The sequence below is a fragment of the Qipengyuania sp. RANM35 genome (assembly GCF_041021145.2).
GTDB lineage: Bacteria > Pseudomonadota > Alphaproteobacteria > Sphingomonadales > Sphingomonadaceae > Qipengyuania > Qipengyuania soli.
The window spans coordinates 57,672-173,014 of sequence record NZ_CM196433.1; the positions used below are offsets into that span (position 1 = coordinate 57,672).

Sequence of the window (115,343 nt, forward strand, 5' to 3'; positions counted from 1 at the left end):
GGAACTCGTCCAGCAAATGGACGGACACGTGACCGCCGCCGCGGTTCTCACCGCCCGTTTCGAAGGCCATGAGGTCGAGGAATGGGACGCTGATGACCTCGACGACGATGACTGAAGCATAGCCAAGGAAAGGATTAGTCATGGCTGGCAAAAACAACGCCCTGCAGAAGCCGGTGAATCTCACGCCGGAACTCGAAGCCGTCGTCGGCAAGGGTCCGATGACCCGCGCCCAGGTGACTTCGAAGGTCTGGGATCACATCAAGGCTAACAACCTGCAGGATTCCAAGGACAAGCGCATGATCAATCCCGATGCCAAGCTCGGCGCGGTGATCGGCAAGGACCAGATCTCCATGTTCAAGATGACGGGCGCCGTCTCGAAGCACATGAGCTAAAGGTCATCGGCGGCGTAGCGGCCAGTCCGTTACGCCGCCGGTCCACAAAGCCAGCCACACCAGCAGTGGCTGCGCAAACATCCTCGGCACATGATAGCCGAAGCCCAGCCCGCCATCGGGCCGCGCCATGTCGAGCGCGAAGTGATGGATATTCGCTGGAAACACGCAAACTGCATAGAGCGCGAGGCCGATCGCACCTGCCTTCCTGAGCCTCGGGGACCAGCCCTGGACCAGTGCGACCGCGCCTAGCAGCTCGGCCACCCCGGTCCAAAACACGACGGTTTCCGGCACCGGCACCCAGCGCGGCGTGATTGTCAGGAAGGGTTCCGGCGAAGCGATGTGCGCGTAACCTGCGAGCGCATAGAACACACCCATGACGTAGCGCAGTATGGTCCGGACGCGGGTCATTCGGCGAAAGCTTCGACGCCCTTCCAGAACGCGATCCGGTGCTTGATCTCGGCTTCGTTCCAGCGTGCGACGATGGCCATGGTGCAATTCCTTTCCTTGTGGCCAAGGTTTGCTAGGAGCAGGATCGCAATAGCAAGGGGTATTCGATCATGCGCCGCACCGCTTTTCTCGCTGCCAGCACCATCCTGTTCGCCGCACCTGCCCTTGCGGCGCCTACACCGGAGCAGACAGCTGCGGCTGCGCTGGAGGCGGCACCGGTATGGGACGGTCACAACGACGTCCCTTATGCCCTGCGCGAGCGGGTCGGCAACGTGATCAACGATTTCGATTTCGTCGACACGCTCGACACTGCCACTGGCGATGTCAAGGCGATGCACACCGATCTGACGCGTGCCCGGAAGGGGCATCTCGGTGCGCAGTTCTGGTCGGTCTATGTCAACGCAAGCCTGCCCGAGGCCGAGGCCGTACAGCAAGTGGTCGAACAGATCGATGTCACCAAGCGCCTAGTCTCGCGTTACCCTTCTGACATGCAGTTGGCCTTCAGCGCCGACGACGTTGCCAAAGCAATGAAGGCGAGGAAGATAGCCTCGCTCATGGGCATGGAAGGCGGGGGCGGCATCGGATCGAGCCTGGCCGTGTTGCGGCAGATGTACGCGCTCGGGGTGCGCTACATGACGCTGACCCACTCCAAGACCCTGGGCTGGGCCGACAGCGCGACAGATGTGCCGACGCATGGCGGTCTCACCGAGTTCGGCGAGAATGTGGTGCGCGAAATGAACCGCTTGGGCATGCTCGTCGACCTCAGCCATGTCAGCGAGGCGACGATGATGGACGCGCTCGATGTGGCGAAGGCTCCGGTCATTTTCAGCCACTCGGGTGCTCGCGCAATCAACGGACACGCGCGCAACGTACCCGACAGCGTGCTGGCACGCCTGCCCCGAAATGGCGGAGTGGTCATGGTTGTCGCGTTGCCCGGCTTCCTGAGCGAGGAGCAGCGACAGTGGTTCGGGGCGCGATCGGGTGAAGAGGCGCGGCTGAAGGCTCTCTGGCAGGGGCAACCCGACCAGGTCGCGGCCGAATTGGCCAAGTGGGATGCCGCCAACCCAACACCGGTTGCGACTGTTTCCGACATGGCAGATCATATCGACCACATCCGCAAGGTTGCCGGTATCGACCATATCGGCATTGGCGGAGACTATGACGGCATGCCGAACGGACCGGTCGGCATGGAGGATGTTTCAGGATACCCAGCGTTATTTGTAGAGCTGGCACGCCGCGGGTACTCGCAGGCCGATCTCGAAAAGATTGCGTCTCGAAATGTGATGCGCGTTCTACGCGAGGCGGAGACTTTTGCAGCGAGCGAGAAGGCCGCGCCACCGATTGAGACCCCGTCGGGTGGTGCCAAGGATGCCGACTAGCGGCGTTTGCCGTCGTCGCCTTCCAGCCGACCCAATACGCGAACGAAGAAGGCGGTAGACCACCCCAAGAGGATGACGCCGAGTACGCCCTCCAGAGCCGCTACCATACGCCATTGTTCATGGATCGAGGCATCGGAATACCCGATCGTGGCGTAGCTGATCGTGGAGAAGTAGAGGGCGTCACTGAAGGTGTGCAGCGCCCCGAGGTGATCATAGAGGAATGCGAACAGCCAGATCTCTATGAAGTGGATCACAATGATCGCGAAGACCGCGACCAGAGTGAAGACGGCTCCGGTGAACGAAAGCGGCTCGAGTTCTTCGAAACGTCGCGTCATCGATTCACGGGAGATGATGCGCTGGATAGTGAAAAGACCGATTCCGTGAATCACAACGCAAAGCGCGATCATACCGGCTCCTACCAGGAGCTGTTCGTTGAAGGTCGCAGTGATGACCTCGACGCTGTCGTCGGAGCCGGTCATAGCCTTTCAAGCGTGTGCGAACAGCGTTCGCCATCGAAGAACTGTTCGATAGCATCATTGAAAACGGCATCGTCTTCCGGACATGCGGCTTCGAACAGCGTCATCGAGCTTCGAAACTTCATCGCATCGGTTTGGCCGAGGATGTCCGCTGCCGACATGGTGCCGGCCCATTCAAGCATGGCTTCCGTTGCCTCGTAGAGTCGAGGACCGAGTTCTTCGTGGGTGGCATAGCCATGCGCGGCATGCTTGTCCGGCAAGGCGTACTTTTTCGCATTGGCGCTTGTGCCGAGCCCAGCGATCTGGGGAAAGACGAACCACATCCAGTGGCTGGTCTTCTCGCCCGACTGGATCTCCTCGAGCGCAGCTTCGTAAACGCCATTGTCCTGGGCGGCCAGGAAGCGATCGAAATCCACCGGATGATCCTCGCGCGCTGCCATCGACGGTCAGCTCGCCTCCGACAATTCGGACCCCAGCTTGAGGACCTCGGAGCCGTCTTCCTGTTCGATCAGGTAGGCAGGGTCGTCCTTCGTCCCGTTCCGCGTGATCTCGCTCCCCTCGAGGGTGCGAGTTACCTTCCGCTCGAACCGCTCGGTAATCTGGCCCGTGCCAGTGCCATCACCCCAGTTCCATTGGACATGCTGGTTCGTCCGGTAACTGTTGGACTTGCTCATGCGACCCGTTTGCTCCGTTCGACGATCAGTTCAGGTCGCCCTGCGGCCGTCCCATTTCCGTTGCCCGATCGTGACGGGCGGCATCATCGGTGCCGTCTCCGGAAAGAGCCGGGATGAGCCAGGTTACCGAGAGCAGCGCAATCGCAAGGACAAGTCCGCCGAGCAGAACCCAGCGCACAACGCCTTCCTTCGAGCCACCGCTCGCCTCGGCTTCGCTAACATGAATTTCTTCGCCTTCCTTGTGCATGACAAACGCCTCCCGCACTCGTTGGTGGACCCGTGTATTCACGGGTTCCTACGGTCGGGATTGGCGAATGTTCCGCCGGACTGTGCCGAAGGTATCAGTCGCGCAGCAACTCGTTGATGCCGGTCTTCGCGCGCGTCTGGGCGTCGACAGTCTTGACGATTACGGCGCAGTCGAGGCCAGGGCCGCCATCCTTGCCGGGCATCGAGCCGGGCACGACGACCGAGTAGGGCGGGATGTGGCCGCGGATAACCTCGCCCGTGTCGCGGTAGACGATCTTGGTCGACTGGGTGATGAAGACACCCATGGCGACGACGCAGCCCTCACCCACGATCACGCCCTCGACGATTTCCGAACGCGCACCGATGAAGCAGTTGTCGCCGATGATCGTCGGATTGGCCTGCATCGGCTCAAGCACGCCGCCGATCCCGGCGCCTGCCGAGATGTGGCAGTTCTTGCCGACCTGGGCGCAGGAGCCGACCGAAGCCCAGGTATCGATCATCGTGCCTTCGCCGACATGGGCGCCGATGTTCACGAAACTGGGCATCAGCACGCAGCCGGGGGCGATGTAGGCACCTTCGCGGGCGATCGCGCCGGGCACCACACGGAAACCCGCCGCGCGGAAACGGGCATCGTCCCATCCCGCGAACTTGCTGGGCACCTTGTCATAGGCCGGATGGCCGGCGCTGCCGCCTTCCATGACGCGATTGTCGTTGAGGCGGAAGGACAGGAGCACGGCCTTCTTGAGCCACTGGTTGACCTTCCAGCCTCCGTTGCCGTCAGGTTCGGCGACGCGACCGGTGCCGCTGTCGAGCATGGCGAGCGCAGCATTCACCGCCGCGCGCACGTCGGCGCTCTGTGGCGTGACGTTGCCGCGGTCTTCCCATGCGGCTTCGATGGCTGCTTCGAGGTCGGCGCTCATGCTGGTCTCCGTATGATATGCGGACAACCCGTTAGCAGCGTGGCAGCGCTAGTCCATCCCTGCGGCGACTGCGAAGTCATACGCACGGTCGACCAGCGGCGCGACGCGATCCGACATCGACTTGGCGTGGGCCGACGAAGCGGTGCCGTCGATGACGCGCTTCTTGATGCCTTGCATGATGCCCGCGAGGCGGAAGAGGTTGTAGGCGAAGTACCAGTCCATTGGCGGGACCGGATAGCCGGTGCGAGCGACGTAGCGTTCGACCGCCTCTTCCTGTGTCGGGATGCCGAGCGCCTTGAGGTCAAGCCCCTGCAAACCTGCGCGACCGTCGGCGGGATTGTGCCAGTTGAGCATGAGGTAGCTGAAGTCCGCAATCGGATCGCCCAGTGTCGACAGTTCCCAGTCGAGCACCGCGAGCACGCGGTTCTCGGTCTTGTGGAAGATCATGTTGTCGAGGCGGTAATCGCCATGGACGACAGAGCTTTCGTGCTGCGGCGGAATGGTCTCGGGCAACCATTCGATCATCCGCTCCATCTTCGGCATGTGCTCGGTTTCGGACAGCTTGTACTGCTTGGTCCAGCGGCTGATCTGGCGCGCGCAATAGTCTGTCGGCTTGCCGAAATCCGAAAGTCCGATCGCATTGGGATCGGTGGTGTGGAGATCGGCGAAGGTATCGATCATCGAATTGTAGATTTCGCGCCGCTCTTCGGGCGTATTGTTCGGCAGCGAACCGTTCCACAAGGACCGCCCGTCGGCGAGGCCCATGACGAAGAACTTCGACCCGATGACCTCCGGGTCTTCGCACAGGCCGTAGGTCTTGGGCACGGGGAAACCTGTCGGCCCGAGTGCATGCATGGCCTTGTATTCACGGTCCACCGCGTGCGCGCTCGGCAGCAGTTTTCCAAAGGGCTGGCGGCGCAGGACATAGGACCGGTTCGGCGTGTCGATGCGATAGGTCGGGTTCGATTGCCCGCCCTTGAACTTCGAATAGCTGATCGGCCCTTCGTATCCATCGACATTGGCCTCGAACCACGCGGTCAGCGCGTCGAGGTCCATCTTGTCGGCGTCGGACACCTCGACGGTGCCGACCATTTCCTTGTCGAAATCGATCGGTGCTGCAGCCTGTTCCGCCATCAGTCGAACACCACCACGCTGCGAGCGGAGTGGCCCCCCTTCATCTTTTCGAAGCCTTCGTTGATCTTCTCGAGCGGGATCCGCTCGGCAATGATCGTGTCGAGATCGAGCAGGCCACGCATGTAGAAATCCACGAGGCGCGGCAGGTCGACGGGGAAGTGGTTCATCCCCATGATCGCGCCCTGCAGCTTCTTGCCCGACAGCAGGTCGAGCGCGCCGAGGCCGACCTTGCAGTCGAGCGGCATCATGCCGAGGATCGTCGCGGTCCCGCCGCGGCGCAGGATCTTGACCGCGAGGTCGGCAGAGGCCTGCCGGCCCACGGCTTCGATCGCGTGATGCACGCCTCCACCGGAAATCTTCATCACCTGGTCGACGGCATCGTCGGCCATGGCATCGACCGCATGGGTCGCGCCGAGCACCTGCGCGAGGTCGCGCTTTTCGGCAATCGGATCGATAGCGATGACCTTGCCCGCGCCTGCGATCTTGGCCGCATTGATCGCCGCGAGTCCTACGCCGCCGCAACCGACGACGGCGACGGTTTCGCCGGGGACGACCTTGCAGGCGTTGAAGATCGTACCCGCACCGGTGGTTACCGCGCACCCGATCACCGCAGCGCGGTCCAATGGCATGTCCTTGTCGATGGCGACGCAGGCATGTTCGTGGATCAGCATCTGTTCGCAGAATGCCGAAAGGTTGAGCATCTGGCCGACCGGTCCGCTGCCGTCAGCACGCATGATGCGTGGCTTGGCGTCGGGCGCACGGCGAGTATCGGCCCCGAGACACAGCGCCATGCGGCCCGTGACGCAGAATTCGCAGTGGCCGCAGAAGGCAGAGAGGCAGGAGACGACGTGGTCGCCCGGCTTCACCGTCTTCACTTCGCTTCCTACCGCGCGGACCACACCCGCCGCCTCGTGGCCCGGAATGGCCGGCAGCGGGTGCGGATAGGCACCCTCGATGAAATGCAGGTCCGAGTGGCACAGGCCACAGGCCTTGGTGTCGATCAGGACCTCGTGCGGGCCCGGATCGGCGAGTTCGACCTCGCCGATCGTCAGTCCGCCGACACTCTCGAGGATTGCCGCCTTTGCCATCAGCGCGCCACTCCCATGTCGCCCGAGGACAGATTGTCATTACCCGAGGTCGGGGCCTTGCCGTCACGCAGGGCGTTGGCGGTGGGGCCAGCTTCGGGCAGGTGCTTGGCGAATTCCATGCGCGCGATCGAGCGAGCGTGGACTTCGTCCGGGCCGTCGGCAAGGCGCAGGGTGCGCTGGTGGGCATAGGCCGATGCGAGACCGTAGTCCTCGCTCACGCCGCCGCCGCCATGGGCCTGGATGGCATCGTCGATGATCTTGAGCGCCATGTTCGGCGCCTGGACCTTGATCATGGCGATTTCCTGCTTGGCGTTCTTGTTACCGACCTTGTCCATCATGTCGGCCGCCTTGAGGCAGAGCAGGCGCGTCATGTCGATGTCGATACGGGCACGCGCGACGCGTTCCTCCCAGACCGAGTGCTTGTAGATCGGCTTGCCGAAAGCTTCGCGCTCCTGGAGGCGCTTGCACATCTTCGCCAGCGCCTCTTCGGCAACGCCGATGGTGCGCATGCAGTGGTGGATGCGGCCCGGCCCGAGGCGGCCCTGCGCGATCTCGAAGCCGCGGCCTTCGCCCAGCAGCATGTTGGTCACGGGGACGCGGACGTCCTTCATTTCCACTTCCATGTGGCCGTGCGGCGCATCGTCATAGCCGAACACGGGCAAATGACGCAGGATGTTGACGCCCGGCGTGTTCTCGAGCGGCATCAGCAGCATCGACTGCGCGGCGTGGCGGCCGGCCGAAAAGTCGGTCTTGCCCATGACGATCGCGACCTTGCAGCGCGGATCGCCGAGGCCCGAGGACCACCACTTTCGGCCGTTGATGACGTATTCGTCGCCATCGCGATCGATCCGGGTTTCGATGTTGGTCGCATCGGACGAGGCAGTGAAGGGTTCGGTCATGAGGAAGGCAGAGCGAATCTCGCCATTCATGATCGGGGTCAGCCACTGGTCCTTCTGCTCACGGGTGCCGTAGCGATGGAACACTTCCATGTTGCCGGTGTCCGGTGCGGAGCAGTTGAACACTTCCGAGGCGAAGCCGACGCGACCCATTTCCTCGGCGCAGAGCGCGTATTCGAGGTTGGTCAGGCCAGGACCTTCGAACTCGTAGGTCTCGTCGACATGGTGGTGGCCGTCATTGCGCGGCGGCATGAAGAGGTTCCAGATACCCTCGGCCTTGGCCTTGGCCTTCAGCTCCTCGACCACCGGAATGACCTTCCACCGGTCGCCCTCGGCGTCCTGCTTTTTGTAGGTCGGGACCGCGGGACGGACGTGAGCGTCGATGAAGTTCTTCACCCGGTCGCGCCAGTATGCTTGCCGTTCTGTCGGTTCGAAATCCATCGTCTCTATCCTTCTCTCTCGATTCCGTTGCTTTAGGAAACTGGCACGCCTGATTGGCCGCGCCAAGCCATGATTCAATTGTTCCACCTCACGGGTGCATCCCTTCAGCGTCGAGGTCTGCCCTCGCAGCATCGCTCAGCACAGCCAGCCGCCGTTCGTGGCTCGCGCGGTCGATGGGGAAGCGACGCAGCACCATCAGGCCGGTGAACCCGACTGCCGACAGCACCACAACGTAACCGAGCGCGAGGTTGGAAATGATGTCCTGTGCCACCTCTCCCGGTGCAGCACCGATCGGGAAGGCGGCCCAGCTCAGGATCTGTCCGGCCAGGAAAATTCCGGCACCGGTCGCGCATTTCTGCATGAAGAAGTAGCCGGCAAAGAAAAGACCTTCGCTGCGGCGACCGGTTTCGGCCTGCGATGCTTCGACCACGTCGGCCATCATCGAACTCGACAGCACCATCAGTGTGATCGCTGCTGTGTTGGCGAGGAAAATCATCGCGAACATGGCTGCAACCGAGGGCTTTCCGGGAAGGCCCGGGAAAATCCCGAAATAGTAGCTGAGGAACAGTCCGGCATTGAAAGTGACCGAGGTGGCCCCGGCGATCAGGGCCGCCTCCCGCTTGCCAAGCCGCCTGGCGAGTGGCGGGATGATTACGAAAGCTGCCATCATCGTCACGAACAGGAGCAACCCGTATGCGACCTTCTCGCCTTGCGTGAACTGCCACAGGAAGCCGAGGAAGTAGTTGGTCAGCGAAAATGCGATGCCCTGGTTGGTAAAGGCGAAAAGGGCTGCAAAGACCAGCCACAGGAAGGCGCGGTTGGACAGGGTCTTGCGCATCTCCGCAGCGATAGCGCGAAGGCCGCCCGCGTGACGCGGTTGCGGGGGAGAGGGATGGGCCACCCGCTTGTGCTGTCCCAGCGCAGACAAGAGCACTGCACCCGCCATGAGTACCGCACCGGAAAGCGCGTAGGCGTAATATCCGGCCGGATCGGTCTCTCCGCTGTCCTTGAAGAAGATGCCGTAGGCCATGATCAGGATCAGCAGTCCGCCTGCCCAACCGAACAGGAAGCGATAGCGCATGAGGATGGTGCGCTCGTCGTAATCGGCGGTCAGTTCGGGTACGAGCGCGACGGAGGGCACTTCGCACATCGAGACCAGCGAGCGCACTATGATCGCCCAGCCGATCAGCCAGCCGAGGACCAGCGTGTTGCTGCCTTCCGGCGGGCTCCACAGCATCATCCAGGCAAGCGCGAGAGGGATCGGCGCGCCGTAGAGCCAGGGCAAGCGGCGGCCCCATCGCGTCTGGGTGCGGTCGGTCAGTTCGCCGATGACCGGGTCGACGAAAGCATCCGCAATCAGCGCGACCATGATGGCGGTGCCCACCAGCCCCGCATCGATCCCTACCACCTGGTTGTAGAACAGCAGGAGGAAGGTGGCGAAGCCATTCTCCTTGATGCCGTAGGCGATCGATCCGAAGCCGTGAAATATCTTCAGCCGCGTCGGCAGACGCTCCGCCGGGGGCGGGGCAATCGTGTCGCTGGCGGCGGAAATTGCCATCAGGCGTTCTGCTTGGCCGCTTGAGCCTGCTCGACCATGGCCTCCAGAGTGGAGAACATGCGCGGAGCCTCGGCATCCCAACTATGCCGGGGGCCGACCGTCAGGCCGCCATCGACGATCATGGACTGCCCGGTGATGAAGCTCGCCGCGTCGCTGGCAAGAAATGCGACCGCGTTGGCGATATCGATCGGCTGCCCGCCGCGCGCCACGGGCTGCGCGTTGCTGGACAACTGGGCGATTGCCGCCTTTGCCATGTCCTTGATCTCGTCCGGCACTTCGAGGCTGGAGGTGAAGATGTTGGTGTTGATGAAGCCCGGCTGGACCGCGTTCACGCGGATGCCGTGCTTGGCGAGGTCCATCGCCGCGCACTTCGTCAGGTGGAGCACACCAGCCTTGGCAACGGCATAGGCGGTCGGCGAATAGCCCGGACCGACTGCGGCAACGCTCGACACGTTGACGATGCTCGCGCCCTTGCGATGCATCATGTGCGGCACGGCATAGCGGATTCCCATCGCCACCGAGCGCAACAGCAGGTCCATCGTGCGGTCCCACTCGTCGGGTTCGATCTCGGAAATATCCGGCCGCGCGCCGCCCGCACCGGCATTGTTGAAGACGACATCGATGCCGCCGGTTTCTGCGGCGGCGCGGTCCATCAGCGCCTTTATGCTTGCAGTGTCGCAGACATTGCACTCGACGAAACGGACATCGCCTTCGGTCTCGGCAGCCAGCTTTTCGCCACCAGCAACGTCGATATCGCTCGCAAAAACAATAGCGCCTTCGCGTGCAAAAAGCGCAGCCGCAGCAGCCCCGATGCCTGATGCCGCACCGGTGACGACAACCGTCTTGCCCGAGAATCGCATGCCTACTCTCTCCCCGAATTTCTCGCGGCCAAGCTTAGGCGCGGAAGCTATCGCGTCAACGAATTCTGCCTGACGCTACGGCAATGCGGGGCATCGCGACCGCCCTTGCGTGCGAGTGGCGAATCACCCTAACGTAAGCGTCAACATACCGAGCTTTTAGAAGAGAGGATTCGGCACATGTCCGACACGGATCTGGAAGGCTTCCGCGCGGAAACGCGCGCGTGGCTGGAAGCGAACTGCCCCCCCGAAATGCGCGAGCCCGTTCGCGACGAAGACGATGTCTATTGGGGCGGCCGCAACGCGACTTTCAAGAACGACGCGCAGAAGGCCTGGTTCGAAGCCTGCCGCGACAAGGGCTACACCGTTCCAGCATGGCCGAAGGAATACGGCGGTGCCGGTCTCTCGCCGGCACAGGCAAAGGTCCTGCGCGAAGAGATGGCGGCCATTGGCGCACGTCCGCCGCTGTCGAGTTTCGGCATCTGGATGCTCGGCCCGGCTTTGCTCCACTTCGGTACCGAGGGGCAGAAGCAGCGTTTCCTCAACGAAATCGCCCGGGGCGAAATCCGCTGGTGCCAGGGCTATTCCGAACCCGGCTCGGGTTCGGACCTCGTTTCCCTGCAGACCTATGGCGAGGACAAGGGTGACCACTGGGTCGTCAACGGCCAGAAGATCTGGACCTCCTATGCCGACAAGGCCGACTGGATCTTCTGCCTGGTCCGTACGGACAAGGAGAACAAGTACCAGGGCATCACCTTCATGCTCTACGACATGGCCAGCCCGGGCGTGTCGACCAAGCCGATCCTGCTGATCAGCGGCAGTTCGCCCTTCTGCGAGACCTTCTTCGACGATGTGCAGGTGCCCAAGAGCTACGGCGAGGACGTTCCTGCCTATGTCGGTCAGGTCAACCGCGGCTGGGATGTCGCCAAGTACCTGCTCGGCCACGAACGCGAGATGATCTCGGGCGCCGATGGCGGCGACCGGACCAGCGCGATCGGAGCTGCCATGCTGCGCCTGTCGGGCGAACTCGACCCGGTGCTGCGTGCCGAACTGGCCCAGTTCGATGTCGATGCGCTCGCCTATTCGGCGATGGGCGAAAAGTTCCTCGACGAAATCAAGGTCGGCAAGGCGCATCCTGCACAGCCGAACATGATGAAATACGCCGGTACCGAGCTGAACAAGCGTCGCCACGAGCTGATGATGGCCGCGGGCGGCACACGGGCGCTCGAATGGGATAGCGGCGAGACCGACGGCGGCAAGCCGTCGCGCAACTGGCTGCGCACCAAGGCGAACAGCATCGAGGGCGGCACGTCCGAAGTCATGCTGAACGTCATTTCCAAGCGTATCCTCGACCTGCCGGGAGCCTGATCGATGCCTCTGTACTACGACGACGACCAGACCATGCTGGCCGAAACCGCCAGCCAGTTCATGGCCGAGGAAGGTTCGATCAAGAACCAGCTGCGCCACTGGCGCGACCGCAACTGCAAGGACGGCTTCGGTCACGGACTGTGGAAGCAGTTCGCCGAGATGGGCTTCACCGGCATGCTGGTGGGCGAGGACGACGGCGGACTGGGAATGGGCCAGGTCGAGGCGAACATCGTGCTCGAGGAAATCGGGCGCAACCTCACCCCATCACCGTTCCTTTCGTCTTCCGTGCTGGCGGCCACCGCGCTCAAGCACGGCAGCAATGACGTGAAGGGCCGCTGGCTTCCCGACCTCGTTTCGGGCGACAAGGTCTATGCCGTCGCTATCGACGAAGGCATCAAGCACCGTCCCGAACGCATTGCCTGCCGCGCCGAGAAATCGGGCAACGGCTTCCGCCTGTCGGGCAAGAAGGACTTCGTGGTCTACGGCGCGTCCAGCGAAATGATCGTCGTCGCGGCACGCACGTCCGGCAGCGATGCCGACAAGGACGGGGTCACCCTGTTTGCCGTGCCGCAGGATGCTGCCGGCATGAGCCATGACAGCGTCCGACTGGTCGATGCCTCGATGGCCAGCCATGTGACCTTCGACAATGTCGAGCTCGACGGCGATGCCGTGATCGGCGAGGTCGATGGCGGTCGCGATGTGCTCAATGCGATGCTCATTGCCGGTCGGGTGGGTTCGGCTGCCGAGGGTGTCGGCGTCGCTCGCGGTGCGATGGACATGACCGTCGACTACATCAAGCAGCGCAAGCAGTTCGGCAAGGTGATCGGCGAGTTCCAGGCCCTCCAGCACCGCGCATCGCACCTCTATTCCGAAGTCGAGATCGCCCGCGCCGTGACCATCAAGGCCGCCCAGCTGTTCGACGCCGGAAGCGAGAAGGCCGACCTCATGGCCAGTGTCGCCAAGGCCAAGGTTGCCAAGGTCGCGGGGCTTGCGGTGCGCGAAGGTGTCCAGATGCACGGCGGTATCGGCATGACCGATGAATACGACATCGGCCTCTACATGAAGCGCGAACGTGCCCTGCAGGAGTTCCTGGGTGACCAGTACTACCACGCAGGTCGTGTGGCCGAGATGAGCGGATACTGATCGGGAGAAAACTGATGAACCTTGAAGACCTGTTCAGCCTTAAGGGGCGGGTTGCCCTCGTGACCGGGGGCAGCCGCGGCATCGGCAAGATGATCGTCGAAGGCTTCCTCGCTGCCGGCATCGACCGCGTCTACATCACCGCGCGCAAGATCCACGAGATCGAGGAAACCTGCGACGAGCTGGGTGAGAAAGTCATCGGCATCCAGGGCGACATCTCGACCATCGCCGGGATCGATGCGCTAGTGGAGGAAATCTCCGCCCGGGAGGACAAGCTCGACATCCTGGTCAACAATGCCGGGGCTGCCTGGGGCGTCGATTATGTCGACTTCCCCGAAGCCGGGTGGGACAAGGTCATGGACCTCAACGTCAAGACCCCCTTCTTCCTGACCCAGAAGCTCCACGGCCTTTTGACTGCCGCCGCCTCGCCAGAGCGGCCGGGGAAGGTGATCAATATCACCTCGATCGACGGCCAGCGGGTCAACCCCTGGGAGACCTACAGCTACCAGGCATCGAAGGCGGCGCTGATCCACCTGACACGGCGCATGGCTGCACGTTTGGTCAAGGACCACATCTACGTCACCAGCCTTGCACCCGGGGCCTTCCCGTCGAGCATGAACCGCGCGGCGCGGGATCACGAGGCGGAAAGCGCCGCAGGCATCCCCAACAAGCGCGTCGGCGACAAGTACGACATGGGCGGAACTGCCGTGTATCTCGCCAGCCGTGCGGGAGACTACACGATCGGCGAGACTCTCACCGTCGACGGAGGCATCGTCAACGCCCTGCTGCCGAGCCACTTCGCCCAGCCCTGATGGAGTAACGCCATGTCCCGCACCCAGCGCCTCGTCGCCGACGGCATCCACTTTGCCGAAGGGCCACGCTGGCGTGAGGGGCGGCTGTGGTTCTCCGACTTTTACGCCCACCGCATCTATTCGGTGAGCGAGGCCGGCGGCGACATGCGGGTCGAACTCCAGCTCGAGGGCGAGGAGCAATCCTCGGGCCTCGGCTGGATGCCCGACGGCTCGCTGCTGTTCGTCAAGATGCAGGCACAGGAGCTTTGGCGGCGCTGGCCGGACGGACGGCTGGAACGCCACGCGGACTTGTCCGGCATCGCCACCTTCTGGTGCAACGACATGGTCGTCGATCCGAAGGGCCGGGCCTATGTCGGCAACTTCGGCTTTGATCTCGACGCGGAGCTGTCGGCACGTGGCCCGGAGAGCGTGCTCGCCAACCACCCGACCACGCCGTTGGCGCTGGTTGAGATGGACGGGACGGTCCGCTCAGCTGCGGGGAATGAACGCTTCGGCTTCCCCAATGGCACGGTGATAACGCCCGACGGCAAGACGCTGATCGTTGGCGAGACGCTGGCCGGTAGGCTCACCGCGTTCGACATTACCGATGACGGAAGCCTCTCGAACCGCCGGGTATGGGCCTCCACCTTGCCGCATATTCCGGATGGCATCTGCCTCGATGCCGAAGGTGCGATCTGGATCGCGGACCCGCTGGCGCCACGGTGCGTGCGGATAGCGGAAGGCGGTGAGGTTCTCGAAATCGTCGAGACCGAGGGTCTCAATTGCTACGCCTGCATGCTTGGCGGAGCGGACGGGCGCACGTTGTTCACGCTGACGGCACCTTCTTCGCATCGCGAACATGCAAGTGCCGAAAAGGCTGGCCGAATTTACGCCTGCACCGTCGATGTGGGGCGCGCCGGTCTCCCCTGAGCCACTGTCCAACGCTGCGGTTTCGGGAAATCACTTGCGGGAATCTCGCCTGCAAAGCTATTCGAGCGGCCTTGCACATGCCAAGGCTGGCAACGCTCCCGAGGAAGAGGTCGTTTATCTTGCGTAACAAGTCCGTGTTTTTCGCCAGCGCCGCTGCCTGCTGTGCCCTGCTCGCATCTTGCGGCGGGGGCGATAGCGCAACGCCAACTCCGACCCCGACTTCGACTGGAACGCCGACTCCGACACCGCCGACCACGATCGATTTCGATTTCACCAAGGCTTTTACGGCAACGGCTTCGGGCACGTCTTTCAACTATGCCTACTTCGCTCCGACCGGTGGATCCGAAGTCTGGAGCGAAGGGTCGCGACGCGGTGGGGAGGCGAAGATCACCTTTGCTGTTTCGCCAGAGAGCGTGACCCTGGAATGGCCCGACCCGTCGACCCTCACGACTTTCTCTGCGGCTGACCTGCTCACCGCCTCGCCGACGCTGCGGACCTATCGCAAGGGTAGCGACGGCCTATCGATGGAGCTGCCCTTCGACAATGTCTTGCGGGTCGCATACGAGACCACCATTCCTTACACGCGCGAGACGGTGGTAGGAAACCTCCATGGTTACCGCTATTCGATCTTCTACAACACCGTGACCACGACCACGGCCATTGCATCGAACCTTGCTTACACGGGGACTGCGCAGGTGGTTGGGGGCAAGTCGGGTGAAACCCCGCCTGGCGTGTTCAGCTCGCCGGCGACGACTCTTACCGTCACCTCCAGCGACAAGAAGATCGCCGGAACGATTCAGGTCGTCGAGTTCGTTGCGGGTGCGCCCGTGGTGCGTGCGGCTCTGCCGATTTCCTCGACCTTGACCGACAGCGGTGTTTTTGCAGGCGACACCGAAGACACTGCCAACGCCTTCAAGGGCAAGTACGTAGGGTCGCTCGCCGGGCCGGACCGCGAGGAAGTATTCCTGATCTTCGAAGTCCAGCACACCGATGGTCGCAAGTTCCTCGGCTCGCTGATCGGCAAGCGATAATCGCGCGGGCGGCCGAACGCCGCCCGACCCGTCTCAGGACATAAGTTCCCGCACGAAGGGGATGAGTCCGGTTTGCCGGGTTCGCTCCATCCGCTCGGCTTCGAGAATGGCGCGAACCTTCTCGAAGCACGCGTCCACGTCGTCGTTGACCACGACATATTCGTATTCGGCCCAGTGGCTGATTTCTCCGCGGGCGCGATCCATGCGCGCATCGATCACGTCTGCACTATCCTGGGCGCGACTTTCGAGACGGCGGCGCAGTTCGGCAAGGCTGGGCGGAAGGATGAACACGCTGACGACGTCCTGCCGGTCCTTCTGGTAGAGCTGCTGCGTACCCTGCCAGTCGATGTCGAAGAGGAAGTCCTGCCCCTCCTTCAGCGCCGAGCGGATGCGGCCCTTGGGGGTGCCGTAGCGGTGCCCGAATACATGCGCCCATTCGTAAAAGTCGTCCTCCTCGACCATCCGGTCGAACTCGGCATCGTCGACGAAATAGTAGTGGGTCCCATCGATCTCGCCCGGACGTGGCGGGCGGGTGGTGACGCTGACCGACAGGCGGATTTCTTCGTCCGCATCCAGCAGCATGCGGCTGATCGTCGTCTTGCCCGCGCCGCTGGGAGAGGACAGGATGAACATGAGCCCGCGCCGTGCGAGGTTGGGTCGGACAGTGTCGCTGGTGGATGCAGTGGAATCGGCCATGTGCGCCTTTGGGCCAAGGCGGCGGGTCAAATCAAGGCCGGGCGGACCCTATTCCTCCGATTGCGCCTGCTCGATCAGCTGGGCGTCGCCTTCGGCCTGCTGTTTCCGCTTCGACTTGCGCCGGTCGTAGAGCGTTTTCGCAAGCGCGCCTCCGCCGACGATTATCGCGCCGGGCAGGTTGCGTGTCGCCAGCCTGGCCAGTCCGAACGACACCACGGTCTGGCCCAAAGTCTTGTTCTGGATGATGTCCCGAGCCGCTTCCTTGCCGTAGCGGCCGCGCAGGAAACCCTTTTCGACCGTACGACGGACGATATAGGACCCCGCGCGGATCGCGACATCGGCCAGCATGAGGTTTGTGAGCGGGTTCTCGGTCGGGCCCGGGACCTTCGCGCCCTTTGTCGAGGGTTTGCGGTTTTTCCGCTTCGCCACCGGGTTACTTCTTGCGGCCGAAATCGACCGTCACGACGTTGGAGCCATCGTCGGTCTTGGGCGTGCCGTCTTCGGGGCCGTCGTTCTCCGGCAGTTCGGTCGGCGCCGGAGCCATGTCGGCGACGGTTGCCTGGAACTGGAGGCCGAAATCTACCGCCGGGTCGACGAACTGGGTGATTGCGGCGAATGGGATGTCGAGTTCAGCCGGGACCTGGTTGAACGACAGGCCGACGGAAAACCCGTCCTCGCGCACGTTGAGGCCCCAGAACTTGTTCTGCAGCACGATGGTCATTTCGTCGGGAAACCGCTCGCGCAGGTTCTGCGGGATGACCACGCCGGGCGCATGGGTCTTGAAGGTAATGTAGAAGTGGTGGGCACCCGGCAGTTCGCCGCCGGTATCCTCGATCTCGCCCAGCACGCGGCCCACGACTGCACGCAAAGCCTCCTGCACGATGGAGTCGTAAGGGATCAGGCTGTCGGGCGTGTCGTCGCTCATGCGCGCTAGGTGATACCCGAAGGGCGGCGGGTCAAGCGCTTTAAGCCTGACTTTACCCTTGAAAGCGGTTCATTTCCTTGCGCGCGGACCTGCTTGGCCTATAGGCGACTGCCATGCGAACAGGCCGTATCGAACGCAATACTGCGGAAACGAAGATTCTCGTCGAGGTCGATCTCGACGGGACGGGCAAGTACGAGGTGGCGACAGGGATCGGCTTCCTCGACCACATGGTCGAACAGTTCGCCAAGCATTCGCTGATCGACGTGACCATGAAGGTCGATGGCGACCTGCATGTCGACCAGCACCACACGACCGAGGACAGCGCGCTGGCGCTCGGCCAGGCACTTTCCGCCGCACTCGGCGACAAGGGCGGGATCGCACGCTACGGCAGCGCCTATTCGCCGATGGACGAGACGCTGGCACGCGTCGCGCTCGACATTTCGGGCCGCCCCTATCTCGTGTGGAAGGCCGGGTTCAGCCAGGAAAAGCTGGGCGAGTGGGACACCGAACTGATCGAACACTGGTTCCACTCGGTTGCCCAGACCTGCGGCCTGACGCTGCACGTGGAGCTGCTCTACGGCACCAACAACCACCACATCTGCGAAGCGATCTACAAGGGCTTCGCCCGCGCCATGCGTGCCGCGGTCGAGGTCGACCCGCGCAAGGGCGGGGCCATCCCTAGCACCAAGGGGCAATTGGGTGGCTGAGGTCGTCGCCCTCGTCGATTACGGCGCGGGCAATCTGCATTCAGTGGAGAACGCGCTGCGCAAGGTCGGGGCGTCGGTCACGGTCACTGCCGACCCAGATGTGGTGCGCGCTGCGGATCGCATCGTCCTGCCCGGCGTGGGTAGTTTCAAGGCATGTGCCGAGGGGCTTCATGCGGCGAAGGGCGTGGTCGAGGCGATGCACGAGCGCGTGTTCGTCGGCGGTGCGCCGTTCCTCGGCATCTGTGTCGGGATGCAATTGCTCGCCACCAGGGGCCTCGAACACGCGGTCACTCCGGGGCTCGACTGGATTCCGGGCGAGGTGCGACTGATCAAACCTTCCGACGAGACGGTAAAGGTACCGCACATGGGCTGGAACGACGTCGCGCTGACGCCGCACGCGAAGTACCATGACCTGGTTGAGAACGGAGAGGCCTACTTCCTCCACTCCTACCACTTCCATGCCGAGAGCGGTAAGGATGTGCTCGCGATGACCGACCATGGCGGGGGGCTGGTGGCGGCAGTGGGGCGCGACAATATCGCCGGGGTGCAGTTCCATCCCGAGAAGAGCCAGCACTACGGGCTCGCCATGTTGGGCCGTTTCTTGGAGTGGAATCCGTGATCGTCTTTCCTGCCATCGACCTCAAGAATGGCCAGGTCGTCCGCCTGGCCGAAGGCGATATGGACCGCGCGACTATCTATGGCGATGATCCGGTAGCGCAGGCGCTGACCTTTGCCGAGGCGGGGGCGGAACATCTCCACGTGGTCGATCTCGACGGCGCCTTCGCGGGCGAGAGCCGCAACCGCGAAGTGGTCGAGCGGATCGTCGAGGCCTTCCCGGGCTATGTCCAGCTCGGCGGCGGCATCCGCAATCCCGAGGCCGTCGAAGGGTGGTTCGATCTGGGTGTCGCGCGGGTCGTGATCGGCTCGGCGGCATTAAAGGACCCCGAGTTCGTCAAGGACATGGCCCGCGAATACGAAGGCGGCATCGTCGTCGCGGTGGACGCCAAGGACGGCATGGTGGCGACGGAAGGCTGGGCCGAGGTGTCCGACGTCTCGGTGGTCGACCTTGCCCGCCGCTTCGAAGATGCGGGCGTCGCCAGCCTGCTGTTCACCGACATCGGCCGCGACGGTCTGTTGAAGGGCGTGAATATAGACGCAACACTCGATCTTGCACGCCGTGTAGACCTTCCCGTAATCGCCAGCGGCGGTGTTAAAGGACTGGACGACATTCACGTGCTTTCGCTCCACGCACGCGAAGGGATCGAAGGCGTGATCACCGGCCGCGCGTTGTATGACGGGCGGCTCGACCTTGCGGCGGCGCTGGCGATGGCGGCGCGGACGTGATTCCTGATTGGCTCCTTTTGGTGGTGGCGGGGGCTGCCCTATTGTCCTCTTACTTCTCCTTTCAAACGTGGAAGGCCCGCGAATGGGGGCAGGGAAGTACGCCCGTCTTTAGCATCGAGAAGGATCCGCTGGGCTTTTGGACAATGTTTGGTTTGCAGGGTGCTGCAACTCTTTGCATGGTAGTTTTTGCCGTATGGATGATGGCAGAGAGGGCGATGCGATGACCGTCCGCGTTCGCGTCATCCCCTGTCTCGATGTGCGGGACGGGCGCGTGGTCAAGGGGGTCAATTTCGTCGACCTCAAGGATGCCGGCGACCCGGTCGAGCAGGCGCAGGCCTATGACCGCGCGGGCGCCGACGAACTCTGCTTCCTCGATATTTCCGCGAGCCACGAGGGGCGCGGGACGCTGCTCGACATGGTCCGGCGGACGGCGGAAGTCTGCTTCATGCCGCTGACCGTCGGCGGCGGGGTGCGCAGTGTCGAGGATGCGCGCGAGCTGCTGCTGGCAGGCGCAGACAAGGTGGCGGTCAACAGCGCTGCGGTTGCACGGCCGGAACTGGTGCGCGAGATCGCCGAGAAGTTCGGCAGCCAGTGCGTCGTCGCCAGCGTCGATGCGCGCGCGGCAGTGCAGTCGGACGGCGCCTTTCGCGGCTGGGAAATCTACACCCACGGCGGGCGCAAGCCGACCGGGATCGACGCGGTGGAACACGCCCAGCGTCTGGCCGAACTCGGCGCGGGCGAACTCCTCGTCACCTCGATGGACGGCGACGGTACCAAGGCTGGCTACGACCTCGAACTCACCCGCGCGATTGCCGACAGCGTTTCGGTGCCGGTCATCGCCAGCGGCGGTGTCGGTACGCTCGAGCACCTGGTCGAAGGCGTGACGCGCGGCCATGCCAGCGCCGTGCTCGCGGCCTCGATCTTCCATTTCGGTCAGCACTCGATCGCCGAGGCACATGCCGCGCTGCGCAATGCCGGCATCCCTGCGCGCGGTTGACCGCACAGGCGCGCTGCAACAGATAGGTCCGATGGACACGCTCTCCCGCCTCGAAGCGACGATCGCTTCCCGCCGCAATGCAGATCCCGCGTCGAGCTATGTGGCGCAGCTCAACCATCGCGGGCTTGCGGTCATGGCGCGCAAGCTGGGCGAGGAAGCGGTCGAGACCATCACTGCCGCGCTCGCGGGCGAACGCGAGGAACTGGTGGGGGAGGCGGCCGACGTATTGTTCCACCTCATGGTCCTGCTCGGTGCGAAGGACGTGACGCTGGCCGAAGTGCTTGCCGAGCTTGACCGGCGCGAGGGCACGTCCGGCATCGAAGAGAAAGCCAGCAGGAGCGAATAATGCCCATCGACCCGACCCTGCCCTACGACGACAACAACATCTTCGCGAAGATCCTGCGCGGCGAAATCCCCTCGACCAAGGTGTACGAGGACGAGTGGGCCTATGCCTTCGAGGACATCAACCCGCAGGCCGAAATCCATACGCTGGTGGTGCCAAAGGGCCGATATGTCAGCTGGGACGACTTCAGCGCCAGGGCGAGTGCGGAGGAAATCGCGGGCTTCGTCCGCGCAGTAGGCAATGTCGCGCGCGACAAGGGGCTGGTCGAACCCGGATATCGCATGATGGCCAATATCGGCGCGCATGGCGGGCAGGAAGTTCCCCACCTCCACGTGCATATCTTCGGCGGACAGCCGCTCGGGCCGATGATCCTGAGGCGTTAATCGCCCAAATCGCTCATTTCGTCGTTTGCGATTGCCGTGCGACTCGGCGCTCGTCTAATGCCGCCTGACGCATGACTATGCCCAATCCCCCCGACGGACTGCTCGACAAGGGCCGCCACCTTTACGCGGTGCGCGTCTATTACGAGGACACCGACCTTTCGGGCATCACCTACCACGCGAATTACCTGCGCTGGTTCGAGCGTGCGCGATCGGACTTGCTGCGCCGACTAGAAATCGACCAGCGCGCCGCGATCGAGGCGGGCGAGGGCGCCTATGCGGTGTCCGAACTCACGCTCAAATACCTGCGCCCTGCCAAGCTCGACGATGACGTGCTCATCGAGACTCGCTGCACCGAACTCGGTGCCGCTTCATGTCGCATGCATCAGAAGGCGTGGAGGGGTGACGAATTGCTGGCCGAGGCGCACTTGCGTGTCGGCTTCGTTTCACCCGAGGGCAGGCCCAAACGCCAGCCCGAGGAATGGCGCGCGGCCTTCGCGCGTTTTGCCGCACAAGAGGACCAATGAGCTCGATCGCCCTTCTTCTGATCGCCGCCGCCCCGACGCGGCTCGACCCCATCCGCCTGTTCCTCGACGCCGATATCGTCGTCCAGCTGGTGATGACCGGACTGCTGCTCGCCAGCGTGTGGGTTTGGATGATCATCGTCAGCTTCTCGATCCGCATGCGCAACATGCGCGCTCGCACGATCGAGTATGAAAGCGAGTTCTGGCAGGCGGACAATTTCGACCGCTTCACTTCCGAACGCGGCAACAAGGACATCCCTGCGGCGCGTGTGGCGCAGGCGGCGGTCGGCGAATGGCGCCGCTCCACCAAGACCACGGTGCGCGATCCCGAGGCGCTGCGCGCCCGCATCGCTTCGGCCATGGATAGCCAGATCGCGCTCGAGGCGGATGACATTGCCGAACGGCTGAACTTTCTCGCCACGGTCGGTGCGGTTGCCCCCTTCGTCGGCCTGTTCGGCACGGTCTGGGGCATCATGAACAGCTTCTTCCAGATAGGCGCGCAGGAAAGCAGCAGCCTCGCCGTCGTCGCGCCGGGCATTTCGGAGGCGCTCTTTGCCACCGCAATCGGCCTCTTTGCTGCCATCCCGGCAGTGATCGCCTACAACCGCTTCAGCCACCGCGTGGACCGCTACGAAGCGCGACTGACCCGCTTCGCCGACAAGCTTTCGGCCACTTTCAGCCGCCAGCTGGAGGCGCTCTGAATGGCGATGGGCCTTGCATCGGGCGGGGGGCGCAGGCGGCGCGGGCGCGGCAGCGGGCGTCGTCCGATGTCCGAGATCAACGTCACCCCGCTCGTCGACGTCATGCTGGTGCTGCTGATCATCTTCATGGTCACTGCACCGCTGCTGACCGCGGGTGTCCCGATTAACCTGCCCGACAGCCGGGCCTCGGCGCTGCCGCAGGAACAGCAGCAGGTGACGATCAGCATCGACGAGAGCGGATACGTCTATATAGACGATGCGCGGGTACCCGTAGGCGGCTTGCCCGAGGCGCTGAAGAATCTCCCGCGGACTGGCGAAGGCCCCGATATCACCCTGCGCGCCGACCGCGCGCTCGACTACGGCCGCGTCATGGCGGTGATGGGCGAACTCAACCGCGCAGGGCTCAACCGCATTTCGCTCGTGACGAATGGCGGCGGAGTTCGCGCGCCGGTCAACAACGGTTCATCGCAGCAGGAATAGCCCGATGAGCATGGGAGCGAGCATGTTGCGAAAGGAAGAGAAGACCGGCCTGCTGGTCGCGCTCGGCCTGCACCTGCTCATCCTTGTCGCGCTGTTCGTCCAGGGACTCCTGCCCGCGCCGACCTTCGAAAAGCCCGAACGCATGACGGTGAGCCTGGCCGAGGATGTTGGTCTCGAAGCGACTGCGCCCGATCCGGTGGCGGAAAGCCGCGCCGCGACAGCGCCGACCATTTCGGATGCACCCGCACCAGCGCCCGACCAACCCGCACCGCGCGAGACCACGGCGCCTGCCCCGCGCGTCCAGTCTCCCGTTCCCGCTCCGACCGCGCGGCCCGACAACCGCGAGCGTCGTCGCCCCGACCCGCCGCGCACGCAGACTCCCCCGCGCAAGCAGGACAAGGGCGGTGGTTCGCGCTTGGGCGATAACTTCCTCGAAGGCTCGGGCAGCAGCACCACGACCAGCGAGACCCGCGTCCCTGCCTCGCAGATCGGTGCGAGCGCCAAGGCTTCTCTCGTCCAGGCGATCGCCCGTCGGATCAAGCCCAAGTGGCAACCGCCGAGCGGCCCCGACGTCGATCGCATCACTACTTACCTTCGCTTCCGCCTCAATCCCGACGGCAGCCTTGCCGGGCGCCCGACCGTGGTTCGCCAGACCGGCATCAACGACACCAACCGCGCGCAGGCCGAACGCCATGCCGAACAGGCCATCAGGGCCGTCCAGCTTGCCGCACCCTTCACCGACCTTCCGCCCGAATTCTACGAGGCCTGGAAGCTGGTCGGTCCCTTTGGCTTCGACTGGAGACTCGCCCAATGAAATATCTTCTGCTCGCGACCCTCGCGCTGGTTGCCGCGCCTGTGCTGGCGCAGAATCAGGATCTCGGACAGGCGGTCCAGGAAGGCGGGGAGGTCGAGACCGTGGACGAAGGCGAAGGCCTAACGGGTTCGGTCAGCTTCGAAGGCAATCTCGACGATCTCGGTATCGCCATCCCGGGCTTTGCGACCGACGCCGACGTGCCGACCCCGGCGCATAGCAGCGGGACAGCGGCTCTGGGCAAGGAACTCGCTCGCGTCATCACGGCGGACCTCAGGAACAACGGCCTCTTCAAGCCGACCGGCCCCGATGCGCTGCCGCAGCCGCGCTTTGCCGAGATTACCGCGCCCAACTTTCCCACCTGGTCGAACCGCGGCGCGGAAATGCTGGTCCATGGCTACGTCCGCGGTCGCAGCGACGGCAAGCTGACGGTCGGTTGCTACCTCTACGACATGGCCTTGCAGAGCCAGCTGGTACGCGAAGGCTGGGTAGTCCAGCCCGCCGACTGGCGTCGCGCCGCGCACAAATGCGCGGACCTCGTCTATTCGCGCCTCTCCGGCGAGAGCCCCTTCTTCGACAGCCGCATCGCCTATATCGCCGAAACCGGGCCCAAGGATAACCGGACCAAGCGGCTCGCCATCATGGACAGCGACGGGGCGAACCATCGCTTCATCACCACCGGCCGTTCGACCGCCCTGACCCCGCGCTATTCGCCCGACTACAAGAAGCTGTCCTACCTTAGCTATATTGACGGCAATCCGCGCATCTACATCTACGATATCGGGACGGGCAAGCAGACGCTGGTGACGCAGAGCACCAACCCGACCTTCGCCCCGCGGTGGAGCCCGGACGGCAGGTGGATCCTCTATTCGATGGCGGTCAACGGCAATACCGACATCTACCGCGTGCCTGCGTCAGGTGGCGAGCCGCGGCGGCTGACCGACACGCCGGGGATCGATATCGGCGGGTCCTATTCCCCCGATGGCAGCAAGATCGTCTTCGAAAGCGACCGTTCGGGCACGCAGCAATGCTACGTCATGAACGCCGACGGTTCGAACCAGCGCCGCATCAGCTTCGGCGGCGGGCGGTGTGCCACGCCGGAATGGAGCCCGCGCGGCGACCAGATCGCCTTCACCAATGCCAGCAGCTTCAACATCTCGGTCATGACGCCGTCGGGCGGCAGCGTCCGCACGCTGACCAATGGCTGGCAGGACGAGGCACCGACCTGGGCGCCCAACGGCCGCATCATCCAGTTCTTCCGTACCGAGCGCAACAGTGGCAGGACCTCGCTGTGGCAGGTCGACCTGACGGGCGAGAACCTGCGCCGCCTGCCGACGCAGGTCGATGCTTCGGACCCCTCGTGGGGACCGATCCTGCCGTAGATGCATTGAACGAGAGATAGTACACTTGGGGGCAAACCAGGTTTGCAACGCTGTTTGAAAGGGGACAGCCCTATGAATACCCGTATCGCCACCGGCCTGATGCTTGCATCGACCATTGCCCTTGCCGCCTGCCAGAAGAAGGCGCCGGCAGAGCTTCCTCCCGCGCCCGAGGCCACTTCGACTCCGGCGCCGTCATCGACCGAGCCGATGGGGCCCGGTGTCGGATCGCAGCAGCATTTCGTCGATGCCGTGGGCATGGCGAACACGGTCGTCTATTTCGACACCGATCGCTTCAATATCGATTCCGAAGATGCGGCGAAGCTGCAGACGCAGGCCGGCTACTTCGGTCAGTACCCGCAGCTGAACTTCACCATCGAAGGCCATGCCGACGAACGCGGCACGCGCGAGTACAACCTTGCGCTGGGCGAACGCCGCGCCAATGCGGCGAAGAACTACCTCGTCTCGGTCGGCATTCCCGCGAACCGCATTCGCGTGGTCAGCTATGGCAAGGAACGCCCCGTGGCCCTCGGTTCGAACGAATCCGCCTGGGCGCAGAACCGCCGCGCTGCGACGATCGTCATCAACTGATGCGAAAAGGGGCTCCCGCATCGCGGGAGCCCCTCATGTCGATCGCCTCTTGGGACAGTCCCTAGGGACTTTGGGGGGGAGGGTCAGCGACCGACAGTAAGTTCGAACAGCGGGGCCTTGCCTGCCGTGTGCGACGCGTCTTCCTTCGGGGTAATGCCGAAGGTCGCGATCATTGCAAATGCAGCCATGCTCAGCACGGCGACGGATGCGGAAAGGGTCAGTTGCTTGCTCATCGTCTCAACCTCTGGTCGGCGCCTTTAGCGCGTAACCGTTAACTGGTAGTTGCAGTGCAACATTTCAATATGAAACTGGTTCCCCAAGCTTGCACGAATTTCCAGCACGCCTAGATTGACCGCCATGCCCGCCCGACAAACGACATGTGACTACCTTGCCCAAGCCTAGCCGTTCGATGGACTGGGGCTTCCCGCGGTGGCGGGGCTACGGCTCGTCGCGCGAGGCGACGCAGGTCCGCATCTGCGACCGTCATGGCTGTGACGAGCCTGGCAATTGCCCGGCACCCAAAGCACCGAACAGCCGCGAACGCTGGTATTTCTGCCAGAAGCATGCGGCCGAATACAATTCCAAGTGGGACTATTTCGAGGGTCTCGACAAGGCCGAGCGCGAGGAACGTGCCAAGGCCGAACGGAGCGAAAACGCCGGTTATGCCGAAGCTCAGCACTATGGATGGGCCGGCAGCGGCGATGGTTCGCGAAGCCGCGATGAAATGCGTGCGCTAGATGTGCTCGAACTCGAAGCCGACGCCGATTTCGTTGCGATCAAGAAGGCCTGGCGCGAAAAGGCCAAGACTGTCCACCCGGACGTGAAGCCGGGCGACAAGGAAGCGGCGGCCGAATTCCAGAAACTCCAGGTCGCCTACGAAGTCCTCAAGGCGGCCGAAGAAAGGCGTGAGTGGCGCGGCTGAGGGCGCCAATTTGCCACCAAGCCGGAATTCGCATACCATCCACCCGCGGCCTTGGGGGACCGGGGACATGGCCGCTGGGCAGACGGGTCGTGGCCTGATCAACCCTCGGGGAGGAGACTCCCTATGCCTGAACTAGCTGCGCCTGTTGCCAAGGCGGATCGCATCGATTCACTCGACATACTTCGCGGGATAGCCGTCTTCGGCATCCTGCTGATGAACATTTCCGCCTTCGGCCTCGTCTGGCAGGCCTATGGCAATCCTTATGCCGCTGGCGGGTCGACAGGGCTCGACCTCAAGCTGTTCGAGATCATGAACGTCGGGTTCGAAGGGACCATGCGCGGCATCTTCTCGATGCTGTTCGGCGCCGGGATCGTCCTGATGGCGGAACGACTGGAGAAATCCGGCGGTGCCCTCAGCGCGGCAGACGTCCACTTGCGGCGGATGAGCTGGATGATGCTGTTCGGTGTCATCCACTGGGGCCTGCTGCTGTGGACCGGCGAGATCCTGTTCGCCTATTCGCTGTGCGGCTTCGTCCTTTTCGCTTTCCGTAAGATGGACCGCCGGCTTCAGCTGGGGATCGGTATCGCCGCGCTCTGCATCGCCGGCATCTACAACAACTGGCATTATGGCGAGGTGCGCGAAACCTATGCCGCCGCAAATGCGGCCGAAGCGGCGAAGGCCAACGGCGCTGCCCTCGATTTCGGCCAGCAGCAGGCGATTTCCGAACGCGATGAACTGGTAACGCACCAGCAGCCGAACGACCTGACCAACCAGATGTTCGAGGGCTGGCACGAAGGTAGCTACATCGACGCGGTGAAGGGCCAGTGGGACTTCAGCTACGAGTTCCAGTGGGTCGGGATACCCTACTGGCTCCTGCTCGACATGATCCCGTTCATGCTGATCGGCATGGCATTACTGAAATACGGCGTGCTCTCGGCGCAGCTGCATGTGAGGCACTACGCCATCATGATGGTCGCGGGATACGCGGTGGGCATCTCGCTGGGCCTCTACGAACTCGGCATTCTCAAGGCGGGAGCCTATTCCACCCTTGCCGCCGAAGAAGCCAACCGGACCTACCAGATCAGTCGCTTCGCCATGGTCGTCGGGCACATCGGGCTGATCCTGTCGGTTGTTAAGGCGGGCTGGCTCCGTTGGCTGCAACGCGGTTTCGCGGCGGCCGGACAGATGGCACTGTCGAACTACATCGGCCAGACGCTGATCTGCACGACGCTGTTCTACGGCTTCGGCTTCGGCCTGTACGGTGAACTCACGCGCTCGCAGCTGTATCTCCTCGTGCTCACGATTGCCGTCGTGGAGATGACGATCTCCGTCATCTGGCTGAGGAACTTCCGCTTCGGCCCGCTCGAGTGGGTATGGCGGTCGCTGACCTACTGGAAGCGCCAGCCCATGCGGCTCGGCGGCGGATCGGCACCGACCGATCCGACGCTCGCACCCGCCTGAAGCCGGTCAATTGCGCTCGATGGCCGTGGTGGGATTGTCGTTCCACCACGGCACGTCGCGATAGGGACGGATATCCGCTTCAAAGGTCCAGGCGCTGCGCGGCTGGTGGGCGATATGCCAGTAGGTCTCTGCTACGGCGGCGGGGTCGACGAGGCCATCCTCGCCCTTGCGGTCCTTGAACGCGTCCCAGCGGTCTCCGATCATCTTTCCCAACGTATCCGGCGCATCGACGGCTGCGTCGATCAGGATGTGGGCGACATGGACGCCCTGGGGCGCGAATTCGGCATTGAGGCTCTGGCACAGCATGCGCCGACCGCCCATCGCCGCCGCATGGCTCGCCTGTCCGGAGTTGCCCCGCACAGCTGCGGTTGCCGAAGTCACGAGGAAGGCGCCCCGGCCTCGTTCCGCCATGCGCGGTAGTAGAGCGCGGGCGAGGCGATAGGGCGCGAATGTGGCAAGCCGCCAGCCGAGCTCGAACATTCGCGGAGTGGTCTCGGCGAGCGGGCGATTGCCGATCTGCGCGCCGAGGTTGAACAATGCCGCCTCGATCGGACCGATCGCGCGCTCGACGTCGTCGACAAGGTCCTCGATCGTGTCAGGCAGCGAGGCGTCGATCAGTCTCCCGCTGGCGCTGCCGCCATCCGCCACTATGCCATCGACAAGGCGCTGGAGACCTTCGTCGTCCGACCGCCGCGCCAGGACTGCATGATATCCGCCAGCTGCGAAGCGCCGTGCGGCATGTCCGCCGATCCCGGCGCCGGCGCCGATTACTAGGAATACTTTTTCCGCCATGGCAATTTCTCCGCCGGGCGGTCCGATAATCCGCCAAAGTCTAATTGAGACAATCCTAATTCTGTGCAAAGCCTCGGGAGGTCGCACAAGAAACAGGGTAGCCTTAATGGACCTGCGTGGGACAGATCGAAAACCTTCCAACCTTGTTCTGGAATGTGTTGTGCTCGGCCGTACGGAGCGAGCGATCCTGTGCGATGTGTCACCAACCGGGTGCCGGATAGAGATGTTCGACGGGGTAGTGCCCCAGCGCGGGTCGACGATAGTTTTCGAAGTGAGGGACCCGATCTACTTTGCCGGCGAGGTCGTCTGGGTCAGCGGCAATGAGGCAGGGGTTCGCTTCACGCGGCCACTTTCGCCAGAGGTGAGCAACGCACTCGAACTCTAGGCTCGGTTCGGCGTGGCGTCGCCAAGGCGCTTTGTGATCGCTCTTGCCATTCGCTGGCCAAGACCCGGTCCCTGTTCGGGATAGAGGTACGGCTCGATCATCTCGGCCTCCATCACCGCCAGCTCGCCCGAGGGCAGGCGCGCCATGTCGATGCGGCAATACAGGGGCGCAACAAAGGGAAGGGCGGCGACAACCGATTGCGCGGTGGCGAGGTCTGCGGCTGTCGGGTTGTAGTCGTGTTCGCTGCCGCCATAAAGCGACTGGATACGGTATTCGCCTTCAGCTGCACGCTTGAGAACCGCATGGCTGAAATCGCCATCGACGAAGAGGAAAGTGAATTCGCCTTCCTCCGGCACGCTGGCGAGGAAGGGCTGAACCATGCAGGGTCGCCCCATCTGCCAACCGTGATCGGGCAGGGTTTCCCGGGTGAAGCGGAACTGGCCCATGCCGCCCGCGCCGACCTGGCGCTTTACCACCACGCCATCGCAGCTGAACTCGTCCATCGCAGCGAGCACGCCTGCGCGATCGAGGTCGTCTCGCCAAAGGGTCGGGATGGTGGAGACACCGCGCGCCGCCAGTTCGCGCAGGTAACCCTTGTCGAGGTTCCAGCGCACCACTTCGGGCGGGTTGTGAACGGCAATGCCGCGCGCGACCAATGTATCGATCCGGGCGAGGAACTCCTGCGGATGGTCCTGGTAATCCCAGGACGAGCCCAGCAACACCATCGCCATCCCGTCGAAATCTTCGAGCGGCGAACGCCAGTCGAGCTCGACGAGGTCCAGTCCCGCCGCCTCGAACGCCGGACGCAGCGCGGCGACCTCGAGATCGTGCTCGAAGGCATCGCCGCGCCGCTCCGCCGCCCCGCCGAGATCGGGGGGCAGTGTTTCTGCACAGGCAAGGAAGCCGATGCGGGTCAGACCGCCTCCAGCGCCTGTTCGAAGTCGGCGATGAGGTCGTCCGGATCCTCGATGCCGATGGAGATGCGGATGAGGTTGTCGCCGATGCCCAGTGCGGCCTTGCGCTCGTCGGGCACGGAAAGGTGGGTCATCGACGCCGGGTGGCTGGCCAGCGTCTCTGTGCCGCCGAGGCTGACCGCGAGCTTGGCGATCTTGAGGCTGTCGAGGAAGCGGAAGCATTCCGCTTCGCCGCCCTTGAGCAGCAGCGAGAATGTCGATCCGGCACCAAGGCAGTGGCGATCGTAGATATCCTGCTGGCGTGCGTCCTTGATCATGCCGAGATAGCCGAGGCCTTCGACCTTGGGATGCTTGGCAAGGAAGGCACAGACCTTCTCGGCATTCTCGCCCGCGCGCTGCATCCGCAGTTCGACCGTCTCAAGGCTGCGGCAGAGCATCCAGGCGGTGTTCGGGTCGCAGATGCCGCCCATGGTGTTGCGGAGCATGCGGACGGGATCCATCCACTTCTTCGCCCCGGCGATGGAACCTGCGACGAGATCCGAGTGACCGCCGACATACTTTGTCAGCGAATAGCAGACGATGTCCGCACCGTGTTCCAGCGGACGCTGCCACAGCGGGCCGAGGAAGGTGTTGTCGATCGAGATCGGGCATTCAAGGCCCGCGGCATCGACTGCGGCGCGCACCGCCTGGACGTCGACCAGCGCGTTGGTCGGGTTACCCGGGCTTTCGAGATAGACCATGGCGACCTTGCCGCCCTGCTCGTCGGCCTTGGCTTTGGCCTTCGCGAGCACCGCATCGATTTCCTCGCGCGTCGCACCGGCGGGAAAGTCGATATAGCTCACGCCCCAGCGCGACATCCACTTGGCGACGAAGCCTTCGGTCGCGGCGTAGAGCGGCCCGGAGTGGACGATCACGTCGCCTTGCTGGGCGTAGGTCAGTAACAGGACACAGATCGCGGTCATGCCGCTGGAGAAGCTCAGCGCGTCTTCCGCGCCATCCCAGATCGACAGGCGGTCTTCGAGGATTTCCTGGTTCGGCGCGTTGAAGCGCGAATAGACGAGGCCGTCCGCGCCGCCCGGGCGCTTGCCGGTGATGCCTTCGAAGTGGCGCTTGCCGTCGGCGGCGCTCGGGAAGGCGAATGTGCTGGTGAGGAAAACCGGCGGCTTGAGGCTGCCTTCGGACAGCTTGGGGTCGAATCCGTGGCCCATCATAAGCGTGCTGGGCTTAAGCGGGCGGCCATTGATCTTGGTGACGTCGCTCATCTGGCGAGCATCCTTCCTTTTGCGACGCCCCCAGGAAGGCGGGGGCTGGTGCGGTTGCCGGGGCACCCGTTCCTAACCTCCGCAGGAACGCCTCTCCGCCGGTCGCCGATTGTGCCGCTCCCTTTATGTCGCGGCGGGGTTGGTTTCAACTGCGACGAATGGTCCCTACACGACCGCGCGCATCACCCAGACTACGCCGACCAGCAGGAGGATGCCGAAGAGGTCGAGCAGTAGGCCCGCCTTGACCATGCGCTCGATGCGGATGCGGCCCGTCGCCCAGGCAATCGCGTTGGGGCCGGTGCCCGCAGGCAGCATGAAGCCCCAGCTCGCAGCGAGCGCAGCAGGCATGGCGAGAAGCAGCGGATCGGCTCCCAGCGCAACCGTCAGGCTGGCGACGACCGGCACGATGGCGCTCGCTGTCGCGACATTGCTGGCGAATTCGGTGATGAGGACGACCAGCGCCACCACGGCAATTGCGACCACGACCAGCGGCAGCGCCTCCAGGGGCAAGAGCATCTGGCCGAGCCAGTCGGCAAGGCCGCTCTTGCCCATGCCGGCCGCTAGGGCGAGACCGCCGCCGAACATCATGATGACGCCCCACGGGGCGCGGTCCGCTTCCTCCCAGGTCAGCAGGGGGCGCCCGGTGCCGTCCGGCAGCAGGAACAGCGTAAGGCTGGCGATGATGGCGATTGTGCCGTCGGTCAGCGATCCTTCCGGGAGCAGGGGCTCGATCCATAACTGACCGAGCCAGGCTACGAAGGTAATTGCGACCACGGGAACGAGGCGTTTCTCGGGCAGGGTCCATGCCGAGTGGGTGTCGATGGCCGCCCGCGCTGCGGCGACATCGAAGGGATGGTCCGCCACCTGCTGCACGCGACCGACGATGGAAGCTGCCAGCGGGATACCGATGACGACCAGCGGCAGGCCGAACGCCATCCACTGCACGAAGGTGATGCGCACACCGATCAGCTCGTCAAGCAAGCCAACGGCGATCGCATTGGTCGGAGATCCAACGATGGTGCCGAGCCCGCCGATGCTTGCAGCAAATGCGATGCCCATCGGGAGAGCGCCGGAAAGGCCGTCGGGGTTTGTGGGATCCGCCCCCCCTCCAGCCAGCACTGCCAGGGCCATCGGCATCATGATGAGTGCGGTGGAGGTATTGGAAATGAGCATCGACAGAATGCCCGCGCTGGCCATGAAGGCCAGCAGCAGCCCACGCGGCCCGACCTTGTTGCCGGTAGCCTTGAGTATGCCCAGCGCCAGCCGCTTGTGCAGCCCGGTCCGCTCGATCGCCAGCGCGATGAAGGCACCACCCAGGAGCAGGAAAAGGATGTCGGAGTAATAAGCCGAGGCGGTGTCCTTGGCGCTCATGACCCCGGCGAAGGGCAGCACGAGGAACGGCATGAGCGCGGTCGCGGTCAGCGGCAGCGCCTCGGTCATCCACCAGGCGGCCATCAGCACGACGAGGCCGGCTGTCACGAATGCCTCGCGGGACATGCCCGCAGGAAGCGGCGCGAAGATGCTGACCGCCAGCGCCATGCTGCCGATAAGAAAACCGATACGCCCTGCTGTCATTCCCGTCCCTGCCTCTCAGCCGAGGGCAGGAACTACCATCGCAGGAGAGTAAGGCCAATCATGGCCGCGCCACGCGCGGGGGATAGCTATTTGACTTCGGGATCCGCTTCGTCGGACGAGACTGCCGGACCGCCGTTTTGCGGAATAATGATCACGCGACCGGTAAGCTGGCCCTCTCGGCGCAGCTTTTCGAACTTGTCGTACCGTTCGCTCAGCAGCCGGGCAATCGATGGGGTGATGCGAGTACGCTGCGCTTCGCCATCGGTCTCGATATAGGAATAGGTCGGCTCACGATCGCCAGCTGCAAGGTCGGCGACAATGCCTTCATACTGGTTGACCTTCACGTTGGGCTTCGCGGCGACGAGCTTGGCAACGTCTTCAGCCGCATGAGTGGCAAGGTGAGCCTTGAGGTCGGCGCCCATTTGCGGGAAGTAGAAGGGAGCGGCTTCTTCGTAGATCCTCGAGACCAGCAGGTCGTCTCCGAAGGCCTCTACCCCGCGGAGCGAGTTGACGAATTCCTGGCCCGAGAACGTCAGCAAATCTCCGACATTGTCGCTGGTGAAGGCGCGCGGCTGGATCGACGGGCCGCCAACCTCACCGCGGAAAAAGCCGTAAATCACATTGGCATCGCGCCAGTTGGGAAAGACGATTTTCGTGCGGATGTCTTTCGGGCTCATGGCCACGCCTGCAACGGTGACGACGGGGCTGTCGTCCAGCCCGGTTCCATCCGCGCCAAGCTTCATGCGTGACGGATACTGCACGGGATAGTTGCGCGCGATTTGCTCGATCACTGCAACATTATGGAGGTTGATCCAGTAGGAAAGCTGTTCGTTTCGCGGCAGTGTCGCGATCTCGAGTTCGGCCCCGAGGCGTTCGAGGTCCTCGCGATACGCAGTCAGCGGCGTGATCGCGTCCTCGTCGAGATATTCGAAGACGATCCGGTTACCTTCGAGCCGTACGCGGGAGTCGTGGCCGTAGGTCATCCGCGTGCCCATGCCTGCGGAGGGCTTGCCCATTCCCTGGCGCGTGGAAGGCCCCATGCGCAGCACCATGTATTTCAGCGCGTCGTCGAGAAACGAATAATCGACTTTTGTTTCCTTGCCCGAAGGCTGCGGCACGAAGCGGTCGAACGCCTGGTCGCGCGTTGCTTCGGACGAAGGCGCATTGGGGGTTTCTGCCTGCAGCGGTGCTGACAATGCCAGCGCCGTGGCCGCGCCAAGAAAGGCAATCGAACGAATAGTCATTTCCCAATCCCTGCAAAAGTCCGGAGGTTCCGGATTCATTTGGCGATTAGAGTAATCGCATCTAGGTTTTGTCGAACATTACAGGACGATGGCTGGTGTCTCAATGTGTCCTGCCGATTGTCACATGGTGTTCGTCGATGGGGACCGGGCCCACAAGTCGATCATCGAAAAGGGAAAAGGGCAGCTGCGGGAGATGCAGCGGCTCCGACGACTGCAAACGGTAGGGGTTGCTGAACATTGCAATTCGCCATATCGAAGGTGTATTAGTTGAATCATACAGGAGGGATGCCGTGATCCGTACGCTGACCCTGCTTGCCGCCGCTTCGCTGACTGCCCTTGCTGCGCCCGCCATGGCCCAGGCCCACGACCACAAGGGCCACTCCGAAGCGAGCGAAGCGGCCACCTACAGCGCTCGCCAGTTCTTTGAATCGACGTCCTATGCGGTCGGCTCGCCCAATGGCTACAACTTCTCGCCCGATGGGAAATACGTTCTCGTTACCAGCGATGCGACAGGCGTGTTCAATGTCTACCTGATGCCGGTGAAGGGCGGTGATCCGATCGCGCTGACCACATCGACCGACGATGCTACCTTTGGGGCCAGCTTCTTCCCCAGCGATGGCCGTATCCTCTTCACTGCCGACAATGGCGGCGACGAGCTCAACCACCTGTTCGTTCGTGCGGAGGATGGCACGGTCACCGACCTTACTCCGGGCGAGAAGGTCAAGGCTGGCTTCGCCGGATGGAGCAGCGACGGTAAGACCTTCTACGTCACCACCAATGAACGCGATTCCGCCGCCTTCGACCTCTATGCTTATGACGCGACGAGCTACGAGCGGACCCGGGTGTTCACTAACGAGGGTGCCTACTCGGTCGAAGACGTTTCGGGCGACGGGCGCTGGGTAGCGCTGTCGAAGGCCATTTCGAGCGCGAACAGCGATCTCTACCTCGCCGACCTTCAAACCGGAGAGCCCAAGCTGATCTCCGAGCACGAAGGCAATGTCAGCCATGGCGTATATTCCTTCACCCGCGACAATGCTGCGCTAATCTATGCAACCGACGAGCATGGCGAGTTCAACCAGGCTTGGCGCTACGACATTGCCAGCGGTGCCAAATCGCCCGTGATCGAAGCCGACTGGGACGTCGCCTTTCTCCAGTATTCGCCTAGCGGCCGCTACCGGGTCAGTGCGATCAATGCCGACGGACTGAACGTCCTGTCCATCCTTGATGGGAAGAGCGGCAAAAACGTAGAACTGAAGGGCTTGCCTGAAGCCATGCTGGCATCGGTACGCTTCGACCCGGGCGAGAAGAACATTGCCTTCATCGTCACCTCGGACACTTCGCCCGCGGACGTTTATGTTGCCGATCTCAAATCTGGAAAGACGACGCGGCTGACCCACGCCCTCAATCCCGCCATTCGCGAGGCCGACCTCGTCACGGCAACCGTTGCACGTTTCTCGAGCTACGATGGCCTGGAAGTGCCGGGCATTCTTTACCGACCGAAGAACGCCAGCGCCGACCATCCGGTCCCGGCGATCGTCATGGTCCACGGCGGACCGGGTGGACAGAGCACGCGCGGTTACAGCGCCATGATCCAGCACCTCGTCAACAATGGCTATGCTGTCTACGCGATCAACAACCGCGGCTCGTCCGGTTACGGCAAGACCTTCTTCCACATGGACGACAAGAAGCACGGCGACGTCGACCTCAAGGACGTGGTCGCGTCCAAGGGCTTCCTCCAGGGACTGGACTGGGTAGCAAATGACCGGATCGCGGTGATGGGCGGCTCCTACGGTGGCTATATGACCGCCGCGGCACTGACATTCTACCCGGAAGTGTTCGATGCCGGCATCAATATCTTCGGCGTCACCAATTGGGTGCGCACGCTCAAGTCGATCCCGCCGTGGTGGGGCAGCTTCCGCGATGCGCTGTATGACGAGATGGGGGACCCCGCGACCGACGAAGAGCGCCATCGCGCGATCTCGCCGCTCTTCCACGCATCGAACGTGACCAAGCCGATGCTGGTGGTGCAGGGAGCGAACGATCCTCGCGTCTTGCAGGTCGAAAGCGACGAACTGGTCGCTGCGGTCAAGGCCAATGGCGTGCCGGTCGAATACGTGCTGTTCCCGGACGAAGGTCATGGCTTTCGCGGCAAGGAGAACCGGATCACCGCGTCAGAGGCCTATCTCAAGTTCCTCGACGCGCACATCGGGCGTTAGTGGACCCAGTCGAGCGCTACGCTGTCGATATGCCAGCGTAGCTGCTCGGCACTCGCTCCCGGAACATCGTTGACGCGGCGCAGGACCACCGGCCCCTCGTAACGGACTGCTCGGCCATCCTTGTCGGTGCCGGTGATGCTTGCCTGGCTCGTGTAGTAAGATGAACCGGCGGCACCTTCCATCGTGCCATCGGGCACGGCGACCGTGATCTTGTCGAGATCGGCGAATAGCCTGGTCCACGCGGGCTTGGACCACTTAGCACGATCCGTGTCGCTCATCAGGGCCCAGGCCTGGTCGAATTCGCGCAACTCGATCGCGCGGGCCCACGACAGCAGGACGTTGCGCGCGCCCTTTACTGTCCTTTCGGCTTCCGGCGTGAGCGCGGCGGGAGTGAGGTCAGGGTAGCCGTCGTTCGTCGCGTCGCCTTCCATTGGCGGGGGACCTCCGATCGGCGGAGGTGGTGGCGGCAAGCCGTCGTCGGCGTTGCCAGGCAGGTCAACGGTCTGCGTCGGTGTGCTATCTTCGGTGGGCTGCGAACAGGCAGTGACGGCGAATAGCGCCAGCGCGCTCAGAATTCTGCGATCCATGAAACGAGAAACCGGGGAAGCGCGTGTCGCGTTCCCCGGTTTGTCGAAACTGCGGTGCGAGCAGGACGCGCTTACTTGGGCGCGAGCACCATGATCATCTGGCGACCCTCGAGGCGCGGGAAGCTTTCGACCTTGGCCAGTTCTTCCATGTCTTCGCGCACGCGGTTGAGCAGGTCCATGCCGAGCTGCTGGTGCGCCATTTCGCGACCGCGGAAGCGCAGGGTGAGCTTCACCTTGTCGCCATGCTCGATGAACTTGTTCACGTTCTTCATCTTCACATCGTAATCGTGGTCATCGATGTTCGGACGCATCTTGATCTCTTTGATTTCCTGCGTCTTTTGCGTCTTGCGTGCGAGGTTCGCCTTCTTCTGCGCCTCGTAGCGATACTTGCCGACGTCGAGGAACTTGCACACCGGCGGGTCCGCATTGGGGGACACTTCGACGAGGTTGAGGCCAAGCTCGTTGGCCTGCTCGATTGCTTCGCGGGTGTACATCACGCCGAGGTTTTCGCCTTCGTGATCGATCACGCGGACCTTCGGCACATTGATCATGTTATCGTAGCGCGGGCCACTCTTGATGGGCATCTGCATGCTACGGCGGGGTGGACGTGATATGGGGCATTCTCCTTTGGTGGCCTTAATCGGACACGCGCATGTAGGCATTCTTGCGCGGATTCGGAAGTGTGTTGTGCGCGTGGGGCGCAGAATCGCCGCCGGGCGTTGCGCCTATGCCGCCTGCCACAGCGGGAAGCGGGCGAGCTTTCCGGCCGCCGGGACTACCGCATCGATGCGGTTCGCCGGCTGCAACGCGTTCAGGATTGCCGGATCAGCCGCGTTCATTCCGCCGGTGTAGGCGCCGAACGCAGGAAGGATCATTCGCCCGCTTGGTCGCCCGTCGGCCCCTTCGTTGGCGCTCACGACGGCGCAAGGACGCCGGATGCTGCGGTCGCGCACCTTGACCTGGAGGCGCGGATGGTAGTGACCCGAAAGTTCAGGCCGCGTCTCTCCGCGCTTCGCCTGGTGGCGCAGGATGACCCCGCCGATCTCGATCTCCTCGGCCAGCGTGCCGCCGCAGCGGGTCTCCATGTGCGGATCGTGGTTGCCCGTGATCCAGAGCCAGTCAACGGCGCTGGTCAGCGCGTCGAGCATTCCGGCAGCATGCGGTTCGAGCCGCGCGGACCCGTCCGAATCGTGGAAATTGTCGCCCAGCGTGATGACGCGCCGCGCGCCCGTCTCGCGGATTGCCAGCGCCACCCGTTCCAGCGTCTCGCGACTGTCGTAGGGCGGGACCATCTGCCCGTGACGCGCGAAGAAGCTGCCCTTCTCAAGATGCAGGTCGGCAACCAGCAGCGCGCGTTCGCGCGGCCAGTAGAGTGCACGGCCTTCGGTGAGGAACCATTCCTCGTCTGCGAACGAAAGGGGAACCATGGCTCGCTATTGCCCTTCGCCCGCACGCTTGGCAAGGGGGCGATATGACCGAGCTCACCGACAAGACCCAAGCCGCACGCCACTGGTTCGAAAGCCTGCGCGACCGCATCTGCGCCGAGTTCGAAGCGATCGAGCGCGAGGCGGGGTCGGACGCCACCTTCCGCTACACGGAGTGGCAGCGCCAGGAGGAAGGCAATGCGGATCCCGGCGGGGGCGTTCAGGGCCTGATGAAGGGAAAGGTTTTCGAGAAGGTCGGGGTAAACGTCTCGACCGTGCGCGGCAATTTCGCGCCGGAGTTCGCGGGGACCATCAACGGCGCGAGTGCGGAGAACCCCGGCTTCACGGCCACCGGCATCAGCCTTGTTGCGCATATGGCGAATCCGCATGTGCCCGCCGTGCACATGAACACCCGCTTCCTCACGACGGGAAAGGCGTGGTTCGGCGGGGGCGCGGATCTCAACCCGCCGATACCCTATGCCGAGGATACGGAAGAATTCCACGCGCGCTTCCGCGCCGCCTGCGCCGCGCACAACCCGACCTATTACGAACGCTTCAAGAAGTGGGCGGACGACTACTTCTTCATCCCGCACCGCGGCGTCCATCGCGGTGTGGGCGGCATCTTTTACGATCACCTCGAATGCACTGACGATGCGGCATTCGAGCGCAACCTTGCCTTTACGAAGGACGTGGGCGAAGCCTTCCTCGACATCTTCCCGAAGCTGGTCCGCCGACGCATGGCGAGCGAATTCACGCCCGAGGAAAAACTCACCCAGCTCGAATGGCGCGGCCGCTATGCCGAATTCAACCTCGTCTATGACCGCGGCACGCTGTTCGGCCTCAAGACCGGCGGCAATATCGATGCCATCCTTATGAGCCTGCCGCCCGAAGCGGTTTGGAGCTAGCCGACATTCACCAGTAACTCGCCGTAGCCGTTGAAGCCGGGCGCGATCTTGCGCACGGGCTCGGCAGCCAGCGAGAGGTTCGGGAAGCGTTCGAACAGTAGGGGGATCGCGACCCGCGCCTCCATCCGCGCCAACTGGGCACCGAGACAGAAGTGCACGCCGCCACCGAAGGCATGGTGGACCGGCTTGTCCCGGGTGATGTCGAACCGTTGGGCATCGGGGTTCAGTTCGGGATCCCGGCCAACCGACTGGAGCGCGGTGAACATGACCTCTCCCTTCGGAATCAAGGTGGCTCCGATGGTCATGTCTTCGGGCGCGATCCGCGAGCTGGCGGTTACCGGGGGGTCGAAGCGCAGGACTTCCTCGACCATATTGGCAGCCAGGTCTGGTCTTTCGTGCAGGAGCTGGCGCTGGTCGGGGTGGTCGATCAGCAATCTGATCGCATTGCCGATGAGATCGGTCGTGGTGATGTTGCCTGCCACCAGCAGCAGGTTGCAGGTCACCTTGATTTCCTGGTCGGAAAGTCGGTGATCGCCGTCTGCCGCAGCGATCATGGCCGATATCAGATCGTCCCGGGGATTGAGCCGCCGTTCCGCGATCTGCCTTTCGAAATAGTCGAAGAGCTCGTTCTGCGAACGGAGCATCGCTTCCTGCTGTTCGGCAGTCAGCATCGGATTGAATGCATTGTCGGAGGTGCGCGACCAGGCGATGAAATCTGCCCGGTCGGCAGGGTCGACGCCGAGAATTTCGGCGATGATGATGATCGGCAGGGGCGACGCGTAAGCAGCAATGGCGTCGAACCGATCCCTGCCCTCGAGGGCGTCGAGCAGTTCGTTGGCGACTTGGGCGATGTGCAGCGAAATGTCGTTGATCGATCTCTGGCTGAAGGCCTGGGCCACCAGCGAACGCAGCCGGTGATGGTCCGGATCGTCGAGAAACAGCATCGACTTGATGAAACCTTCGCGCTGGGTCTGCAGCTTGGCGATCGTGCCCTGATTGGCGCGGTCGGGATCGAGCAGCAGCGCACGGTTACGCAGGACCGCTTCGATGTCCTTGCCGTTGGTCAGGAAATACCGGCCGAACTGCTTGTCGTGGTGCACCGGGCATTCGGCACGAAGCCGCGCGTGGACGCTCTCTGCATCCTCGCGATAGGTGTGGTCCAGCGATGTCAGCTGGATACCGGTCGGCAGGTTATTCGCTTCGTCGCCCATGTCCGCTCTCCCAGAACATCGACGCGACCCGGATTGTGGGCAAAAGGCTACAGCATGGGCGGGGGACTGCCAAGCCGGACGGGACCTGCTCCCGGGCGGCGGTCACTCCGGCGCGTAGATTCTCACCCAGTCGACCAGCATCGCAACCGTCCCGGTTTCGACCTTCGCGACCGTTTCTTGCGGTACGCCGTTGTACGGCGCCTTGATGCCGTTGGTCTTGAACGGATATGCGCCGCCCATCGCGAAATTAAGGATGATGTGCTTGGGATTGTCGAAGCGCCACTTGCCGTAATTCTCGACCATCGGACGCGTCACGCGATAAGTAACCTGGCCATCGATCTCGAAGTCGATCTGGTTCTCTTTCCACTCGACCGCATAAGTGTGCCACTGGGTCACATCGACGCCCTTGGGAAAGAAGTACTTGTCGACCAGCGGCGTCTCGCCCGAATAGCCGGGACCGTGGAGGGCAACCCCGACCCAGTCCTTTTCGCCAACGAACTCCATGATGTCGATCTCGCCCGTGTCGGGCCACTTGCCGTTGCCCAGCAGCCAGAAGGCAGGCCACACGCCTTCGGCATCGGGCATGCGGATGCGCGCCTCCGCGCGGCCATAGGTGAAGTCGAACTTGTCGCGGCTGTCGATCCGGCCGCTGACGAAGGGGGCCTTGCGCGTCGGGTGCGGGTCGATGCCCGGAAGGTGCTGCGGGCGGAGCATCAGCACGCCACCGTCCGCCCCGGCGATGCCATCCACGATGGCGATGACGCCCGGATCGTCGATGTAGGCCTGCTGCTCGTTGTTGACCCAGAAGTCGGGCCCGATCACATTCCACTTCGTCCTGTCGAGGGACGCGCCATTGAACTCGTCAGCGAATATCACCGGGCGATCGGTCGGCGACGAACCCGTCTCGTGCGCGCTCGCCGGATTCACGGCTGCAGCAGCAAGGATCAGGCAGGCAAGGGCGCGAAACGTCATTCTGGCTCTCCCGACAAGCGACTCTCCGGCCGCTATGAGAACGTTATCATGCACATCGGCAGGCCATCTGGCCATAGCTGCGGATACGTTTTCGCGCGCGAAGCTGGAACTTGGCGGCCGGATCGGCAATAGGCACCGCGCGTTGACCCCGTATCATCCCGAGATGAACGGGAACCGAAAGATTAGCCGGAGAACACCATGCGTCGCATCATCCCCGCCATCAGCCTGTTGCTTGCGTCGACTGCCTGCACCACCAGCGGTGTCGCAGTCGCTCCCGAAACGCGCGAGCCGACGATGATCGCGCCGATCCTGACGACGCCCGATGCTCTAGATGCCTCGACCTACGCCAAGCCGCAGGAGGCGCGCGTCACCCATGTTGCGCTCGATCTGGCGCTCGACTTCGATGCCAAGCGGGTCGGCGGGACGGCCGCGCTCGACATCCTTGCCGCCCCGAATGCTTCAGAGGTGGTCCTCGATGCGCTCGGCCTCGAGATCCTTCGCGTGACCGACGGCAAGGGCCGCGAACTTGGCTGGCGCATGGGCGCAAGCGAGGGCGAAAAGGGTGCCCCGCTGACGATCGATCTGGTCGATGCTGCGGGTGCCCGTACCGACCATGTCGAAATCCAGTATCGCGCGGGCGCAGATGCCGAAGCGCTGCAATGGCTGAGGCCGGAGCAGACCGCGGGCAAGGTCCACCCCTATCTCTTCAGCCAGGGGCAGGCGATCCTCAACCGCAGCTGGATCCCGACACAGGACAGCCCCGGCATCCGCCAGACCTGGGAAGCCCGCATCACAGCACCCAAACCGCTGGACGTGGTCATGTCCGGCATCATCCAGGGCGAGCCCGAAGACCTCGGCGATGGTCGCCGCGCCTTCCGCTTCGTCATGGACAAGCCGGTTGCGCCCTACCTCATTGCCATCGCCGCGGGTGACATCGATTTCGCCCCGGTCGGCTCGCGGACCGGCGTCTGGGCCGAGCCTGCGACACTCGCACGCGCTCGTGCCGAAGTGGGCGATACCGAGGAAATGGTCGAGGCGGCCGAAGCCCTCTACGGTCCCTATCGCTGGGGCCGCTACGACATGATCGTGCTACCGCCCGCCTTCCCCTACGGCGGGATGGAGAACCCGGTGATGACCTTCCTCACGCCGACCTTCATCGCGGGCGACCGGAGCAACAACGGTCTCGTCGCGCATGAGCTGGCGCATAGCTGGTCGGGCAATCTCGTTACCAATGCGGTGTGGGGCGACAGCTGGCTCAACGAAGGCGTCACGTCCTATTTCGAAAACCGCATCGTCGAGGCGGTCTATGGCAGCAAGCGTGCCAAGCAGGAGGTCGCGCTCGACTACATGGCGATCCTCGAGACGCTGGACGAGGTTGGTCGCGATGCGCCGGGGACCGCACTCCATCAGCCCGACGGCACAGAGAGCGCCGGTTCGGCGATCATCTACAACAAGGGTGCCGCCTTCCTCCGCACGCTGGAGAAGGAGACCGGTCGCGAGCGCTTCGACGCATGGCTTCGCCAGTGGTTCGACAAGCACGCCTTCCAGCCGGCAACGTCCGACATGATCTATGCCGACTTGAAGGCGAATCTCGCGGGCAGCGATGCCGAGGCGGAACGCCTCAAGCTGAAGGAATGGATTTACTCCCCGGGCCTCCCGGACAATGTCGCCAAGCCTGACCCGGCTGCTTTTGCGACCGTCGATGCGGCGTCTGCAGCCTATGCCAAGGACGGAACCCGTCCCGTGGGCTGGGAGACGTGGACCTCGGCCGAGCGTCAGCGCTTCCTCAAGAACCTTCCGCGCAAGCTCGACGCTGCCGAATTGGCGCAGCTGGACGAGCGGCTGGGCCTGTCCGCGAGCGGCAACAATGAAGAACTGTTCCTGTGGCTCGAGCTCGCCATGACCAATCGCTATCAACCCGCCGTCCCGCAGGTCGAGAAATTCCTCGGCCATGTCGGCCGCACAAAGTTCGTGCGCCCGCTGTTCCAGGCGCTGTGGAACCAGAGTGACTGGGGCCGGCCGATCGCCAAGCGTATCTATGCCGAAACCCGCGAGACCTACCATTCGGTGACGCAGGGCGCCGTCGACCGGCTGATGGCCAAGGAATAGCCGTCAGCCGGGCAGGCTCAACGGCCGCGTCTCGTAATGGAGGCGCCACTGCTGGACTTCGGCGAGCATGATCTCGCCCAGCCTGTGCGACCTTTCGACCAGCCGCTCGTAGGTGAGCGGGTCGGACGCGATGGCCGCGCGCAGCTGTTCGAGGCGATAGGCGATGACGGTCGACCGTTCGCTCGTCCCGGCGAAGTCGCCCTGTGTCCGGATGCCGTAAAGCGCGCCGGCAATGGCAGGGAACAGGGCCGTGACGAAGGTCACGAGCGGGGCAATGCCCCAGTTATCGGCCATGTGGCCCATGCCCAGTGAAACCGTCAGATAGGCGATGCAGGCGATGATCGTACCGTAGAAAAGGAAGTCCCCCGCCTGGTGCAAACGGTGGTTGGCACGGTGCATCACCCCGGCATTGGCGATGTGATAATCGACCTGCTCGTCGATCATCGAAACGATCGCATTACGAACGATCTTGAGGAAACTTTTGTCGAGAACTGCGGTGACAAGGCCAAGCTCGCGTGCGGTCGCGCGGGCATACCAGCTGACCCAGCCCGGGTGTCTCGTCCCATCCTCCACATCCCGCAATGAAAGCCGGCCCAGCACCGAAGACAAGCTCAACAGGCGCAGTCGTTCGGCCAGGTGGCGGCGGTCGAGCCAGAACTGATGAAGCTTCAGGCGCTGTGCGCCGCGGGTGTTGAGGATGATCGCGGTGATCACCATCAGTTCGCCGATGATGAAGAGCTTTTTCAGCTCGGGAGCCAGGAGGCCGGACAGGGCGAAGAGGACCGCGAGTCCGGCCATGGTGAAGTTGGTCACCATGCTGGAACGGAATCGGAGGGAGAACTGGTTGGCCTGCGCATCGGCTCGTCCGAACCGTGACAATACCTTCTCGTTGAGGCGCGTCCCGAATGCGCCGCAGGTGGAGAATGGCGCCACATGGCTGCGCATGTAGTCGGCACTTTCTTCGGCGCTTCCCGAGGTGAGGCGCAGCGATGCCAGCGGCTTCGCACCGGTCAGCGCGAGAAGTATCGGCCAGCCAAATGAATAGCGCCGCAGGTTCATGTCGCCCGCGACGAATTTCTCGAGCGACTTGAGGTCCTCCGGCCTGACCGGTGGTTCGCACAGAGCCCGGATCAGCTCGGGCAGCGCCTCGCTTGCCGGCGCCCGCTCTACGCCGTCGATCGACGGGCGTTCGGGGATTGCTTCGTGCAAGCCTCCCCACAGCAGTTCGGGTGGCGACTTGCCCGTGGCGTCGATATGGATCACCGGCTGGTTGAGCGCCACGGCCTCGGCGATCACCTCTGTCGTTCCACCACGCCCTCGCGATGCCTCGCCGTCCCACACGGCCAGCAGTATGTCGCATTGCCCCAGCACCATCTTGCCGGCCATTTCATATGCGGCGGTGTCCGCACCGTGATGGTCGGTCAGTGCCATCAGGGAATCCGCGCGGTCGATCAGCGCCTGCGTATCGCTCCATTCCTCCTTGCCGAAGTCCTCGGCATATGTTTCGGGCGGGAAGGGCAGACAGACCGAGATACCGAGCCCGGCCTCCAGCGCAGCCTGCGCGGCGAGGACATCCGCGCCCTCTGCCAGTGACGTGACCAGCTTGGCATTCGGTGCTTCAGGGGCGAAGACCTTCGAATGCTCGCGATGTAGTTCGGCCAGCGTTTCCTCAGCCTTGCGGAACACGTCCTTGCAGTGGTCGCGAATGGTTTCGTGATGGTCGGCGCTCAGGCGAGGTGGACGATGCCCCGTGATCCCGAACCTCAGGGCGAGACGCGGCCGGAAATCGGCATGAGCTGCAGTTTCACCCATGGCTCGTCGATGCCCTCCTGTCCCCGGCGTCGTGGGGAGGGTGTAACTCCCCGCGCACCAAGAGAAAAGGCACGGACGGACCTATCCTTGCGGGGTGTGGACAAAGCCGCGCGTTTGTGGAACCCCTTGTCACCTCTTCGGGGGAGGAGGGAATCATGGGCTACCTGCCATTCCAACCAAGCTTGCCAGCGGCGAAAGACCGTTGAGCGAAGGGCCCACCAAAGTTGCCATCATCGGTGGCGGGTGCGCAGGGATGACGGTCGCCTGGGAACTGACCAAGCCAGAACTTGCCGGAGCGTACGAGGTCACTGTCTACCAGGAAGGGTGGCGGCTTGGCGGGAAAGGGGCTTCCGGCCGCGGTCCGAGTGGCAGGATCGAGGAACACGGGCTCCACATCTGGCTGGGTTTCTACGACAATTCGTTCCGCATGATGCGCGAATGTCATGCGGAACTCGAAGCGGCCGGTCTGGGCCATGTCTATGGCGACTGGCGCGATGCCTGGACCCCAGAAAACGACATCGCACTCTGTTCGACAGGCGAAGACGGCACATTCCAGAAATGGACCGCGCACATGCCGCCGCGGCCGGGACTGCCTGGTGATCCCCTGCCGCCCGACCTGGTCTTCAGCCTGCCTTATTACCTGTCGCGCGCCTTCGACCTGTTTCGTTCGCTGGTGCTGGATACGCGCGTTGATGGTGAAGGCACCCTGTCGGGACTTGATCGACCACCGGAGGGAGCAATCAAGGCGCGGTTGCTTTATCTCGCCAAGTTGGGCGGCTTCGCAGGAGCAGCCGCATTGGCAGAGGGACTTGGCGTTCTTTCCGCCTTGGTTCGCACCATGACGCCAGAAACTGCGGACAGCCTCCTGCATGCGGCCCAGGGCACACTCGATCGCCTGCGCAACTGGATCGAGGACGAATGGATCGCCGACGATCCCAATCGCTTCCTGTGGGAGATCGCCGACCTTGCATTGGCCTCGACCGTCGGACTGATCCGGTTCAACGCGCTCTCGCACCCGCGTGGACTGGAATCGATCGACGACTACGAGTGCCGCGAATGGATGCGGATCAACGGCGCATCGGTTCGCGCCCTGCAGTCCCCGTTCATGCGCGGCCTTTATGACCTTGCGATGGGCTATGTGCATGGAGACCCGGACCAGCCGGCGATTTCCGCTGGGCAGGGACTGCGCGGCACGATGCGCACGTTCTTCGGGTATCGCGGTGCATTCATGTGGCGGATGCGCGCAGGCATGGGGGACGTGGTTTTCGCACCGCTCTACACGGCGCTCAAGCGGCGTGGCGTCCGCTTCGAGTTCTTCCACCGCCTCACGGACATGGGTCTCGGCGAGGGCAAGGACCATGTCGGCAGGTTGACCTTCGACGTCCAGGCAAGGGTTGCCGGTGATGAGGAATACAAGCCGCTAATCCCGGTGAAAGACAGGCCCTGTTGGCCATCCTACCCGCTGCTCGACCAGCTGAGGGAGGGCGGGAAAATCGAGCGCGAAGGCTGGAACCTCGAATCCCACTGGGACCGCCGCAAGGCAGGCACCCGCACGCTGGAGGTAGGAGAGGATTTCGACCTTGTCGCGCTTTGCGTCGGCCTTGGTGCGGTGCCTCATGTGGCTAATGAGCTTATCGCACACGACCAGCGTTGGCGGGGAATGGTCGACAATGTCAGCACTGTCGCGTCGCAAGCGTTTCAGGTTTGGCTCGATGAAGATATCGAGACTCTCGGTTGGGATGGCCCGGCCTACATTACCGGTGCCTCGGCCAAGCCTTTCGACACCTGGTGCGACATGGCGCATGTCGTACCGGAGGAAGGGTGGAAAAGGCCGCCTGTAACATCGGTCTATTTCTGCGCAGTCCTTCCGGAGCCGCAAACGCCGCCCTCCGACAAGGACCGCGACTATCCGGCACGTCGTGCCCAGGAGGTACGCCAGAATGCCGAGGAATACCTGACTGGTCCGATGCGCGAAGTCTGGCCGGGCGCTTTCGACGCCTCGGGCGAATTCCGTTGGGAAATCCTGAAAGCACCTGACGACGGCACCATGAAGGCTGAACCGAAGGGACGCGAACGTTTCGCGACGCAATACTGGCGAGCCAATGTGAACCCTTCGGATCGCTACGTGTTGCATAAGCCCGGGAGCCATCGGCACCGCATTTCACCGCTCGAAGTGAGCTATGACAATTTGACAATCGCAGGCGACTGGACCGATAGCGGATTCCATTCAGGCTGCGTCGAAGGCGCGGTCATGTCGGGGTTGCTCGCTGCACACGCCTTGTCGGGATCGCCGAGGCTGGAGGACATCACCGCTTATGACCACCCCTAAGAGCAAGTCGCCCAAGAAGGCCCGTTCCAGGAAGCCGGAACCCGCGCGCACAAACGCCATCCGGTCCGGTGTCAGGGCCCAGGCGGCAAACGCCAAACGCGCCGATTCTGAGGAGCGCGACCACTCGAAGGACCCGGCGATCGACGAGGCGGTCGCCGATGCGGTTCGATCAAGCTACGACACGCTTGCCAAGACCATCGCCCAGGGGCGCGAAGCGGCGGAGAAGTTCCGCCAGGGCCAATACAACATGCGCCAGGTCCCCCACGACGTGGAGACGATGATCCTGCGGTTGCTTGACCTGGCACGTCAGCTGAGCGGGACGACGATCGATATCGTCGAACAGCTTCTGCACCAGATGACCGCAGTTGCGACTTTGCCGGAGCCCGGTGCCACCAAGGTGCCGTCATTTCGTGAACACGGGAAGGGCAAGCATAAGGGACCTGGGGACGAAACTTCAGGCCTCCTGCTCACTGTCCGGATCAAGGGTGCGAAGGAGGGTGCGAAAGACCAGCACGCCATGCTCCAGCGACCGAAGAAGCCTACCCGACCAGAACAGCTTTCCGTAACTCCGCTGACCACCCGTAATGGCGAGGCAGAATTGGCTGGCAAAGTCGAGTTTTCCTTCGACGTTTCCATCATGGGACTGGTCGCCACGGTTCCAGTTCCTTCCGGACAACCTGCGGGCACTTATGTCGGTCAAATCTATACCGGCGACCAGGACGAGCCCCTTGGTCTGATGGTCCTGAAGGTCGGCTGATGGCTACGAGGGGGCAGGACCGGTTGGAGATGATCCACCCCTCGCTCCCGCCCGACGGACTGCTTGCCCGTTACTCGGCCGCGACCAAGGGACAATTGCGACGCTACCTCGAGAACGACAGCCCCGAGCCCTTTCTCGACCCGCTGCTGGCGGAATACCCCGATCGCGGCGGCAAGATGATGCGTCCGGCGATCTGCATCGCCAATGCCCGTATCTTCGGCGAAGCACGCGAAGAGGTCTATCGCTGCGCAGCGGCCGTAGAGCTGCTCCACAATGCCCTGCTGATCCACGACGATGTGCAGGACGGCAGCGACATGCGGCGCGGACGACCGACCCTGCATGCTATCCATGGCATGCCCTTGGCAATCAATGCCGGCGACGCGCTGCTGTTCACTGCCTTCAGGCCATTGCTCGATGCGGTACGCACCATGGGATCCGATGTCGGACGACAGGTGCTGGATGTTACGATGACGATGGCTCGCCAGACTGCCGAGGGGCAGGCGCTTGAGCTGGGTTGGCGCGACCGCAATGTTACCGACCTTGCCGAGGCGGACTACTTCCGCATGGCGCTGAAGAAGACTGCGTGGATGGGCATGATCTGGCCCGCGCAACTGGGCCTGATCGTCGGCTCGTGGGGCCGGGCCGATCCGCAACGCGTGATCGGCTTCGGCCATTTCCTGGGCGTCGCATTCCAGATTGAGGACGACCTGCGCAACCTTTCTGAGGACCCCGGTTACGGCAAGGAGCAAAATGGCGATCTCTACGAAGCGAAACGTACGCTCATGCTCGTTCATGTCCGTAACGCTGCATCGGTGAACGAGAGGAAGCGGATCGATACTTTCCTCGGCCTGACACGTGATCAACGCACGGACGCAGACGTTCTCTGGCTGGCCGCACTGATGGAGCGCAAAGGCTCCATCGCTTACGCACGAAAGGTTGCAGCCGCCATGGCCGGCGCTGCGCTTCAGGAGTTCGAACAGGCCTACGGCGACATTGGCGATTGTGAGGATCGCCAGTTCCTTGCCGGGCTGGTGCGCTGGGTGTTCGACCGACCATGAGGGGGCGAGTGATCCTCTATGGTGCAAGCGGCTATACCGGCCGCATGATCGCCGCGCAGCTGGACGAGGTCGATGAACTCGTCGTGGCGGGCCGGAACGCGGCCAAGGTTGAAGCCGTGGCTCAACCTCTCGATCGCGAATGGTGCTCTTTCGATCTCTCGGATCGGGCAGAGACAGTGTTCGCGCTGTCAGGCGCGGACATCCTGCTCAATGCGGCAGGGCCCTTCGACCGCACGGCCATGCCGCTGATCGACGCATGCCTTGCGACCGGAACCCACTACCTCGACCTCGGTGGCGAATGGCCGGTATTCATCGACATTATGGCACGCGATGAAGAGGCGCGGGCGGCAGGAATAATGCTGCTGCCCGGTGTAGGGCTGACCATCGCAGCGACAGACTGCCTGCTTCTGCGTGCGGTCGAACTTTGGCCCGATACCGCCCAGCTCGACCTTGGGGTCTCGCGTGCTCAGGTCGTGTCCCGTGGCAGCGCTACGAGCATGTCGGGTCTTGTCGCGCCGACCGCTTTGATTTGCCGTGATGGGGAGCTGTGCGAGGTTCCTTCTGGGAGCTTGGCGAAGGCATTCGATTTCGGCGAGGGCATGAGCGAGGCCGTGGCGATGAGTTGGGCGGATGTCGTTACCGGCCATTTCACCACCGGAGTCCCAAACGTAACCGTTTACAACGAGATGCGCTGGCACGAACGCGCGACATATCGCGCTACTGGTCTGGGGATGGGCTTTACAGGGAGAAATGCCTTTCGTGCGGTCGGAGGACTGATCACCCGGACTTTGCGCGAAGGTCCACCGGAGGTCGCGCGGGGTTCGGCCCGCTTTAGCATGGTGGTGGAAGCGCTGGACCCTTGGCGACGGCCAAGATTGCTGCGCCTGGAGACGCTCGATGGATACGGTGCCTCGGCCCGTATCGCCGAAGAGGTGGTTCGCCGGGTCCTTGCGGGAGAAAGTCAGCCGGGCTTCAACACGCCCGCACGACTAATGGGGTCATCGCTTGTCGAAACGTCGGGAGCCGGTGAATTCGAGACGTTGAGCGGGAGGAGCGCGGCGTGAGGCCCAACCACAGCCCCGAATACGTGCAGTCGGACAACTCGCTCGACGTGGCGCCGCCCTATTTCTTTCCCAATGTGGACGTCCAGGGATTCGTTATCGAGGCCGACCTCAAGGCGGTGCAGAAATATTGTGACGATTTCCTCAACCTTGGCACGCGCGAGGAGCGGGGGTTTGAGTATCGGGCCGTGCCCGCCTGGCCTTTCGCCCAGCTCCTGTTCCTGCATTATCCCGTGATGATCAGCGCTGCGCCCGACGTGGTCAAAGGGGGGGGTGGGCGGGATTCGGAAAACCCCATTCCGAGTAACAATCCCGATTTCATCGTGCCGATGGCGGATCGTGGAACCACCAGCCAGAACGAGGTCTTCGCGGCAATTCCGGTGATGCGCTACGGGGTCGGTCCAAAGGGATTGCTGGTCGAATCCGAACTCGAATGGATTCTCCCGTTCATCGTCGTGGACCAGCCCTGGTCGTGCGTCTGCGGCCGCGAAATGCTTGGCCTCGGCAAGATGATGTCGCGCATCGATATCGGTCCGGGCTACTTGCCGGGTAGCTTCCTCGGCCAAGTCCACATGCCGGGCTGGGACGGAATTTCTCCCGAGATGCAGCACGACCTTCCGTTCCTCTATGTCCAGACCGGACCCGCTTTGCCCACTTTCCGCGCGACCGAGCCGCTCAAGTCGCTGGCGACCGCATTCCAGGCCAAGCCGGTCCGCTGGGCATTGGAAAAGATTGCGGGCCTGTCAAATTTTGTCGACGATGCGTCACTCGGCCTGGTCCCGACGACCATGCAGACCGTTGCCCTGAAGCAGTACCGGGATGCCGTCGACCCGGAGTGCGCTGTCTACCAGGCGCTGGTCGGTTGCCGTTCGAAATACTCCGAGATCAGCAACCTCGATTTCTACGACGAGCGGGATATCTGGGTCATGTTCAACTACGTCGGCAGTTTTCGCGAGGCCGTCGACGTGATCCTCGGCGACGAATTAAAGAAGCCGCTGGTGGTCTATCCGGAGCTGGACAAGACCGTGTCGATTACCGGGCGCATGGCAAAGGTCGTAGGCGCCTTCAAGTTCTCGGCCAATGTCGATTTCGACGACATGCGGGTGCTGCACGAGTTCGATATCCGCAAGGACAGGAAAGAGGGCGGCCACGGGCAAGTGCTGAAGCGAGGGTCGAGCGACCTCACGGCACGCTGGTTCCGCCCGCTCAAGGGATTCTTCGGGCCGAGGCCGATGCCATGACGCGCTTCATCGAATCCTTCACGACCCGACACATGCTGACCCCGTGGACTACGAAGGCGGCGCAGACCTGGCTGTTTCTGGCGGCGGTCCCTGCGAAAAAGGTCAGAGATTATCTCGAGCATTTCATGAATTCCAAGGGCCCGGACCGCGCGAAGTATCACTACGAGGTCTGGGCCGAGCCTTCGTTCGGCTTCCTCACCGTGGTCGATCACGGCGATTTCAGGAGCCTGCATGAAAGCGAAGACCCCGAGCGAACGCTGAAGCACCGCGAAGTCATCTGGACATTTCCGGCAGCGCGTTATCGCAGGACCGACGACAATCTGCTGGTCGAGCGGACCCTCGTCTGGGTGCAGCCGTTCTATTTCGATAACAACAGCTACGTCACCTTCTCCAGCCGCGAAATCTATGGTGGCGAAAAGGGGATGGCCGACGTGCTGATTGCGGATGGCTCGACCGGGCAGGACTTTCATATGGATGTCGACCTGCACGGCTTCTCCACATACAGCCCGCGCTCGCAGGTTCGCGATCTGGGGGGCGTGCATATTCGTGGGGGTCCGATGGTGACCGACCCGCCCGCACAATTGCGAAGTGGTGAACAGGCCCATCCACCGAAGGGGAGCGACGGACCCCCGGGGAGCACCATCGGCCCTCCGTTACCCTCAATGAAGGAACTGCTCGCCCAGGATGCCGAGGTGCGCAAATTCCTCCTGACGTTCAGCAGTATCCTTCCGCCGGAATGGTCCATCGACAATCCGGGTGAGCATTTCGAAGTGCCCGAGATCGAGCTGAATTCCGTGAAGCAGTATCGCGATGCGAACGACAGCTATCTGGCCGCCTACAGGGCGCTCGTCTCATCGCAGGTCAGCCATTCGAACCTGGATGGCTTCAAATGCCTGCCGAAGGAGCGCGTGGACGTCCGCTTCATGTGGTCGGCCAGCTTCAGCGAGCAGTTGATCAACCTGTTCGGCCTGGAGCCCCCGGAGGAGGGCGCAGGCCAATTGGGACATCTAGGTAGGGGGATGCATATCGACGATTCCGGGATCGACTGGAACCTGCCTGCAGTGAAGCTGGACGTCAAATTGGCTGTCTACTTCACGTCCGATGCGCAATTCGATGTGATCAAGGTCCTGCACGCCTATGGCGACAGCCCCAATTATCATCACATGCGGGTGGATTCAGAAATCAAGCCTGAGCCGTCACCCGCTTCCGGACCTCGTCCTTGAAGTCATAGGGTAGCTCGCTGATCATGTCGGGCCACTTGTCGCTTTCCACCCAATAACGGCACAGGCCCAGCCGGTCGCACAGGTCGACGAAGCGCGGCAAATTGCGCATCGTGCTCCAGGGCCCGAAAATCGTGCCATGGAAATAGGTCCCCGCACGGTTGCCTTCGGGCTGGAAGATGAAGTCGTAATTGGCCTTTTCGGCCATATCGAGCGCATCTTCGGGGAAGCCGAAGACGCTGATCCCGGTGATGATGTTGAGCGGCACCGTGCCGGTGGCCTCGAGCAGTTCCTGGTAACGCGCTATGCGGCGTTGAGCTTTTTCCGGATCCTTGGACCGGACCGTTAGGGAGAATGCGCGCGAGGCCTTGAGATCGACTGCCTGCCAGCCATCGAACCTTTCGATGTCGCCGATCACCTCATCGAAATCTTCCCACAACTCGGTGACGCCTGCCTGGTTGATGAGCGCAAGCAGCATTCCGGGATTGTCCGGCCACTTGCGGTACAGCTCGCGATGGAGCTTCATCGAAGCCTTGGGCTCGCCGACATAGGCGAGCATTTGCGCGACCTGGATCGCGGCGGCGGGCAGCATCGGGTTCAGCTCGAAGGCTCGCTCGGCCAGGGCGATACCCTCCTGGGCACGGCCGACTGTCCAGTAGAAATTGCTGAGTTCGGTCAGGACGAAGGGATCGTTTGGCGATGCGGCGAGCGCCTTGTTCAACAAGGCTTCGCGCTTGGAGTAGGCGCCCCAGGGCTCGAGCAGGGCAAGCGCAATCAGTGCCCGCGTCCGGTTGGGATCGAGTGACAGCGCCTGCTCTGCCGCCTCGCGCGTCCTCCTCGCGCCCTCGGCATAGGATATGCGCGAGTGACCCGAACGCAGTTCCGTCGCGCGTGCCGTTGCCAGCATCTCCCACGCCGGGGCGAAGTCGGGCCGGGCGTCGACGACCTTTTCCAGCAAGGGAATGGCCTTGAACGCTGAATCGTCGAATACCGAATCCCCACCAGCGAGGTGCGCCTTGGCGCGCAGGAAGCGTTCGTAATCGATCGAAGTCAGCGGGCGCTCCGCCACGGCCGGTTCGAGCGCGACCTTGAGTGCCTGGGCTACCGATTCGGCGATTTCCTCCTGCAGGGTGAAAACGTCGTCGAGCGTGCCGTCGAAGCGGTCGGCCCAGATGGCCGAGCAACTGGAGCATTCGACGAGTTCGGCCGAAATGCGCACCCTGTCGCCCCCGCGCCTGACGGTCCCGTCGAGCAGGTGGGTGGTGCCGAGCGCCGCCGCCACATGCGCGGTCGCCTTGTCCGCACCGCGAAACTGGAAGCTCGACGCCCGCGCGACGATCTTGAGCGATGTGGCACGAGCGACCGTGCGCTGGATCTCGTCGGATACGCCATCGCAGAAATAATCGAGGTCGGGGTCGGACGAGAGATTGTCGAATGCCAGCACAGCGAGGACATTTTCAACCGGCCCGGTCTTGGGCTTGTTCTGCTTGAAAGCTGCGACGGCTTCCACCGGGTTTACCGCGCGCGTCGAGCGACCGGTGAGTTCCGCCACGCTGTCGATAATCTTGCGCCACGAAGGGTCCTGCGCATCGCCTTCCCAGTGCGAGAGCATCTCGCAATGCATGCGGTTGAAGGGCAAGGGCGGCAACGCGCCGTCGACGCTCATCTGGACGAGCTTGTCCGAATTATAGGCCATGTCGGCCTCGGCCGGGACCCAGCGAGAGGCGCGTGCATCTTCGGACCAAAGCACCAGCACTGCGGATGCACCACGTAACTGGTCCTCGATCACGGTCGAAAAAGCCCGATGCGCGGGCAATTCGTCGTCGATCCACACCGAGTATCCCGCTTCCTCCAGCGCACGGGCGGCACGGCGAGCGTGCGCCTGTGTCGACCTGGCATAGGAAACGAATACATCCGTCACCGGGAAATTGCCCCCTCTATCGAGACTTGCCCGATGATAGGGTCATGCTGGAGCTAATACAACTTGTCCTAATGAAGGGGGACGCCTGCGCCTGCAGAAATGTGGCCCAGTTTGCGTTCGAAGAGGACCAAGAGCCGGTCCGCCCAGTCTTCCGGACTCAGGGCCAGGCGGCTGGCAATCGCGTGCCCGGCCTTGCTCATCCGTTCAACGGCAGTGCGATCGCGTGAGATCCTGTCGAGGATGGCTGCAAGAGCTCCGTCCTGGGCCGGGTCGAAAGCTAGGCCGAAACCCAGCCTTTCCGCATCCGCCGCCAGATAGGCCCGGTCGGAGACGATCACGGGGACACCGCTGGCCGCGGCCTCGATGATAACGAGGCCGAAGGGTTCCGTGACCCGGCTTGGCACCACCACTGCCCGGGCATTGCGGGCGAGGGCTCTCAAGTCGGCACGGTCGCACCATCCCGCCAGCCGTACGCCGCGCGCACGATGCCGCAGGCTGCCAAATAGCTCGCCAGTGCCCGCCAGTGTCATCGGCACGCCGCTCTGCGCAGCGGCCTCGGCAGCGATATCTGCTCCTTTGTCCCGGCTGAGTCGCCCGACGAAGAGGAAGCCGGCATTATCCTCTGCCCGCACCCGGCTCTCGGTCCATGGCTCGACCGGATTCGGCAAGACCGCAAGATCTCGCCCGGCAAATCCGCCTTCGACGAACCGATCGCGCATGGCCTGATGGATGAAGGTGAATGTCGCCTCCGACCGGGCAAAACGCGCAAGGCGGACGAGATTTGCGTGACGAGCGGTTCTCCATAGCTTGTGCAGCCGACTGCGACGGTCGCAATCGGTCGCGATGCAGCGAGCGCTCATTGGCCGCAGTTCGCACGGCTGTGCCCGACGGAAGTCGGTAACCCCACCATTGGGGCACAGGTTGAAGAAGTCATGGCAGGTAACGACAAGCCGGCTTTCGACCGGCCGCAGTGCCGCGAAGATTGCGGGCGAAAGTATCTGCGACCAGTTGTGCAGGTGGTAAACGGTGCGCGGTGTGTCGTGATTGGCTATCCAGGTCGACAGCCGCGCGCTGGCATCGCGGTTGTGAAATCCCTGAAGGATCGCCGTGCTGGCTGGCAGATCCAGGAGCGGACGCCCGGTAGCACCGGCATGCTCGATCCCCTTGTCCGAGATCGCGTCGAGATCGCTTGCACCGGAAAAGAAGGTCACGGGGACTCCGCGCGCTGCGAACTCACGTGCCGCCAGGGTCGCAAGCGTGCCCGCCCCACCTTCAGCATGGGGATAGTCGTGGAGCACGACCACCCGGTCGATCGATCCTCCGGGATCGCTCCGTGGAAGGATCGCATGGGCGTTCACGCCGCGCCCCCCATGCGTTCGCGAACGTCGAATATGACCTGGTCGCCCAGCCTGTCGACATGATGGATGCCAATGACCCCGGGATCGAAGTCGGGCAGGACGTGGCGCGTGGAGCGTTCACGGTATTCATCCCGGCCGACCGTTTCGATCTTCATGATGCGCAGGCCATATCCATAGGTGCCATGCGAATTGTCCTGGGCCGGGCGGTAGAGGGCATCGCCGATCCGATGGATGCGACCGGCATTCCTCGCCATCCGCGAATCGAACACCACCGGATTGAGCCTGTGAGGCTCTACCCAGGCGAGGTCCGGCCCACTGGTGCGGTAGAGGTGAAGTTCGGAACTCACGTCACCGAATGGGTCGCTCGCCATGTTGGCGAAGATCCACCATTCGCCGTCGAGCTCGAGCAGCGCGGAATCTGCAATCATCGAATCTTCGAGCGCGGTAGCGTGCAGTTCCCACTGATCCGGGAAACTCACGCAACGCCAGATTTCCAGCCGCCGCATGGCACAGCTTTCAGGCATGACGAACAATTCGCCCCCATGTTCGATGGGAACTGGAAAGGACAGGTGGTAACCGGGATCGATGGCGCTGCGTATTTCGACTACCCGATCGCCTTCAAGGCGGCCTGCCCAGATCGAACCGTGACGTTCGGCATAGTCGTAGCGTTCGAACAGGCACCATTTCTCGCCATCGCGCTCAAGCAGGAAAGGGTCGGCGTAATAGCTGTTGTCGTCGGGGCGGGTCGCTTCTCCGTCTTCGGGTGCGAACCGTAGCAACGAACCCTCCCGCTCGATCCGCAGATGGAACATTCCCGGCCTCAGGCGCAGACGCTGGGCCAGTTCGTCGGTTGCCCTGCCGACGACCGCAGCCATCACACCCGATAGGTAACGGATGAGTTCGCGTGCAGAAGGTGCGGCGGGGGACACGAAGAGCGCACCCTCGCGACCCTGTCCCGGCTTGCGATCGCGTGCACAGCGGCGCAGTTCACGCAGGATCAGCGCGACCGACTTCTCCTCGAGAAACCAGGTGTTTCGTGCAGCAAGGAATTTGCCGTCGACCGCCGCCGAAGAAATCTGCGACGGGACCGGCTGTTGCGAGGTCCGCCGGAAGAGGTTGATCGTGCTGACCGGGCTGCCTTCCAGCAGGGGGCGAAGTCCTGCTGCTCCCGGAATCGTGCTCGTGGCATCGGTGAACCAGACGCCGTGTGTAGCTGCAGATGCTGGCACGGTGAGGCCGAAATTGCCCGCCAGGTCCAGAAGAACCTCGGGTTTTGATCGTGCAAGCGACACCTCGTCACCTGATGCCACATGAGGCACCGTGTTCAGGTTTTCGTGCCAGTCGTCGAGATTTGCAGGTGGTCTGCGTGCGGCGATCGCAGTTTCGACACGCTGGAGCATCCTGTATGCCCAGCCAGCCTCAACTTTCTTGCGTGGTGCAGCCGGACCAACCACGGCGCAAAGCTGTAACGCCGGATCGTCTGAGATTCCCGAAACTAGCCGAGCAATCCAGGTCGGCGGATCAGCCAGATCGGGGAGGATCAACGCAATCCGGAGGCGCTTTCGAGACGGCATCGTTCAGTGCGTCCAGGCGGGCTGAAGGCCCAGTTCGTCAGCCAGCCGTTCTATCTCGCCCAGCGTGCGGTCCTCCACCAGCACGCCATCGGCATGACTGCGGGCGATCTCGCTCCATCGCGCATCGCCGGGCAGGCGCGCGCCTTCCGGGGCGTCCTCGGGGAGGAGCCAGCGGCACAGCATTTCCATGCGCGCGCCGAACTCTTCGATCGGCATCCACCTGGCGATGTCGATGGCCAGCATGAAGTGGCCGTTCGCCCCGGCGCGGTCGAGATCGTGATACATCGAGCGCACTTCGCCCCCGATCCCGGCGCCGGTCAGGACGCCGCTCAGGATCTCGACCATGATGGCAAGGCCGAAGCCCTTGGCTCCGGCGGCGGGAAGGAGGGTGGCGGCCGCTGCTGATGCGGGGTCGAGCACGGGCGCACCCTCGGCATCGATCGCCAGCCCCGGCTCCAGCGGCGTGCCGCGCGCCATGGCCTCGCGCACGGTCGAACCTGCCAGTGCGGCGGTCGACATATCGACTATGATCGAGCGCTCGGCATCGCGCGGCGCAGCGAATGACAGGGGATTGGTTCCCAGCGCGGCGCGTTTGCCACCATGCGCCGCAACCTTGGGAAAGGAATTGCTCAGCGCGATGCCGATCATGCCACGCTGCGCGGCAAGCTGGGCATAGTAAGCGCCGGCTCCGTAGAAATTGCTGTTGCGCACGCCGACCGCGCCGATGCCCTGTTCGCGTGAGATTTCGCAGGCCCGGTCCATTGCGAGCTTGCCGGCATGGTGGCCGAAGCCGCCATCGGCATCGAGGAGAGCGATCGTCGGTGCCTTCTGCTCGAAACGCGGTTCGCATGGGCACTTGATCGCCCCGCTGCGGACACGCGCGAACATGATCGGCAGGCGCTCGATACCGTGATTGCGACGTCCCGCCATATCGCACCAGGCGAGATTATCGGCGAGAGTTTCCGCCTGCGCCGCATCGACGCCCGCACCTGCAATCAGGTCGCCGAGGGCACGGCGATAGGTGGCAAGGTCAATCCGCATTCAATTGCGCTCTCCGTACCGGATCGAAAATCTTGCCAAGGGCACGCCCGAACACGCCGAGGGCCTCGGTGATACCAGGCTTGGGATCGTCGAACGAAAAGAACGGCAGGACGATGGATTGCGAGAAGATGCTCCGTACCCAGCCGGCGAAGGTCAGTTCGCCGCGCTGGTGGAGCTGGCGGAAAGCCATGAAATCGCGGGCCGGGTCCCAAAGGCGCAGCGCCTGGGAATAGTTCTCGATGCGGGGAACCTCTTGCCCGGTGAGATGGCAATAGATCGCCAGGTCGATCGGTGCGCCGCCCTTGATGATCAGTGGGTGGCCTGCGGTAAGGCGGCCGTTGACTTCGATGATCTTGAGCTGCCCGTCACGCAGGTCGCGCTTGAATTCCACGTTGCCGATGCCCTGCCAGCCAATGGAATCGAACAGCTTCCAGCCCATTGCAGCTGTTTCCGGAAGCCATTCGGACTGGTGAAAGCAGGCGCCGCCGCGATTGACCGGCCAGCGCCGGATAATGCTCTTGGTGTAATCGTAGAGCGAGCGCCCGGAAGGCGTGCGGTAGGTGTAATAACTCGACAGCAGGCTGTCAGGGCCAGGGATCATTTCCACCAGCAGCACGTCCTGGCCGTGTTCCCGGCACAGGGCGACCTTCTCCGCGACCTCGTCGATGCTGTCGTTGATGATGAAAAGCTTACGCCCGAATTTTTCCATGAAGCCGACCGACGACAAGGGTTTCACCATGACGGGAAAGCGCAGTTCGTCACGCAGCTTGTAGACGTCCTCTGCCGAATGGATTTCCCAGAATGCAGGGGTGGGAATGCCGGCTTCGCGCGCACGGACAAGCGTTTCGTACTTGTCGAGCATGGCGTGGCGCAGGTCGGTTACGAACTCTTCCACGACATAGCGTTGGCGCAATTCGTCCTCGTAGTTTTCGACAAAGGTGAGCGATTCATCGCAGCCGACGAGGATGATGGCCCCCTGAAGTTCAGGGACGGCCCGCTCCAGCAGTAGGTCGCGCCAGAAATCTTCGGCAGGCCTTGGTTCAGGCACGGGAAACGCCTTCGCACAGTGGCGCGAATGCATGGCCCTGCAACCGCTGAGGCCGCTGACATAGACCGTGATGCCTGCGCTCCCGAGGCTGCGCACGGCCGCGAGGGTGCTCGCCCCGCCGCCCAGCAGCAGGACCGGGCGCGATGTGTCGAGGTTGCTCAAAGTTCCATGGCTCCATGACCGGTGGTGAAAATGTGATCGAGAATGCGCGGCGCCACGTCGGCGGCCTGCGCGAGATCGGAAACGAGATAATGATGGTGCAGGCCTGCCCCGACGTTGACTTCGTTGAATACGGTATCCGGGTGCGCCGGCGGCGCCGAGATGTCAGTCGCGGTAACGTCGAGACCGGCAAGCCCGATGCCGAAATCGCGGGCGATGCGGGCGCCGGCTGCGATAATGTCGGGATGGACCTCGTCGCGGACGACGTGGTTCTGTGCTGCCCCGTTCTCGTTGACGGCGAGCTTCACCTTGACCGACTGGCCTGCTGCCGGGATCGAGCCGGGATGCAGTCCAGCATGGTCGAGCGTGTTGCGGCTCTCCATGTCGATCACCAGCGGGCTAAGCGCGGTGACCGGGGCGCAAGCGCGGCGACGTTCGTTTTCCTGGCGGGCCAGGTCGCGGATACTGGACCTGCCGTCTCCCACCAGCCGCGGCGGATCACGGCGGACGGCGTCGATGAACTGGCCATCGAGGAACAGCAGGCGGAAACTCGCACCTGCGAGTTGTCGCTCCACCAGCAGTTGCGAATGGAAGGCGGCAGCATGACCGGCTGCAGCACGCAGGCCCGCTTCGTCGGTGATCCCCGTGGTAACACCGTGCCCACAGCCAGTCCCGTCGGATGGTTTTACCACTACTGGCCCCCTGGATTCGGAAAGGAAGCGCAACGCGACCTCGATATTGCCGATGCCGAAGCGAACACTCTGTGGAGTGCGCAGTCCTTTCGCGGCGAGCCAGCCATATGTGATCGACTTGTTGAGCATGATCCGGTCGACGAGCGCGCTGTCGAGTGTCAGCGTAGAACGGTCGACAAAGGTAGAACGGCCGCGGCGCGAGATGCGGAAGATGCCGTTGGGCAGCCGCTCTATCCGTGCGCTCGCATCGGACGCCGCCTGCCGCCACATTGCGTCATAGAAATAGGTGCGGACTTCCTCGAACCGGCGGCGCTCCATGATGCCGCCGAAATCGGCAATGCGCCGCTTGCCGCGAAGCCAGAACCGCTTCGCAGCCGATACCGGCGGGGGCGCATTTCCCGCATCCACCCGGGGCAGCGTCAGTTGCAGATCACGCACCCGTTTTCTCGCAGCTGGTCATCTACCCAGTCGTTGGAGAAGTCACCCTTCTTCACGGCTGCGACATAGGAAGCCATGCGATCGCGGTTGTCCTGCAGGCGCGCGAGGATCACCGCCGCGAAATCGCGCGGGATTACCGCGATGCCGGTCGAATCCGCCTTTATGATGTCGCCGGGATTTACCACCACGCCGCCACAGCAGATGGGCGTGTTGATTTCGCCGGGACCGCGGTGGAGTGGACCGAAGGGCGTCACGCCTCTCGCGTAGACCGGCATGCCGCATTCAATGATCCCGTCGAGGTCGCGGATCAGCCCGTCGATCACGAAACCGGCGATGCCGCGATGCACTGCCTTGTTGGAGACGAGGTCCCCCAGCACCGCGTTCGACATCGCACCGCTACAGTCGACCACCACGATGTCGCCCGGCTTGGCGATGTCGAGTGTCTTGTGGATCATCAGGTTGTCACCCGGATAGAGCTTCACCGTGCAGGCGACACCAAGTAGCTCCTTGTCGTTGACCTGGTTCCGGATCGCTCCGTTCATGGCGTAGAGGCGGTTGAGAACGTCGGACACGTCGGCCGTTTCGAACTCGCGAAACCCTTCCACCAGTTCGGTCGGGAGGCGCGGAAAATCGGTGCGGATCATGAAGCCGGGGCCCGGGGTCATCTCCGATGATTTGGGCTTGGCACGTGAAATCGGCTGCTCATGCACGGCACTGTCCGCCGCTTCGCCCAATGTCGGGTGCAGGTGTTCGTCCAGGGTCATCTCGATCTCGCTTTCCAGCCCCCACCCCGAGGCCAAGTCCGGGCACAGGAATGCGCAACCGGCAAGCATCACTATCCGGTCGCAGGCGCGCACACGGAAGCAGACATCGGTATGTCCTCCCTATTGGGTAGCTTGCGGCGCAGTGCGGGCGTGGAACATCATTCTTTTGCGCCGCATCGGGGCAAATGGTTCGCCCGATGCGCAATGGGACCGTTCGCTGCGAACGCTATCCTGCATCGCCATGAATTATCACAGCACCAGCTTTGGCAATGGTTTGACGGTGACTGCGGATGTCGTGCGCCCTGCAGAACTAGACCCGGCCCTGCTTTCGGCCTGGCAGCAACTGCGGGCAGGGCGGTCCTGCTATTCGAGCCCGTTCTATGACCCCGCCTTCACACTTGCCGTCGGCGCGGTTCGCATGGACGCCCGCGTTGCAATCTTCACGGCGGGTGGCGAAGTGGTCGGCTTCCTGCCTTTTCACCGCGTAGGGCGGGCGATCGCCAAACCTATCGGCGGTCACATCAACGACTACCAAGGTGCCATTCTGCGGCGCGATATCGACCATTCTGACCCGGCACTGCTCTCGGCTGCCGCAATAGCAGCATACGATTTCAATCACTTGCCTGCCGAATTCGCGGCTCGCTCGGCGACAGTCAGGGGCGGCGGGACATCGCCGGTGATGGACCTTGCCGGAGGATACGCAGCCTACCTCGCATCGCGCGGGAAGGACTTCCACAAGCGACAGGCCCCACAGCGCCGCAAATTGCGGAAACTCGAGCGCGAATTCGGCACGACCACCTTCGTGTTCGACAGCATGGACCAGGCGCATCTTTCCGCTCACACGCGAATGCGCAACGAGCTCTACCTCAGCATGGGCATGAAAGCGCAATTCGCAAAGGGTTGGCAGGGGGAGGTGTTCGCGGAGCTTCGCCGCGCGAAAGCGGGGACCCTGCGCACTACGCTCAGCATCCTATGCGCAGGTGGCGAGCCTGTCGCAGCCCATTTCGGGATGATCTCGCTGGGCGTGCTCCATTGGTGGTTCCCGGCATACGACGCGAGGGCGTCCCGATGCAGCCCTGGGCTCTCGCTTCTCGAGGCATGTGCCGAACAAGCACAGGCGGAGGAGGTCTTCGCCATCGATTTCGGCCGTGGCGATGAAGCCTACAAGAAACATTACGCGACACGCGAAGTCCAACTGTTGGCCGGGTCTTTTACCCGCCCTGCGACCCTGGCTTCAGCGGTTCGCACCGTCGGGCAGCGCACGCTCGATCCGCTTGAGCGACGCCTTCCGAAGTCGCTGAATTCGTACCCCCGTCGCATTGCCGACCGTTTGGTGACGGGCGTCGGCATACCCCGGTTCGGGTAGCGAGGCATCGATGGACTACCGCACCAATTATCACCTTCTACTCCGGAAGAGCATTGGCCCCCTGCTCGGGTGGGATGGATACTCCACGCCGATCGCCGCCGGCAGCGGAAGGGATGTCTGACATGCATGACCCTCGTGCAATTGAGGTGTTCCAGCCACAAGACGATGCCACGCCCCGGCGTCGCTTCTGGCTCCTGCTGGCGGCGGTCTTCGTTCCCTTTTCGCTATCCGGCCAGACAACGCTGCATTCCGGCGTTCGCGAGACGGACAAGGTAGACGTATCTGCGCGCGTGCCGCCGCGGCCCGATGTCGCCAAGCTGCTCCGCCAAAGTGCAAGCAAGCTTGCCACGGGTGCCGCTTCGGATCCGCTAGGGATCGGCTCGGTCGGTGCGATTGCCAACCTGGCTGCTTCGGCAGCTGCGAACCCGTTCTACTTTGCCGGTTCGACCACCGACCTCGGGCGGGCGACCGAGTGTCTTGCCATGGCCGCGTGGTACGAGGCGGGGGACAATCGCGAGGACCAGAGGTCGGTCATGCAGGTTGTGCTCAACCGTGTGGCGCATCCGGCATTCCCGAACTCGGTATGCGGTGTGGTCTTCCAGGGGTCCCAGCTTTCGACGGGCTGCCAGTTCACCTTCACTTGTGACGGCTCTCTCCAGCGCCGACGCCCCAGTGCCGCCGCGCTCGCACGGGCGCGGCAGGCTGCGCTGGCGGCGCTTGAAGGATCGACTTATGCGCCGGTCGCCCAGGCAACCCATTACCATGCCGATTATGTCCGCCCATGGTGGGCCGGATCGATGATGCAGCTGGCCAAGGTCGGGCGACACATCTTCTACAGACTTCCGGGCCGGGGCGGGGTTCTCCCTTCGCGGCAAGGCGTCGCGGGCGGGGAGCAGGACTTCGTCTACCTGGTCGCCCGCTCGAACAAGCCTGGCGAGGCGGGCACGCCCGGAGAGGTTGGCGAGGCGGCCGGTCCGACGATCGAATATGCCACTTCCTTCGCGATGGGCGATGCAGCGCCGGCTGCCGCCCCGCGTGTCGTCTCGAATGCGGAATTCCTCCAGCTCGATCCGGGCTCGGCCAACGGGCGATGGGCAATCTCGGCCATGGCGCGGTGCCAGGGAAAGGTGAATTGCCAGGTGTTGGGATATGGCGACGCAGGTGCGCTTGAGGCCAGTCGCTCCCGCCCGTCTAGCCAGCGTGAGCGTCCGCTCTTCCTGTTCCTGCGGGATGGGTCGTCAGGGATGGATGTGGCGCTGTGGGATTGCCAGCGGGTCAGCCGACCCGACGCCTCGCAGTGCTTGCCGGCTTCCGGACCGCAACTGGACCGGTTGATGCGGGAGAGATGAGGGCGGGTACCCCGGGGGAGTAGGGTGCCACGACCTCCAAGTGCAAAATCAGGCTGCGATCATCGGTTCGCGGATGCCGCGAGAATTGGCCCAGAGGGCTGCCTGCGTGCGATTGCGTACATTGAGCTTGCGCAGGATCGCCTTGACGTGGACCTTCACGGTCGCTTCGCACACGTCGAGGTGACGGGCGATGACCTTGTTGGGGAAGCCCGCCATTAGGCAGCACAGCACTTCGACCTCGCGCGGCGAGAGATTGGCCATCTCGACCTCGCGCTCGGCATCGGAACCGTTGTGATAGTCGAAGCCCCGGCCCCCGATCAGGTCGACGAGATCAGACGGGATCACCTTCTCGCCAAGCGCCACCAGGCGGAAGGCGGCGACGATACGGTCGGACTTGCTCGACTTGATGATGTAGCCCTGCACACCGGCATTGAAACATTCGATGACGACTTTCGGATCGTATTCGTCCGACAGCACGACGATGCTCATCGCGGGGTAGCGCTGCTTGGCCACCTCTACGCGTTCGGCCTGATTGTCGAGCACGGGACAGTCGAGCAGCAGGAGTTGATGCGAATCCCTATCAAGGTTGATCAGGTCGCGTACACGCTCGACGGATTGCGTGACGATGAAGCCCTCTGCTTCAAGAATGTGAGTCAAGCCTTCGCGAAAGATGTCACTTCCACTTACGAGGCATAGTTCCGATGACATTTGATACCCCCAAGTCATGTAAAGCGTCTGCCCGAATGCCCGCGATCTATTGCCGGGGTCATCCTCAAGTTCGCGACTCGAAGGAAATTACGATTAATAATGCGTAAGGCGCCTGCCCTGCGCAATTCCGATTCATCAAACCGGGGTCTGCAATTTCGAGTTATTGCAATCTGTCCCGGAATGGGACACTATAACCGACCGCGATGTTGACGCAAGTCTTTCAGAAAAAGGCTTCTTCTACGCGGATCGTGTCTCCCGGACCGATCAGGAGCGGCGAATTTCCAAGCTTGATGCGACGCGGTTCGGGCCAGCTGGCGCGCCTCAGGACCACTTCCGACCGTGCTGCGCGCGGTGTGTAGCCCCCCGCCTTCGCAATCGCCTGCTCGACCGTCAGGTCGCCTGCATAGGGGTATTCGCCCGGAGCCTGGACCTCTCCCAGAATGAAGAAGGGCCGGTGCAGCGCCACGTCGACCGACACGCGCGGATCATTGACGTAGCCGCCTTCGCTCAGTGCCGCGGCGATGGCTTGCGCCAGCTGCTCTGCCGATTTGCCCTGTGCCGGAATCGTGCCGAGAAGCGGCAAAGAAAGCCCGCCATCGAGGCCGACGTCGTATTCGCCAGTCAGCGTGGGTTCGTCGAATACCGAGACCCTGATCTTGTCCCCGCCTGACACGCGATAGCCCTGGTTCATGGCCGCATTGGCGTCCGAAACCGCGATCGTGGGCAGGCTGGAAGCTGCGCAACCTGCCAGCAACATAACCGCCAGCGGTGCCGCCATCAGTGCCATAGCCTTCTTGAATCCCCGCCAGCTGCCGTTGGCATCCTTTTCCGATCGTGACTGCATCATCGGTCTCGTCCTGCGCTGTAAATGTGTGCCCTCTCGAGCGGCACGAGGCGCCGCTCTCCGCCTGAATTCATAGGCGAAAGCAAAGGTGCTGGCACTTCCCCCTCCGTGGGGAATTCGGGGGGGCCTCGGGCGCGATAATAGTCCGTCTGGATAGAAGGGACTTAGTTCGGATGCTCGATTGTCTGGCACGACAATTTGGCCAATCGTCCACTTCATGGGGGATGCCGGCATCGCCGTTCGGGCGGAGGCAGGGCACCGGAACTGGACAATCGAGATGCTGAACCAGATGCGTATCTCCAACGAACGCGAATTTGAAATTGCCCTGCTCGATACCGACCTGGACGAGGTCGATACCGACGGTCGCCTGATCGTCGGCGCATCGGCAAAACCGATGATGTTTGCCGATGGCCAGATGGGCGCGAAGGATCGGACCCTCATCACTTCGCGCAATGCGGTTCAACCGCTGCCGGGATCGCGATCGGGCAACGTCGGCGATCTTGTCATGCGGGCGGTCGACATTGTCGCGGCGGCAGCAATGATCGTTCTCTTCATGCCGGTCATGGCGATCATCTGGGTGGCTCTGCGCCTGTTCGAGAAGGGCCCCGCAATTTTCGCGCACGAACGCATCGGCCGTGACCTTGCACCATTTCCCTGTCTCAAGTTCCGCACGATGTGTGTCGATGCCGACGCGCGGCTCGAGGCGCTGCTATCCTCGGACGAGATGCTCAAGCGCGAGTGGACAGCAACGCAGAAGCTGCTGTGCGATCCTCGTGTCACGCGACTGGGCCGGTTCCTTCGCAACACCTCGCTCGATGAACTGCCGCAACTCTTCAACGTATTGCGTGGCGACATGAGCCTGGTGGGCCCGCGTCCGATCGTGGCCAACGAGGTGCGCCGCTACGGTCGGCACGCGCTCGACTATGCCAGCGTCAGGCCGGGGCTGACCGGCTTGTGGCAGGTCACCCGGGACGAGACGACGAGCTATCGCCGCCGGGTGGCGACGGATGTTTTCTATGTCAGGAATCGCGGAATCGGCTTCGACTGCCGCATTCTTCTGGCGACGATTCCTGCGGTTCTGGGTGGGAACGGATGATGGCGATGCGCAGAGGGGCGGGCGACTACAGGACGAGGTACAGGAGCGCCCATGCCGACAGGGCAAGCGGCAGGGCGATCAGTGCGCCGCGGGCAAAAGAACCGCCGCGTTCTGATTCGCTTACTTCCACTTCAAAGGCGCCCAAGGGCTCTTCCATCGCAAATCGACCATCCAATCCGGATTGCACACTACTACTTTCGAACAGTCCGACAAACAAGGGCGCAACCCTAATGGTCAACAGGCCGACGACCCGTATGGTTCCCGATTCGCGCGCTGGTGCGGCCTTGGGAGGCACAGGAATGCTGGTGCAGGACCTAATCCTGGTCGGGCGATGGGTGCTCGGCGAACCGAAGCGGGTGAAGAAGAGTGCCCGGTCACTCCGAATTGCGCGCGTACAGGCACAGCGTTTGCGCAAGCGTCGGCGGCACTACCTGCGTTGGGGAGTGGCCCTGGCTGCGCTGACGCTGGCGCGTCCGGCCTATGCCCAGCAGCCCGGTGTCGTGACGCCGTTCGACCTGTTCGACCCGGAGTCCGGCGACGGCGTCAAGCTCGGCGAGAAGCTGCATCTCTACCCGCGCCTGGAAGTCGACGGCACCTTCGACAACAACATCTACAATACCGAGAACAACGAAATCGACGATTTCGTCCTTTCGGTTCGTCCACGTTTCCTTCTCAAGCCTGATCTCGGGCGTCACAGCCTGCAGGTTTACGGAGGAGCCGAGTTCCAGCGCCACGCCGATGTCACATCCGAAGACAGCGACCAGTACGATATCGGCGGGCGGGCCGTGCTCGATTTTGCTTCGCGCACCGAACTGGCGATAGACGGCGGCTATCGCCACGGGATCGAACAGCGCGGTACGGCTGGGGACCAGTTCCTGACCGATCGCCCGATCGAATACGATCGGGTCGAATTCGGAGCGCAGCTTCGTCGCACAGGCGGTTTCCTCGAGATGCTCGGCGAAGTCCGGCTTGCCGAGATTGACTTTGAGGACGCAACCCAGGGCGGCGTGCCTGTCGACCTGTCGGGTCGCGACGTATCGGTACAGCGGGCGCGTATCCGCGGTAGTGCTCCGAGCAGCGACCACACGCGCATCTTCCTGGAGGTGTCGGGCAACCGCGTGCGTTACGAACGGGACGATCCGATCTCGCGTGATTCCGATGGTTTCGCGGTTATCGCGGGGATGCGGTTGCTGCTCACCGATCTCATCCAGCTCGAGGCAGGTGGCGGCTACATCCACCAGGAATTCGACAACCCCGCGATCGAGAATGTCAGCGACATCAATTACCACCTGCGTATCGACTGGACACCGAAGCCGGATGTCGAAGTCACCGCTCTTGCGCAAAGGGTCGTCGAACCCAGCCCCCGAACCGACGTTCCCGCCATTGTCGCGACCGATTTCCGGCTGGAAGCGACCAAGGTCTTCGGCGACCGCCTGCTCGCCACGGCAGAAGTTGGTGCACGGCGTGAAGAATACCAGGGCATCAACCGCTCCGACCTCAGGCTCCATGCGGGGCTCAGCGCGCATTATCGCCTGACTAACAATGTCGGCGTGGTCGGTCGCGTCGGCTGGCGCCAGCAGGACGGCGGTGACTTCGGCCGAGACTACAGCGGAGTGTCGGCGACCGTCGGCGTCCGCATCCGAATGTAATCGTCAATCCAAACCTCAAGCCGGGTGAACCGGTCAGCGCAATCGAGACTTGGCCATGAATGAATCGCGACAGCTAGTACCGGAATCAGCCAGCAGGCTGCCCATGCGCCAGGGTTCGGCGCTGGTTGAGCGCAGCGACAAGCTCGACCTCGGCGAGACGATGACCTTTTTCCGCCGCCAGCGGACCACCATTGCCGCGGTGACCGCCCTTTGCGTGGTGGCGGCAGGACTTTATTCGGTGCTCGCGCCCAAGGAGTACCTCGCCAAGGCGACGGTCATGCTCACCAACGACGAGCAGCAGGCGCTTCGGGCAGGCGGATCGGTCGAGACGCAGAAAGTCTTGAGCAGCGAGCTGGTCGACACCCAGGTCGAGATCATCACTTCGCGTTCGATGGCCGAACAGGTCGCGGGTTCGCTGGGGCTGGATCGCGGGCTGAACGAATTCGAACTGCGCGGCGTCATTGACGAGATGCAGAGCGATGTCTCGGCGGAGCGTACAGGCAAGAGCTACGCGCTCGCCATCGGCTATTCCGCTTCGGAGCCGGAGGCAGCGGCACAGATCGCCAACGAGTTCGCGCGCCAGTTCACCAATTGGGAACTCAACAGCGACAAGGTCCGCAATGTCGAGGCCCGTAACGTCGTGCGCCAGCGGCTCGGCGAATTGCGCGGGCAGGCGCAGGCCGACACGCAGGCGCTCCAGCAATACCGGATTTCGAACAATCTCCTCAGCACGTCGGGTGCTTCGCTGACCGAGCAGGAGATTTCCAACTACAACCAGGAAGTCGCCCGCGCCCGCGCCGAAGCGGCCGAAGATGAAGCGCGCCTCGCGACCGCGCTTGCCCAGTTGCGTTCCGGCTCTTCGGGTGATGACGTGGGCGAGGCGCTCGGATCCTCGGTCGTCTCGCAGCTGCGTGTCCAGGAAGCGCAAGCGGCGAGTGAGGTAGCGAACCTTTCTTCCAAGTACGGCCCCAACCACCCGCTGCTGATCCAGGCGCAGAGCCGCCTCACCGAAGTGCGGGGCCAGATCCAGAACGAAATCGGTCGCGTGATCTCCAACCTGCGGGCCAAGCGCGAGGTGTCGGCACAGCGCCTCGCCTCCCTCAACGGCAGCCTGTCGGGCGCCCGTGCGCAGCTGTCGCAGAACAACGCGGCCATGGTGGGGCTGAGTGATCTCGAACGTGCGGCAGAAGCTTCGCAGGGCATCTACGAGACCTATCTCAACCGGTACAAGGAACTGCTGGCTGCGGAGGGAAGCGAGAAGCCCAATGCCCGCATCCTGACCATGGCCGAAGTGCCGATGCTGCCGGAAAAGCCGAACATTCCCCTCAACATGGCGCTGGCGCTGGTCATCGGTCTCGGTCTTGGCGTGATCGCTGCCTTCGTGCGGGAAGCGATGTTCCACGGTGTTTCGACCCCTGAAGAGGTCGAAGACGCGACGGGCGAGCATTTCCTCGCATCGATCCCGCTGCTCCAATCGGTCGAACCGCGCATCCGCCATGCGATTACCGCGGTGCAGGATGCGCCCAATTCGGCCTTCGCCGAGAGTTTCCGCGCGCTCGACACCGCCATCGGCCAGATAACGCATGACGGTCATCAGGTGATCGCGATCACCTCCTCCCTGCCGGACGAAGGCAAGACGGTGATTTCGTGCTGCCTGTCCTACGTCCTTGCGCAGAGCGGCAAGCGGGTGATGCTGATCGATTGCGACCTGCGGCGGGCAGGCATCAGCAGGCTGCTCGACATGCGCCGCTACGAAAACGGCCTGGTCGAATACCTCGAGGGCAAGGCGACGATCGACATGGCGGAAATGGTCGGCGACCGGTCCTTCTGCGTGTTGCCGCTGCGGCCGAGCGAGGAGCACCCCGAGCACCTTCTGACCGGCGAACCGTTCAAGCGACTGCTGGCGGAATTGCGCGCGACGTTTGACCACATCATCCTCGACCTGCCGCCGGTGCTGCCGATCGCATCGGCACCGATCATAGCCAGTCGCGCCGATGCTACGGTGATGGCGGTGCACTGGCGCAAGACTTCGCGCCATGCGCTGCGCACGGCACTCAAGCGCCTGCCCGCCGACCAGGTGAACCTCGTGGGCATGGCATTGAACCAGGTCGACATGCGGCGTCGCGCATACTTCGATCACAGCGATCCGTCGTTCTACTACAAGCAGTACCGCGAATACTACGCATGACGGGCAGCACGCCTTCCCGGGTCGCAGCCTACCACCCCGCGCCGAGCCGCTTCTCGGCGCCGCGGGTAGCGATCGTGCACTACTGGCTCGTCTCGATGCGTGGGGGCGAGCGCGTCGTCGAACGCATGCTGGGCCTTTATCCCGGCGCCGACATCTTCACCCATGTCTACGATCCGGCGCGCATGTCCGACACGATCAGGCAGGCCAGAATCGCCACGAGCTACATCGATCGACTGCCCGGCTCCAAGCGGTTCTACCAGTACTACCTGCCCTTCATGCCGACCGCGCTCGAGCAGCTCGACCTTTCGGGATACGACCTCGTCATCAGCAGTGAATCCGGTCCGGCAAAGGGCGTCATCACCGATCCTGGCAGCCTCCACGTCTGTTATTGCCACTCGCCGATGCGCTACCTGTGGGACCACTACCACCAGTACCGCAGGGCGGCGAACCCGCTGGCCCGCGCGGCGATGCCGCTGGTGTACAACTGGCTTCGCCAATGGGATGTCAGCTCGAGCGCGCGGGTCGACCGTTTCGCGGCCAATTCCGGCTTCGTGCGCAACCGCATCCGCAAGGTCTGGCGGCGCGAGGCTGAGGTCATCCACCCTCCGGTCGAAACTTCGCTGTTCACCCCCTCGCTCGAGGTGGATGACGAATACCTCTGGGTGGGCGCGATGGTGCCTTACAAGCGCCCCGACCTCGCAGTCGACGCGTTCAATGCGAATGGCCGCAAGCTGCTGATGGTCGGCCAGGGCAGCATGCTGAAATCTCTCAAGGCGCGAGCAAGGCCGAACATCCGCTTCGTCGAGCGGTTGGGGTTCAACGAGCTGCGCCGCGCCTACTCCCGGGCGCGGGCCTTCATCATGACCGCCGAGGAAGATTTCGGAATCGCTCCTGTCGAGGCGATGGCCTCGGGGCGCCCCGTGGTGGCCTTTGCAGGAGGAGGGTCCCTCGAAACCGTGATCGCCGACAGAACCGGGGTGTTCTTCGGAGAACAGGAAGTCCATTCGCTGGTCGACGCAGTCGAAAGTCTGGAGTCCTTCCTCCCGCACTTCGACCCCAACCATGCGATCGAGCGCGCCGAACACTTCGCGCCCGAAGTGTTCGACGAGCGGATGAAGCGCTTCATCGACGAGGGCAGCGAGGGGATTCGCCAATGGAACTGACGATCATCGGCTTTGCGATGATTGTAGCCGGCGGGTGGATTGTGCTGGCGGGGGGGCTGCGGCACGCGCTTGGCTTCCTGATGTTTTCGGCGCTCTTCAACGGCTCTTCGGCCGTTGACTTGCCCGCGCTCGGCGGTTCTTCGATCCCGCCGGTGCAGTTCGCACTGCTGTTCGTCTATCTTCGCCTGCTCCTGCCTGGTGGGGGAACGCTGCCCGACCTGCCTCGGGCTATGCGCGCCAATCGCTGGTTTGCCGCCTTCGCTCTCTACGGCGTCGCCTCGGCCTTCATCCTGCCACGCATGTTCGCCGGCCTGATCGACGTAGCTCCGATGCGCGCCTTGATGACCGGCGACCTTTTCGCGACGGTTCCGCTCGAACCGACTTCGCAGAATCTCACGGCGGCGAGCTACTTCATCGGCGCCCTCCTCATCGTGATCGCCGTCTGGTCGATGATGCGCCGTCAGGGCATGGCTGGAACGATGGTTGCGATTCTGGTCGCCATGGCGTGGTTTCATGCCGTTACAGGGGTAGTCGCCACGGTGCTGCGCGACACGCCGGGAGATGCGGTCTTCGATTTCTTTCGCAATTCCAACTATGCCCAGATGGATGACGCGGTGGGCGGCTTCGCGCGTATCCGCGGCGTCCTGCCCGAAGCTTCCACCTATGCCAGTGTCGGATTCGCGCTCTTCGTCGCCAATGCCGAGCTCTGGTACCGCTCTGTCCGCTCGCGCCGGACGGGGGCAGCGGCTCTTGTCATGGGATTGGTGCTGTTCTTCAGCACGTCGTCGACCGCCTATCTTGCGCTCGCATTCTATGGCCTCGTTTTCGCGGCGAGGACACTCGCATTGCCTCAGGTGGCGGACTTCCGCAAAGCCCGCATTGCCTTGGCTGCCCTGTTCGCCGCGATGTTCTTCGGTGCCATCCTGCTGCTCGTGTCACCCGATCTGATCCGCTCGCTAATCGACGTGGTCAAGCGCATGACGGTCGAGAAGTCTGCCAGTGATTCAAGCCTGCAACGCGTCTTCTGGGCGATGCAGGGCTGGGAAGCTTTCAAGTTCTCCTGGGGCATCGGTATCGGTGCCGGCAGCTTCCGCTCGTCCAGCCTGCTGTACGCCATATTGGGGTCGATGGGTGTCATCGGCGTGGTGACGTTCGCGATGTACCTCGCTGGCCTGATCCAGCCCGGACGCCGCTCGAGCTGGGTGGCGACCGACGATGAACTCGACACGGTAGGCGGCGCGCTTGGTGTGGCGGCGGTGCTCAGCATCGTACCCGCCATGGTCAATTCGCCTTCGCCGGTCCCCGGCGTGATGTTTGCCTTCCTTGCTGCCGGGTCGCTCGCCGTGAGGCCGCGCATGGTCGAGGTTCGGCGCGCCCAACGTCGCCCAGCTGGCCAGCATGAGAGGCTGGCGGAAGAGATGCTCGACGAATTGCGCCAGGAAGGGCTGGCAAGGCCATGACATACCATTCGGCCATGGACCGGGCGACTGTGGGGGCCGGGGGGGCGACGAGGCGCCGACTGGTGGAAGGTGCGTTGCGCCTGCCCTTCCGAACAGAGATAGTGCGATCTCGCTCCCGCTTCTCCGAATTGGCTCCCGATTGGGATGCATTGGCCTCTCTGCACGAGACCCCGCTGGCGCTTCACGGCTGGTACGAGGCAGCGCTCGAAGCACAAAGCGATAGCAATCCGGATCTATGCATCCCGCTGATCTGGCGCGGGGACCGGCTGGTTGCGGCAGCTCCGCTGATGCATTCGACCGGGAAGGGACCGGGCCGACTGGTGCCTGTAGATGCTTTCACGGGCGAACCTGACAGGGTCCTCTATTGCGACGAGGACTCGCTCCTCGCGCTTGCCGATGCTTGCTCACAACTCGGAGAGCCCATGCTCTTCCGACGCTTTGCCGCCCCTGCAGCGGATGCGAACGGCTTTGCCCGCCAGCTGCGGCGCCATGCTCCAGGCATGCTGCGGGAACGGCATCGTGCTTCGTTCATAACGATGCCGGACAGCTTCGAAGATTTCGAAGCGAGCATGTCAAAAAGCCGGCGCAAGACGATCAGGCGCAAACAGAAGATGATGGAGAACGCCGGCGGTTACCAACTTTCGGTAGCAACGCCCGGAGAACACGAAGTCAAAGCTCTCCTGGACCGGTTCGCGGTCATCGAAAACGCCGGGTGGAAAGGGCGCGCTGGTACTTCCCTTATAAGTGACCCGACAATGGCACGTTTCGTGTTGAAGGTGGCTAGATCGTTCGCCCGCACTGGTGATGCTGTGGTGACTTTTCTCACACTGGATGGCGAAGATGCCGCGGGTCGGGTAATCCTCCAGCATGGACGCAGCTGGTGTGGGATCAAGATAGGGTACGATGAGCGGTTCGCTCGCTATTCCCCGGGTATCGTCCAGATGCACGAGACTTTGCGCCACGCTCACGAGCGGGGGATCCGCAACTATCGCTTCCTCGGGGTGAGCGAGGATTGGCAGAACTACTGGCCACACGAACGCCGCAGCGATTACCGGCTGGCGGCCTACCCTGTTTCCTTCGCAAGTTGCCGGGCGTTGTTCGACGATGCGAAGACGGCAGTCGGCTCGCTATTGCGGCGCTTCTGAAGCCTTCTTCCGGCAGGCTTCGGGATCGTTCGCAGGCTTGTACACCCTCACATAGTCGACCTCGAGAACAGATGGATCGGGTGTTTCGTCGATGGGATACCCGGAACCGAGCGCGAGGTTCACCAGCGGATAGAGCGGGGTATCGATCTCTTCCGGGGTCACCTGCCTCCACACCTCGACCCCATCGAGGAAGTACGTAATGTTGCCCGCATCGACCCGCACGCCATAGCGGTGGAAGTCGCTGGTCAGCGACCCCGTCGGCACACGGATGGTGCTGCCGTCGTGGGTCGAAACCCGCTCGTCATCGTCGGCGTACCAGACATGGGTCGTGGCGAAGTAGCGGTCGGTCATGTGGCCGTAGTATTCGATCACGTCGATCTCGACCTTTGGAAGTTTGGAGGCTGGCTGGAGGCTCATCAGCCAGAAGGCCGGCCATGTGCCGGGGCCCGGCGGGAGCTTCATCCGCGCTTCGAAATAGCCGTACTGCACGCCCCATCCGCGGCCCTTGGGGTCGGCTGCAGCGATCAGGCCCGAACGCCATTTGCCGGTTTCGTCCTTGAAGGCGGTGATCGACAGGATGCCGTCCTTGACCCGGAACGGCCAGGAGGGACGTGGATCTGAGAACATCGCATCACCGAAATCGCCGTTCCACGGCGTGTGCGCGGTCCAGCGTTCGCCGTTCTCGATGAACTTGGGGGCGACTGACAGGGTGTCGAACTCGTCTCCGTAGGCCAGCGTATAGGCACAGAGATCAAGATGCTCGGGCGGGATGGCCTCACTGGCGGAACAGCCGAAGCAAAGCGCTGCCGACAGCAGCAGGAAATGGTTGGCCGGGTTCCTCATGCTCCGGCCAGTCGCTGCAGTCCTCCGCATCCCGGCATGCGTGCGGCGAGGCGGACCATTTCGAGGAACGCGCCTTCGCCACGACCCGACTGAAGCCAGATCGCCCAATGCGAAACGGCATAGGCAAGGGCACCGAGCGGCGCGAGGACGAGCAACTGGATCAGGCTCCCCTCGAGCCCGGTTATCGACCAGGCCCCAAGTACCGCGATAGCCATCACTCCGAGGCTGGCGATGGTCGGCATGTGCACCCGCAGCTGTTTGCCCAGCGGCACACCCAGAAGCTTGCGCACGACCATCATGCTGATGAGCGCGTTGACGAGACTGCTTGCCGCTCGACCTGCTGCGGCACCTACCAGCCCACCGGCGATGAAGCCGAGGAGGATCAGCGGAATGCGGGCGAACAGTGCCGCGAGCTGGCGCAGGAAGAGGTACTTCGTCTCGCCCATCGCCATCCCCAATGGGCGGACGGCGGTGATGAAGGTGTCGAAGGCATAGGTAAGGCACAGCAGCTGAACGATCGGTGCGGTCACCAGCCACTTTTCGCCGAGCAGGACAGCGACGGCCGGGACTGCGAGCAGCGACAGGCCGATCGCGGCGGGTGCAGTCAGCATGGCGACCCCGGTCTGCGCCTCCATGTAAGCCTTTCGCAGGCGCTCCCGGTCCTCGCCCAGCGAGGAGAAGCCGGGGAATAGCGCATTGCGCAGCGGCAGCGACAATTCGCGCGACGGGATAACCGCGAGGTTGTCCGCCATCGCGTAGAAACCGAGTTGTGCCTTGGTTGCATAAAGCCCGATGGCGAGCTGGTCGAAGCGCCAGTTCACCGTCTCGCAGAGCTGGTTGAGGAACATCCAGCCTGAGAAATCCCATACTTCGCGCGCGCGCCTGAGCGTGAGAGCAGGGAAATAGGGGATGAGGAAATAGCTCGCGAGGGCGGCGAGAACGATGCCGATCGCATTGCCGACGACGATGGCCCAGAAATTGCCCCAGGCGAAGGCCAGCACGATGGCGAGCAGCAGGCCGCAGGCCTTTTGCGCGACCTGGAAGATGACCAGCGGGCCGAACCGCATATCGCGCGTGGCGAGCGTCAGCATCGGGTTGAAGAAGTCGGTGAACGCGCCCGAAAGACCGGCCACCAGCAGCACGGCGAACAATCGCTCGTCGCCATAGGCCAGCGCCAGCGGCCAGGCGGCAAGGGCGACGCCGCCATAGACCAGCACCGCGCGAATGGCGGACATGGTCCATACCGTGTCGACGAGGACCCGGTCGGGATTGCGATTCTGTACCAGGGCTGGCTGGAGCGATGCCTCGGTCAACGAAGCCGCGACGGTCACGACCGCCGTCGCGATGGCCACGATGCCGAAATCCTCGGGTGTCAGCAATCGCGCGAGGACGAGGATGCCGAGCGCGTTCAGCACGCTCGCCACGATCCTTGCCGAACCGAGCGAGAGCGCCCCGCGGATTACTCCAAGGCGCAGGCTCATGCGCTCAGAGCGCCTCGATCCGCTCGGGATCGATCCGGCCGCGCAGCACGTCGCGCGCGGCGATGAAATTGCCCGCCAGCCTGCCGCGACGGTCGATGTCCTTTTCCGGCCACAGGCTGCGCACCGCGTTGGCGGTGATGTTGCGCATCATCAGCGTGCGGCCGGTGCTGCCGCGAATGGTCCCCTTGCGCAGGAGGTAGGCGATATTCGCGACCTGCGAGTAGCCGAGGCGAAGGCCCGACGTCTTCCCGCTGCGCGAACCCATGTGGATGCCCGTCAGTTCGCTGGTCTTCACCAGCGTACCGCGCCAGCCGAGCTGGTAGGTGAAGTCGACGTCCTCCTGCCAGCCGTAGAGAGGCAGGCGCTCGTCGAACTTCAGCCCTTCGGCCGCAGACAGGCGAATGGCCATGTTGCAGCCATAGAGCGACTGGCACTCTGCCAGCCGAGAGGGCGGACGCTCGCCCAGCACGTCGAGCCGGTGAACCGCATCCTCGAACCCGATGGGCGATGTATGCGCGCCGTCGGCCACGAGGACACCGGTCGCCCCGACGACTTCGGGGCGGTAGCGGAACAACGTTTCGATGCGGCGGAGGAAGTCGCGGGCAGGGACGAAATCATCGTCGATGAAGACCACTACGTCGCTGCTGTTGCCGATGTGCCGCAGAGCGGTGTTCCGCTGTTTGCACAGGCCACGATCGGACAGGAGAATGTCGACCGCGTCGTCCTCACCCTCGAGCCCGGCGATGTCCTCGCGGCTGGCACCGACCACGACGATGCCGTCGGCCCTGCGTTCCTGCAATGACAGGTGATCGACCACCCGGCGCACGATGGCTGGCCGGCCTGTGGTGGCGATGGCTACATGGATGCGCATTGTCCCTCCGCGTCTCGATAATGGCGCAAGGGGAAAATACCCCACCCGGCGCGGACGAAGAAGGGTGGCAAAGGGTTCAATCCCTATGGGTTAGCGGGTGCGACTCCGAAGGGCCCAGGGAATGTTCGCCATGAGATTCGGCGATCAATGCGGAGCAGTCTTGTCCTCCATCTTGTCAGCCAGGGATCTCAGCAGATCGGGCAATTCCTCTTCCATGCCGAACATCGCATAGAGGTTCACCGTGGCACCAAGCATCGCCAGTCCGATGGTGGAACTGGGGACACCGGAGCGCACGAAACGCCCGTATCCCGCAACGAAACTCTGCGCGACTTCCTCGAAATCGCGGATCAGGAAAGTATCCTCGTTCTTGAGCAATTCCTGCAGCTCCTCCAACAGGAATGGTACCCTGCCTTTTCGACCATCCGTCATGGTGCAAGCAGTCCTATCCATCGACCCTAACCCAACCAGGATCGAGGTGTTCGAACCGGTTAGGCCCTCGATATTCCGCCGCACGGAGATTGACAGTGCCCTAGCCCCCCGTTCCCGTGATTTGCGCAACAGGAGAGTGTCGATTGACCACTTTGGTATAGATGGTGCGGCCACGCACTTCTCATTAATGGGGCGCGTTACGGGTCAGCCCGTAATAGCTTCGAGGTGTCTGTCCGAAGCGGCCCTGGTATCGTTCACAAGGCAGGCCGACTGACTTGTGAGATGGTCGGCAAGGCGCAGCGCGACGGCAAGGTACATCCAGGTCGGATTGGCATGCCCGCCGGTCGGGAATACCGATCCGCCGGCCGCAAAGAGATTGGCCGCCCCATGTACCCGGCAGTCGGTGTCGACCACACCCTCGCTTGGGGTAGACGCCATCCGCGTCGTACCCATGCTGTGCGCGCAATCGATGATCGACGGGGTCGCGTTTACGTCGTCGATCCACGGTTCGAAGTCGGGAACGGGCCAATCGTTGGCTGCGAAACTTTCCGCCACCGAACTCGCCATGACCCGCAATGTCCGGTGTTCTTCTTCGCCCGTCCGCCAGGTTGCGCAAGGCAAGGGTTGGCCAAGGGCATCGAGACGATCCGACAGGTCGATGCGATTTTCGCGGCGCGGCGCGGTTTCTACGATCGCTTCGAGCGACAATCCCGACAGCTTGTGGGGCAGGCCGCCGGTCTGGAATTCGTCGGCAACCGCATTGGGCAGGATCCGGATAGCTGCCTCGATGACCGCGCGACGGATCGCTTCAGGCATGTGAGGGGATGCCAGCGCCTTCACGGCCGCACCGCGCAGGACAAGCCCACTGCCGCGAAGGACGGTCGCGAAGTCTGATCCGACCGCCGCGCTGCGCCGCCTCAGCAAGCGCTCGAGCGCAGGCCACGGGTCGTCTGGCGCACGTTGCTGGGCGAACCAGACGGCGCCGTTGAGGATGCGTTGGCGGCGCTGGGTGGCAGGATCGAGCGCCAGTCCGTGCTGGAACATGTGCGAGCAGCCACCATATGCCAGCGACTGGAACCCGAACAGGCGCGACAACCGTGCCGCATCCTCGCGGCCGATAAGCCCGAGCCGGGTCCCTGCGTGATCGACGAGATATCGGCCTACATTGTCGTAACGGTTCAATGCCGCACCTGCTCGGCCGCACGAGGAGGCCAGCATCAGTCGGGCATTCTCTATGGCACTGGCGGCAAGGACGACACGGCGTGGACGCACCGTAATCCTGGCTCCGGTCAGGCTGGCGACATGCAGGTCGCTCACTTCGCCGCTCGCCTCGTTGAAGCCGATTTCGGTTACGGTGGCATCGAGCAGGCACTGTGTACCCTCACCTATGCCCGGTGCCAGGTCCCGACCGAAGCGCATGAGGTCGAGCCGGTCGACGCGCGAACCGGCGAACTGCCAGTAGAAAGAGCGCAGGCCGGCCGACTCCACAGCAGGGACGGGCAGGTCGGGGCTCAACCCGAGCATCTCGCCCGCCTGGGCAATGTAGGGTGCCAGTTCCTGGAGCCTAATCGGCCATCCCGAGCTTGCTACCCAGTCGCGCGGCTCGAAGTCGATTGGATCGAAGGAGGCAGATTTGCCTGCCCACGCCTGCGTGGAGCCGCCAAGGCCGCGGCATCGCACGCCATAGGCCTGCCGCTGCGGGTCCCACAGCTTCGCCTGCGGACCGTGGAATTCCGCGCGCGCGTCGGCGCTGTCCATTGCTGCCGCAAAGATCTCGTTAAGCGCTTCGTGCGCCGGATCCTGCTGCTCGAGCCCGCTTTCCAGCAGCAACACCTCGACCCCGGCACGCTCGCAACGCTCGGCAATGGCAAGGCCGACCGGTCCCGCACCGACGATGGCGAGATCGGTGGCGATGACTGCGCCATTGTCCGCCAAGTCGATCCTGCGGGTCTTCACGTGCCCGGAATCCCGGTCAGCGTCCCTGGACGCGCTCGATGAGGCGGTAAGCCGCACTATCGGGCGCGCCGGGCGTCCAGAGGGTCTTCGCGAGGATGCGCGCCAGCACTGGCGACCACCCGGGCGAGATGGTGATCTTGCAGCTGCGCCGCATGATATCGAGCGTGCGCGCGCAAGTGTTCTCGTCGTAGTGGACCGGGCGTTTCGACCATGCCCAGGGGTTCATCGCCGGATGGGCCGTGCGATGGTTAAGGATCGGATCCCAATTCGTATAGACGTGCTTCGAATTGTCGTAGATCCGGTGCACCGCCGGCCGCTTGGCGAATTCCGATGCCTCTTCCGCAGTGTCGAAGATGACCGTCAGGCCGGCGGCACTGTCGGGATCGTTGTGCGGCGAAATGCGCGGCCCGTTCCGCTCTCGCAGGATGTCCGCCACGATTCTGCGGTTGCGCTTCATTGCGGCGACGGCAGCGGGAAGCCGGGACAGCTGCACGTCGAGCATCGCGCCCTGCACTTCGGTCATACGCGAGTGGGAAGCGAGGAAAGCTGGCTCGTTGCCTGCCTCGTATCCGTCGCGCGCCCAGATTCCGAGGTCGTGGAAGTTCATCAGGCGCGAGAACAGGTTGGGGTCATTGGTGACCACTGCGCCGCCTTCGCCGATGGTCATGTTCTTGTAGTGGTTGAAGCTGAAAGCTCCGATCGCGCCGAAGCTGCCGAGCTTGCGGCCCTTGTATTCGATGCCGACGGCCTGGCAGGCGTCCTCGACCACAACAAGGTTGTGGCGGCGCGCGATGTCCATGATCGCGTCCATGTTGCACGGCGCATTGACCATGTGGACCGGCAGGATCGCACGGGTCTGCGGAGTGATCTTGCGCTCGATGTCGGCGGGGTCGATCGTCAGCGTCTCGTCGATGTCGACGAGGATCGGGACCGCCCCCGCCAACGCCGGTGCCGCCGCACTTGCGATCCAGGTATACGCCGGAACCAGCACCTCGTCCCCAGGCCCTACGCCGATGGCAGTCATCGCCGCGTGCAGCGCCACGGTCCCGCTGGTCAGGGCCAGCGCGTGTTCGCTGCCGATGTATGAAGCAAAGTGCTTTTCGAAGCCGACGGTCAGCTGGCGCGGCCCTTCGTTGCGCAGCAGATTCCCGCCCCGCAATGCCTTGCCCGCGGCGACCCATTCCCTCCAACCTGGCTTGCTCATCCTGTCATCCGTTCTGCGGCCGCCCGAAACGCGGCCTCGATGTCTGAAATCATAGGGGTACCGGTGGGTCGCTGCGCCGTGGCAGAAGGACATTCACCGGATTGGACGCACCTACCCTTACGAATAGTGGGCCAGCCGCTCCACCTACTCGCAAGGATAGGGTACGCCCCGCCAAAGGGGTCAGCGCTTCCCTTCGGCCAGAAAGCTGCGTGCAGCCTTCTCGAGCAGGCCGATGTCGCGCGGAACCTCGCCCAGAAGGCAGGGGCTGCCGGCAGGATCGCGCCTGGCTATCACGAGGACATATTCATCGCCCTCGCCGTCGAGCAGTTCGAGGCCGTGCGCCTCGACCTTGGCAAGCTTGCGGGCAATGGACTGCCGGGGAAGCGTTCGCTCAGCCGGAGCCTCCGCCCCCTCCTCGGCATTCTTGAGCAGCCGCTCCAAGGCAACGATGTGACGGATGCCGCCAGGCGTATCGGCAATGTACTGGGGCACGCTGCCGGGCTTGAGCGCTTCGCGCTGGCAATAGGAGATGACCGCGGCAATCTCGCTCAGGCGGGTCTTGTCGTAATCCTTGCCGAAGACGAGCTTGGCGAGGGCGACCAGGCGGGCGCGGTCGGAAATCTCGATACCTGCATCTTCCACATGCCGCAGGTATTCGACCGGGAACCGGCGCGCGATAAGCGAGAAATCATAGGCCTTCCCAATCGCTTCGTAGAGTGCTGCGCGGGTACGTGCCTCGACGAAGTGATAGACGAGCGCCTGTTTCCGTGCGCCGTGAAGCGCGGTCTCGAGCGGAGTCTGCGCCTTTTCGACGGGCTCGGGCGGGGCGATATCGCGCGTCCGTTCGACTGGTTCGCTTTGCACGGCAGACCAGGCGAGACGCGGCGACTTGATGAACCCGTCATCCTCGGGCGGCTCGGAAGACGCGCGAATGGCACCCGGATCAGACCGCAGCCTGGGCTTGACGTCGATCTTGCGAACCGGCGGGTCGGGTGGAAGTTCGTCATGCAGCAGGAGCACGCCCGGCTGACTTTCGATAGCTTCCTCGCCGCCGATTTCACCTACGGCAATCAGTTCGTTGTCGAGCGTCAGGATTTCATCGCCGAAGTTGCGCGTTGCCATGCCCATCCGTCCTTTCGTCGGCCACGTCCTGCGTCCCGGTGCAGATCACGGCTTCCTTCCAGTTTCCACCGCACGATGGCGCGGAGGCAATTGGTCATGGGGCGTAACCCCAATGACGGGTGCAAGGTGCACGAAGGGGGGAATGGCGATTTCAGGCTAATACGAATGCCAAGCTGCGGCTCAGGGGCGCTCTGGGTAGTCTCGTGATCATGATACGGGCAGCACATCGGAGGGATCACGCTTGAACGCGAAGCTGGAAGCATTCGCGGCGCTGCCGCCGTTCCTTTTTACCTGGACGACGTTTTTCGCGGCGGGCGCGATCTTCTTCCTGCTGCGATTCCGCCGTCGACTGGTGCAGTGGTCGGTACGCGATCTCTTCCAGACGCTTTTCCCCTTCGATCCGCTGCGCTCGAAAAGCTTTCATGCCGATCTCAAGGTCTACGTAATCCGCAAGCTGACCGATTTCATCTTCCTCGCCCCGGGCACGGCAGTCTGGGCAATGGTGGCGACAGCGACTGCAGCTGCGCTTGGCACTTGGGCGATCCTGCCGACCGGGGCGGTGCCAGGGCTGTCCGGTATCCTCGTAGTGGCGGTGACGCTGACCTTGCTGGGAGAGTTCGTGGCATTTGGCTGGCACTATGCCGAACACAAGGTTCCCTTCATGTGGGAACTGCACAAGGTCCACCATGCAGCGGAAACGCTAAATCCCTTCACCAACCAGCGCGCACATTCGCTGGTCCTTGTCGGCAAGTATTCGCTCAAGGGGCTGGTCGGAGGCGTGCCATCCGGCCTGTTCATGCACTACTGGGGCTTCAGCCTGGTCGAGGTGCTGGCCATCGGCGCGCTGGCCAACCAGCTGCTCACGATCTCGACGCTGGACGCCCTTCGCCATTCGGAATTTCCCGTCGGCTTCGGTCCGCTCGATCGCCTCTTCATCAGCCCGCACATGCATCAGGTCCACCACAGCAGCCTCGAGGTGCACTGGGACCGCAATTTCGGCAGCAACCTGTCGATCTTCGACTGGATGTTCGGCACCGCCTATCACCCACAAAAGGGCGAGGAGATCGTCTACGGCATCTATGGCCTCGATGAGCAGGAACTGGCCAAATACTACACGCTCAAGGGGACCTATATCGACCCTGTGGTGAAGAGCCTGCGCTGCATCAGGGACGCGGTCATCCCCCGGGCGGAACATCCCGAGGTACTGGCCGAACGGCTTCCCTGACCGCGTCGATCACGCTCGCGTCCTCGATCGTCTGCGGGACGATGATCTCCGCCCCGTTGACGATGTCGCGCAGCAGGTTGCGCAGGATCTTGCCCGAGCGCGTTTTCGGCAGGCCGTCGACGAAGTAGATCGAGCGCGGGCTGGCGATTGCGCCGATGTCCCCCCGGATCGCGGCGACGAGTTCGCGATGCACCGCCTCGAGGTCGCCGCACCCGGGCCGGGTAACGACGAAGCCGACCGCCATCTCGCCCTTGAGTTCGTCGGCGGCCCCGACCACGGCGCATTCCACGACCTGCGGGTGGTTGGCGACAACCTCTTCCATCTGGCCGGTGGAAAGCCGGTGTCCCGCCACGTTGATGATGTCGTCAGTGCGGCCCATGATGTGGATGAAGCCGTCTTCGTCAATCATCCCGGCGTCGCCGGTCGTGTAGAATCCCGGAAAGTCGGTGAAACCGGCAGCATAGCGCTCGGGATTGTTCCATAGCGAACGGAAGGCCCCGGGCGGCAGTGGTTGCTCGATCAGAAGATTGCTGACGGTACCGGCGGGGACGTCCGATCCCGCATCGTCCTTAACCCTGAAACGATAGCCAGGCACGGCGTGTCCCGCACTGCCCGCCCTGATCGCGGTCTGGCCGAGACCGAAACAGGTCGCGATCGCGGGCCAGCCGAGTTCGGTCTGCCACCAGTGATCGATCACCGGCTTGCCCAGTTTGCCGGCTATCCAGAGCAGGGTGTCTGGATCGGCCCGCTCGCCGGCGAGGAACAGCGCTTCGAGCGAGGCGAGCGAAGCATCATCGATGAACGAGCCGTCGGGATCGGACCGGCGGATCGCCCTGATCGCGGTCGGTGCGGTGAACAGCACCTTCACCCGGTGGCGGTCGATGATCCGCCAGAAGGTGCCGGCATCGGGGGTGCCCACAGGCTTGCCTTCGAAGAGGATGCTCGTGCATCCGGCCAGCAGCGGCCCGTAGACGATGTAGCTGTGCCCGACGACCCAGCCGATGTCCGATGCCGCCCAGTATGTTTCGCCCGGACCCACGCCATAGATATTGGCCATCGACCACGTAAGCACCGTGGCGTGCCCCCCATTGTCGCGCACGACGCCCTTGGGTGTGCCCGTAGTTCCCGAGGTATAGAGGATATACAGTGGATCGCCCGATGCGACCGGGACGCAAGGTACAGGACCGGAAGTCTCGTAGGCCGCCGACCAGTCGAGATCGCGGCCTTCCTGCAAATCGGCCTGCAGCTGCTCGCGCTGGAGGATGATCGTGGCTGCCGGTTTGTGCCGGGCGATATCCAGCGCCGCGTCGAGCAGCGGCTTGTAGGCAATAGTCCGCCCCGGCTCGAACCCGCACGAGGCGCTGAGGACCAGCTTCGGCTCGCAATCGTCGATGCGCTTGGCGAGCTCGGGCGCGGCGAACCCGCCGAAGACGACCGAATGCACTGCGCCCAGCCGTGCGCAGGCGAGCATGGCGTAGGCCGCCTCGGGCACCATCGGCATGTAGATGATCACCCGGTCGCCCCTGCCCACGCCTTGCGCCGCAATCATCCCCGCCGTCCGCGCGACCCGTTCCTGCAACTCGGCGAAGGTGAAGGCCTGGGCCTGGCCGGTGATCGGGCTTTCGTAGATCAGCGCGGTATCGTCGCCACGGCCCGCCGTGACATGACGGTCGACGGCATTGTGGCAGGTGTTGATTTCTCCGTCGGGAAACCAGGTGTCGCTTTGCGGGTCATGCGCCACCTTAGGAAAGCGCGACCATTCGAGCGCGGCGGCGGCATCGAGCCAGAACGCTGCCGGATCGTAATGCGCCTTCGCGGCGATTTCGGGAAATCCCATGTCCTCTCCTGCTCTTGCGCGGCATGGTACGCGCAGCCATGCTTGTCGCAAGCCCCATCCATCGGGACCCGTGCAATGATCCTTGCGATGCTGCGTGGGCTTCGGAATAAACCGGGGGCAGTCGACTATGGGACTAAGGTCGTAACGCGCGGCTGGGCCGGATTGGCTAGGTACGCGGGCGAAGGGTCGGGCAACGACCGACGAGGCAGGAGGGCCAGGAATGAGCAATACCGCGCACGACGACGAATGGGTCAAGCGGCCCGCTGATGCGTCCGACGGCACGACATGCACCGCCGCCGACTACGAGCGCATGTATGCGCAGAGCGTGGACGATGCGGACGGGTTCTGGGCCGAACAGGCTGCGCGGCTCGACTGGATCGAGAAACCGACCCGGATCGCCGGCTGGAGCTACGACCCGGTCGACATAAAGTGGTTCGAAGACGGCAAGCTCAACATCTGCCACAACGCCGTCGATCGCCACGTTGATGCGGGCAATGGCGACCGCGTCGCGCTGATCTTCGAATCGGACAGCCCCGACGGCGAGGGCCGGACGATCACCTATGCCGAGCTCAAGGCCGAAGTGGTGCGCATGGCGAACACGCTGAAGAAGCTCGGCGTGAAGAAGGGTGACCGCGTCACGATCTACATGCCGATGATCCCCGAAGGCGCTTTCGCCATGCTCGCCTGTGCGCGCATCGGCGCGATCCACTCGGTGATTTTCGGCGGCTTTTCGCCCGATGCCATCGCCGGGCGGGTAGAGGACTGCAAGAGCGACTGGATCGTCACCGCCGACCAGGGTCTGCGCGGCTCGAAGCTCGTCCCGCTCAAGGCCAATGTCGATGCGGCGCTCGAGAAGGCGTCGGCCAAGGCCGTGCTGATCGTCCGTCACACTGGCGGCGATGTCGCCATGACCGAGGGACGCGACCACTGGTATCACGAGCTGTCCGCCGATGTCGGGGAGGATTGCCCGTGCGAGCCGATGAATGCGGAAGACCCGCTGTTCATCCTCTACACCTCGGGATCGACCGGCAGCCCCAAGGGCGTGCTCCACACGACCGGCGGCTACTCGGTCTGGACCGAGACCACCTTCCGCTACGTCTTCGACTACCGTTCCGGCGAGATCTACTGGTGCACGGCCGACATCGGCTGGGTCACCGGACACAGCTACATCGTCTACGGCCCGCTGCAGAACGGGGCGACTTCGCTGATGTTCGAAGGCGTGCCTAATTATCCCGACCACGACCGCTTCTGGGCGGTGTGCGAGAAGCACAAGGTCAACATCTTCTACACCGCTCCCACCGCCATCCGCGCGCTGATGCGCGAGGGCGAGGGGCATGTGGCGAAGCACGACCTGTCGTCGCTGCGGCTGCTCGGATCGGTTGGCGAGCCCATCAATCCCGAGGCTTGGCGTTGGTATCACGACCACGTCGGTGGCGGCAGGACGCCGGTCGTCGATACGTGGTGGCAGACCGAGACCGGCGGCATCATGATCACCACCCTGCCGGGCGCGCACGACATGAAGCCGGGCAGCGCAGGCCGTCCCTTCTTCGGTATCTGCCCGCAACTGGTCGACAATGATGGCCATGTGCTCGAAGGCGCGACCGAGGGGAATTTGTGCATCACCCGCAGCTGGCCGGGCCAGGCGCGCACCGTCTACGGCGACCACGAGCGCTTCATCCAGACATACTTCAGCACCTATCCGGGCAAGTACTTCACCGGGGACGGATGCCGCCGTGATGCCGATGGCTATTACTGGATCACCGGCCGTGTCGACGACGTGATCAACGTATCCGGCCACCGCATGGGCACGGCCGAGGTCGAAAGCGCGCTGGTACTCCACCCCAAGGTCAGCGAGGCCGCGGTGGTCGGCTACCCGCACGATATCAAGGGGCAGGGCATCTACTGCTACGTGACGCTCAACGCGGGCGAGGAATCGTCGGACGATTTTGCAGGAGAGCTGCGCCAGTGGGTGCGCAAGGAAATCGGGCCGATCGCCACGCCCGACCACCTGCACTTTACCCCCGGCCTGCCCAAGACGCGTTCGGGCAAGATCATGCGGCGGATCCTGAGGAAGATCGCGGAGAACGAGTTCGGCTCGCTCGGCGATACCTCGACGCTTGCCGATCCCACGATCGTCGATTCGCTGATCGAGGGCAGGCAGAACCGCTGACGCCGAGAGCCTTCAGCGGTTTCGGCCTCAGCCAACCGGCAGGGGTACTAGCGCGGGTCCGGATGGCGGAGCGGGAGGGATTCGAACCCTCGATACGGGGTTACCGTATACACACTTTCCAGGCGTGCGCCTTCGACCACTCGGCCACCGCTCCGCATCCTCGACTGCTCTGCCGCTTCGACTGATCGAGCATGGCAGCGCCGCAAGGGAGCCGCGCCTCTAGCGGCGACCGGTGGGTTTCGCAAGCCGAAGCAGGCGGGCCATATTCCCCTTTACGAAATTGATGATACAACCAGCGCTGTGGCGGTGCTGCGCGGATATGCATTCCCTGCGAACGCCGACTCGAAGCCCCTTTCCGCCCCACAAAACGCGCGGGAAGGGGCTTTTGTTTGTGCGCCGGGCGTGACAGGTAACGCGGCATGAGGAAGCCCCTGATTTCGCTCGCCGCGCTGTGTGCGCTGACAGTACCCGCCATTGCTCAGGACGAACCGCAGGGCGCTCCGTCGCCTAACGAGATTGTCGCCGGGGCCAAGGCCGAGGAGTGGGTCGCGATCCCGCCAGAGGACCTGCTGGTCATGACGCTCGCCCCGGACGCTTCGGGCAAGGAACGCAAGGTCGTCATCCAGCTGATGCCCGCGCCGTTCTCGCAAGGCTGGGTCGAGAACATCCGCACGCTCGCCCGCGCCAAGTGGTACGACGACATCACCGTCAACCGCGTGCAGGACAATTACGTCGTCCAGTGGGGCGACCTCAACTACGACAACCCCGAGGCAAAGGGCGAGCCGAAGCTGCTGCCCGAGGGGCTGCCGACAGTCGGTGAAAGCGAATACACCGTAGACGGCAACGCGATCGGTCTGGCCGTGAAGCTTGCCGATACGCGGCGCGATCTGGCGCTGGAAACCGGTAGCGCCTTGGCGGGAACCGACACAACGACCGCCATCATCATCGCCAACGGGCTCATCGATTCCTACGCGCAGGCCGCCCTTTTCCATTCGGGCTGGCCCTTGGCATCGAATGCTGGAAGTGCGGCCGAAGGAGAACCGGCAAAGGTCTGGCCGGTCCACTGTTACGGCATGGTCGGTGTCGGTCGGAACTATTCGCCCGACACCGGCTCGGGAGCCGAGCTCTACACGGTAATCGGACAGGCCCCGCGCCACCTCGATCGCAACATCGCGCTCGTCGGCCGGATCATCGAGGGGATGGAAAACCTCTCCTCGCTGCCGCGCGGACATGGTGACCTCGGATTCTACTCCGAGGAGGAAGCTGACAAGCGCACACCGATCCTGACCGTGCGCGTCGCCAGCGACCTGCCTGAAGCCGACCCGGCCTCAAGCAGCGAAGCGGTAGGCCAACAAACACGCCCGCACTTCGAATACCTCTCTACCGAAGGCGAGACCTTCGCCCGCTATGCCGATGCGCGCGCCAACCGGCGCGATGCGTTCTTCATCGTGCCTGCGGGCGGGGCGGATATCTGCAACATCCCGGTTCCGGTGCGCCGCGCAGCGCAGTGAGCGATGAGGTCGCCTTCGCCGCCGAGATCACCCGCTGGCAGGGCGAGAAGGCGGTCTACCACGTCCTCACCATCGGCGGTGACGCGGCCGAGGCGATCACCATGCACGAACGCCTGCGCCGCCTCGAATTCGGGGCGCGGCGCGGGTTCGGTTCGGTCAAGGTGATGGCCGTGATCGGCGAGACGCGCTGGAAGACCTCGGTATTCCCCTCGAAGTCCGGCGAGTGGTGGCTGCTCGTGGGCAAGAAGGTCCTGAAAGCGGAAGACCTCGTCGCGGGTGATACTGCGAAGGTCGAGCTCGAACTGCTCTAGACCCGCTGCATCAGTTCGATGCGGTTGCCGAAGGGGTCGGCGATGTCCCCGCGCAGGTAGCCGTCGAGCTTCTTGCCCGGCTTGAAGCCGATGCCGGCCAGTTCCAGCCTGGCGACCAGTGCGCGCAGGTCGCGCACCAGCAACGCCGGATGGGCGCGCCGTGCGGGCAGGAAACCGTCCTCGACCCCGCAGTGGATCGTGACTCCGTCGCCTTCGAACCAGCAGCCGCCGTTGACCGCGAGGTGCGCGGGCTTGGCGACTTCGGTCAGCCCCATGATCTCTTCCCAGAACAGTCGCGCATGGGTTTCGCCGCCATGCGGCATGGCAAGCTGGACGTGGTCGATACCGGTGAGGTGGCTCATACGCGCTCCGCCTGGGCGACCGAATCGCTGGCGCGCAATGCGCTGAGGATGCGGGTGAGGTGGGGAAGGTCCTGCACCTCGAGATCGACCTCGTAGGTGTGGAAGGGATGGTCGAGCTGGGTCTGTTCCAGCGTGGTCACGTTGGCGTGGTTCTGCGCGAAGATGCCGGCCATCTCGGCGAGTGTGCCGGGGCGGTCGTAGAGCGTGACGCGCATGCGGCCCACAGCACCGCGCGATTGCTTGCCCCACGACAGGTCGAGCCAGTCGGTGTCGATGCCGCTCGCCAGCTGGTGGCAGTCGATCGCGTGGACCTCCACCCCTTCACCCGGCTTGCGGATGCCGACGATGCGGTCGCCGGGAACCGGGTGACAGCATTGGGCAAGCTGGAAGCCGACGCCGGCGGTCAGCCCGCGGATCGACAATGCCTTGCCGCTGCGGGTCCAGTCGGGCTCGTCCTCGAGCTCGGCGGTGCAGCCGGGAACCAGAGCCTCCATCACCGCGCGGTCGGTGATCTTGGCCGATCCGATGGCGTAGTAGAGGTCTTCCTCCTCCTCCATCTCCAGCCGCTTGATCGCCTCGCGCGTGGCCTTGCGGCCGATCTTTGCAGGGACGCGCAGGGCGATCTCGTCGAACAGCTTCTTGCCGATTTCGGCCACTTCGGCGCGTTCCTTGAGGCGCACCGCGCGGCGGATTGCGGCGCGCGCCTTGCCGGTGACGACGAAGCCCAGCCAGCTCATCTGCGGTTCGGCCTTGTCGCTCTTGATGATCTCGACCACGTCGCCATTCGACAGCTGGGTGCGCAGCGGCATGTGGCGCCCGTTGATCTTCGCGCCCACTGTCTGCGCGCCGAGATCCGTGTGGACGGCGAAGGCGAAGTCGACCGGGGTCGATCCCTTGGGCAACTGGTGCAGCGCGCCCTTGGGGGTGAAGGCGAAGATGCGGTCCTGGTAGATGGCGAGGCGGGTGTGCTCGAGCAGTTCCTCCGCATCATGGCTCGCATCGACGATCTCGATGAGGTCGCGCAGCCAGCCGACCTGCCCGTCGGGCTTGTCGCCCTGCTTGTAGGCCCAGTGCGCGGCGAAGCCGAATTCGTTGAGCTTGTGCATCTCGCGCGTGCGGATCTGCACCTCCACGCGCATCGACTTGCCGTAGATCAGCGAGGTGTGGAGCGAACGATAACCGTTGGTCTTCGGCGTCGAGATGTAGTCCTTGAACTTGCCCGGCAGGAACTGCCACGTCGTATGCAGCACGCCCATGGCCCGGTAGCAGTCGGCCACGTCCTCGGTGATGACGCGAAAGGCCATGATGTCGGTCACCTGTTCGAAGCTGACATGGCGCTCGGCCATCTTGCGCCAGATCGAATAGGGGTGCTTCTCGCGCCCCGAGACCTCGGTCGTGATCCCCGCTTCGAGCAGGGCATGCTTCATGTCGAGCGCGATGGCATCGACCTGCCCGCCGTCCTCGCTGCGGATCTGGTCGAGCCGCTGGGTGATGGTCCGGAAAGCCTCGGGCTCGAGCTGCTCGAAGGCGAGCATCTGCATCTCGCGCATGTATTCGTACATGCCCACGCGCTCGGCCAGCGGGGCGTAGATATCCATGGTCTCGCGCGCGATGCGCTGGCGCTTCTCCGGGTTCTTGATGAAGTGGAGCGTGCGCATGTTGTGCAGGCGGTCGCCGAGCTTGACCAGCAGGACGCGGATGTCCTCGCTCATGGCGAGGAGGAACTTCCTGAGGTTCTCCGCCGCGCGCTCGTTTTCCGGCATCTGCTCGATCTTGGAGAGCTTGGTGACCCCGTCGACCAGGCGCGCAACGTCTTCGCCGAAATTGTTCTCGATGTCCTCGATCGTCGCCAGCGTGTCCTCCACCGTGTCGTGGAGCAGCGCGGTCATGATCGTTTCCTGATCGAGCTTGAGGTCGGTCATCAGGCCCGCCACCTCGACCGGGTGGCTGAAATAGGGGTCGCCCGAGGCGCGTGTCTGGGTGCCGTGCTTCTGCACCGTATAGACATAGGCGCGGTTGAGCAGCGCCTCGTCGGCGTCGGGGTCGTATTCCTTGACCCGTTCTACAAGTTCGTACTGGCGCAGCATGCTGGAGCCACGATGTGCGGATTCATGCGCCTATTGCAACGCAAAAAACCTGCGTGTCGTGATCGGTTTGCTCAAGCCTGCTGAATAGTGACCTGCGCGCTCTCGTAATCGAAGACGAAGCGACGGTCCCCGCGGACGCGGTGGCGCACGTGGTCGGCCAGCGGGTCGTGCTGCAGCCCCGCATCATAGGCGGCGCGGGCGACGACGAGGTCGATGTAACTCCCCTCCGGCCAGCAGGCGGCATAACGGACCTTGCCATTCTGCCAGCTGGCGACGCGGCCACATCTGCCGGTCAGTTCCGGCGCCGCCGCGCCTTCCACATGGTCGAACCAGCCGCTTGCAAGCCAGCCGTCCCCTTCGATGGCGAGGCCGGGGCGCCAGCTTTCGCTGAGCACCACGCGCCCGCCGACCAGTGCTTCGAGCTTGCCGGGAGCGAGGGTGGGCGGGATGCCGAAATCCGTGTCGCGCGATCCGCTGCGCGGGCCGATTACCACCTGCCCGTCGAAAGCTTCGAGATTGGCGACAAGCGTATCGGAAACGATCGGCAGACATGGCACCACGGCCAGCGCATAGCCGTCGAGCGAGGCATCAGGGTGGACGATATCGACGTTCAGCCCCAGCCGCCGCAGCGCCGAATAGCAGTGGAAGGCCGCCCACAGTGCCGACTTGCCTTCGCCCTGCGGCTGGATCTGCGTCATCCATTCGGCGGCATAGGAGAACACGAGCGCGGCCTGCTTGACCGGCGCGCCGCCTTCGAGTCCCGCGAGGTCGTCTGCCGCAGCACGCGCCTCGGCCAGCGCGGGAGCGGGCGTCGCGTCGGGACGCAAGAGCCCTGCATGCATCTGCTCCTGCGCCTTGGGAAACTGGCGCCAACGGAAATAGCTGACCAGTTCCGCCCCGTGGGCATATGCTTCCAATGTCCAAAGACGGACCATGCCGGGCAGCGGTGCGGGATTGTGCCGTGCCCAGTTCACCGGCCCCGGCTGCTGTTCGAGCACCGACCAGCGCCCGTCTTTCGCGCATCCGCGATAGAGGTCGTGATGGAAGGCGGCGATGTCGGGGTGGCCCGAATGGGCGAAGCGGCGCTTCTGCTCCTCGGTGAAGCGGAACATCTCGAGGAAGCCGAGCGGGTAGCTGTCCCACCCCAACACGTCGAGATCGGCGGCTAGATCGTGGTGGTCGTAGCCGGTGTAGAACCCCATCGCATTGTGGGTGATGTCGCGCCCCGGCGAACATTCGCGCAGGATGTCGACCTGCGCCTTGTTGAAGCTGACCACCTGGTCGGAGGAGAAGCGGCGGAAGGCCAGCGAGTGAGCCGGGTTGGCCTCGGTCACGGTGAGGTTCGGCAGTTCGACCTCGTCGAAGCTGCGATATTCCATCGACCAGAAGACGTTGCCCCAAGCCTCGTTAAGTGCCGCGACGGTCCCGTATCTCTCCGCCAGCCACAGGCGGAATGCATCGCGCGCGGCGGGCGAGAAGCTCTGCACCGTGTCATGGCAGCCGTACTCGTTGTCGGTCTGCCAGCTGGCGATGCCGGGATGCTGGCCATAGCGTTCTGCGACCGCACGGGTGATGCGCGCCGCCTGCGCCCGATATCCCGCATGGCTGAAGCAATAGTGCCGCCGCGACCCGAAACCGCGCGGCCTCCCGTTGCGGTCGAGCGCGACCATGTCGGGCATGGCGTCGACCACCCACTTGGGCGGCGTTGCCGTCGGCGTCCCCATGATGATGCCGAGCCCTGCGGCATGCAGCGTGTCGACCGCACGGTCGAGCCAGCCCCAGTCGAACTTTCCGGGCTCGGGCTCGATCCGGCTCCAGGCAAACTCGCCGATCCGCACGCGGGTGAGGCCCGTCTCGCGCATCAGTCGCGCGTCCTCGGCCCAGCGGGTTTCGGGCCAATGTTCGGGATAGTAGCAAACACCAAGGTCCATGCGCTTGCGTCTAGTGCCGAATATGCGATGGATGCCAGCCTAATCGGGAGGGTCGGATGTACGGGGAGCAGGCACAGTTCGGTAATATCGTGCAGCTGGGCGTATTTGCCGGGCTGATGCTGCTGGTGGCGGCGCTGACCTGGTGGAAGGTCCGCAGCGCGAAACATGACGGGTCCGAACAGGACGTCTTCCTCGCGGGCAAGGGGCTGAGCTGGTTCTTCGTCGCGGGCTCGATCACCCTGACCAACCTTTCGACCGACCAGCTGGTGGGCATGAACGGCAACCAGATGCTGCTGCTCGCCTGGTGGGAAATCGCCGGTTTCGTCGGGCTGATGGCCTTGGCCTTCGTCTTCGTGCCGCTCTACTACCGCTACAATTGCACCACGGTCACCGAACTGCTCGAACGGCGCTATGACGGACGTTCGATCCGCACGCTGATCTCGGGCATCTTCCTTGCGGGCAATATCCTCATTTACCTGCCCGCCGCGCTCTATTCGGGCGGGCTGTTCCTGCAGTCGCTGTTCGGCGATGGCGTGCCGCTGGTCGGCTGGGCCATCGCGCTGGCGGTGATCGGGGCGGCCTATACGATCTTCGGTGGCCTCAGGGCCGTGGCGGTCATGGACACGTTTTCGGGCGTCGGCATCCTCGGCCTCGCGCTGGTGATCGTCTTCCTCGCGCTGGCAGCAGTCGATTTCGACATCGTCAGCGGCGTGCCCGCAGAGCGGCTGAGCATGGTCGGAGCGGCGGACAGCCCGATCCCCTTCCACACGCTCTTCACCGGCATGGCCTTCATCCAGATCTTCTACTGGTCGACCAACCAGAACATCACCCAGAAGGCGATGGCCGCGCCGACGGTGAAGGAAGCACAGAGGGGTGTCTTCGCCGCCGCCGCTATCCGCATCCTGATCGTCCCGCCGATCGTCGTCATTCCCGGCGTTGTCGCCTACAAGCTGTTCGGCGACGTCGGCGATGCGGCCTATGGCCGGCTAGTCGCGGAGGTATTGCCGACCTGGCTTTCGGGCGCCTTCGCCGCGATGGTCGCGGCGGCTGTCATCACCACCTTCAGCGCGGTCCTGAATTCGACGGTCGCGCTCTATTCGGTCGATTTCCACGAGCAGTTCATCGGCAAGGTTGCCAACCACTGGAAGCTGGGCGCGGTGATGAGCGTGGCGGCGACCGTCCTCGCGATCGCGCTGATCCCGCTCTACCAGAATGCCGAGAGCATCATAAACCTGCTCCAGCAGCTCAATGGCCTGTCCTCCATGCCGATCCTCAGCGCCTTCATCGTCGGCCTGCTGTTCCGCAACGTCGCGGCGCGCGCGGCGATTGCTGGCGTGGTCTGGGGCATCGCGCTCTACGGGGCCTATACCTTCGCCGACGGGTTCGCCGCAGCGGTGGGCCTGCACTACATCGACTTCATGGTGATCACCCTGTTCACCTCGGTCGCCGCGGCGCTCGCCTTCAACCGTTTCGCCCTGGGTCGACGGGCCGAATGGATCGGCTTCGCGCTCTTCCGGGGCGGGGATGAAGCGCCCGCATGAGCGATGCCGAACTGCTGGAACTGCACGGCGAGGAATGGAGCCTCGTCCTCGAGAAGAGCGACCGCGCGGTACCTGTCTGGCGGCACCTCGGCGCGCGGGTCGAGCCGGGCAACCTGCCACGGCTGGCGGATTTGCGCGGTCCGGCGACATTCTCGCTCGAAGGCGACCATGCGATGGATGCGCTGCCTGTGGGCGGGCTGGGGTGGTTCGGGCCTCCGGCGCTGGCGCTGCGCGATGCGGCGGTCGTGTTCGATTGCTGCGAGGTGGAGAAGACCGAGGCGTGCCTGACGCTCACCTGTCGCGACAGTCTCGGCGGGATCGAGGTCCGGCAGCAGTTCCGCAAGCTCGATGGTGGGGGGCTGGAGATTGCCGTCCGCCTGACCAATCGCGGCGTCGACAGCGTCACGCTCGACCGCTGCGCCAGCGCCGTCCTGCCGCTGGCCGGCAACTCGCGCGAGATCGTCAGCTGGCGCGGGCGACACAATGCCGAGTTCGTGGAATGCCGCGAGGTCATGCCCGAACATGCCTGGGTGCGCGAGACGCGCCGCGGCCTGCCGGGGCACGGCGGACCTTGCGGAGCCTATGTGCTGGGCGAGGATGTGGGATGGCACTCGGGCCTCGCGGTGGCGATGCAGCTCGCGTGGTCAGGCGATGCTAAGCTCACCATCGAGCGCGACGACGAGGGGTTTTGGGTCGCCATGGCCGAGGCAATGCTCGCCGCGGGAGAAATCGTACTGGCTCCCGGCGAGAGCTTCCACGCCCCGCCGCTGCTGCTGGCAATCTCCGCCCAGGGCCGCAACGGCGCGATGGCGCAGATGCACGGGGCGGTGCGAGAACGGATCGACTGGCCCGGCGGTGCGATGCGCCCGCGTCCCGTCCACCTCAACAGCTGGGAAGCGGTCTACTTCTCGCACGACGAGGCGCGGATCGGCGAACTCGCCGAGGCCGCCGCCGCCATCGGCATCGAACGCTTCGTTCTCGACGACGGCTGGTTCAGGGGCCGCAATCTCGACAATGCCGGGCTCGGCGACTGGACCCCCGATCCGGCCAAGTACCCGAACGGCCTCAAGCCGCTCGCCGACAAGGTCCGCAGCCTCGGCATGCAGTTCGGCCTGTGGTTCGAGCCGGAAATGGTCAACTCGGACAGCGAGCTCTACCGCGCTCATCCCGATTGGGTGCTGAAACTGGAGTGTCGTGACCAGCCGACCGCGCGCAACCAGCTCGTTCTGGACATGCGCCTGCCCGCCGTGCGCGACTACCTCTACACCATGCTCGACAAGGTGTGTGCGACGGTCGATATCGACTACATCAAATGGGACCACAATCGCGACCATGCGCCGGGTGGCGGGGCGGCGCAGGTTCGCGGGACCTATGCCCTGCTCGAACGACTGCGCGCCGCGCATCCGGGCCTCGAAATCGAGAGTTGCGCCGGTGGCGGCGGGCGGATCGACGCAGGGATCGCCAGCTACACCCACCGTTTCTGGACCAGCGACAACATCGACGCGGTCGCCCGCGTGCCGATGCAGCGCGGTTTCCTTGCCTTCATGCCGCCCGAAGTCATGGGGTCGCACGTCGGCGCCAGCCCGAGCCATGCGACGGGACGCGCACAATCGCTGGATTTCCGCGCGGCGATTGCCTGCCAGGGCCACCTCGGTGTCGAGCTCGATCCGGCTGCCATGGACGAGGCAGAGCGGTCACGCCTCGCGGAGTGGATCGCGTTCTGGAAGCAGTGGCGCGCGACGATCCATGGCGGTTGCACCGTGCTGGGCGAGGCGAGCGACGGGATCGTTTGGCAAGCCCAGGGTGACGGCGAGGATTTCCTTCTCTGGGTCATCCGCCGCGATCATGGCGAGGACCGCCGTGCGCAGCCGATCCCGCTGCCCTTTGCCGGGGCGCACGATTGGGAGGTCCAGCTGCTCCGCCATGCCGGCCCGCGTGGTGTGCTCACTCCGCGCATCGGGCCGGCGGTTGCGGCAATGCGCGGGATGGCCCATCGCTTTACCGGCAGCTGGCTTGCAGGCGCAGGCCTGCCCGTGCCGTCCATCGCTGCCGAAAGCGCGCTGATCTACCACCTCAAGGCCGTTTCATGAGTACCGCTGACCATCCCCACCGCCGCCTCAATCGCCTGACCCGCGAGTGGGTGCTGGTAAGTCCACAGCGGATGAAGCGACCATGGCAGGGTGAGACAAAACCTGCGGCCGCAGGTGATCGTCCGAGCCATGACCCGTCCTGCTATCTGTGCCCCGGAAACGAGCGCGTCGGAGGCGTGCCCAACCCGGACTACGGTGGCGCTTTCGTCTTCCCGAACGATTTCCCGGCGCTGCTGGCGGAGCGCGACGACAGCCGTCGCGATGGCCTGTTGCGCGAGGAACCGGCGGCGGGCGAGGCGCGGGTGATTTGCTATTCGCCCGACCACTCCGCCACGCTGGCGCGGCTCGACGATGCCGGGCGTCGCGAGGTGGTCGAAAGCTGGTGCGACCTGTCGCGCGACCTCGGCGAGCGGTGGGCCTATGTGCAGCTGTTCGAGAACAAGGGCGCGATGATGGGTGCGTCCTCGCCGCATCCGCACGGGCAGGTGTGGGCGAGCGATTTCGTCCCGACCATCGTCGCGCAGGAGGACAAGTGCCAGCGGGACTATTGCGACGGCAATGGCGCAAACCTGCTCGCTGCCGTGATCGAGGCCGAGCTGGCGGAAGGAAGCAGGGTGATCTGCGCGAACGATCACTGGCTCGCCATCGTCCCGCACTGGGCCGCCTGGCCGTTCGAAACGCTGCTGATCGCGCGCGACGATGTGGCGCGTATGGAGGACCTGTCGGGCACCGCCCGCGCTGCGCTCGCCGAGATCCTGGGGCAGCTGCTCCCGGCCTATGACGCGTTGTTCGACACCGACTTTCCCTACTCCATGGGCTGGCACGGCGCTCCACACGACGCGGGCGCGGATACGGCACACTGGCGTCTGCATGCCCACTTCTTCCCGCCGCTCCTGCGCTCGGCGGAAATCCGCAAGCACATGGTCGGGTATGAACTCATGGCCGAAACCCAGCGCGACCTCACGCCCGAGGCGGCTGCCCGGCGCCTGCGCGAGTGCCTCGCATGAGCACGGAGCTGAAAGCCAAGGCCGCCCGCCTCTTTGCGGAGCGGTTCGGTACCGATCCCGAAGGCGTGGTTTTCGCTCCCGGCCGTGTCAACCTCATCGGCGAGCACGTCGACTACAACGACGGCCTCGTGCTGCCGATGCCGGTTCGCGAGGGGACTGCGATCGCCTGGGCGCGCAGTGAAGGGACGCAATTCGAGGTCGTCGCGGCAGATTTCGGCGAGGAGGACAGTTTCGCTGTTCCGCCCGGAAAACCGGACGAAGTCGACTGGCGCAGCTATGTGCGCGGAATGGTGGCCGAGAGCGGATTGGCTGCAGGCGGCATGAAGATGCTGGTCACGGGCGACCTTTCGCGCGGGTCCGGTCTGTCGTCTTCGGCATCGCTGTGCGTTGCGGTCGGGCGCGCACTTGCCGCGGCATCGGGCAGGGAGGTTTCCCCAGTCGAACTCGCCAAGGCAGCACAGCGTACCGAGCACCAATGGGCCGGGGTTGCCTGCGGGATCATGGACCAGATGGCTGTGGCGGCGGGTGAGCCGGGCCATGCGATGTTGCTCGATTGCCGCGACCTTGGCTACTCGCTCCACGAAATGCCAGGCGACTGGGCGGTGGTCGTCACGGAAAGCGGGGTCACGCGGGGCTTGGTCGATGGCGAATACAATGCCCGCCGCGTGCAATGCGAAGCGGCGGCGAAGGCGCTCGGCATCGCTTCGCTGCGCGATGCGTCGATCGCTGACGTCGAGGCGGCGGGTTTGGACGATCTCACCCGCGGGCGGGCACTGCATGTGGTCGACGAGATCGCCCGCACCCGCGCCGCGGCGGACGCCCTGGGCCGAAGCGACCTTGCCGCCTTCGGGGTAGTCTTGCGCGAAGGGCACGCGTCCCTGCGCGACCTGTTCGAAGTATCGGTTCCGGCGGTCGATGCCGTGGTCGAGGAACTGCAGTCGGTGATCGGCAATGAGGGCGGGGCTCGTATGACCGGAGGCGGCTTCGGCGGTGCGGTCGTCGCGGTGCTCGCCGCCGACCGTGTAGGCGAACTCGAACGGCAGACCGGCCGCAGCTTCCTCCGGGTGCATTGAGTCGTGGCAGAAGAGAAGTTCGAGGGCTGGCGCTTTGCAATCGACCGCGGGGGGACTTTCACCGACGTCGTCGCGACCACGCCCGATGGCAGGCTGGTCACCGACAAACTGCTATCCGAGAACCCCGGCTTCTACGACGATGCCGCCAGCGAGGCGGTTCGCCGCCTGATGGCGCGGCATGGGTCCGGCCCGATCGCCGAGGTGCGCATCGGCACGACCGTCGCGACCAACGCCCTGCTCGAGCGCAAGGGCGAGCGCCTGGCGCTGGCGATCACGCGCGGTTTCGGTGATGCCCTGCGCATCGGCACGCAGGCGCGGCCCGACATCTTTGCGCGTCATATCGTGCTCCCCGAGCAATTGCCTTCGCGGGTATTGGAAATCGACGAGCGTGTTTCGGTCGATGGCGAAGTCCTGCACCCGCTCGACGAGGCGCAGGCCCGCGCCGGTTTCGAGGCCTTGCGAGGCGAAGGCTACGATGCGCTTGCCATCGTCCTGATGCACGGCTGGAAGCACCGTGATCACGAGGAGCGATTGGCGCGGATCGCCCGTGAACTCGGCTTTGCCCAGATCAGCGTCAGTCACGAGGTCGCACCGCTGATCCGCCTGATACCGCGCGGTGATACGACCGTGGTGGATGCCTATCTCTCGCCGGTCCTGAGCCGCTACACCGACACGCTGCAGGCGAGCCTGCCCGCGACCGGATCGCTGCGCTTCATGCAGTCGAACGGGGGCCTTGCGGAAGTCGGCGCATTTCGCGGCAAGGATGCGATCCTCTCGGGCCCCGCGGGCGGTGTAGTCGGCATGGTCGCGGCGAGTGCGCCTCTCGGCCACCGCAAGCTCATCGGTTTCGACATGGGCGGCACCAGCACCGACGTCGCTCACTATGCCGGCGAGTACGAGTTGACCGGCGATAGCGTGGTCGCAGGCGTAAGGGTCGCCGCACCAATGATGCAGATCCACACCGTGGCGGCGGGCGGCGGCTCGATCTGCCGCTTTGACGGGTCCCGCTTCCGTGTCGGGCCGGAAAGCGCCGGGGCCGATCCCGGACCTGCCTGCTATCGCAAGGGCGGCCCGCTGACGGTGACGGACTGCAACCTGTTCCTTGGCCGCATCGATCCGGCATTCTTTCCCAGGGTGTTCGGTGAACAGGGCAATGAAGCGCTCGATCCACATGCCTCCGCTGGTCGGCTGGCGGAGGTCGCGGCCTTGCTCGACGAGCCGCGCGCACTCGAGGAAATCGCCGAAGGCTTCCTGGCCATCGCGGTCGACAACATGGCCAACGCCATCCGCAAGATCAGCGTCGCGAGGGGGCATGACGTGACCGCCTATGCGCTCGCTTGCTTCGGCGGGGCGGGCGGGCAGCATGCCTGCAAGGTCGCCGATGCCCTAGGGATGGAGACCGTACTCGTCCATCCGCTGGCAGGTATCCTGTCGGCCTACGGCATAGGATTGGCCCCGGTCAAAGCCATCCGCGAGGTCAGCCTCGTGCGGCCCTTGGGGGAGAGCTACGCCGGGGAGCTGGCCGCTCTCGCTGACGAAACGAGCGAGGCCCTGATCGAACAGGGCATCACTCCCGAAGCCATAACCCTCGAACGTCGCGCGCGCCTGCGGTTTGCCGGCAGCGACAGCGTGCTCGCGGTCGATTGCGGCGATGTCGCCACGATGGACACGGCCTTCCGCACACTGCACCGCCAGCGCTTCGGCTACTCCGACGCTGATGCGGCGATTGTCGTCGAGGCACTGAGTGTCGAGGCCAGCGGACAGTCAGGCGGGCTCGGCGGGATCATCCCCGAACCTGTCGCGGCGACGGGTGAGCCCTCGGGAAGCTGGCGAACGGTGGAACGCGCCAGCATGAGGGCTGGCGAGACCATCGACGGACCGGCGCTGGTCATCGATCCGGGCTCGACCACCGTCGTCGAGCAAGGCTGGCAGGCTCGGCTGGAGAATGAGGGAAGCCTCGTCATTACGCGCACAGTCCCGCTCGCGCGCGAACGTGCCGCCGGGACCGCGGTCGACCCGGTGCGCCTCGAGATTTTCAACAACCTCTTCATGGCCATCGCCGAGGAAATGGGCGTAGTCCTCCAGTCGACCGCGACCTCGGTCAATATCAAGGAGCGGCTCGATTTCTCCTGCGCCCTGTTCGACCGCACGGGCGCGCTGATCGCCAACGCGCCGCACATTCCGGTCCATCTCGGCAGCATGGGTGACAGCATCGCGCGGGTGATCGAGGCGCGTGGCGAGGGGCGTGACGGGCGCGGCTTCCGGCGCGGCGACGCCTATGTCCTCAACGATCCCTATCGCGGCGGCACGCACTTGCCCGACATCACCGTCATCGTTCCGGTTTTCTATGGCGAAGCCGGCGAGGAACCCGACGCCTTCGTCGCCGCGCGCGGACACCATGCCGACATCGGCGGGATTGCCCCGGGTTCGATGCCACCTGAAAGCCGAACCATCGAGGATGAAGGCGTCCTGATCGACAACGAGCTGCTGGTCGACGAGGGGTATTACCGCGAGGCCGGGATGCGTGAGGTGCTCGCTTCCGCGCTCCACCCTGCGCGCAATCCCGACCGCAACTTGTCCGACCTGCGGGCCCAGCTTGCGGCGTGCACGCGCGGCGCGGAACTGTTGCAGCAAGCGGCGCGGGAGCAAGGCGAGGCGGTGGTCGCTGCCTACATGAATCACGTCCTCGCCAATGCCGAGGAAAGCGTGCGGCGCCTGCTCGACCGGCTCGAGGATGGCGCGTTCGCCTACGAGATGGACAATGGCGCGGTGGTGAAAATTGCCATTCGCATCGACCGCGCAAATCGCTCGGCCGTGTTCGACTTCAGCGGTACCAGCGAACAACTGCCCGACAACTTCAATGCCCCGCGTTCGATCACGCGCGCCGCCGCACTCTATGTCCTGCGCACGCTGATCGACGACGTGATCCCGATGAACGATGGGTGCCTGCGCCCGGTCGAGCTGGTCGTGCCCCAATGCTCGATGCTCAATCCCGCGCCCGGAGCAGCGGTGGTTGCGGGCAATGTCGAGACGAGCCAAGTCGTCACCGACGCGCTGTTCGCGGCTACCGGCCGCCTCGCGCCGAGCCAGGGGACGATGAACAATTTCACCTTCGGCAATTCGCGGCACCAGTATTACGAGACGATCTGCGGCGGCTCGGGCGCAGGGCCGGACCATGACGGGACCAGCGCAGTGCAGACGCACATGACCAATTCGCGCCTGACCGATCCCGAAATCCTCGAGACGCGCCTGCCGGTCAGGCTCGATAGCTTCGCCATCCGCAGCGGTTCGGGCGGGAAGGGTGCGCACAAGGGAGGCGACGGGGTCGAGCGGCGCGTGACCTTCCTCGAGCCGATGCGCGCGAACATGCTTGCCAACCGTCGCCGGATCGCTCCCAAAGGCATTTGCGGTGGCGGGGATGCGCAGCCCGGTCGCAACTGGGTCGAGCGCGCGGACGGAACGCGCGAGGAACTGGGGGCAACCGGCTCCGCCGAAATGCTGCCGGGCGATACGTTCGTGATCCTGACGCCCGGCGGCGGGGGATACGGGGAGGAGAAGCCATGAACTACTGGCCACTGGCCGGCATCGCGATCGTCGTCATCGGCTTCGCGCTGCGCTTCAATCCGCTGATGGTGGTGGTCGGCGCGGCGCTGGCCACCGGGGTTCTCGCCGGGCTCGATCTCGTCGCGGTGATCGAGGCGCTGGGCAAGGCGTTCAACGACAACCGCTACATCTCGGTCACATGGATCATCCTGCCGGTTATCGGTCTCCTCGAACGCTATGGGCTGCAGCAGCGTGCGCGGACGGTGATCGAGGGGATGCGCGGGGCGACCATGGGCAGGTTGCTGGTGATCTACCTAGCCTTCCGCCAGCTGACTGCGGCGCTCGGCATGAAGGATATCGGCGGCCACCCGCAGGCGGTCCGTCCCCTGGTTGCCCCTATGGCGGAGGCGGCGGCTGAAAAGACGCATGGCGACCTGGCCGAGGACGAGCGCGAGAAGGTCAAGGCGATGGCGGCGGCAACCGACAATGTCGGCCTGTTCTTCGGCGAGGATATCTTCTTCGCCATCGCGTCGATCCTGCTGATCCAGGGCGTTTTCGAAAGCGCGGGCTATCCCCTGACGCCGCTGCAACTGTCGGTCTGGGCCATTCCGACCGCGATCTGCGCCTTCCTCATTCATGGCAGCCGCATCCTCGCGATGGACCGTCGTTTGGGGAGGGTCGCGCGATGATCACCTACGAATGGCTCTACGTCCTTGCAGGGATTTTCTTCGCCATCTGGGCGTTGCTCTCGCTGCGCGACGGGCGCAAGGGGAACGCCGCGTTCTGGGCCCTGCTCGCAGGCAGCTTCCTTTTCGGCAGCCATTTTTCGGACCTCGTCAACGGCCTGCTCGTGCTCGCCATGGTCGGCATCGCCGGTTTGGGCGGCCTCAAGCGCAGCGATCCGCCGACCACCAGCAACGAGGAACGGGCGACAAGTTCGACGCGGCTCGGTAACCGACTTTTCCTGCCCGCGCTGATCGTGCCGCTGACCGCTGTCGCGGGGACGCTGCTCTACAACTACACGCCGCTGGGCGAGACCGGCCTGTTCGAGGAACGACGCGAGACGCTGCTTCTGTTCGGGATCGGCGTGCTGGTGGCGCTGGTGGTGGCCATGCTGCGGCTGAAACCGCCGGTCCTCGCCCCGGCCGAAGAGGGGCGACGCTTGCTCGATTCCATCGGTTGGGCCGCGATCCTCCCGCAGATGCTCGCTGCCCTGGGCGCGGTCTTCGCGCTTGCCGGCGTCGGCGACATCATCGGCGGTGTCGCGGGAAGCGTCATTCCCGAGGGCAGCGTGTTCCTGACCGTGCTGGTCTATGCGCTCGGCATGGCGCTGTTCACGATGATCATGGGCAATGCCTTTGCCGCCTTTCCGGTCATGGCCGCCGCCATCGGCATCCCGCTGCTGGTCCAGCAATACGGCGGCAACCCGGCGGTCATCGGCGCAGTCGGCATGCTCGCCGGGTTCTGTGGTACGCTAATGACCCCGATGGCGGCGAACTTCAACATCGTGCCTGCCGCGCTGCTGGAACTGAAGGACCAGAATGCGGTGATCCGCCAGCAGGTCGGTACCGCACTGCCGCTGTGGGTGTGCAACGTCGCGATCATCTATGTCGGAGCATTCCTGCTGTGGAACTGACCGAGGATATCGCCCGCAATTTCGCGCGCATTGCGCTCGGCCATGTCGCGCGGCCCTATCCCTACAAGGACGACCATGTCTACGAGGGGGAAGATGATGTGCGCGCACCCCGTGAGGCGCATCCGGTCTTCTTCGGCAGTTTCGACTGGCATTCCTGCGTCCATGGCTGGTGGACGCTGCTGACCCTGCGGCGGCTGTATCCGGATATGCCCGAGGCAGCAGCGATAACGGCGCTGGCCGAGGGAACTTTCACCGAGGAAAAGCTGGCTGTCGAACTCGCCTATCTCGAACGGCCATCGTCGCGCGGTTTCGAGCGGCCTTATGGCTGGGGCTGGCTGCTCTATCTCCACCTCGAAGCCGAGCGCGCTGCCGAACACGGTTGGGGCGAGCGCCTTGAGCCGCTGGCGAGAGCTTTCGCCGCGCGACTGGCGGAATACTTGCGCATCCTGACCTATCCGATAACCGTCGGCACGCACTTCAATACGAGCTTCGCCCTGATCCTGGCGCGCGAGTGGGCAGCGCGGCACGACCCGGTCCTTCTCGCCACGATCGACGACTGGTCGATAGCCGGCTTTTCGCATCGCGGTGACTACCGGGGATGGGAACCCGGTGGTGATGAGTTCCTTTCGCCAGTGCTATGCGCCTCGATGCTGATGAGCCGCGTGATGCCCTTCACGCTGTTCGAGCCATGGGTCGACGGGCTGGTGCTGGGAAATGGCTGGATCGAGCGCGAGTGCCGCCCGGTAACGGTCTCCGATCGCAGCGATGGCAAGATTGCGCATCTCGACGGCCTCAATCTGAGCCGGGCCTGGTGCCTGCGTGGTATCGGGAAGGCGTTGGGCGATCATCCGGCTCTTCCGCTGATCGAGCGACGGGCGAGCGAGCATCTCAAGGCTGCGATGCCGCACGTCGCGGGCGACTATATGGGTGAACACTGGCTGGCGAGCTTCGCGCTTCTCGCGCTGCTCGAAGGCTGATCAGCCGGCGCGCAGGCCCCGGAAGGGGACCATGACGCCCGCGCCCGAAACTCCGCTGGTCATCGCATCGGCCACCGCCTGCGGGACAACGATTTCGCCCGACTGGCCGCGACTGGCGTTGACCGCGAGGCTGACTTCATAGTTCCCGGCTGCGACGACGAGACGACCCTCCTGGTCGAGGGCTCCCAGTTCCTCCGCGCCGATCTCGAAGATGGCCCGCTCGGCATCGCCCTGCTGGAGGGTCAGGCGGCGGAAATCCCTCAATCCGGGTTCCATTTGCGGATCCGGGCCGAGCTTGCGGACATAGAGCTGGATGACCTCGCTGCCGTCACGTTCGCCCGCATTGCGCAGCACTGCGCTGGCAAGGACGCGGTCGCCGCCCAGTTCAAGGGCGAGTTCTGTCAGCGCGAAATCGGTATAGCCCAGACCGTGACCAAAGGGGATGCGCACCTTTCCGTCGCTGCCATGCAGGGCATAGGGCAGGCGACCCACCGGCTCGCGGTCGCCCGTCAGGACTTCGGCAATCGCATGACCGGAGCGGCTGCCCAACTGGCCGGCATGAAGCACGCAGGGGAGCGGGCTTCCGCCTATTTCGGGGTCGATTGCACGTTCACCGAGGGTGACCAGCACAAGTCGCGGGTTGGCTGCGCGCAGTGTTTCGATCAGCGTTCGATGTGCTTCGCCAAGCGGGGAACCGGCATCGTCGCTGACATCACCGAGAACGAGGACCACGGTGTTGGAACGGCGCGCCGCTTCGCCGGCCATGCCGATCGCCATCCGGTCGGCATCGATCATGCGCGAAACCGCCGCGCCATCCTGGCGCAGGGCAAGCCCAGGTGCGAACTTGTAGATGATTCCCAGTTCGTCGAGCCCGTCGATGATGCTGGCCGCTTCGCCCGCAGCGCCGCCAAGGGGGAGCGAACGGTCGCGTGCCGCGCTGCCGACCACCAGGACTTCGCCCGAATCCACTGTCAGCGGAAGGAGGGCCGGATCGTTGCGCAGCAATACGATCGACTTGCGCGCGAGATCGAGCACGGGGTCGCGGATGGTGGCGGGAGCGCGAGGCGAGTCGTGAAGGGTCGGTCGAAAGAGCCCGAGGTCGTACTTGGCGCCAATTACCCGGCGAACTGCGTCGTCGAGAGTCGAGCGCTCTATGCGACCCGCCGTGACCGCCGCCACGATCCGATCGACCGAGAGGCCGACAAAGCCGGGGGAAGTCAGGGGCTGCCCCGATAGTTCTGCGAGTTCGCTCCAGTCCGAAAGCATGATCCCGTCATAGCTGCCAGGCCTCGACAGGTACTCCACAGGATCCGGCAGTGGCGAACGACGGTCGCTGACGCGCTGCATGATCGGGTCGAGCGCGATGCTGGCGGGTTGGGCTTGACGCAAGGCGGAAAGAACGATGTCGGCTCGTTCGGCTGCATGGCGAGCTGCTGCTTCGCGCGAAACGCTGCCGCGCGGCGTGGTACCATTGGGGTACTGCAGGCACGCGAGCAGGCGATGGCGCCGTTCGTCGTCACTCGATTGGAGGCCGAGAATCCGTGCAACCGCCATGCGCTTTGCCAGGACCGGGGAGTCGCCGGAGCTCTGCGAAAAGCTGCTCCCCTCCACTTGGTCGCCGGTTGCGACCACCGGCGACAGCGCCCAGTTGATCCCGATTGCTCCGGCCTCGTCGGCCACGAGCGTCTCGGCAGCCTCGACGGCCTGGGGGTCCCAGCTGGCAGCGGCGCTGATCGGTGTGGGCAGGTGGGTGCGGATTCCCGAACCCGTTTCGGCCATCACGAACAGCGGAATGCCGAGGCGGGTTTCCTCGATTGCGATACGTTGCAGCCGCTGGATTTCGCTGGCGCTGCGCAGGCCCACGACACCGCCGACAAGGCCGCGGCGCAACTGGTCGAGGAGATGGGCTTCGGTGCTCGATGCTGCCGATCCGCTTTCGGGGGCCTGGGGAAACAGGACGAGCTGGCCCGCCTTCTCCTCGAGCGTCATATACTCGAGCAGGTCCTCGACGAACCGTTCGCGTTCGGGCGCGGGCTGGGTTGGGCCGGCAGGCATTTCGCCACCGGTGATCGCCGAGAATGGTAAATATCCCGTTTGCGAACGAGGAATTGGCCGCAGGAAAGCTATCGTTTGGTCGCACGACAGCTGCGCGATTTACAGATATAAAAATATCTTTATATCCTCTGGTTTCGATATGCGAACCGAAGCAACCTTCCGCGCGCTTGCCGATCTTACGCGCCTTCGCATCCTGCGCTTGCTGGGTTCGATGGAGCTTGCCGTCGGCGAAGTCGCGCAAGTCCTCGCACAGAGCCAGCCTCGCGTGTCACGACATATCGGGATCCTGTGCGATGCAGGACTTGCCGAACGCAGGCGCGAAGGCAGCTGGACATTCGTGCGCGCATGCTCGGCCTCGATCGAAGGCGCATCGCTTTGTGGCGGGGTCCTGCGCCTGCTGGCAGACGCCGAAGAGGACGATCCGGCATTCGCTGCCGCCTGTGATGCGGACCGGCGGAAACTCGCCGAAATCCGCAAGTATCGCGAGGAAGAAGCGCAGGCCTATTTCGCGCGCCACGCTGGCGACTGGGACGAGTTGCGCCGCCTTCACAGTTCGGACGAGGCGGTCGAGGATGCGCTGGCAAAGGCCTTGGGCGGACGCCAGCTCGGTCGCCTGCTCGATATCGGCACCGGCACCGGACGGATGGCCGAATTGCTGGCCGAGCGGACCGAACACATCGTGGCTCTCGACAAGAGCCTCGCCATGCTGCGCGTCGCGCGGGCCAAGCTCCAGCACCTGCCGGCGGATCGCGTCGAACTGGTGCAGGGCGATTTTTCGTCACTGCCCTTCGCGGCGGCAAGCTTCGACACGGTGCTCTTCCACCAGGTCCTCCATTTCGCGCAGTCCCCGGACGCCGTCCTTGCGGAAGCGGCCCGCGTCACCCGTGCGGGCGGGAGGATTGCGATTGTAGATTTCGCTGCCCACCAGCGCGAGGAATTGCGCGAACGCCATGCCCATGCGCGCCTCGGCTTCGAAGATGCCCAGATGGACAAGCTAATGGAATATGCCGGTTTCGACCCCGTCCCCGCCATTGCGCTCGAGGATGGCGAACTGGTGGTGAAGATCTGGATTGGCGAAAGAGCCGCCGAAAGAAGGAAAGCCGTCTCGTGAGCCCAACCGTCGACCAGATGCGAGAAGCGCAACGGGCGCTGGAAACGCCGCTCTTTTCCGGCCTGCCCGGCGATATCGAAGTGAGCTTCGAATTCTTCCCGCCAAAGACGGAAAAGATGGGCGAGACCCTGTGGCATGCGGTCGAAACGCTGAAACCGCTCGGCCCCCGTTTTGCCAGCGTGACCTACGGCGCCGGGGGATCGACCCGCGAGCGTACGCACCAGCAGGTCGTCCGCATCCAGAACGAGGCGGGAATCCCCGCAGCTGCCCACCTCACCTGTGTCGAGGCGACCCGCGAGGAGGTGGACGAGGTTGCCCGTCACTATTGGGAAGAGGGTATCCGCCACATCGTCGCACTGCGCGGTGATCCGCCGGACGGCAGCGGCAAATATACGCCGCATCCGGGCGGCTATGCCAATGCGGTGGAACTCATCACGGGTCTCAAGAAGATCGCCGATTTCGAAATTTCGGTGGCCGCCTATCCCGAGGTCCATCCGGACTCGCCCGACGCACAGGCCGACATCGCCAATCTCAAGGCCAAGTTCGACGCCGGCGCGACCCGGGCGATCACCCAGTTCTTCTTCGACCCCCAATGCTTCTTCCGTTTTCGCGACGAGGCTGCTCGTGCCGGAATCGAGGGCGAGATCGTGCCGGGCATCATGCCGGTGCTGAGCTTCGCCGCCGTCCAGCGAATGAGCGGACTATGCGGCACGGCCATCCCCTCGTGGATGGAAGGCCTGTTCGAGGGGCTCGACGACCGTCCCGAGGCGCGCCAGCTGGTCAGCGCGACCATCGCCGCCGAGCTCTGTCGCCGCCTTTATGCGGGCGGGGTGCGCCAGTTCCACTTCTACACCCTCAACCGCGCCGAGCTGAGCTATGCCATCTGTCACATGCTCGGTTTGCGTCCGAAGGCCTGATTATGACGAAGCGTGAAGAGTTCGCAGCTGCAGCGGCGCAGCGCATCCTGATCAAGGACGGGCCCTATGGCACGGAGATCCAGCGCGCCAGGCTGGCCGCCGAAGACTATGCAGGCGACACCGGCCTCGCGCACGACCAGAAGGGCAACAACGACCTCGTCAACCTGACCCAGCCGCAGGTCATCCGCGCCATCTGCGACAGTTACATCGCGGCGGGCGCACATATCCTTGCAACCAACACCTTCAACGCCAACCGGATCAGCCAGGCCGATTACGGAGCCGAAGGGCTGGTTCGCGACATCAACGTGTCGGCGGCGCGGATCATTCGCGAGGCGGTCGATGCGCAGACCGATGGCGTGCCGCGCTTCGTCGTCGGCGCAGTCGGACCGACCAACAAGACCCTGTCGCTCTCGCCCGATGTCGAGGATCCCGGATATCGCGAGGTCGATTTCGACACCATCGTCGATGTCTATCGCGAACAATGCGCCGCGCTAGTCGAAGGCGGGGTGGACTTCATCCTCGTCGAGACGGTGTTCGATACACTGAATTGCAAGGCCGCAATCATGGCGGTGAAGCAGCTCGAGCGCGAGCTGGGGCGGGACATCCCGCTGATGATCTCGCTAACGCTGACCGACCTGTCGGGGCGCAACCTCTCGGGTCATACGGTCGAGGCGTTTTGGTACACGGTGCGTCATGCGAAGCCGCTGACCATCGGCCTCAATTGCAGCTTCGGCGCAGAGCAGCTGCGCCCGCACGTCCAGCTGTTGTCCTCCGTCGCCGACACCTACCTCATGGCCTATCCCAACGCCGGCCTTCCCAACGACCTCGGCGAATATGACGAGGTACCGGAGACGACCGCTGCACTGACTCGCGTATGGGCCGAAAATGGGCGCATCAATGCTCTTGGCGGGTGCTGCGGCTCCACGCCTGCACATATCGCCGCCATGGCGAAGGCAGTCGAAGGCCTGGCTCCGCGCAAGCTGCCGACCATTGCCCCCGACATGCGCCTTGCCGGCCTCGAACCCTTCACGATTGCAGCATGACCGACACACAAACCACCACTGCCCGCTTCGTCAATATCGGTGAACGGACGAACGTCACCGGGTCTGCGGCGTTCAAGAAGCTGATCCTTGGCGGCGAGTACGACAAGGCAGTCGAGGTCGCGCGCCAGCAGGTCGAGAACGGTGCGCAGGTGATCGACGTCAACATGGACGAAGGCCTGCTCGATGCGGTCGCGGCCATGACCACCTTCCTCAAGCTCATCGCTGCCGAGCCCGACATCGCGCGCGTGCCGGTGATGATCGACAGCTCCAAGTGGGAAGTGATCGAGGCGGGCCTGAAATGTGTTTCGGGCAAGCCCATCGTCAATTCGATCAGCATGAAGGAAGGCGAAGATGCTTTCCTGGACCATGCCCGCAAATGCATGGACTACGGTGCGGCAGTGGTCGTGATGGCCTTCGACGAGAAGGGCCAGGCCGATACGAAGGACCGCAAGGTCGAGATCTGTTCGCGCGCCTATGACATCCTCACCGGCATCGGCTTCCCGCCCGAGGACATCATCTTCGATCCCAACATCTTCGCCGTTGCGACGGGGATCGAGGAGCACGACCGCTACGGGCTCGATTTCATCGAGGCAGTGGCCGAGATCAAGGCGCGCTGCCCCCATGCGCGGACCAGCGGGGGGCTTTCCAACCTCAGTTTCAGTTTCCGCGGCAACGAGACCGTGCGCCGCGCGATGCACTCGGTGTTCCTCTATCATGCGATTCCTGCCGGGCTCGATATGGCGATCGTCAATGCGGGCCAGCTCGACGTCTATGACCAGATCGATGCAGGCCTGCGCGAAGCGTGCGAAGATGTGATCCTGATGCGCCGCCCGGATGCGACCGAGCGGCTGATCGAGCTTGCGGAAAGCTACAAGGGCAAGTCCGCCGCAGACGAGAAGGCCGCCGAGGAATGGCGCGGCTGGCCGGTCGAGCGCCGGATCGAGCACGCGCTGGTCAAGGGTATCGACGCCCATGTGGTCGAGGATACCGAGGAAGCCCGCCAGCAATTCGCGCGCCCCATCGAGGTCATCGAAGGACCGCTGATGGACGGCATGAACGTGGTCGGCGACCTGTTCGGCAGCGGCAAGATGTTCCTGCCCCAGGTGGTGAAATCCGCCCGTGTCATGAAGAAGGCGGTCGCCCACCTCATCCCCTTCATCGAAGCGGAGAAGGAGGCATCGGGTCTTGCCGACCAGTCGAAGGGCAAGATCGTCATGGCGACGGTCAAGGGCGACGTTCACGATATCGGCAAGAACATCGTCGGCGTGGTCCTGCAGTGCAACGGGTACGAGGTCATCGATCTCGGTGTGATGGTGCCATGGCAGCAGATCCTCGCTGCCGCGAACGAGAACGGAGCCGACATGATCGGCCTCTCGGGCCTCATCACTCCCTCGCTCGACGAGATGGTGACGGTTGCCGAGGAAATGCAGCGGGCTGGCCTCACCATGCCACTGCTGATCGGCGGGGCGACCACGAGCAAGGTCCACACGGCGTTGCGCATCGATCCGGCCTACGAGGGCCCGGTGATCCATGTCCTCGACGCGAGCCGCGCGGTGGGCGTCGCCAGCCGCCTGCTCTCCGACACGCAGCGTGACGAGTTCGTGGATACGACCGCAGCCGAATACGAGAAGGTCCGCGATGCGCGCGAGGGCAAGGGGCAGAGCGTCCTGCTGACCATCGAGGAAGCGCGGGCGAATTTCTTCGATGCCTATCTTTCGGACAAGGCCGCACCGCCGCTGCAACCGGGGGTGCACGCCTTCGACGACTGGGACCTGGCGGACCTGCGCCACTACATCGACTGGACGCCATTCTTCCGCGCCTGGGAACTGCACGGGACTTACCCTGCGATCCTCAAGGACGAGGTCGTGGGCGAGACCGCGCAGCAATTGTTCGCCGATGCCAACGCCATGCTCGACCGGATCATCGCCGAAAAGTGGCTGGTGGCGAAGGGGGTGGCGGGCTTCTGGCCCTGCGCGCGGGATGGCGACGATGTAACGCTTCATATAGCGGAAGAAGAGCGTCACGTAGTGCTCCCCTTCCTTCGGCAGCAGGTGAAGAAGAGCCGTGACCGGGCGAACATGTGCCTTGCCGATTTCATCGATCCGGCGGGCGACTGGATCGGCGGTTTCGCGGTTGGCATCCATGGCATCGAACCGCATTCGGCGCGCTTCAAGGACGACAAGGACGACTATTCGGACATCCTTCTGAAAGCGCTGGCTGATCGCTTCGCGGAGGCCTTCGCCGAGCGCCTCCACCAGCATGTCCGCACCGAGCTGTGGGGCTATGCGCCGCAGGAACAGCTGACCAACGAGGCGCTGATCAAGGAAGAGTATCGTGGCATCCGTCCGGCGCCCGGTTACCCGGCGTGTCCCGACCACAGTTTGAAGCCGATCCTCTTCGATCTTCTCGACGCGCCGAAGAACGCGGGGCTTACCCTGACCGAAAATTTCGCCATGTATCCCACGGCTGCGGTCAGCGGGTTCTACTTCGGCCACCCGGAAGCACAGTATTTCGGCGTCGCGCGGATCGGGCGCGACCAGCTTGAGGACTATGCGCGCCGCCGCGGGGTCGATATTGCGACCGCCGAGAGATGGCTGCGACCGAATCTGGATTGAGCGCGCTGCCCCGGGGGCGGCTGGTGTGGATCGGCGGCAGCATCATGCTGGCCGCATACATTCTGCTGCTCATCGCAGTCCCGTTCCAACCCGACCTGATGCGCGAACTCTGGTTCCTGCCGGGCATCGGGGTGATCGGGGCGATCATTGCCAACACCTCGGGAACCGGTGGCGGCGTGGTCTTCGTGCCGGTCTTCAACGCCTTGCGCGAATGGGGGGTCATGGACCTCCAGCCATTACAGGTCGTAGGCGTTTCCATGGGCATCCAGAGCTTCGGCATGACCATGGGGGCCCTGCGCTGGACCGACCGCCTCTACCACCAGCCCGCGCCCGAGCCGCTCCACGCCCTCGTCTGCCCGCGCGATTTCTTCACCGTCGCATTCGGCGTCCTCGCATTATCGCTTCCAGCAATGCTGTTGACCCAGCGTTTCACGGCCTTCGACCAGCATGCGGTCCTGATGGGATACAAGGCTTTCTCGGTCCTGCTCGGCGTCGCGCTCATCGGCTCGACCTGGACGGTCAACATGGCGCGGCCCGAGAAAACGCAGCTCAAGAGGTTCGACCTGATAGTCCTGCTCGTGCTTGCCATCCCGGGCGGCGTGCTGACCGCCTTGTTCTCGGTCGGTGTCGGGGAGCTGGTCGCGCTCTACCTCTTCATTCGCCACTACCCGGTACTGCTGTGCACGGGTGCGGCCTGCCTCATCTCCTCGATCAGCGTGCTCAGCGGGGCGATCTGGCACGTCGAGGCGGGCACGATGCAGTGGGAGGTCGTACTCCTCGCCGGTCCGGGCGCGGCGCTCGGCGGCTTCCTCGCGCGGCCCATAGCGCTGTGGCTGGGGGCACGGCGCCTCAAGACCATGGACGGTGCGTGGATCGTGCTGTCGGCGCTATACCTGCTGTGGCTCAACTGGCGCTGAGGTGATGATGCGGCTCTTTCTCACGGCTTCACTTGCCCTTTTGGCAGGCTGCGCTTCGGTGCCTAAGGCTCCTGCGTCTCCCCCGCCGGCGGCGGTCGCTGTCGTCTTCGACAAGGAGAACGTCAGACCCGTGGTGGTTGAGGGCATGGCCGACCGTTCCACCATGCGCGCGGTCACAGCCAGCGATCCCGTGCGCATCGCCAGCATATCGAAGCTCGTCATGGCACTGGCGGCCATGCGCCTAGTCGACGAAGGCAAGGTCGACCTCGACCGCGACGTTTCGGATTATCTCGGCTGGAAACTGCGCCACCCCGATTATCCCGACGTGCCGGTTACCCTCGCACAATTGCTCTCGCACCGGTCGGGCCTGCGCGACGATGCGGGTTATGTCATACCGCTGAGCGAGAGCCTG

General features: G+C 63.9%; 106 protein-coding genes and 1 tRNA gene (2 of these 107 cut by a window edge). 58 read left to right on the top strand and 49 right to left on the bottom strand.

The genetic code is table 11. The annotated features are described in order from the left end of the window. Window positions 1–115 carry the 3' end of a YbhB/YbcL family Raf kinase inhibitor-like protein gene (locus tag RAM60_RS00350; protein WP_200982112.1) on the top strand. The gene continues 470 nt to the left of window position 1, outside the view, so 115 of the gene's 585 nt are visible here — the last part of the coding sequence; its start codon lies off the left edge, out of view; it ends in the stop codon at window positions 113–115. 25 nt (window positions 116–140) lie between these two features. Continuing rightward, window positions 141–392 carry an SWIB/MDM2 domain-containing protein gene (locus RAM60_RS00355; protein ID WP_160608914.1) on the top strand — a complete coding sequence of 84 codons (252 nt, stop codon included), beginning with the start codon at window positions 141–143 and terminating at the stop codon, window positions 390–392. Between the two features lie 3 nt (window positions 393–395). On the opposite strand, the gene RAM60_RS00360 is transcribed toward RAM60_RS00355, so the two are convergent. Further along, entirely contained in the window at window positions 396–800 is a 405-nt protein-coding gene (locus RAM60_RS00360) for a DoxX family protein (protein ID WP_369026057.1), read from the bottom strand. A 149-nt stretch (window positions 801–949) separates the two neighbouring features. Between RAM60_RS00360 and RAM60_RS00365 the strand changes: the two genes are divergently transcribed. Then, entirely contained in the window at window positions 950–2,218 is a 1,269-nt protein-coding gene (locus RAM60_RS00365) for a dipeptidase (protein WP_369026056.1), read from the top strand. On the opposite strand, the gene RAM60_RS00370 is transcribed toward RAM60_RS00365, so the two are convergent. The 10 genes from RAM60_RS00370 to RAM60_RS00415 all read right to left on the bottom strand — a co-directional run bounded on the left by RAM60_RS00370 (window position 2,215) and on the right by RAM60_RS00415 (window position 10,511). Beyond that, window positions 2,215–2,697, bottom strand: coding sequence for a potassium channel family protein (locus tag RAM60_RS00370; RefSeq protein ID WP_200982118.1), 483 nt, complete (start codon window positions 2,695–2,697; stop codon window positions 2,215–2,217). The genes RAM60_RS00365 and RAM60_RS00370 overlap by 4 nt on opposite strands. Further along, window positions 2,694–3,134, bottom strand: a complete 441-nt coding sequence (locus tag RAM60_RS00375; protein WP_369026055.1) for a DUF1810 domain-containing protein — start codon at window positions 3,132–3,134, stop codon at window positions 2,694–2,696. Before RAM60_RS00375 ends, RAM60_RS00370 begins: the two co-directional genes overlap by 4 nt. A 6-nt stretch (window positions 3,135–3,140) precedes the next feature. After that, window positions 3,141–3,368 carry a hypervirulence associated TUDOR domain-containing protein gene (locus RAM60_RS00380; RefSeq protein WP_369026054.1) on the bottom strand — a complete coding sequence of 76 codons (228 nt, stop codon included), beginning with the start codon at window positions 3,366–3,368 and terminating at the stop codon, window positions 3,141–3,143. Window positions 3,369–3,393: 25 nt separating this feature from the next. After that, entirely contained in the window at window positions 3,394–3,615 is a 222-nt protein-coding gene (locus RAM60_RS00385) for a hypothetical protein (protein WP_369026053.1), read from the bottom strand. Between the two features lie 94 nt (window positions 3,616–3,709). Then, on the bottom strand, window positions 3,710–4,534 hold the full coding sequence (dapD, locus tag RAM60_RS00390) for a 2,3,4,5-tetrahydropyridine-2,6-dicarboxylate N-succinyltransferase (protein ID WP_369026052.1): 825 nt from the start codon (window positions 4,532–4,534) through the stop codon (window positions 3,710–3,712). Window positions 4,535–4,582: 48 nt separating this feature from the next. Beyond that, a complete protein-coding gene (locus tag RAM60_RS00395) occupies window positions 4,583–5,668 on the bottom strand; it encodes a phosphotransferase family protein (RefSeq protein WP_369026051.1) in 1,086 nt (361 codons plus the stop codon). Beyond that, window positions 5,668–6,756 (bottom strand): Zn-dependent alcohol dehydrogenase, encoded by a 1,089-nt coding sequence (locus RAM60_RS00400; protein WP_200982129.1) that lies wholly within the window; start codon window positions 6,754–6,756, stop codon window positions 5,668–5,670. The genes RAM60_RS00395 and RAM60_RS00400 overlap by 1 nt, the downstream gene beginning before the upstream one ends. Beyond that, on the bottom strand, window positions 6,756–8,093 hold the full coding sequence (locus tag RAM60_RS00405) for an acyl-CoA dehydrogenase family protein (RefSeq protein ID WP_369026050.1): 1,338 nt from the start codon (window positions 8,091–8,093) through the stop codon (window positions 6,756–6,758). The genes RAM60_RS00400 and RAM60_RS00405 overlap by 1 nt, the downstream gene beginning before the upstream one ends. Window positions 8,094–8,181: 88 nt before the next feature. After that, a complete protein-coding gene (locus RAM60_RS00410) occupies window positions 8,182–9,651 on the bottom strand; it encodes an MFS transporter (RefSeq protein WP_200982133.1) in 1,470 nt (489 codons plus the stop codon). Next, window positions 9,651–10,511, bottom strand: coding sequence for an SDR family NAD(P)-dependent oxidoreductase (locus RAM60_RS00415; protein WP_369026049.1), 861 nt, complete (start codon window positions 10,509–10,511; stop codon window positions 9,651–9,653). Before RAM60_RS00415 ends, RAM60_RS00410 begins: the two co-directional genes overlap by 1 nt. A gap of 177 nt (window positions 10,512–10,688) precedes the next feature. Between RAM60_RS00415 and RAM60_RS00420 the strand changes: the two genes are divergently transcribed. The 5 genes from RAM60_RS00420 to RAM60_RS00440 all read left to right on the top strand — a co-directional run bounded on the left by RAM60_RS00420 (window position 10,689) and on the right by RAM60_RS00440 (window position 15,768). After that, complete coding sequence (locus RAM60_RS00420) at window positions 10,689–11,876, top strand: acyl-CoA dehydrogenase family protein (protein WP_369026048.1); 1,188 nt, start codon at window positions 10,689–10,691, stop codon at window positions 11,874–11,876. Window positions 11,877–11,879: 3 nt separating this feature from the next. After that, window positions 11,880–13,019 (top strand): acyl-CoA dehydrogenase family protein, encoded by a 1,140-nt coding sequence (locus RAM60_RS00425; protein WP_369026047.1) that lies wholly within the window; start codon window positions 11,880–11,882, stop codon window positions 13,017–13,019. Between the two features lie 14 nt (window positions 13,020–13,033). Then, entirely contained in the window at window positions 13,034–13,828 is a 795-nt protein-coding gene (locus tag RAM60_RS00430; protein WP_369026046.1) for an SDR family oxidoreductase, read from the top strand. Window positions 13,829–13,840: 12 nt separating this feature from the next. Continuing rightward, on the top strand, window positions 13,841–14,737 hold the full coding sequence (locus RAM60_RS00435; RefSeq protein WP_369026045.1) for an SMP-30/gluconolactonase/LRE family protein: 897 nt from the start codon (window positions 13,841–13,843) through the stop codon (window positions 14,735–14,737). A 119-nt stretch (window positions 14,738–14,856) separates the two neighbouring features. Beyond that, window positions 14,857–15,768 (top strand): hypothetical protein, encoded by a 912-nt coding sequence (locus tag RAM60_RS00440; protein WP_369026044.1) that lies wholly within the window; start codon window positions 14,857–14,859, stop codon window positions 15,766–15,768. 33 nt (window positions 15,769–15,801) lie between these two features. On the opposite strand, the gene gmk is transcribed toward RAM60_RS00440, so the two are convergent. The 3 genes from gmk to RAM60_RS00455 are packed head-to-tail and all read right to left on the bottom strand — an operon-like array spanning window position 15,802 to window position 17,389. Further along, entirely contained in the window at window positions 15,802–16,464 is a 663-nt protein-coding gene (gene gmk / locus RAM60_RS00445; protein WP_369026043.1) for a guanylate kinase, read from the bottom strand. A 48-nt stretch (window positions 16,465–16,512) separates the two neighbouring features. Beyond that, the gene (locus RAM60_RS00450) at window positions 16,513–16,893 is read right to left on the bottom strand and encodes a hypothetical protein (protein WP_369026042.1); all 381 of its coding nucleotides are present in this window, start codon (window positions 16,891–16,893) and stop codon (window positions 16,513–16,515) included. 4 nt (window positions 16,894–16,897) lie between these two features. Next, window positions 16,898–17,389, bottom strand: coding sequence for an SspB family protein (locus RAM60_RS00455; protein WP_200982152.1), 492 nt, complete (start codon window positions 17,387–17,389; stop codon window positions 16,898–16,900). 113 nt (window positions 17,390–17,502) lie between these two features. Between RAM60_RS00455 and hisB the strand changes: the two genes are divergently transcribed. The 12 genes from hisB to pal all read left to right on the top strand — a co-directional run bounded on the left by hisB (window position 17,503) and on the right by pal (window position 25,646). Beyond that, window positions 17,503–18,096, top strand: a complete 594-nt coding sequence (gene hisB, locus RAM60_RS00460) for an imidazoleglycerol-phosphate dehydratase HisB (protein WP_200982154.1) — start codon at window positions 17,503–17,505, stop codon at window positions 18,094–18,096. Beyond that, a complete protein-coding gene (gene hisH / locus RAM60_RS00465; RefSeq protein ID WP_200982156.1) occupies window positions 18,089–18,715 on the top strand; it encodes an imidazole glycerol phosphate synthase subunit HisH in 627 nt (208 codons plus the stop codon). The genes hisB and hisH overlap by 8 nt, the downstream gene beginning before the upstream one ends. Further along, window positions 18,712–19,440, top strand: a complete 729-nt coding sequence (gene hisA / locus RAM60_RS00470) for a 1-(5-phosphoribosyl)-5-[(5-phosphoribosylamino)methylideneamino]imidazole-4-carboxamide isomerase (RefSeq protein WP_369026041.1) — start codon at window positions 18,712–18,714, stop codon at window positions 19,438–19,440. Before hisH ends, hisA begins: the two co-directional genes overlap by 4 nt. Window positions 19,441–19,660: 220 nt before the next feature. After that, window positions 19,661–20,437 (top strand): imidazole glycerol phosphate synthase subunit HisF, encoded by a 777-nt coding sequence (hisF, locus tag RAM60_RS00475; RefSeq protein WP_369026040.1) that lies wholly within the window; start codon window positions 19,661–19,663, stop codon window positions 20,435–20,437. Between the two features lie 31 nt (window positions 20,438–20,468). Further along, a complete protein-coding gene (locus tag RAM60_RS00480) occupies window positions 20,469–20,783 on the top strand; it encodes a phosphoribosyl-ATP diphosphatase (protein WP_369026039.1) in 315 nt (104 codons plus the stop codon). Continuing rightward, a complete protein-coding gene (locus tag RAM60_RS00485; protein WP_369026038.1) occupies window positions 20,783–21,163 on the top strand; it encodes a histidine triad nucleotide-binding protein in 381 nt (126 codons plus the stop codon). The genes RAM60_RS00480 and RAM60_RS00485 overlap by 1 nt, the downstream gene beginning before the upstream one ends. A gap of 71 nt (window positions 21,164–21,234) precedes the next feature. Further along, the gene (locus tag RAM60_RS00490) at window positions 21,235–21,687 is read left to right on the top strand and encodes a YbgC/FadM family acyl-CoA thioesterase (RefSeq protein WP_369026037.1); all 453 of its coding nucleotides are present in this window, start codon (window positions 21,235–21,237) and stop codon (window positions 21,685–21,687) included. Next, the gene (gene tolQ / locus RAM60_RS00495) at window positions 21,684–22,385 is read left to right on the top strand and encodes a protein TolQ (protein ID WP_369026036.1); all 702 of its coding nucleotides are present in this window, start codon (window positions 21,684–21,686) and stop codon (window positions 22,383–22,385) included. The genes RAM60_RS00490 and tolQ overlap by 4 nt, the downstream gene beginning before the upstream one ends. After that, window positions 22,386–22,865 carry an ExbD/TolR family protein gene (locus RAM60_RS00500; RefSeq protein ID WP_369026035.1) on the top strand — a complete coding sequence of 160 codons (480 nt, stop codon included), beginning with the start codon at window positions 22,386–22,388 and terminating at the stop codon, window positions 22,863–22,865. Window positions 22,866–22,887: 22 nt separating this feature from the next. Next, the gene (gene tolA, locus RAM60_RS00505) at window positions 22,888–23,679 is read left to right on the top strand and encodes a cell envelope integrity protein TolA (RefSeq protein WP_510639982.1); all 792 of its coding nucleotides are present in this window, start codon (window positions 22,888–22,890) and stop codon (window positions 23,677–23,679) included. Continuing rightward, a complete protein-coding gene (gene tolB, locus RAM60_RS00510; RefSeq protein ID WP_369026034.1) occupies window positions 23,676–25,058 on the top strand; it encodes a Tol-Pal system beta propeller repeat protein TolB in 1,383 nt (460 codons plus the stop codon). Before tolA ends, tolB begins: the two co-directional genes overlap by 4 nt. A gap of 72 nt (window positions 25,059–25,130) precedes the next feature. After that, window positions 25,131–25,646 (top strand): peptidoglycan-associated lipoprotein Pal, encoded by a 516-nt coding sequence (pal, locus tag RAM60_RS00515; RefSeq protein WP_200982172.1) that lies wholly within the window; start codon window positions 25,131–25,133, stop codon window positions 25,644–25,646. Between the two features lie 83 nt (window positions 25,647–25,729). Here the strand turns inward: pal and RAM60_RS00520 are convergent, their stop codons facing one another. Further along, window positions 25,730–25,879, bottom strand: coding sequence for a hypothetical protein (locus tag RAM60_RS00520; protein WP_369026033.1), 150 nt, complete (start codon window positions 25,877–25,879; stop codon window positions 25,730–25,732). A 155-nt stretch (window positions 25,880–26,034) separates the two neighbouring features. On the opposite strand from RAM60_RS00520, the gene RAM60_RS00525 reads away from it, so the two are divergent. Together RAM60_RS00525 and RAM60_RS00530 are read left to right on the top strand one after the other, a co-directional pair. Continuing rightward, window positions 26,035–26,568 carry a J domain-containing protein gene (locus tag RAM60_RS00525; RefSeq protein WP_369026032.1) on the top strand — a complete coding sequence of 178 codons (534 nt, stop codon included), beginning with the start codon at window positions 26,035–26,037 and terminating at the stop codon, window positions 26,566–26,568. Window positions 26,569–26,691: 123 nt separating this feature from the next. Beyond that, a complete protein-coding gene (locus RAM60_RS00530; protein WP_369026031.1) occupies window positions 26,692–28,029 on the top strand; it encodes a DUF418 domain-containing protein in 1,338 nt (445 codons plus the stop codon). Between the two features lie 6 nt (window positions 28,030–28,035). Here the strand turns inward: RAM60_RS00530 and RAM60_RS00535 are convergent, their stop codons facing one another. Beyond that, window positions 28,036–28,821: an SDR family NAD(P)-dependent oxidoreductase gene (locus RAM60_RS00535; protein WP_369026030.1), complete on the bottom strand. Its 786-nt coding sequence runs from the start codon at window positions 28,819–28,821 to the stop codon at window positions 28,036–28,038. Window positions 28,822–28,927: 106 nt separating this feature from the next. On the opposite strand from RAM60_RS00535, the gene RAM60_RS00540 reads away from it, so the two are divergent. Beyond that, a complete protein-coding gene (locus tag RAM60_RS00540) occupies window positions 28,928–29,206 on the top strand; it encodes a PilZ domain-containing protein (RefSeq protein ID WP_343072302.1) in 279 nt (92 codons plus the stop codon). On the opposite strand, the gene RAM60_RS00545 is transcribed toward RAM60_RS00540, so the two are convergent. From RAM60_RS00545 to RAM60_RS00560, 4 genes are all read right to left on the bottom strand, one after another. Further along, window positions 29,203–30,123, bottom strand: coding sequence for an ATP-grasp domain-containing protein (locus RAM60_RS00545; protein ID WP_510640395.1), 921 nt, complete (start codon window positions 30,121–30,123; stop codon window positions 29,203–29,205). The genes RAM60_RS00540 and RAM60_RS00545 overlap by 4 nt on opposite strands. After that, window positions 30,120–31,382, bottom strand: a complete 1,263-nt coding sequence (locus RAM60_RS00550) for a cystathionine gamma-synthase family protein (protein ID WP_369026027.1) — start codon at window positions 31,380–31,382, stop codon at window positions 30,120–30,122. The genes RAM60_RS00545 and RAM60_RS00550 overlap by 4 nt, the downstream gene beginning before the upstream one ends. 165 nt (window positions 31,383–31,547) lie before the next feature. Next, window positions 31,548–32,957 (bottom strand): SLC13 family permease, encoded by a 1,410-nt coding sequence (locus tag RAM60_RS00555; RefSeq protein ID WP_369026026.1) that lies wholly within the window; start codon window positions 32,955–32,957, stop codon window positions 31,548–31,550. Between the two features lie 86 nt (window positions 32,958–33,043). After that, on the bottom strand, window positions 33,044–34,201 hold the full coding sequence (locus RAM60_RS00560; protein WP_369026025.1) for a DUF547 domain-containing protein: 1,158 nt from the start codon (window positions 34,199–34,201) through the stop codon (window positions 33,044–33,046). A gap of 290 nt (window positions 34,202–34,491) precedes the next feature. On the opposite strand from RAM60_RS00560, the gene RAM60_RS00565 reads away from it, so the two are divergent. Next, window positions 34,492–36,417: a S9 family peptidase gene (locus tag RAM60_RS00565; protein WP_369026024.1), complete on the top strand. Its 1,926-nt coding sequence runs from the start codon at window positions 34,492–34,494 to the stop codon at window positions 36,415–36,417. On the opposite strand, the gene RAM60_RS00570 is transcribed toward RAM60_RS00565, so the two are convergent. The 3 genes from RAM60_RS00570 to pdeM all read right to left on the bottom strand — a co-directional run bounded on the left by RAM60_RS00570 (window position 36,414) and on the right by pdeM (window position 38,431). Next, window positions 36,414–37,004: a hypothetical protein gene (locus RAM60_RS00570; RefSeq protein ID WP_369026023.1), complete on the bottom strand. Its 591-nt coding sequence runs from the start codon at window positions 37,002–37,004 to the stop codon at window positions 36,414–36,416. The two genes, RAM60_RS00565 and RAM60_RS00570, sit on opposite strands and share 4 nt — an antisense overlap. Before the next feature lie 71 nt (window positions 37,005–37,075). Further along, window positions 37,076–37,594, bottom strand: coding sequence for a translation initiation factor IF-3 (infC, locus tag RAM60_RS00575; RefSeq protein ID WP_200982185.1), 519 nt, complete (start codon window positions 37,592–37,594; stop codon window positions 37,076–37,078). A 135-nt stretch (window positions 37,595–37,729) separates the two neighbouring features. After that, window positions 37,730–38,431 carry a ligase-associated DNA damage response endonuclease PdeM gene (gene pdeM, locus RAM60_RS00580; RefSeq protein WP_369026022.1) on the bottom strand — a complete coding sequence of 234 codons (702 nt, stop codon included), beginning with the start codon at window positions 38,429–38,431 and terminating at the stop codon, window positions 37,730–37,732. Window positions 38,432–38,475: 44 nt separating this feature from the next. Between pdeM and hemF the strand changes: the two genes are divergently transcribed. Beyond that, window positions 38,476–39,333 (top strand): oxygen-dependent coproporphyrinogen oxidase, encoded by an 858-nt coding sequence (gene hemF / locus RAM60_RS00585; RefSeq protein ID WP_369026021.1) that lies wholly within the window; start codon window positions 38,476–38,478, stop codon window positions 39,331–39,333. Here the strand turns inward: hemF and RAM60_RS00590 are convergent. Together RAM60_RS00590 and RAM60_RS00595 are read right to left on the bottom strand one after the other, a co-directional pair. Continuing rightward, entirely contained in the window at window positions 39,330–40,544 is a 1,215-nt protein-coding gene (locus tag RAM60_RS00590) for a cytochrome P450 (RefSeq protein WP_369026020.1), read from the bottom strand. The two genes, hemF and RAM60_RS00590, sit on opposite strands and share 4 nt — an antisense overlap. A 102-nt stretch (window positions 40,545–40,646) precedes the next feature. Further along, window positions 40,647–41,516 (bottom strand): glycoside hydrolase family 16 protein, encoded by an 870-nt coding sequence (locus RAM60_RS00595; RefSeq protein WP_369026019.1) that lies wholly within the window; start codon window positions 41,514–41,516, stop codon window positions 40,647–40,649. 198 nt (window positions 41,517–41,714) lie between these two features. On the opposite strand from RAM60_RS00595, the gene RAM60_RS00600 reads away from it, so the two are divergent. Further along, window positions 41,715–43,625, top strand: a complete 1,911-nt coding sequence (locus RAM60_RS00600; RefSeq protein WP_369026018.1) for a M1 family metallopeptidase — start codon at window positions 41,715–41,717, stop codon at window positions 43,623–43,625. 3 nt (window positions 43,626–43,628) lie between these two features. Here RAM60_RS00600 and RAM60_RS00605 read toward each other — a convergent pair whose 3' ends face one another. After that, on the bottom strand, window positions 43,629–45,437 hold the full coding sequence (locus RAM60_RS00605; RefSeq protein WP_369026017.1) for a hypothetical protein: 1,809 nt from the start codon (window positions 45,435–45,437) through the stop codon (window positions 43,629–43,631). A 202-nt stretch (window positions 45,438–45,639) separates the two neighbouring features. Here RAM60_RS00605 and RAM60_RS00610 point away from each other — a divergent pair, with 202 nt between their 5' ends. Genes RAM60_RS00610 through RAM60_RS00635 form a run of 6 tightly spaced genes read left to right on the top strand, consistent with a single transcriptional unit; the run spans window position 45,640 to window position 53,106 of the window. Next, entirely contained in the window at window positions 45,640–47,766 is a 2,127-nt protein-coding gene (locus RAM60_RS00610; protein ID WP_369026016.1) for an FAD-dependent oxidoreductase, read from the top strand. Beyond that, entirely contained in the window at window positions 47,753–48,523 is a 771-nt protein-coding gene (locus RAM60_RS00615) for a hypothetical protein (protein WP_369026015.1), read from the top strand. The genes RAM60_RS00610 and RAM60_RS00615 overlap by 14 nt, the downstream gene beginning before the upstream one ends. Next, window positions 48,523–49,581, top strand: a complete 1,059-nt coding sequence (locus RAM60_RS00620) for a polyprenyl synthetase family protein (protein WP_369026014.1) — start codon at window positions 48,523–48,525, stop codon at window positions 49,579–49,581. Before RAM60_RS00615 ends, RAM60_RS00620 begins: the two co-directional genes overlap by 1 nt. 8 nt (window positions 49,582–49,589) lie before the next feature. Then, window positions 49,590–50,645 carry a saccharopine dehydrogenase family protein gene (locus tag RAM60_RS00625; protein ID WP_510639991.1) on the top strand — a complete coding sequence of 352 codons (1,056 nt, stop codon included), beginning with the start codon at window positions 49,590–49,592 and terminating at the stop codon, window positions 50,643–50,645. Beyond that, window positions 50,642–51,883: a hypothetical protein gene (locus RAM60_RS00630; RefSeq protein WP_369026012.1), complete on the top strand. Its 1,242-nt coding sequence runs from the start codon at window positions 50,642–50,644 to the stop codon at window positions 51,881–51,883. Before RAM60_RS00625 ends, RAM60_RS00630 begins: the two co-directional genes overlap by 4 nt. Next, complete coding sequence (locus RAM60_RS00635) at window positions 51,880–53,106, top strand: hypothetical protein (protein WP_369026011.1); 1,227 nt, start codon at window positions 51,880–51,882, stop codon at window positions 53,104–53,106. Before RAM60_RS00630 ends, RAM60_RS00635 begins: the two co-directional genes overlap by 4 nt. Here RAM60_RS00635 and RAM60_RS00640 read toward each other — a convergent pair. From RAM60_RS00640 to RAM60_RS00670, 7 genes are all read right to left on the bottom strand, one after another. Continuing rightward, window positions 53,066–55,024, bottom strand: a complete 1,959-nt coding sequence (locus tag RAM60_RS00640) for a TIR domain-containing protein (RefSeq protein WP_369026010.1) — start codon at window positions 55,022–55,024, stop codon at window positions 53,066–53,068. The two genes, RAM60_RS00635 and RAM60_RS00640, sit on opposite strands and share 41 nt — an antisense overlap. A gap of 68 nt (window positions 55,025–55,092) precedes the next feature. Further along, window positions 55,093–56,382 carry a glycosyltransferase family 4 protein gene (locus tag RAM60_RS00645; RefSeq protein WP_369026009.1) on the bottom strand — a complete coding sequence of 430 codons (1,290 nt, stop codon included), beginning with the start codon at window positions 56,380–56,382 and terminating at the stop codon, window positions 55,093–55,095. Then, entirely contained in the window at window positions 56,379–57,782 is a 1,404-nt protein-coding gene (locus RAM60_RS00650; protein WP_369026008.1) for a glucosamine inositolphosphorylceramide transferase family protein, read from the bottom strand. Before RAM60_RS00650 ends, RAM60_RS00645 begins: the two co-directional genes overlap by 4 nt. 177 nt (window positions 57,783–57,959) lie before the next feature. Then, window positions 57,960–58,997, bottom strand: coding sequence for an Ldh family oxidoreductase (locus RAM60_RS00655; protein WP_200982214.1), 1,038 nt, complete (start codon window positions 58,995–58,997; stop codon window positions 57,960–57,962). Further along, window positions 58,987–60,207, bottom strand: coding sequence for a carboxylate--amine ligase (locus RAM60_RS00660; protein ID WP_369026007.1), 1,221 nt, complete (start codon window positions 60,205–60,207; stop codon window positions 58,987–58,989). The genes RAM60_RS00655 and RAM60_RS00660 overlap by 11 nt, the downstream gene beginning before the upstream one ends. Then, window positions 60,204–61,334, bottom strand: coding sequence for a hypothetical protein (locus RAM60_RS00665; protein ID WP_369026006.1), 1,131 nt, complete (start codon window positions 61,332–61,334; stop codon window positions 60,204–60,206). Before RAM60_RS00665 ends, RAM60_RS00660 begins: the two co-directional genes overlap by 4 nt. Then, window positions 61,316–62,098, bottom strand: a complete 783-nt coding sequence (locus tag RAM60_RS00670; protein ID WP_200982220.1) for an RraA family protein — start codon at window positions 62,096–62,098, stop codon at window positions 61,316–61,318. Before RAM60_RS00670 ends, RAM60_RS00665 begins: the two co-directional genes overlap by 19 nt. 241 nt (window positions 62,099–62,339) lie before the next feature. Here RAM60_RS00670 and RAM60_RS00675 point away from each other — a divergent pair, with 241 nt between their 5' ends. Both RAM60_RS00675 and RAM60_RS00680 read left to right on the top strand, forming a co-directional pair. Next, window positions 62,340–63,464: a GNAT family N-acetyltransferase gene (locus RAM60_RS00675; RefSeq protein WP_369026005.1), complete on the top strand. Its 1,125-nt coding sequence runs from the start codon at window positions 62,340–62,342 to the stop codon at window positions 63,462–63,464. A 122-nt stretch (window positions 63,465–63,586) separates the two neighbouring features. Further along, window positions 63,587–64,813, top strand: a complete 1,227-nt coding sequence (locus RAM60_RS00680) for a cell wall hydrolase (protein ID WP_369026004.1) — start codon at window positions 63,587–63,589, stop codon at window positions 64,811–64,813. Between the two features lie 48 nt (window positions 64,814–64,861). Here the strand turns inward: RAM60_RS00680 and RAM60_RS00685 are convergent, their stop codons facing one another. Both RAM60_RS00685 and RAM60_RS00690 read right to left on the bottom strand, forming a co-directional pair. Further along, window positions 64,862–65,539, bottom strand: a complete 678-nt coding sequence (locus RAM60_RS00685) for a LuxR C-terminal-related transcriptional regulator (protein WP_510639996.1) — start codon at window positions 65,537–65,539, stop codon at window positions 64,862–64,864. Window positions 65,540–65,741: 202 nt separating this feature from the next. Beyond that, entirely contained in the window at window positions 65,742–66,368 is a 627-nt protein-coding gene (locus RAM60_RS00690) for a polysaccharide biosynthesis/export family protein (RefSeq protein WP_369026002.1), read from the bottom strand. Window positions 66,369–66,642: 274 nt separating this feature from the next. Between RAM60_RS00690 and RAM60_RS00695 the strand changes: the two genes are divergently transcribed. Then, window positions 66,643–67,461 carry a sugar transferase gene (locus RAM60_RS00695; protein ID WP_510639998.1) on the top strand — a complete coding sequence of 273 codons (819 nt, stop codon included), beginning with the start codon at window positions 66,643–66,645 and terminating at the stop codon, window positions 67,459–67,461. Window positions 67,462–67,486: 25 nt separating this feature from the next. Here the strand turns inward: RAM60_RS00695 and RAM60_RS00700 are convergent, their stop codons facing one another. After that, window positions 67,487–67,699, bottom strand: coding sequence for a hypothetical protein (locus tag RAM60_RS00700; RefSeq protein ID WP_510640000.1), 213 nt, complete (start codon window positions 67,697–67,699; stop codon window positions 67,487–67,489). 67 nt (window positions 67,700–67,766) lie between these two features. Here RAM60_RS00700 and RAM60_RS00705 point away from each other — a divergent pair, with 67 nt between their 5' ends. From RAM60_RS00705 to RAM60_RS00725, 5 genes are all read left to right on the top strand, one after another. After that, a complete protein-coding gene (locus RAM60_RS00705) occupies window positions 67,767–69,110 on the top strand; it encodes an outer membrane beta-barrel protein (protein ID WP_369025999.1) in 1,344 nt (447 codons plus the stop codon). Between the two features lie 55 nt (window positions 69,111–69,165). Next, window positions 69,166–71,298: a GumC family protein gene (locus RAM60_RS00710; RefSeq protein WP_510640003.1), complete on the top strand. Its 2,133-nt coding sequence runs from the start codon at window positions 69,166–69,168 to the stop codon at window positions 71,296–71,298. After that, window positions 71,295–72,461 carry a glycosyltransferase gene (locus RAM60_RS00715; protein ID WP_369025997.1) on the top strand — a complete coding sequence of 389 codons (1,167 nt, stop codon included), beginning with the start codon at window positions 71,295–71,297 and terminating at the stop codon, window positions 72,459–72,461. Before RAM60_RS00710 ends, RAM60_RS00715 begins: the two co-directional genes overlap by 4 nt. Further along, on the top strand, window positions 72,452–73,921 hold the full coding sequence (locus tag RAM60_RS00720) for a glycoside hydrolase (protein ID WP_369025996.1): 1,470 nt from the start codon (window positions 72,452–72,454) through the stop codon (window positions 73,919–73,921). The genes RAM60_RS00715 and RAM60_RS00720 overlap by 10 nt, the downstream gene beginning before the upstream one ends. A gap of 149 nt (window positions 73,922–74,070) precedes the next feature. Then, window positions 74,071–75,066, top strand: coding sequence for a GNAT family N-acetyltransferase (locus RAM60_RS00725; protein ID WP_510640005.1), 996 nt, complete (start codon window positions 74,071–74,073; stop codon window positions 75,064–75,066). Here RAM60_RS00725 and RAM60_RS00730 read toward each other — a convergent pair. The 7 genes from RAM60_RS00730 to RAM60_RS00760 form a co-directional block, all read right to left on the bottom strand. Continuing rightward, window positions 75,049–75,909 carry a glycoside hydrolase family 16 protein gene (locus RAM60_RS00730; protein WP_369025994.1) on the bottom strand — a complete coding sequence of 287 codons (861 nt, stop codon included), beginning with the start codon at window positions 75,907–75,909 and terminating at the stop codon, window positions 75,049–75,051. The genes RAM60_RS00725 and RAM60_RS00730 overlap by 18 nt on opposite strands. Next, entirely contained in the window at window positions 75,906–77,390 is a 1,485-nt protein-coding gene (locus tag RAM60_RS00735) for a lipopolysaccharide biosynthesis protein (protein ID WP_369025993.1), read from the bottom strand. The genes RAM60_RS00730 and RAM60_RS00735 overlap by 4 nt, the downstream gene beginning before the upstream one ends. Window positions 77,391–77,394: 4 nt before the next feature. Continuing rightward, the gene (locus RAM60_RS00740; RefSeq protein WP_369025992.1) at window positions 77,395–78,261 is read right to left on the bottom strand and encodes a glycosyltransferase family 2 protein; all 867 of its coding nucleotides are present in this window, start codon (window positions 78,259–78,261) and stop codon (window positions 77,395–77,397) included. 144 nt (window positions 78,262–78,405) lie between these two features. Then, window positions 78,406–78,690: a hypothetical protein gene (locus RAM60_RS00745; RefSeq protein WP_200982243.1), complete on the bottom strand. Its 285-nt coding sequence runs from the start codon at window positions 78,688–78,690 to the stop codon at window positions 78,406–78,408. 204 nt (window positions 78,691–78,894) lie between these two features. Continuing rightward, window positions 78,895–80,646 carry a GMC oxidoreductase gene (locus tag RAM60_RS00750; protein ID WP_369025991.1) on the bottom strand — a complete coding sequence of 584 codons (1,752 nt, stop codon included), beginning with the start codon at window positions 80,644–80,646 and terminating at the stop codon, window positions 78,895–78,897. Between the two features lie 16 nt (window positions 80,647–80,662). Then, window positions 80,663–81,850 (bottom strand): DegT/DnrJ/EryC1/StrS family aminotransferase, encoded by a 1,188-nt coding sequence (locus RAM60_RS00755; protein WP_369025990.1) that lies wholly within the window; start codon window positions 81,848–81,850, stop codon window positions 80,663–80,665. A gap of 180 nt (window positions 81,851–82,030) precedes the next feature. Continuing rightward, window positions 82,031–82,972: a hypothetical protein gene (locus RAM60_RS00760; protein ID WP_369025989.1), complete on the bottom strand. Its 942-nt coding sequence runs from the start codon at window positions 82,970–82,972 to the stop codon at window positions 82,031–82,033. A gap of 241 nt (window positions 82,973–83,213) precedes the next feature. Between RAM60_RS00760 and RAM60_RS00765 the strand changes: the two genes are divergently transcribed. Continuing rightward, window positions 83,214–84,197 (top strand): sterol desaturase family protein, encoded by a 984-nt coding sequence (locus tag RAM60_RS00765; RefSeq protein WP_369025988.1) that lies wholly within the window; start codon window positions 83,214–83,216, stop codon window positions 84,195–84,197. On the opposite strand, the gene RAM60_RS00770 is transcribed toward RAM60_RS00765, so the two are convergent. Continuing rightward, complete coding sequence (locus RAM60_RS00770) at window positions 84,148–86,034, bottom strand: AMP-binding protein (RefSeq protein WP_369025987.1); 1,887 nt, start codon at window positions 86,032–86,034, stop codon at window positions 84,148–84,150. The two genes, RAM60_RS00765 and RAM60_RS00770, sit on opposite strands and share 50 nt — an antisense overlap. A gap of 220 nt (window positions 86,035–86,254) precedes the next feature. Here RAM60_RS00770 and acs point away from each other — a divergent pair, with 220 nt between their 5' ends. Beyond that, window positions 86,255–88,204: an acetate--CoA ligase gene (acs, locus tag RAM60_RS00775; RefSeq protein WP_369025986.1), complete on the top strand. Its 1,950-nt coding sequence runs from the start codon at window positions 86,255–86,257 to the stop codon at window positions 88,202–88,204. Between the two features lie 63 nt (window positions 88,205–88,267). Here acs and RAM60_RS00780 read toward each other — a convergent pair. Continuing rightward, a tRNA-Ser gene (locus RAM60_RS00780) sits at window positions 88,268–88,358 on the bottom strand. Window positions 88,359–88,623: 265 nt separating this feature from the next. Between RAM60_RS00780 and RAM60_RS00785 the strand changes: the two genes are divergently transcribed. Further along, complete coding sequence (locus tag RAM60_RS00785; RefSeq protein ID WP_369025985.1) at window positions 88,624–89,715, top strand: peptidylprolyl isomerase; 1,092 nt, start codon at window positions 88,624–88,626, stop codon at window positions 89,713–89,715. After that, a complete protein-coding gene (locus RAM60_RS00790; protein ID WP_369025984.1) occupies window positions 89,712–90,026 on the top strand; it encodes a DUF1905 domain-containing protein in 315 nt (104 codons plus the stop codon). Before RAM60_RS00785 ends, RAM60_RS00790 begins: the two co-directional genes overlap by 4 nt. On the opposite strand, the gene RAM60_RS00795 is transcribed toward RAM60_RS00790, so the two are convergent. From RAM60_RS00795 to RAM60_RS00805, 3 genes are all read right to left on the bottom strand, one after another. After that, entirely contained in the window at window positions 90,023–90,388 is a 366-nt protein-coding gene (locus RAM60_RS00795; protein WP_200982258.1) for a VOC family protein, read from the bottom strand. The genes RAM60_RS00790 and RAM60_RS00795 overlap by 4 nt on opposite strands. Then, window positions 90,385–92,475, bottom strand: coding sequence for a RelA/SpoT family protein (locus RAM60_RS00800; protein ID WP_200982259.1), 2,091 nt, complete (start codon window positions 92,473–92,475; stop codon window positions 90,385–90,387). The genes RAM60_RS00795 and RAM60_RS00800 overlap by 4 nt, the downstream gene beginning before the upstream one ends. A 71-nt stretch (window positions 92,476–92,546) precedes the next feature. Beyond that, the gene (locus RAM60_RS00805) at window positions 92,547–94,406 is read right to left on the bottom strand and encodes a beta-galactosidase (protein ID WP_369025983.1); all 1,860 of its coding nucleotides are present in this window, start codon (window positions 94,404–94,406) and stop codon (window positions 92,547–92,549) included. Between the two features lie 56 nt (window positions 94,407–94,462). Between RAM60_RS00805 and RAM60_RS00810 the strand changes: the two genes are divergently transcribed. The 8 genes from RAM60_RS00810 to RAM60_RS00845 are packed head-to-tail and all read left to right on the top strand — an operon-like array spanning window position 94,463 to window position 106,273. Continuing rightward, a complete protein-coding gene (locus RAM60_RS00810) occupies window positions 94,463–95,947 on the top strand; it encodes an SLC5 family protein (RefSeq protein ID WP_200982263.1) in 1,485 nt (494 codons plus the stop codon). After that, window positions 95,944–98,037, top strand: coding sequence for an alpha-galactosidase (locus RAM60_RS00815; RefSeq protein ID WP_369025982.1), 2,094 nt, complete (start codon window positions 95,944–95,946; stop codon window positions 98,035–98,037). The genes RAM60_RS00810 and RAM60_RS00815 overlap by 4 nt, the downstream gene beginning before the upstream one ends. Further along, window positions 98,034–99,044: a UDP-glucose--hexose-1-phosphate uridylyltransferase gene (locus RAM60_RS00820; RefSeq protein WP_369025981.1), complete on the top strand. Its 1,011-nt coding sequence runs from the start codon at window positions 98,034–98,036 to the stop codon at window positions 99,042–99,044. Before RAM60_RS00815 ends, RAM60_RS00820 begins: the two co-directional genes overlap by 4 nt. Then, complete coding sequence (gene galK, locus RAM60_RS00825; RefSeq protein WP_369025980.1) at window positions 99,041–100,117, top strand: galactokinase; 1,077 nt, start codon at window positions 99,041–99,043, stop codon at window positions 100,115–100,117. Before RAM60_RS00820 ends, galK begins: the two co-directional genes overlap by 4 nt. A 3-nt stretch (window positions 100,118–100,120) precedes the next feature. Then, a complete protein-coding gene (locus tag RAM60_RS00830; RefSeq protein ID WP_369025979.1) occupies window positions 100,121–103,681 on the top strand; it encodes a hydantoinase B/oxoprolinase family protein in 3,561 nt (1,186 codons plus the stop codon). Then, window positions 103,678–104,349, top strand: a complete 672-nt coding sequence (locus RAM60_RS00835; RefSeq protein ID WP_369025978.1) for a DUF969 domain-containing protein — start codon at window positions 103,678–103,680, stop codon at window positions 104,347–104,349. Before RAM60_RS00830 ends, RAM60_RS00835 begins: the two co-directional genes overlap by 4 nt. Beyond that, window positions 104,346–105,296, top strand: coding sequence for a DUF979 domain-containing protein (locus RAM60_RS00840; protein WP_369025977.1), 951 nt, complete (start codon window positions 104,346–104,348; stop codon window positions 105,294–105,296). Before RAM60_RS00835 ends, RAM60_RS00840 begins: the two co-directional genes overlap by 4 nt. Beyond that, window positions 105,287–106,273: a DUF2891 domain-containing protein gene (locus RAM60_RS00845; protein WP_369025976.1), complete on the top strand. Its 987-nt coding sequence runs from the start codon at window positions 105,287–105,289 to the stop codon at window positions 106,271–106,273. The genes RAM60_RS00840 and RAM60_RS00845 overlap by 10 nt, the downstream gene beginning before the upstream one ends. Here RAM60_RS00845 and RAM60_RS00850 read toward each other — a convergent pair whose 3' ends face one another. Continuing rightward, complete coding sequence (locus RAM60_RS00850) at window positions 106,274–108,328, bottom strand: glycoside hydrolase family 3 C-terminal domain-containing protein (RefSeq protein ID WP_369025975.1); 2,055 nt, start codon at window positions 108,326–108,328, stop codon at window positions 106,274–106,276. It lies immediately after the preceding gene. Between the two features lie 139 nt (window positions 108,329–108,467). On the opposite strand from RAM60_RS00850, the gene RAM60_RS00855 reads away from it, so the two are divergent. The 6 genes in view from RAM60_RS00855 to RAM60_RS00880 are tightly spaced (at most 17 nt apart) and all read left to right on the top strand, a layout consistent with a single transcriptional unit that may run on beyond the window. Next, window positions 108,468–109,439, top strand: a complete 972-nt coding sequence (locus tag RAM60_RS00855; RefSeq protein WP_369025974.1) for a metalloregulator ArsR/SmtB family transcription factor — start codon at window positions 108,468–108,470, stop codon at window positions 109,437–109,439. Window positions 109,440–109,456: 17 nt separating this feature from the next. Beyond that, entirely contained in the window at window positions 109,457–110,356 is a 900-nt protein-coding gene (gene metF, locus RAM60_RS00860; protein WP_510640396.1) for a methylenetetrahydrofolate reductase, read from the top strand. Between the two features lie 2 nt (window positions 110,357–110,358). Next, window positions 110,359–111,399, top strand: coding sequence for a homocysteine S-methyltransferase family protein (locus RAM60_RS00865; RefSeq protein WP_369025972.1), 1,041 nt, complete (start codon window positions 110,359–110,361; stop codon window positions 111,397–111,399). After that, entirely contained in the window at window positions 111,396–114,014 is a 2,619-nt protein-coding gene (gene metH / locus RAM60_RS00870) for a methionine synthase (RefSeq protein WP_369025971.1), read from the top strand. Before RAM60_RS00865 ends, metH begins: the two co-directional genes overlap by 4 nt. Then, window positions 114,011–114,931: a sulfite exporter TauE/SafE family protein gene (locus RAM60_RS00875; protein WP_369025970.1), complete on the top strand. Its 921-nt coding sequence runs from the start codon at window positions 114,011–114,013 to the stop codon at window positions 114,929–114,931. Before metH ends, RAM60_RS00875 begins: the two co-directional genes overlap by 4 nt. A 7-nt stretch (window positions 114,932–114,938) precedes the next feature. Continuing rightward, window positions 114,939–115,343, top strand: partial view of a serine hydrolase domain-containing protein gene (locus tag RAM60_RS00880; RefSeq protein ID WP_510640397.1) — the 5' end (the start) only. The gene runs 789 nt beyond the window's last position; 405 of the gene's 1,194 nt are visible here — the first part of the coding sequence; its start codon is at window positions 114,939–114,941; the stop codon falls past the right edge of the window.

Coding starts and splice junctions, on each gene's coding strand:
- RAM60_RS00795 (WP_200982258.1), bottom strand. CDS start 90,388: ATGAGCCACCTCACCGGTATCGACCACGTCCAGCTTGCCATGCCGCAT.
- RAM60_RS00500 (WP_369026035.1), top strand. CDS start 22,386: ATGGCGATGGGCCTTGCATCGGGCGGGGGGCGCAGGCGGCGCGGGCGC.
- RAM60_RS00355 (WP_160608914.1), top strand. CDS start 141: ATGGCTGGCAAAAACAACGCCCTGCAGAAGCCGGTGAATCTCACGCCG.
- dapD (WP_369026052.1), bottom strand. CDS start 4,534: ATGAGCGCCGACCTCGAAGCAGCCATCGAAGCCGCATGGGAAGACCGC.
- RAM60_RS00480 (WP_369026039.1), top strand. CDS start 20,469: ATGGACACGCTCTCCCGCCTCGAAGCGACGATCGCTTCCCGCCGCAAT.
- RAM60_RS00530 (WP_369026031.1), top strand. CDS start 26,692: ATGCCTGAACTAGCTGCGCCTGTTGCCAAGGCGGATCGCATCGATTCA.
- RAM60_RS00740 (WP_369025992.1), bottom strand. CDS start 78,261: ATGCGCATCCATGTAGCCATCGCCACCACAGGCCGGCCAGCCATCGTG.
- RAM60_RS00595 (WP_369026019.1), bottom strand. CDS start 41,516: ATGACGTTTCGCGCCCTTGCCTGCCTGATCCTTGCTGCTGCAGCCGTG.
- RAM60_RS00760 (WP_369025989.1), bottom strand. CDS start 82,972: ATGGCAACGCGCAACTTCGGCGATGAAATCCTGACGCTCGACAACGAA.
- pal (WP_200982172.1), top strand. CDS start 25,131: ATGAATACCCGTATCGCCACCGGCCTGATGCTTGCATCGACCATTGCC.
- RAM60_RS00555 (WP_369026026.1), bottom strand. CDS start 32,957: ATGACAGCAGGGCGTATCGGTTTTCTTATCGGCAGCATGGCGCTGGCG.
- RAM60_RS00650 (WP_369026008.1), bottom strand. CDS start 57,782: ATGCTCCAGCGTGTCGAAACTGCGATCGCCGCACGCAGACCACCTGCA.
- RAM60_RS00745 (WP_200982243.1), bottom strand. CDS start 78,690: ATGACGGATGGTCGAAAAGGCAGGGTACCATTCCTGTTGGAGGAGCTG.
- infC (WP_200982185.1), bottom strand. CDS start 37,594: ATGCAGATGCCCATCAAGAGTGGCCCGCGCTACGATAACATGATCAAT.
- RAM60_RS00560 (WP_369026025.1), bottom strand. CDS start 34,201: ATGACTATTCGTTCGATTGCCTTTCTTGGCGCGGCCACGGCGCTGGCA.
- RAM60_RS00375 (WP_369026055.1), bottom strand. CDS start 3,134: ATGGCAGCGCGCGAGGATCATCCGGTGGATTTCGATCGCTTCCTGGCC.
- tolA (WP_510639982.1), top strand. CDS start 22,888: ATGTTGCGAAAGGAAGAGAAGACCGGCCTGCTGGTCGCGCTCGGCCTG.
- RAM60_RS00385 (WP_369026053.1), bottom strand. CDS start 3,615: ATGCACAAGGAAGGCGAAGAAATTCATGTTAGCGAAGCCGAGGCGAGC.
- RAM60_RS00735 (WP_369025993.1), bottom strand. CDS start 77,390: ATGAGCCTGCGCCTTGGAGTAATCCGCGGGGCGCTCTCGCTCGGTTCG.
- RAM60_RS00405 (WP_369026050.1), bottom strand. CDS start 8,093: ATGGATTTCGAACCGACAGAACGGCAAGCATACTGGCGCGACCGGGTG.
- RAM60_RS00605 (WP_369026017.1), bottom strand. CDS start 45,437: ATGGGTGAAACTGCAGCTCATGCCGATTTCCGGCCGCGTCTCGCCCTG.
- RAM60_RS00615 (WP_369026015.1), top strand. CDS start 47,753: ATGACCACCCCTAAGAGCAAGTCGCCCAAGAAGGCCCGTTCCAGGAAG.
- RAM60_RS00730 (WP_369025994.1), bottom strand. CDS start 75,909: ATGAGGAACCCGGCCAACCATTTCCTGCTGCTGTCGGCAGCGCTTTGC.
- RAM60_RS00655 (WP_200982214.1), bottom strand. CDS start 58,997: ATGCGGATTGACCTTGCCACCTATCGCCGTGCCCTCGGCGACCTGATT.
- RAM60_RS00360 (WP_369026057.1), bottom strand. CDS start 800: ATGACCCGCGTCCGGACCATACTGCGCTACGTCATGGGTGTGTTCTAT.
- hisB (WP_200982154.1), top strand. CDS start 17,503: ATGCGAACAGGCCGTATCGAACGCAATACTGCGGAAACGAAGATTCTC.
- RAM60_RS00670 (WP_200982220.1), bottom strand. CDS start 62,098: ATGACCCTGGACGAACACCTGCACCCGACATTGGGCGAAGCGGCGGAC.
- RAM60_RS00865 (WP_369025972.1), top strand. CDS start 110,359: ATGACGAAGCGTGAAGAGTTCGCAGCTGCAGCGGCGCAGCGCATCCTG.
- metH (WP_369025971.1), top strand. CDS start 111,396: ATGACCGACACACAAACCACCACTGCCCGCTTCGTCAATATCGGTGAA.
- RAM60_RS00520 (WP_369026033.1), bottom strand. CDS start 25,879: ATGAGCAAGCAACTGACCCTTTCCGCATCCGTCGCCGTGCTGAGCATG.
- tolB (WP_369026034.1), top strand. CDS start 23,676: ATGAAATATCTTCTGCTCGCGACCCTCGCGCTGGTTGCCGCGCCTGTG.
- RAM60_RS00415 (WP_369026049.1), bottom strand. CDS start 10,511: ATGCGATTCTCGGGCAAGACGGTTGTCGTCACCGGTGCGGCATCAGGC.
- RAM60_RS00435 (WP_369026045.1), top strand. CDS start 13,841: ATGTCCCGCACCCAGCGCCTCGTCGCCGACGGCATCCACTTTGCCGAA.
- RAM60_RS00540 (WP_343072302.1), top strand. CDS start 28,928: ATGGACCTGCGTGGGACAGATCGAAAACCTTCCAACCTTGTTCTGGAA.
- RAM60_RS00835 (WP_369025978.1), top strand. CDS start 103,678: ATGAACTACTGGCCACTGGCCGGCATCGCGATCGTCGTCATCGGCTTC.
- RAM60_RS00715 (WP_369025997.1), top strand. CDS start 71,295: ATGACGGGCAGCACGCCTTCCCGGGTCGCAGCCTACCACCCCGCGCCG.
- RAM60_RS00590 (WP_369026020.1), bottom strand. CDS start 40,544: ATGGGCGACGAAGCGAATAACCTGCCGACCGGTATCCAGCTGACATCG.
- RAM60_RS00785 (WP_369025985.1), top strand. CDS start 88,624: ATGAGGAAGCCCCTGATTTCGCTCGCCGCGCTGTGTGCGCTGACAGTA.
- RAM60_RS00600 (WP_369026018.1), top strand. CDS start 41,715: ATGCGTCGCATCATCCCCGCCATCAGCCTGTTGCTTGCGTCGACTGCC.
- RAM60_RS00485 (WP_369026038.1), top strand. CDS start 20,783: ATGCCCATCGACCCGACCCTGCCCTACGACGACAACAACATCTTCGCG.
- RAM60_RS00490 (WP_369026037.1), top strand. CDS start 21,235: ATGACTATGCCCAATCCCCCCGACGGACTGCTCGACAAGGGCCGCCAC.
- RAM60_RS00690 (WP_369026002.1), bottom strand. CDS start 66,368: ATGATGCAGTCACGATCGGAAAAGGATGCCAACGGCAGCTGGCGGGGA.
- RAM60_RS00400 (WP_200982129.1), bottom strand. CDS start 6,756: ATGGCAAAGGCGGCAATCCTCGAGAGTGTCGGCGGACTGACGATCGGC.
- RAM60_RS00635 (WP_369026011.1), top strand. CDS start 51,880: ATGACGCGCTTCATCGAATCCTTCACGACCCGACACATGCTGACCCCG.
- RAM60_RS00805 (WP_369025983.1), bottom strand. CDS start 94,406: ATGGACCTTGGTGTTTGCTACTATCCCGAACATTGGCCCGAAACCCGC.
- hemF (WP_369026021.1), top strand. CDS start 38,476: ATGACCGAGCTCACCGACAAGACCCAAGCCGCACGCCACTGGTTCGAA.
- RAM60_RS00685 (WP_510639996.1), bottom strand. CDS start 65,539: ATGACTTGGGGGTATCAAATGTCATCGGAACTATGCCTCGTAAGTGGA.
- RAM60_RS00420 (WP_369026048.1), top strand. CDS start 10,689: ATGTCCGACACGGATCTGGAAGGCTTCCGCGCGGAAACGCGCGCGTGG.
- gmk (WP_369026043.1), bottom strand. CDS start 16,464: ATGGCCGATTCCACTGCATCCACCAGCGACACTGTCCGACCCAACCTC.
- RAM60_RS00855 (WP_369025974.1), top strand. CDS start 108,468: ATGCGAACCGAAGCAACCTTCCGCGCGCTTGCCGATCTTACGCGCCTT.
- RAM60_RS00720 (WP_369025996.1), top strand. CDS start 72,452: ATGGAACTGACGATCATCGGCTTTGCGATGATTGTAGCCGGCGGGTGG.
- hisF (WP_369026040.1), top strand. CDS start 19,661: ATGACCGTCCGCGTTCGCGTCATCCCCTGTCTCGATGTGCGGGACGGG.
- RAM60_RS00455 (WP_200982152.1), bottom strand. CDS start 17,389: ATGAGCGACGACACGCCCGACAGCCTGATCCCTTACGACTCCATCGTG.
- RAM60_RS00570 (WP_369026023.1), bottom strand. CDS start 37,004: ATGGATCGCAGAATTCTGAGCGCGCTGGCGCTATTCGCCGTCACTGCC.
- RAM60_RS00800 (WP_200982259.1), bottom strand. CDS start 92,475: ATGCTGCGCCAGTACGAACTTGTAGAACGGGTCAAGGAATACGACCCC.
- RAM60_RS00755 (WP_369025990.1), bottom strand. CDS start 81,850: ATGAGCAAGCCAGGTTGGAGGGAATGGGTCGCCGCGGGCAAGGCATTG.
- RAM60_RS00550 (WP_369026027.1), bottom strand. CDS start 31,382: ATGAGCGACGTCACCAAGATCAATGGCCGCCCGCTTAAGCCCAGCACG.
- RAM60_RS00850 (WP_369025975.1), bottom strand. CDS start 108,328: ATGCCTGCCGGCCCAACCCAGCCCGCGCCCGAACGCGAACGGTTCGTC.
- RAM60_RS00695 (WP_510639998.1), top strand. CDS start 66,643: ATGCTGAACCAGATGCGTATCTCCAACGAACGCGAATTTGAAATTGCC.
- RAM60_RS00380 (WP_369026054.1), bottom strand. CDS start 3,368: ATGAGCAAGTCCAACAGTTACCGGACGAACCAGCATGTCCAATGGAAC.
- RAM60_RS00430 (WP_369026046.1), top strand. CDS start 13,034: ATGAACCTTGAAGACCTGTTCAGCCTTAAGGGGCGGGTTGCCCTCGTG.
- RAM60_RS00620 (WP_369026014.1), top strand. CDS start 48,523: ATGGCTACGAGGGGGCAGGACCGGTTGGAGATGATCCACCCCTCGCTC.
- galK (WP_369025980.1), top strand. CDS start 99,041: ATGAGCACGGAGCTGAAAGCCAAGGCCGCCCGCCTCTTTGCGGAGCGG.
- acs (WP_369025986.1), top strand. CDS start 86,255: ATGAGCAATACCGCGCACGACGACGAATGGGTCAAGCGGCCCGCTGAT.
- RAM60_RS00820 (WP_369025981.1), top strand. CDS start 98,034: ATGAGTACCGCTGACCATCCCCACCGCCGCCTCAATCGCCTGACCCGC.
- RAM60_RS00680 (WP_369026004.1), top strand. CDS start 63,587: ATGCATGACCCTCGTGCAATTGAGGTGTTCCAGCCACAAGACGATGCC.
- RAM60_RS00810 (WP_200982263.1), top strand. CDS start 94,463: ATGTACGGGGAGCAGGCACAGTTCGGTAATATCGTGCAGCTGGGCGTA.
- RAM60_RS00710 (WP_510640003.1), top strand. CDS start 69,166: ATGAATGAATCGCGACAGCTAGTACCGGAATCAGCCAGCAGGCTGCCC.
- RAM60_RS00395 (WP_369026051.1), bottom strand. CDS start 5,668: ATGGCGGAACAGGCTGCAGCACCGATCGATTTCGACAAGGAAATGGTC.
- tolQ (WP_369026036.1), top strand. CDS start 21,684: ATGAGCTCGATCGCCCTTCTTCTGATCGCCGCCGCCCCGACGCGGCTC.
- pdeM (WP_369026022.1), bottom strand. CDS start 38,431: ATGGTTCCCCTTTCGTTCGCAGACGAGGAATGGTTCCTCACCGAAGGC.
- RAM60_RS00535 (WP_369026030.1), bottom strand. CDS start 28,821: ATGGCGGAAAAAGTATTCCTAGTAATCGGCGCCGGCGCCGGGATCGGC.
- metF (WP_510640396.1), top strand. CDS start 109,457: ATGCGAGAAGCGCAACGGGCGCTGGAAACGCCGCTCTTTTCCGGCCTG.
- RAM60_RS00770 (WP_369025987.1), bottom strand. CDS start 86,034: ATGGGATTTCCCGAAATCGCCGCGAAGGCGCATTACGATCCGGCAGCG.
- RAM60_RS00815 (WP_369025982.1), top strand. CDS start 95,944: ATGAGCGATGCCGAACTGCTGGAACTGCACGGCGAGGAATGGAGCCTC.
- RAM60_RS00365 (WP_369026056.1), top strand. CDS start 950: ATGCGCCGCACCGCTTTTCTCGCTGCCAGCACCATCCTGTTCGCCGCA.
- RAM60_RS00370 (WP_200982118.1), bottom strand. CDS start 2,697: ATGACCGGCTCCGACGACAGCGTCGAGGTCATCACTGCGACCTTCAAC.
- RAM60_RS00425 (WP_369026047.1), top strand. CDS start 11,880: ATGCCTCTGTACTACGACGACGACCAGACCATGCTGGCCGAAACCGCC.
- RAM60_RS00840 (WP_369025977.1), top strand. CDS start 104,346: ATGATCACCTACGAATGGCTCTACGTCCTTGCAGGGATTTTCTTCGCC.
- RAM60_RS00675 (WP_369026005.1), top strand. CDS start 62,340: ATGAATTATCACAGCACCAGCTTTGGCAATGGTTTGACGGTGACTGCG.
- RAM60_RS00410 (WP_200982133.1), bottom strand. CDS start 9,651: ATGGCAATTTCCGCCGCCAGCGACACGATTGCCCCGCCCCCGGCGGAG.